Origin of the sequence: Massilia endophytica (assembly GCF_021165955.1) — a bacterium.
GTDB classification, from domain to species: domain Bacteria; phylum Pseudomonadota; class Gammaproteobacteria; order Burkholderiales; family Burkholderiaceae_D; genus Rugamonas; species Rugamonas endophytica.
Window position 1 is genome coordinate 450,897 of the sequence record NZ_CP088952.1, and the last position, 115,343, is coordinate 566,239.

Here is a 115,343-nt window from a genome sequence, read left to right on the forward strand (position 1 = left end):
ACCGCGATATCAAGGGCGATCCCCTGCACGATCCCAACCGCCACACGCGCGCCCAGGTCATTCACTGGCGCGCGGACGGCACCCCGGACTTCGGCGAGCCCGTGGCGGACCGCTGATCAGCTGCGAACAGCGCTCCTGAACGCGGCCGCAAGCGCGGCAAGGGCCTCGCGCGCGCGGCCCTCGCGCACCCGCGTATGCAGCAGCACGGGAAGGCGCGGCAGCTCCGGGAGCCCCAGCCGCTGGCCGACATCGACAGCGCCGAAGGGCACCATGCGCGGGGCCAGCGCTGCGACTCCAAGACCTGCCATGACGGCCGCCGATACCGCCGCCACGCCGCCGCCCACGAATATCTCCGTCCAGGGCACGCCTGCCGCATCCAGAAGCTGCCCTGACATCACCCGTACACCGCAGGGCTCCGCCAGCGTGGCAATGGGCAGCGGCTCGTCCGCGCGGTGCTGCCAGCCGGGGGAGGCGAACCAGCCGAACTTCTCTTCCGTCAGCACTTCGCCGTCGCTGCGGCCTGCATGCAGGCGCACGATCACGGTATCGAGTTCACGGCGGTCGAAGCTTTGCAGCAGGTCGCCCGACGATCCGATGCGGATCTCGATCAGCAGCTGCGGGTCCTGCGCGTTCATGCGTGCGATCAGCGCGGGCAGCTCAGGCCCCGCAACGTGATCGCTGATGCCGATGGTGAGGCGCTGGCGTCCGCCCGCGAAGATGGCGAGGGCGCGCTTGTGGGCCTCCAGCAGTTCGCGCGCGGGATCGAGGAAGGCCGCCCCCTGCGCGGAAAGCTCCACATAGCGCGGCGTGCGTTCGATAAGCCGGAAACCGAGCCGGTCCTCCAGCCGTTTCAGCTTGAGGCTGACGGCAGCCTGCGTCGTATCCATCGCTTCCGCCGCGCGTGTGAAGCTGCCAAGTTCGGCGATGCGCACGAAGGCGTCGACGGCATCCAGGTCCAGTGGGCGATCCATCATTTCAGATAGTTATGATTAATATAAATATGCATATCATACCGAAATGTATAGCATGAGCTCAGGATAAACGAAGAAAGGACCCAAGCCATGCCGCTCGCTCACATCTCCCTCCGCGCGGGAAAGCCGGAAACCTACCGCCAGGCGCTGTTCAACAGCCTTAACCGGGCCATGCACGAGACCTTCAATGTGCCGGTCGATAACCAGTTCATGACGATCACCGAACACGAAGCCGCCAACTTCCGCTACGGCCCCACCTTCCTGGGCATCGACCGCAGCGAAGACTTGGTTTATATCCAGATCACGGCCAACAACACGCGCAGCGTGGAGCAGAAGAAGCACCTGTACCGGCGTATCACGGAGCTGCTGGGCGACAGCCCCGGCATCCGGCCGGAGGATGTTTTTGTCAGCCTGATCGAAGTGGAGAAGGAGAACTGGTCGCTGGGGAATGGGCTGGCGCAGTACGCTTAGCCTCGCGCGGGCTTGCCCAGCTCACCCGCCACGGCATCGATTACCGGTTCCCAGTGGCCCTGCTGCGATTGGCGGTAAAGCACGGCGCTGGGATACCACGGGCTGCCTGCACCTTGTTCGAGCCAGCGCCATTCGAAGGGCGTTGGCAGCAGTATCCAGGTGGGCCTGCCCAAAGCGCCAGCCAGATGGGCGACGCTGGTATCGACCGTGATCACCACGTCCATCAGGCTGCACAGGGCGGCGGTGTCGGTGAAGTCCTTCAGCAGGTGGGACACCTGGCGCACGGGCAGCGTATCGAGCAGCGGCTGCTCGGCCGCGCGCACTTCCTTCTGCAGGCTGACGAATTCGCAGCCGTCCGAGAAGATGCGGACAAACACGGAGAGCGGCAGGCTGCGGTTGTGGTCATTCTGGTGGCCTGGGTGCCCTGCCCAGACAATGCCCACGCGCGGCTTCGTTTTCGGGCCCAGCACGTCGCTCCATTGAGCCAGCTTGCTTTCACTGCTGGCCAGGTAAGGCGCGCCGGGAACCGTATCGAGCGTGGTGCCAAATGCCAGGGGCAGGCTCATGATCGGAATCTGATAGTCGAAAGGCGGCAGCGGTTCGCCTTTAATGACAATGCTGGCGGCGCCTTCAAGCGTTGCAAGCAGCGCGGCCAAAGGTTCCTTCACTTCCAGAACGACTTTGGCGCCGCGCTGTGCGAGCAGCGGCACGTAGCGGCAGAATTGAAGTGCGTCGCCCAGGCCCTGTTCGGCATGCACGAGAATGGTCTTCCCGGCCAGCGCTTCGCGGCCCGTCCACATGGGTTTGCCGAAGTCGCGCTTCTTCTTGGCGAGGCTCAGGGTTTCTGCCTTCCAGCGCCACTCGTACCCGCGCCAGCCCCGCTCATAGTCGCCCTGGCGCAGATACACGAGCGCGCGGTTCCAGTGCGCCAGCGCGCACTGCGGATCGAGGGCAATGGCGCGGTCGTAGTTCGCCAGCGCTGCGTCCTGCTGGCCGATCTGGTCCAGCAGGCTGCCGAGATTCGTGTAGCCGCCCGGATGGCGGGGCGCCAGTTCCACGGCCTTTTCGTAGCAGCGCTGCGCTTCCCCGTACCGCAGGCTGGCGCGCAGGATCGCGCCGCGGGTAAGGTGGTAATCGGCGCTGTCCGGCTTCAGGGCGAGGGCGCGGCCGATGCTGGCGAGCGCTTCCTCGCGCCGTCCGGCCGCATTGAGCGTGCGGGCATGCTGCTGCCAGATATCGGCGTCGCTGTCGTCCAGTGCGAGGAGGGCGGCGAACATGCGCGCGGCGGATTCAGGGCGGTCCAGTTCCTGCAGTTCCTTGCCCAGCTTGCGGTAGGCGGCGATCGCTTCGCGTTTGAGTTTCTCGGCCGTCTTGCGGTCGCGCTGGGCGTCGCCGGGGCGGTTCAGTTTATCCAGGACCGTGGCTCGCTCCTCGTAAGCATCGGCCTGGTCCGGCGCGAGGCTGACCGCCTTGTCGCAGCTGTGCAGCGCATCCGCGAAGCGTTCGCGCGACAGCAGGAGGCGGCCCAGTCCCAGATGTGCGTCCGCGTAGTCCGGAAACAGCTCCAGCGCCTGCCGGTAGTTTTTCTCCGCCTCGTCCAGCCTGCCCATGGCGTGCAGGATTTTCCCGCTGTTGTTATAGGCCTCGCCATTCTGCGGATTACACGACAGGGCCTGCTCCGCGCTCTCCAGCGCGGCGGCGTAGTCCTTCATCTGCAGCAGCACGGTGGCGCGGTTGTTCCAGGCCTGGTCGTCGCCTGCGTTGATCGCCAGCGCCTGCTCGTAGCTGCGCAGGGCTTCTTCCGTACGCTGCAGGGCTTGCAGGGCGGCGCCGCGGTTGAAGAAGGTATCGGCATCGCCGCCATTGAGCTGGATAGCGCGCTCGTAGCAGCGCAGGGCCTCATCGAAATTCTGCTGCTCCCTCAGCGCGTTGCCCAGGTTGCTGTGGGCGCTGGCATCGTCCGGGTTCACTGCTACCGCCGAACGGATGAAGTTCGCGGCCATGTCGAAATTCCCGATCTGGAAGCCGATGACGCCCACGTGGTGCAGGGCGCCGAAATGCTTCGGCTCCAGTTTCAGAACCTGTTCATAGGTTTGCATCGCCTTGGGCAGCTCGCCCTGGCTGTGGAACTGAAGCCCCTGCGCGAACAGGGCCTCGGCCTGGGCGTGGGTTTGGCTTGGAATCGACATGGAGAAACACCGTTGAGTGAGCCCGTGAGGGCCAGCAGCGATTGTAAGCATAAGCTTACTGAACGGCAAAATGAATCATTGCTGAATTGCGCCAAAGATAGCCAAAATGCTGCGAGAATTGCACAGTCTATATCTCGGGACAATCAGGAAGGGGCTGTTTTGATGAAGGCATTCGCTCTAGTGCTTGCTGCCATGTTGAGCGCCGGCGTTTCGGCCGCGCCCGGCGATGCGCCGCCGCCGTCCTATGAATGCTTCCGCACTTCAGGGCCGATCCAGGTCGACGGAAGGCTCGATGACGCCACCTGGGAGCGTGCTCCCTGGACCGCTGATTTTATCGACATCGAGGGTGGCCATAAACCGCGCCCCAGGCTCCGCACGCGCGCGAAGATGCTTTGGGACGATCACTACCTCTACATTGCCGCGGAACTCGAAGAACCGGACGTGAAGGCGACGCTGACGCAGCGGGATTCCGCGATCTTCAAGGACAACAACTTCGAGGTGTTCCTGAAGCCTCTGCCCGAAACGGACAGCTACTATGAGCTCGAAATCAACGCGCTCAACACGGGGTGGGATCTTTTCATGCCCAAGCCGTACAGCCAAGGCGGAAAGGCTGACAACAGCTGGGACATTGAAGGCCTGAAGACAGCAGTCGCCGTGCAGGGAAGCCTGAACAAGCCCGGAGACAGGGACCATGGCTGGACCGTGGAAATCGCCATTCCGCTGACGGCGTTCGCGTCGAGGCAAGCGGTGCCGCATCCCGGAGCGGGCGCCGTGTGGCGCATCAATTTCGGCCGCATGGAATGGGCGGCGGAGAAGGTGAGGGAAGGCATTTGGGTGTGGTCGGCACAGGGCGTGGTCAATATGCATGTGCCGGAACGGTGGGGCGTTCTGCGTTTTTCGGATAGGACCTGGAGGGACTGAACGAAAAAACAGGCCCCGGTATCGGAACGCGATACCGGGGCCCGGGCATTACATCCAGAGCCCCTGCTGCTGCAGCGCGGCTGCGCTCCAGCCCAGCAGGGTAATGGAACCGTCGCCGAGGGCTTGGCCGGTAACGGCCACTGCGTCCAGGGTGCCATTACCATCGCTGTCGGTGTCGGCGAAGTTGAACGGGGAGCCCGCCACGCCAGCGAATGCGGTGAGGCTGGCCAGCGAGCCGTCGCCGGTGTAGCCGGTCAGCACGCGGTCGCCGTTGCCGAAGTCCGTGATGACCGTGTGGCTGCCCGCCGCCACCACGAACTTGTCGCCGCCAAGGCCGCCGCTCAGCACATCGTTCCCCAGGCCGCCGAAGAGGATGTCCGCCCCGTTGCCGCCTTCGAGCATGTCCGCGCCCGCGCCGCCGGACAGCACGTCGTCGCCGTTCCCGCCTTTCAGCTGGTCGGCTCCATCGCCGCCACTGAGGGAGTCCGCGCCGTTTCCGCCATCGAGGACGTCCGCGCCATCGTTGCCGAACACGCGGTCGTCGCCATTGCCTGCGCTGTAGCTGGTGTCGAAGCCTGCCGCGTCGGAGAAGTTGTCGGCTTTGTTGGTGCCAGCCGAAGCGACGTTATCGCCCGCCTCGCTCACCGTCACCGTCACCGTTACCGGCGCGCTCAGGCCGCCGTTGGCGTCGACCACGCGGTAGGTGAAGGTGTCCGCAACGGACTGGCCGGCCGTCAGCTGGTCGAAGCTGTCGGCGCTCGCCACGTAGCGCACCTTCCCGTTTTCGATGCTGATTGCAGCGCCCGCAGCCGACGCCGCGCCGCCAAGGACGATGCTCATGGCGTCGCCATCAACGTCGCTGTCGTTACCCAGCACGTCGATGATGACTGCACTGTCTTCCTGGACCGCGGCGCTGTCCGCGCCCGCCACCGGCAGGTCGTTCACCGATGCGATGTTCAGTTCCACCGTCATTACGGCCGAAACGCCGCCGTAGGCATCGCGTGCCACGTAGCTGAAGTGCTCCACGCCGTGGAAGTTGGCCGGGGCGATGAAGCTGAACGAGCCATCGGCATTCAGCACGAACTGGCCCTTGCCGGGACCAGCCACCAGCTCGGCGGTCAGTGCGTCGCCATTGCGGTCGGTGTCGTTCGCCAGCACGCCGTGGGCCGCATCGACCACCAGCGCAACGTCTTCCGTACCGGCCACCAGTTCGGCCGCGGCCACCGGTGCGGTATTGATCAGCGTGCGCGCCAGCACGGCGTCGTGATCGGTGGGAGCGGTGCCGTAAGGCTGGTTGCTGTTCATGTGGACGTTGTCGAACTGCGTGTTGCCAGCCAGGTTGCTCGACACCAGCAGATGATCGATCTGCTCGTTGCTGCCCTGGTAGCCGCTCGAATAGCGGTCCAGCGGGTCCAGGCTCCAGACCATATTGGTCATCTGGCCGTCCGCTTCCAGCATGCGCAGGGAGGTCTCGTAATGGAAGGCGTTGAAGTCGCCGCCGATGACGATGTTCGCATCCGGGTCTTGCGCCATCGTGTCGCGAACGAAATCGCGGATGGCGGTGCTCTGGTCGATACGGCGTGCATCGCCGCTGTTGACCGGCGGCTGGTTCTGGCCGAACAGTTCGTCGCTGCCCAGGCGCGAGTAGTTATGCACGCTCACAAAGGTGACTTCCTCGCCATGGAACAGGAAGTCGCCCACGAGCGGCTTGCGGCTGTTGCGGAAGCCGTCTCCGTCTGCCGGGGTTGTGTCCGTGATCTGGCGCAGGCTGCCATCCACGAAACTCACGCGGTCCGCGTTGTACAGGATCGCATTGCGGATGTTCCCGTTGGACTCGCCGCCGTTCGCGTTCTCCGCAACCGGATCGATCGACACCCATTGGTAGCGCGGTCCGCCAGCGGCCACAATCGCATCCACGAGCATGTTGAGCGTGACGTCGGCAGCCAGCACGCCCTTGCCCGTGCCGTTGTTGTCCTGGATCTCTTCCACGCCCAGGATGTCCGGTGCGCTCAGGTTGACCGCGATATCGCGCGCGATGGCATCGAACTTCGCCTGGCCGTCGGTCGGCGAAATGTTTTCCAGGTTGTAGGCGCCCACCATCAGCTGTGCGTCGCCGCCTTCAAGGGTGGTAACGTCGCGCGAAATCGCCGTGCGCACAGGTGCGTTCGGCGTGACAGTCGGCACCAGTTCCCAAAGGCCGGCGTAGTAGTGCATCATGCCAGTCACGTCGCCCAGTTTGTCGCCCGGGACGTAGACAGGCAGCGCATCCGGATTCACGCCGGTGTCCGAATAGATCTCGAAGCGTTCGGGGTTGCGGTCGCCTTCGCTGCTGGTGATTCCACCACGGTCATTGGTGCCGCTTGCGTAGGCGCCGCTGTCGGTCATGGCGAAGGTTGCGTTCTCGTAGGTGGTGGTCAGGGTTTGCACGTCCTTCGCCGTTACCAGCATGCCTTCCAGCGATTCGTAGAAGTCGATCGCATCGGTGTCGGGGTTGAAGACCTGGAAGTGGTCGCTGTCGACGACTTCGGTCGGCACCATGCGCCCGCCGTGCCCCAGTATCGTCGGCGCAATGGTGTGGCCGCTGGAGAGCACGGTCAGCTCCTGCACGTCGGTCAGCTCGGTCACCGTCAGGTTGTTGATGTCGCTGCCCTGGTATTCGTCGACCACACCCTGCAGTTCGACCAGGTCGCCCACCTGCACCGTGCGGGTCGAATACACGAACAGGGCGTCGGACGTGGCGGCGTTGCCGTCGCCCTCAGGGTCCTGGATCCAGAAGCCCTTGGTGCCGGTGGTATCGACTGCCGTGACGACGCCGCGCGTGTTAACCAGCTTGCCGTCATAGGCGGAGGTGTGGCCCGCACCCTGGATGTCGAAGATGCGGGTCATCGCATCGATGGTGCGGAAGTCGATGGGGTCGGCGCCGGTGCCCGCATAGGCATTGCCCGCCAGGTCGGCAATTGCGCCTGCGTCCACGCTGACTTGGTAGGCCGTGCCCAGTTTGAGATTGGCGGTAGGGTTGATGACGACGTTCTGCCCGCTCACGGTTACCTGGCTGGCATCGTTGATGTCGATGACGCGCAGGTCGCCGTTGCCATCGTCGATGGTGATATGGCCGGTGCCGGCTTTCACGAGTTCATCGAAGCTCAAGGTCAGGTTGCCGCCCGGAGCGACTGCGAAGGAGTCGTCTTCCGGAGTGCTGGATACCAGCGTTGGCGCGACGTTGTCCGCGCCCGCGGCCTCGCTGGTCACGGAGATGTTGTCGATGCCGATCCATTCGTCGCTGCCGGTCGCATCGACAGTGAGGATGCGGATCTCGACCTGGGACTGGTTATTGAGCGCGGCCGGGAGGCTGACGTCGAGATGTGTCACCAGGTTCGCCTGGCCGCCCGTGGAAGCATCGGCCACGTAGCCGTCGGGCAGGGCGGTCCAGTCGCCGCTGTCGCCGATGCGGTACTGCACGCAGATCTGCTGCACCGCGTTGTCGGCCGAAGCGTCGATGTCGCGCAGGTCGACAGAGAAATGCAGGTTCTTGCGGCCGCTCGCATCCAGGTACACGACCAGATGCGGCGCATCGGCCGTGCCGGAGCCCTGCAGGGCGACAACCGGGTCGGCGAGATGGAATTCGGTCACGCCGCCGGTGGTGTTCGTGTTCGGATTGGTGGCATTCGTATTGACGTCGATGACCGGCGTGCCGTCCGTCAGCACGGTGCGCGCATCGCGGCCGGTGGTGGCCAGGTTGTCGCCGCGATAGCCCATGACACTGGCGACCTGGTCCCAGTTGTCAGCGGTGCTCAGCAGCCCCGTGGCAGACCAGTCCTGGAAAAAATTACCGCTCGATAGCTTGAAAAATTCCTTCGACATGCCTGCTTCCCCTCTGTGGTGATATGCGATTGTTATGGATTGGATCGGCAAGCCCTTCGACATTGCTCCGGCGCATGCCAAACAATTGTCGAGTATACAAAACAACTATTGCAGATCAATTACATTTTTGTAACGGGCGGGGGAGGGGCCAGGGTTCTTGCAACGTGCTGTCATTCTTCGAGGAGGAAGGCACGGGCGTGATCCGCATCCTGACCACGGCACCGGATTGCAGGCCGGAATGGGCGTCTATCATTAAGTCCGATGCTCATTTCCTGCCCAAATCAAGTTCTCCTGTTCGATTGTTCATGAGGTAATGCACTTCACAATGCACACGGTATTTTGAGAAAAATACGCTCTAGTCTGGCGTGCAACTCTTTCGCCCAGTCGATCCGATATGCATCGTGTTCGAAGAATTTCCGTATCTCCTCGATATCGTCGCGGAGATGAAAAACATTGTTTCGAAACTTCCGAAGGGGATCGGAATGAGCTTTGATGATCTTCCCAAGCTCATCCGAGAGCGATAGCAAGTCTTTGAATCGGTCTGGCCGGTCATCAGTTAATAGATGGCGTAACTTCAGCTTTCTGTTGAAGGCCTCGCATATGACGCCCAGGTAGCCGAGCCATGTAAAGAAGTAGATGCGGATCTGAATATGATTATTCCGACTTAGCTTGCCGGACTTCTTCCATTGCTGATCAAGCTTTTGATAGTTCTTCAGCATGAGATCGGCGGCCAGGAAGTAGTGGATATACAGAGTAAGGATCGGATCTCGGCTTTTGCTCGGCAGTTTGTCGCCAGGCAGCCTTGTGTCGACTTCAATTGCATATTGTCGTACGCCGCTAGCGAGGTAGTGCAATGAACGGTGGGAGCCAAGCATTTCCCCGGACTGAAGGGCCGCATTGTAGGCGTGTTCGATCTCTGTCTCACTTTCGAACCCGTAGTCGATGTCACTGTGTGCTACAAATTGAGTGAGCTTCCAGAGGTCAAAGCCGTCAATTTCTCCGTTTGCGCCAAAATCGAAGTCGACTGTCCCGGACTGAAGTTCAACCATGCATCCAGCGCCATGCTTGTGATACTGAACGCCTACATCCAAGGTCCCAGATGGCGCTATGTCCATATGGGCCCATGCGTAGTCACTCTGAGGCATGTTGATGCCTGAACGGTACATTAGGCTCGTTGCGAACTTGACGGCAGATTGATATTCGTCGATGAGGTATCGAAGTCTTTCGTCCATAGGTCCATAGGCCGGAATGATAGGTTGATATCTACTTGGTAAAGCTTCGACATCCATTCTACTCAACGTTACAGTTAGTACTGTGGCGCCATAAGACGCCGCTACCAATCTTTTGCTGGGGCACGACAAACTGTCACTTATTGAAGTACGGCGAAGGCCTCTTGCAGAACTGGCGAAAGAGCGCCGAAGTCTATTCGCTGATTTCTTAGGTCGGCGCACAGCTTCTCAGCGCCACCAAAAGCGCGAATGAGCCGCGCGGCAAGATCGCGGGCGAGCACTTGAAGGGTCCGTAGAGGCACTTCGTCGGTTGGGCCTAAGAAGTACTCGTCTGCCGGATCGGAAACGCATTGCCCGGCCGCGACGATGTATCGCCACGCTCGATGGAATCGTACAGCGCTGCGTCCTTCGGGGTTTGCTGCACTTCTGAGTAGCTGGACAGCAAGTAGTAGTTTGCGTGGGCGTCGGTAGCACCGGCGAAGATCCAAAGATGCGCAGTAGATGTAGCGTCTTCGGGGAGTCGCTTACACATGACTGCCAGCGCTCCTGGCAGGGGATCAAGTTTTGCGTTGACCGGAACCCGCAGGCCGATCAACGGATCGGTGATGTATCGTGGCGGTTTCTTCCCGACAAATGACGCGGCTGAGACTTCCGCTGTACAGAAGGCGATTTGTGCTGCCCAGAGGACTACGGATCTAATAACGATAGACGGCATAGTGCGGCTTCTCATCGCGGTATTTTTTGCCAGCCCTGAAATCGCGCTGAACGGTATCGGAAGTGTCCATGGAGTCGGAGGAAGGCCATAGCTCATTTATCGAAGTATGGGCCAAACGCCTCTTGCAGTTCCTGCGGGAGTGAGTTGAAGTCGATGCGCTGGCTCCTTATTTCAGCGCGTAGCCGGTCAGGCCCGCCAAACACCCGAACTGTTCGGGCGGCAAGGTCGTGGGCTAACTCACGCAGGATTGGATCGGGTACGTTACCGTTGTTGTCTGCATTCGGGTCGTGCGTCTCGAATGTCTCCGCCGCGTCATCCCCGCCGCATTGAGCACCCCGTATTGTGAAGACAGATCCGTTATTCCAAAGCTCGTAGAGCCGCTGGTCGGGTTGGGGATTGCGCCGCTTGAAATAGCCGCTGAGAACATAATACGTTGACGCTGCATCCTTTGCTCGTCCAAATACCCAAACCCGCGCTGTGTGCACTTCGTTGTCTTCAATTTGGCCGCACATTGCACGTAAGTCTTCGGGAAACGGTTCAAGGTTGATTCGGTCAAGGGGCAAACGCAGCCCGAGGATAGGTACTGTCAGGAAGCGCGGGGGGCTGTTGCTGCCCGTTGCAGCGGCCGTAGCGCCGACTGCAAAGAGAGCTGCAAAAAGCAGGCCGCTAGTAGCGATAGACCGCATAGTGTGGCCTTTCTTCCCGATATTTTTTTCCTGCCCAGAAATCACGCTGAACGAAATCTGAAATCCAATTCCTCCCGTCATAACCCGCAACGTGGCCAGCTGCGCTACCCGTGTGTGGCTCCATGACCATCAAATCGCCGCGAACGAAAGGAAAGTGGTCAGGATCGTCAACAGTTATTTCGTGGAATCCGAGCCGCTCCAAAGTCAAACCGTACTGCTTACCATAATGGGGTGGGCTGTACTCGTTGAAATGCGCGCCACCAGCTTGCAGTGCTCTTCTGACGTACTCACCGCACTTGCCATGTCCTGGCGGTGTGGAATCAGCATGAGCACGCAAATGTTTCGCGAATCTATCGAGATCGATGGGCATGGCGCACCTCTACACGATCTTGTTGGCTGCAAGGTCCCAACCACCCACCGTGGAGCCGCCCATGCCCCCACCGATCCTCTGCTGTGTGTAGGTCCACCTCACCCGGGAGTATTTCAGATTTACCGTTTCGCACAGATATGACTGATCCCCTCCGAGGTGAGGCTTGACCATTCCGATCAGGACGTTGTCCAGTTCTACGACAAAATACTTCACCCGCACGCCATTGCCATCTGCACGGAAGAACTCAAGCCGGGCCCTTGGGATCGTTCTCCCGGCCGCGCATGTCTGGGCCAGGATAGGGCTAGACAGGTCGGCTAGTTTGGAGAACGATAGGTCTGACATCTCGACACGTTCTGCAGTGTGCCCGCCTGCGGTTGATGCGGTGGCACTGCGGGGCTGGTGAATGCCCCAGTGAACACCCGTCACCTCGATCCAGTCCTTATGCTTCTCGTCCTGTGACTCGCCCTTGATGCCTTCAATTTGCAGATAGACGTCGATTGCCATGATGGTTGGCTCCAGGTCATGCTTGTTTAGCGTATACGCGGCGTTCTGTCGGTGGGTGGTCCGGCTCTCAATGCCGCTAGCACTTGTGAGTGGGCCGCAGGCCCGATTGTCGTGCGGCTGTTCGGTCGACGGCTTGCGAGGGATCAACTGAGGAGGGAGGTAAGCAACAGCGGGGTTGATTGATTTGGCGTTCGGCTTAGTCGCGAGTGGAGGGCCTTTCTTCGTTCTCGCCGTGAGATATCCGGAAAATCAATACTGGAAATCGCCCGGACGTCAATCGAAGGCGATTGCGTACCTTTGTGAACATGGCACTCGCCACAGGCAGCCCGAGATAGGTGGCGCTAAACACCAATGCTGGAACATACGGCCCAATGGAGGGAACGTATATTGCCGTCAAAGCAGCGGCTGACACAGCGTAGGTGGTACGCAAGGGGGCGTCTGCACGAGCATATCGCCGCCCCGGCTGATTCGGGAAGAGTTTGCGTGGCAAGGCGTAGCTGTCCGCGACCGAGATAATAGTGTTTACCAGGTCATCCCAGCCGGGCGGAGCCGCCATTTCCTTACCCTTCACGAAACCGCGCCCGACACCGATGGGAGCTCCATAGGAGGAATTGGTTAGCGCGCCGCCTCTGGCGCAGGCGCCGAAGACATCGCCGAGGGTATGCTCGAACGATGCTCCGGCGTGGGCCGGAGCCGCCATCCAGGGGCTGCTCGTGGCGATCGTTCCTCCAGGCGGCTTCACTGCGGCGTACCAGGCTTGGGTGAGAACGCCTCCGAATGGTGGTGGATCGGATTGCGTAATGATGTTCGTTAGAAGGTAGCCGGCGCTCGTTCCGGTTGCCTTAAGTCCATAAAGAGTCGGCCAGGCCGAGAGGATGTCAACTGGTTTTTCGTGCTCGCCCCTGAAGTGACAGGAACGGGAGGGATGATCTGGGAGCGGGATTGCTTTACCTCTAGCAGGCAAGCTCTGGAAGCGGAGGGGGCGGAATTGCCGGGGTAGTATTCTTCAACGACGATCATCATGTCGCCGAGTTCCGCGCCCGGCGCTGTCGGACTGAGCTTGGCGATCGGGCGCTTGTCTACCCATGCGATGTCGACGGTTGCGGCGCTGCGGCCGTCGAGCCCCGCCTGCAGGGCTCGTTGGAAGTTGCCGATCGTGGTTGGACTGAACAGGTTTGCCAGGTTTTCCAGCTCACCGCCGCGACCTTTTCCATAAGCCGCTTCGATCGCACGATCGAAAGCCGCTTTAAGCTGAGTCTGCGCTCCGGCAATCCACATAGTGGCTCCGCATAGGAGAGCGAGGTGACATTGAAATTGTGGTCGGGGTGAGAGGATTCGAACCTCCGGCCTCTACGTCCCGAACGTAGCGCTCTACCGGGCTAAGCTACACCCCGACGGTGCAGAGGCGTTATTACACCAGAAGTTTGAGGGTTTATCAACTGTGGCGCCCTTGCTATGATGGCGGCCTTGATTTTCTTGGGATGTGAAGCCATGGGCGTGACGATTTATCACAACAATGCGTGCAGTAATTCGCGCGGCGCGCTGGCGCTGCTGCGCGAGGCGGGGATTGAGCCGGAGATTGTGGATTATCTGGTGACGCCGCCGTCGAAGGCGAAGCTGAAGGAGCTGGTGGCCAAGGCGGGACTGACGGCGCGGGATGCGATGCGGACCAAGGATGCGCTCTACGCGGAGCTGGGGCTGGAGGATGCGTCCCTGAGCGAGGAGCAGCTGCTGGAGGCGATGGTGGCGAATCCGAAGCTGATTAATCGGCCGTTTGTGGTGACACCGAAGGGGGTGCGGCTTTGCCGGCCGCCGGAGACTGTTAAGGAGATCTTGTAAGCCGCGGACTTTGGTCGGTGGCGGACTGGGATTTCGGGGACAGACCCTATTAAGAATGGGGCCCGTCCCCATTCTTAATAGGGTCTGTCCCCTCTGCCAGGGGCTTAGTGGGTGCGGTCGACGGCGAAGCGGGCGAGGTGGAGGAGGGAGTCCTTGTAGGGGCTTTCGGGCATGTCGGCAATCGCGTCGATGGCGCGCTGGCCGGCTACTTCTGCCGCGCGGCGCGTGTATTCCAGCGCGCCGCTCGTCGTGATCGCCGCGAGGATGGTGTCGAAGTGCTGTTCGTCGCCGTTCTCGATGCAGGAGCGTACCAGCTGGCGCTGTTCGTCCGTGCCGTTTTCCATCAGGTAGATCAGGGGCAGGGTCGGTTTGCCTTCGCGCAGGTCGTCGCCCACATTCTTGCCGATTTCCGTGGCGTCGCCCGCGTAATCGAGCACGTCGTCGATCAGCTGGAAGGCTGTACCCAGGGAGCGGCCGTATTCGCCGGCTGCCGCAATCTGATTGTCATTGCAGCCGGAGATCAGGGCGCCCAGTTCGGCGGCGGCCTCGAACAGCTTGGCCGTCTTGGAGCGGATCACACGCAGGTAGCTCTCTTCGTTCACGTCCGGGTCGTGCATGTTCAGCAGCTGCAGCACTTCGCCTTCCGCAATCACGTTGGTGGCGTCGGACAGGATCTGCATCACGCGCATGTTGTTCAGCGAGACCATCATCTGGAAGGCGCGCGAGTACAGGAAGTCGCCCACTAGCACCGAGGCGGCGTTGCCGAAGAGGGCATTGGCCGTCTGGCGCCCGCGGCGCATGGAGGATTCGTCCACCACGTCGTCGTGCAGCAGGGTGGCGGTGTGGATGAATTCCACCACCGCCGCCAGCTCGTGGTGCGCCGCGCCCTTGTAGGCGTAGGCGTTCGCCACCAGCAGCACCAGCACGGGACGGATACGCTTGCCGCCCGCGCTGATGATATATTCCGCAATCTGGTTGACCAGCGCGACTTCCGAATGCAGGCGCTCCCGGATCACCGTGTTGACGGCGTCCATGTCGGCGGCAATGGTGCTGGTGATGGTGTTCTGGCTGGAGGTTTGGGTAGCGGCTGACAAGGCGAACCTGCACGGGCGATAATTAGGTGCCGCGATTATACGTCATGAGTTGCCGACATACCACGAGAGCGCCCCGCTGGGAAGAGTTTTTGACCTGTTTTTGAAACCCGTGTATAATCCTCGGTTCTCCGTTTGTGAGCTGCCTTGCGCAGTGTTGCGGACGTGAGCAATTTCTTAACATTTGATGAGGTTTCAATCATGTACGCGGTCATAAAAACCGGTGGCAAACAGTACAAAGTTGCTGCTGGCGAAAAACTCAAAGTAGAACAGATACCGGCTGACATTGGTTCCGAACTCACCATCGATCAAGTGCTCGCAGTGGGCGCAGGCGACAGCATCAAGTTTGGTGCTCCGCTGGTTGAAGGTGCCAAGGTTCTGGTGAAAGTGGTTTCCCAGGGTCGTCACGACAAGGTGCGTATCTTCAAGATGCGTCGTCGTAAGCACTACCAGAAGCACCAGGGCCATCGCCAGAATTACACCGAAATCCAAATCGTTTCGATCAACGGCTAATTGCCGCTGGCCCGAATTAGTTAGCTAAGGAGTATATAAATGGCACACAAAAAAGGCGGCGGTACTACCCGCAACGGTCGCGATTCCGAATCAAAACGCCTGGGCGTTAAGGTTTACGGCGGCCAGACCATCAATGCAGGCGGCATCATCGTTCGTCAGCGCGGCACCCCAGTGCGCGCCGGCGAAGGTGTTGGCACCGGCAAGGACCACACCCTGTTCGCCCTGGTGGACGGCGTGGTCAAGTTCGTGACCAAAGGCGTTGGCAACCACAAGTTTGTCACCGTCGTTCCGGCTGCCCAGTAAGCACGCGCGGATCACGTAAGTAAGGCGCAAGCCTTCACATCGAAAGGCTCTGCCAACGGTAGAGCCTTTTTTAGTTTATGGCGGCAGATTATGAAGTTTATCGACGAAGCACGGATTGAGGTCATCGCTGGCAACGGCGGCAATGGCTGCGCCTCATTCCGCCGTGAGAAATTCCGCCCCTTCGGCGGTCCCGATGGCGGCGACGGCGGCAAGGGCGGCTCGATCTGGGCGGTGGCAGACCGCAATGTGAACACCCTGGTGGACTATCGCTTTGCGAAGGTGCACCGCGCCAGCAATGGCGAAGCGGGCCGCGGCTCCGATTGCTACGGCAAGGGCGCGGACGATGTCACCCTGCGCATGCCGGTCGGTACGCTCATCATCGACGAAGTCACCGGCGAAATCATCGCCGACATGACGGAGCACGGCCAGGTGGAGCTGCTGGCCAAGGGCGGCGAGGGCGGCTGGGGCAATATCCACTTCAAGACCTCGACCAACCGCGCGCCGCGCCAGAAAACGGACGGCAAGGAAGGCGAACGCCGCGAGCTGCGCCTGGAGCTGAAGGTGCTGGCCGACGTGGGCTTGCTGGGCATGCCGAATGCGGGCAAGTCCACCTTCATCACGGCCGTGTCGAACGCGCGCCCGAAGATTGCGGACTACCCCTTCACCACCCTGCACCCGAACCTGGGTGTGGTGCGCGTGTCGCACGAGAAGAGCTTCGTCATCGCCGATATTCCAGGCCTGATCGAAGGCGCGGCGGAAGGCGCCGGCCTGGGGCACCAGTTCCTGCGCCACCTCTCGCGCACCGGCCTGCTGCTGCATATCGTGGACCTGGCCACCTTCGACGACAAGGTCGACCCGGTCAAGGAAGCCAAGGCGCTGGTCAAGGAGCTGGAGAAGTACGATCCCGCCCTGGCCGAGAAGCCGCGCTGGCTGGTGCTGAACAAGCTGGATGTGATTCCCGAAGACGAACGCGCCAAGCGCGTGAAGGACTTCGTGAAGAAGTTCGGCTGGAAGGGTCCCGTGTTCGAGATCTCCGCGCTGAGCCACAACGGCACGCAGGAACTCGTGAACGAAATCTACAAGCACCTCGAAGCGAAGCGCCACAGCGAGCAGCGCGCGGAAGAAGTGCAGATGACCGAAGAAGCGCGCGGCATCTCGTCCATCGACCCGGACGACCCACGCTTCAAGGTTCTCGATTAAAATCATCTCTCCCATCCGGCACGTTGTGCGCCAACCAGTGCGCAGCGTGCCGCTTGCGGCAAGCAGGGCAACCCGCCCGGCGATTCAGTACACTGTCCCTTTTCAGAAGAGAATTGCCGCATCATGAGTTCCGTCATCCAGAAAGCCACCCGCATCATCATCAAGGTGGGCTCCTCGCTCGTCACCAACGATGGGCGCGGGCTCGATCACGCCGCCATCGCGCGCTGGGCATCGCAGATTGCCGCCTTGCGGGCCTTGGGCAAGGAGGTGGTGCTCGTGAGCTCGGGGGCAATTGCGGAAGGCATGCTGCGCCTGGGCTTCGAGCAGCGTCCCACGGATATCCATGAACTGCAGGCCTGTGCGGCGGTGGGCCAGATGGGCCTCGCGCAGATCTACGAAACCAGCTTCCGCGCGCATTCGCTCGGCACGGCGCAGGTGCTGCTTACGCACGCCGACCTGGCGGACCGCGAACGCTACCTGAATGCGCGCTCCACGCTCACCACCTTGCTGCGCCTGGGCGTGGTCCCCATCATCAACGAGAACGACACCGTCGTGACGGATGAAATCAAGTTCGGCGACAACGACACCCTGGGCGCGCTGGTGGCCAACCTGATCGAAGCCGATGCGCTCATCATCCTTACCGACCAGCGCGGCCTGTTCAGCGCCGATCCGCGCAAGGACCCTTCGGCTTACCTCATCACGCACGGCCAGGCGGGCGATCCCGCGCTGGAGGCGATGGCGGGCGGCGCAGGTTCCTCGCTGGGTCGGGGCGGCATGCTCACCAAGATCCTGGCGGCGAAGCGCGCGGCCAAATCAGGCGCCCACACCGTGATCGCCTTCGGCCGCGAGGCGGACGTGCTGACGCGGCTTGCGGGCGGCGAATCCATCGGCACGGAACTGGCCGCGCAGACGGGCCATCTCACGGCGCGCAAGCAGTGGATGGCGGACCACCTGCACACGGCGGGACAGGTCGTGCTGGATGCGGGCGCGGTGGAGAAGCTCTCGCGCGAAGGCAAGTCGCTGCTGCCTATCGGGGTAGTGGAAGTACGCGGCGAGTTCGGGCGCGGCGCAGTCATCACCTGCATCAGCGAAGGCGGTGTGACTGTGGCGCGCGGGCTCACCAACTACACCAGCGCCGAGGCGCGGCGCATTGCACGCAAGCCTTCGTCGGAGATCGAGGCGATTCTCGGCTATGTCGAAGGTCCGGAGCTCATTCATCGCGACAATATGGTCCTGCTGTGATGGTATAGTTTTCGTTTTGGAAACTATGCGAGGCTTCGATGCGCTTTATCCGGCCGGCACTTGGTGCCTCACTTCTGCTGTCCGCCTGCGCGGCGCTCGCCGCGCCTCTCACCTCGCTGAGGATTGATGTTTCGCCCCTGCTGGACGGTCCGCGGCCAGCCCTGAAGGTGGACGTGCGCTACCGCGCCCAGAGCGGCGGGCAGTGCGCCATCGAACTTCCCAACGAATGGGCCGACCAGCAGGCCATGTACAAGGCCGTGCAGAAGCTGCGGCTGGTGGGAACGTCCGCCATGCTGCGCGAAACGGACAAGCCCCATGTGCGCAGTTTCGACTGCAAGCGCAACCAGCCCATCCATCTCCAGTACGAACTGCGCCAGGAGGACGAGGCGCCGCTGAACAATGCGCGCCGCTACCGGTTCTCCATGGACCCGGCCCACTTCCACCTGATCGGCTATGCGGGCTGGGTGCTGCCCAAAGCCGAGGAGAACGATCCGCTGAAAGTGGACCTGCGCTGGGTCTCCATGCCCTCCGCCTGGGTACTGGCCAACAGCTTCGGTACGGAGGCCAGGCGGCAGACGGTGTCCGCCACCTTCGACCGCTTCCGCGCCGCAGTCTTTGTCGGCGGCGACTTCCGGCTTGGTGCCACGAAGGATGAAGCGGGGCGCGGCGTCACCGTCGCCATGCGCGGCAACTGGTCCTTCAGCGACCGGGCCTTCGCGGACAAGGCCAGCGCGATCATCCGCGCGGAACGGGACTTCTGGCGCAGCAAGGAGTCCTCCTATCTGGTCACGGTCATTCCCATTACCGAGCCGCCTGGCGCCAGGTCGCTTGGCGGCACCAGCCTGACGGCCGCATTCGCCATGTTCCTCACTCCGAATGCGCAGCTGGACGACCTGTCGACCTTGCTGGCGCACGAATACTTCCACAACTGGAACAGCCAGCAGCTTGGCGCCATGGCCGAGCCGCAGCAGTCCGTGTACTGGATCAGCGAAGGGTTCACGGATTACTACGCCCCGCTGCTCCTGCTGCGCAGCGGCCAGATGACGCTCGACGCCTACATCGGCCACACCAATGCGCTGCTGAAGAACGTGTATGTGTCGCCCGTGCGCGAGGCGGACAACCAGCACGTGATCCAGGCCTTCTGGAGCGACCCCAATGTGCAGAAGCTGCCCTACAACCGCGGTACGCTGCTGGCCATGGAATGGCAGGCGCAGATTCATGCTGCCAGCGGCGGGCGCAAGTCATTCGACGATGTCATGTACGGCTTGCGGCAACAGGTGGAAGCTGCCGAGAGGGCCAAGGCCGAGGCGCCTGCGCTGACGGCGGCGCGCGTGGCGGGCCTGCTGGACCAGCTGGGAGCTGCCGATGCGGCGGGCCTGGTGCAGCGCCACATCGAAGCGGGCAGGCTGATTGCTCCACGCGCCGAATGGTTTGGTCCTGCGGTGGAACTGCAGCAGATCGAACTGCCCCTGTTCGAGCTGGGGCTGGACCTGCCGAAGCTGAAGGAGAAGGTGATTGGCGGCGTGACGGAAGGCAGCGCGCCATATGTGGCTGGCCTGCGCAACGACCAGAAGGTCATCAAGCGCACGCCCATCTACCTGGGCAACACCGACCAGACCATTGAAGTGACGGTGGAAGCGGACGGCGGCGAACAGACCTACCGCTACCAGCCCCGCGCCGCCAAAGGCCTCGTCGTGCCCCAGTTCCGCCTGCGCACCGACGCCACCCCTGAGCAGCTGGCCCAAACCAGACAGCTCCTAGGCATCCCCCACCGCTGACCTCGTGTCCACTTCTGGTGCCAGGGAAGAAATCTGGACACGAGCTCAGCTCTGCGCGCCTAGTGCCGGGTTCGTGTCCAAGTTTCTTCCCTGGCACCAGACTTGGACACGGGCTCAGGCGTTGGCGGGGGCGGGGGTTTTGGCTTTGTATTCGCAGAGGTCGACGATCAGGCAGTTCCAGCACAGGGGCTTGCGCGCGAGGCAGGTGTAGCGGCCGTGCAGGATCAGCCAGTGGTGGGCGTCCTGCAGGAACTCTTTCGGCACGAACTTCATCAGCTTCTGCTCGACGATGTCGACATTCTTCCCGGGCGCGAGATTCGTCCGGTTCGAGACCCGGAAGATGTGCGTGTCCACCGCAATCGTCGGGTCGCCAAACGCCGTGTTCAGCACCACGTTCGCCGTCTTGCGGCCGACGCCCGGCAGGCTTTCCAGCGCTTCCCGGTCGTGCGGCACTTCGCCGCCGTACTTGTCGATCAGGATCTGGCAGCTGGCCAGCACGTTCTTGGCCTTCGTCCGGTATAAGCCGATGGTCTGGATGTAGCTCATCAGCTCGTCCAGGCCGAGGTCGAGCATGGCCTGCGGGGTGTTGGCGACCGGGTAGAGGCGGCGCGTGGCCTTGTTGACGCCCACGTCGGTCGCCTGCGCCGAGAGCAGCACAGCAATCAGCAGTTCGAACGGGGTCGTGTATTCGAGTTCGGTGGTGGGCTTGGGATTGGCTTCGCGCAGGCGGCGGAAGATTTCGTGGCGTTTGGCTGGGTTCATTCGGCGTTTTTGTCGGCTTTCGCGGCTTCGGCGCGCTGGCGGGCGCGCTCCATGGCGGCCGCGATGATGGCACGCTTGCGTTCTTTCTCGGCTTCTTCGGCGGCGTTCTCGGGATTGAGGCGGTCCACCGCCGCCATCTTGGCCTGGGCCTTGGCGGCCAGCCGCGCGTCGTTCTCTTCCCGCTCGCGCTGCAGCCGGACCTTGCGGAAGTCGTGGCGTTCGCGCGCGGCGTCGGCGTCGGCCTGGCTCCAGGCCTGCCAGCCCGTCGTTTCCGTGACGGGGTACATCACAATGCAGTCCACCGGGCAGGGCGCCACGCACAGGTCGCAGCCCGTGCACAGCTCGGGAATGATGGTGTGCATCTGCTTGGCCGCGCCCATGATGGCGTCCACGGGACAGGCCTGGATGCACAGGGTGCAGCCGATGCACAGCGATTCGTCGATGAAGGCAACAGCACGCGGCCGTTCGAAGCCGTTGACGGGATTGAGCGGAATGACCTTGCGTCCGGTGACCGAGGAGAGGCGCATGATGCCTTCGGCTCCGCCCGGCGGGCACTGGTTGATTTCCGCTTCGCCCGCCGCAATCGCCTCGGCATAGGGACGGCAGCCCGCATAGCCGCACTTGGTGCATTGCGTCTGCGGCAGTACGTCTTCGATGCGGTCGGCCAGCGGCTTGATGTCGGTCACGGTGCGGTGCTTTCGATAAAACGACATTATCCTTCATCCCGCGCCAGGGGGCAGCAATTCCCCTCATCCGCGGATGCCCACTTTACGGCCCGCGCGGCTTGTGGGAGCATAGCTTCGGAACAATTTTCGGGACTACGATGGCTCTCTTGAAACCGGCCGCGCTGGGCTTCTGCCTGGCCTGCTGCCTGTCCGCCCAGGCCACGGCGCCACTGCGCCTGGCGGCCGAGGAATGGCCGCCCTTCGCCTCGCCTTCGCTGCCGGAGCACGGCCTGTCGCCCGCCATGATGCAGCCCGTCTTTGCGAAGCTGGGCCGCGAGGCCGTGGTCGACTACTTTCCCTGGAAGCGGGCCATGGAGCTGGGCCTGCACGATGCGCGCTATGCGGGCTTCCTGCCGGTGTGGCGCACGCCCGAGCGTGAGAAGCTTTGCCATTTTTCCGTCCCGCTGGGGAATACGCTCACGGTGCTGGCCTATCTCAAGGACACGCCCATCGAGGTGCGCGACATGGCGGAACTGGAGAACTACCGTATTGGCACCGTCGCTGGCTATGCCAACGGCGAGCGCTTCGACGCCCTCGTGCGGCAGCACAGGATCGCGGTGGAGGAGGGCGTGAATGACGAGACCAATCTGCGCAAGCTGCTGATACGCCGCTTTCCCGCCATCGTGATCGAGCGCCGCGTCCTGCAGCGCCTCCTGGCCAGCAAGCACTTCACGGACGCCGACCGTGCGCGGATCGCCGTCAACGACGATCTGTTCCGGGAACGCCCCGTGCACATCTGCTTCAAGCGTACGCCGGAAGGGCTGGCGCTGCAGCGCGCCTTCAACGAGGCAGCGCGCGGCGTGGACATGCAGAAGCTGGAGCGGGATTACCTTCGCCGTATTGGGAATGAGGCGGAGAGTGCACTGCCAGGCATAGTTGACTGACTGTGTTCGGGGCCAACTAAAAAGCCGCTCGGTGAGCGGCTTCTGGTATCAGGCGTTCTTGCGGATGAACTCTGTGATCTTCGGGCATACCAGCTCGCGCCAGCGGCGGCCCGAGAAGATGCCGTAGTGCCCGGCCTGCGGCACCACATAGTCTTCCTGCTTGCTGGCCGGGATGCCGGTGCACAGCTCGTGCGCCGCCTGCGTCTGGCCCGCGCCGGAGATGTCGTCCAGCTCTCCTTCCACGGTCAGCAGGGCCACGGTGGTGATGTCCTGCGGCCGCACCAGCTGGCCGCCCACTTCCCAGGTGCCCTGGGGCAGGCGGAATTCCTTGAACACGGTCTGGATGGTGTCGAGATAGTACTCGGCAGGCATGTCCAGCACGGCATTGTATTCGTCGTAGAACTTGCGGTGGCTTTCGGCCGGCTCGTCGTCGCCGCGCACCAGGTGCATGTAGAACTCGCGGTGGCTCTGGGCGTGGCGGCCCGGGTTCATGGCAATGAAGCCTGCATGCTGCAGGAAGCCCGGGTAGACCTTGCGGCCGAAGCCCGGATAGTTCGGCGGCACCGGATAGATCACGGTGTTCTCGAACCAGGAATAGGGCTTTTCCGTGGCCAGGTTGTTGACGGCCGTGGGCGACTTGCGCGGGTCGATGGGGCCGCCCATCATGGTCATGGTCTTGGGCAGCTTGGGGTCCTTGTTGGTGGCCATCAGGGAGATGGCCGCCAGCACCGGCACGGTGGGCTGGCAGACGGAGATCACGTGCAGGTCCGGGCCCAGGTGGCGGATGAAGTCCTGCACATAATAGACGTAGTCGTTCAGGTGGAAAGGACCTTCCGACAGGGGCACCATGCGCGCGTCGGTCCAGTCGGTGATGTAGACGTCATGCTCCGGCAGCAGGCCGCGCACGGTGTCGCGCAGCAGGGTGGCATGGTGGCCGGACAGGGGGGCCACCAGCAGCACGGTGGGCTGCTTGAGGGCCTTGAACTCCTTGTCGCTGATGTCCTTCTTGAAGTGGATCAGGCGGCAGAAAGGCTTGGTGACGGCCACGTGCTCAAGGATGCCAATCGTTTGCTTGCCCTTGATGGTGGTGGTGTCGATGCCGAATGCAGGCTTCTCGTAGTCCTTGCCCAGGCGGTAGAGCAGTTCGTAGCCTGCGGCGATACGCTGGGAAAAAGGCGTGTGGGCGAAGGGCGATACGGGATTGCTGAAGAGCTTGGACGAGGCCTCGGCCCACTGCATCAGCGGGTTGAGGAAGGTGCGCTGCATCTCGTGAAGTTGGTAAAGCATAGTCGTTCCTGGTGGTGGTGCCGCCTAGTAATGTATCGTGCGACACGGAAATCGTGAAACCATTATAGGCGATTTGTCCGGAGGAAAGACACCACTTACGAACTAATTGCCGTAAGTAGAACGATAATAGTGATAGTAAAACAAAAAAAGCAGCGTTGCCGCTGCTTTTTTGTAGGAGGCGTCCGAAGACTGAGTCGGATCAATCAAACACCGGGGTTTCCACGCCCAGCACCTTGTGCAGCTTGGGCGAGGTGGTGGTGTACTGCATATGGATCTTCTTGTCCGGGAAGATGTAGGGCGCGGCGCCGAAAGCGGCGAGCGCGGCTTCGTGGAAGCCGGAGAGAATCAGCTTCTTCTTGCCAGGGTAAGTGTTGATGTCGCCCACGGCGAAGATGCCCGGCACATTGGTCTCGAACTTCTCGGTGTTCATCACCTTGAGCTGCTTGCGTTCGATCTCCAGGCCCCATTCGGCGATCGGGCCCAGCTTCGGCGACAGGCCGTAGAACACCAGCAGCATGTCCAGCGGCACCCGGCGGGTCACGCCGTCGGCGCCGGTCACGCGCAGTTCGCTCAGCTTGCCGTCCTTGGTTTCGAAGCCGCTGGCCTGGCCGATAATGAGCTGCATCTCATACTCGTCGCACAGCTGCTTCATCTTGGCGACCGATGCGGGCGCGGCGCGGAATTCCTCACGGCGGTGCAGCAGCACCACGGATTCGGCCTTGCCCACGAAGTTCAGGGCCCAGTCCAGGGCGGAGTCGCCGCCGCCGCAGATCACCAGGTTCTTGCCTTCGAAGAGGGCAGGGTCCTTCACGCGGTAGAACAGCTGCGAGTTCTCGAAGGCCTCGATGCCGTCCACCTTCATGGTGCGCGCCTGGAAGGAGCCCACGCCCGCGGCGATGAAGATGGTCTTGGTGATGAACTTGGTGCCGGTGCTCGTTTCGACGTCGAAGCGGCCGTCGGCGCGCTTCTGCACCACGGTCACTTCCTGGCCCAGGTGGAAGGTGGGCTCGAAGGGCGCGATCTGCTTCAGCAGGTTGTCCGTCAGCTCCTGGCCGGTGCAGGACGGCACGGCGGGAATGTCGTAAATGGGCTTGTCGGGATAGAGTTCCACGCACTGGCCGCCGACGGCGTTCAGCGAGTCGATCACGTGGGCCTTGATCTCCAGCAGGCCCAGTTCGAAGACCTGGAACAGGCCGACGGGACCCGCGCCGATAATGACGGCATCGGCTTCGATGACGCCGTCAGGGGTGGTGCTTACGTTACTCATGCGATTTCTATCCTGTATCCGTTAGCGCGCCAGCAGGTGCGCCTTTTCCTTCACATCCTTGAACTGCTCCGCCTCGGGCAGCGCCATCTTGGTCTTCGTGATCGAAGGCCAGTTGCGCGAGAGGTCGGCATTGATCTTGATGAATTGCTGCTGGTCGGACGGCACGTCTTCCTCGGCGAAGATGGCGTTGACCGGGCATTCGGCGACGCACACGGCGCAGTCGATGCACTCGTCGGGGTCAATCGCCAGGAAATTCGGGCCTTCGCGGAAGCAATCGACCGGGCAAACATCGACGCAGTCCGTGTAGCGGCAGGCGATGCAGGATTCGGTGACAACGTGGGTCATAACAGTCCTATCTATATGGGGGCGCTGGAGTGGGCTTGCTGCAAATTCGGCAACGATAACTTCAGCAAAGCACTGTATTTTAAGGCAATTCGACTTTTCTAACAATTCGCGCTTAGACACAATACAAATAAGCAAATTCGCCCCGCGCGAGCGCTGGCGCGGGCCGCAGGGGGATCAGGCGGAGAGGATACGGTCGAGCAGGGGCTGCCAGCGCTGCTGGGCGGGCCCGCCGTCTTCGGGGAAGGAGATGCTGTGCTGCCGCCCTTGGTCGGCAATGTCGATGGTCCAGCGCATGAAATCGGCCCCCACGCTCTCCTCGGCCGCAGGGGCGGCGAAAAAGCCGCTGTCGCGGACAGCGGCCTCCAGTGCCGGGCCGGCGGCGCAGGCCTGCGTATCGACCTCGTGCCGTCGCACGAGGCCGGCGAAGCCGCCGCTGCCCTTCACCGTGATCTTCATCTTATTTGACGGCTTCTTCCTCGCTGCTGGCCGGTTCGTTCTGGGGCCGGCGCGCCGCGTAGCCCTGGCACCACTTGGCCAGGGCCTGGCGTTCGCTCTCCAGCACGCCTTCCAGGTCGAAGTACTGGGCGTTGTTCATGGTGCCGCAGCAGGCGCGCCGGTCCTGGAGCGCGCCGGGCGCGTCTTCCACCATGGGGGCCAGGGACACGCCGGACTGCTGGTCGTCCGTGAGCGGCACGGGCGACACCACCACCTCGCGCAGGGCGAAGCGGTTGCGGATGAAGTTGCGGTATTCCACCGGCTTGCCGTCCGCCTCGCAGATCTTGAGCATCTGGTTCACCACGTGCGAATAGTTGGCGTTGCGGTCGGGGGCCGCCACCAGTGAGCGCAGGGTCAGGCTGCACACGTAGTTGCCCACGCGGTGCAGCAGGGCCGCGTCGTCGACCAGCCCGGGCTGGCGCTCGAAGGCGAAGATGTCGGCCAGGATGTCGTAGACGGCGCCCGTGAACACCTGGGAGATGGCGTGCACTTCGTTGCCCGTTTCCGAGAGCTTCAGGTCGTTGTCCGCATTGCGCAGGCCGTTGGTGCGGCCCAGCGCCAGGCCGAACTGTTCGGCCATGTCGGCGAGGAAGGTCTTGTCGTGCAGGTCGGCCTTGGTCTGGGCGATCACGGCCTCCACCTGGTCCAGCTGGGAAAGGCAGAGGAAGATGGCCGTCAGGTCGCCGAACGCCTCGTGCAGGCCGCCCGTCTGCGGCGGGGCGCTGCTCAGTATCCACATGGGCTTCAGGCCGTCCAGCACGGCATGGCCCGTTTCATGGGACACGATGTCGAAGGAGCGGCAGGTGAAGATGCGGTCGGTGGAGCCGCTGGGCACGAAGTCGCCGAACTTGAGGGCGCGGTCGCTGCGGCTGTAGTAGGCGTTCATCACGTTCGGCAGGCCGTGCGGGAAGACCTGCAGGGGATTCGTGTTCTGGCCGCTGTTCCAGGCCCAGGGCAGGGGCGCGCCGCTGTCGCCCTCGGCCAGCACGCGCTGGTACATGGTCAGGGTCTGGCGCACCACGGCGAAGGTGTGCACGGCGTCGAACTGGTCGGTGTTGGGCGACATGATGAAGTCGCCGAAGGCGTTCGGCGAGACCGGGGCGATGCCCGGCTGGCCATAGGTGATGCGGGCGTCGCGCGGGCCTTCCAGGATCACGCCCGGAATGAAGGCCTTGCGGGTGCCCAGTTCGCTCACCGAGGGGTCCTGCTTCCACATCAGCACGCGCGAACCGGCGGGCGGGGTGGCGGGCAGGCTGGGCGAGAGGCCCGCGTTCTTCAGGCGCGGCTGGCCGGGCTGCTGCGTCAGCGCGGCGGCCCGGCGGTGAATGCGGTAGGGCGCGGAGGGCGTGGGCACATAGCCCACCGGCAGCGCGACGGATTTGGTGAGCACGGCCTCGACCGGCACAATCACTTTCTCGTCCATGGTACATCTCCTTGTTTGGCTCGTGCGGTCGCGGGGCCGCATGCGATTAGCCATGGTCGCGCCGTGCACCGAAGGACCGTTTGATCCAGCGCAAACCTCGCGCTGTCGTACAATCCCCGCACCGCTCACTAATCCGGAGAAACCTGCGTGACCCCCAGCCCCATCGAGCTAGCCGGCGCCATCCTGTTTGCCATCGCCATCCTGCACACCTTCACGGCCTTCTACTTTTCGCGCCTGGGCGAGCGCTTCCCTGCCCACGCCGGTATCTGGCATCTGCTGGGCGAGGTGGAAGTGGTGTTCGGCTTCTGGGCGCTGGTGCTGGTGCTGTTCATCTTCGTGCAGGGCGGCTCGGGGCGCGCCGTGGAATACCTGGACGGGCGCAATTTCACCGAGCCCCTCTTCGTCTTCGTCATCATGGTGATGGCGGCCACCCGGCCCATCCTGCAGACGGTGAAGTCCGGCATCGGCCTGCTGGCGCGCGCCGTGCCGCTGCCGGGCAGCATGGGTTTCTACTTCATCGTGCTCACCCTGGTGCCCCTGCTCGGCTCCTTCATCACCGAGCCCGCCGCCATGACGCTGGGCGCCCTGATCCTGGCCAGGGGGCTGTTCGCCAGCGGCCTGTCCGAACGCCTGAAGTACGCCACCCTGGGCGTGCTGTTCGTGAACGTGTCCATTGGCGGCACGCTCACCTCCTTCGCCGCGCCGCCCGTGCTGATGGTGGCGGCCAAATGGAACTGGGACATGGCCTTCATGCTCACCCACATCGGCTGGAAGGCCGCGCTGGCGGTATGCGTGAATGCGGCGGCGGTGACGCTGCTGTTCCGGCGCGAGCTTGCTGCCCACCGGCCGGCGCTGGAGGAGCGCCAGGAAACCGTGCCATGGCAGCTGGTGGTGGTGCACCTGCTGTTCCTCGCCGGTGTCGTCGCCTTCTCCCACCACACGGCCGTCTTCATGGGCCTCTTCCTGTTCTTCCTCGGCGTGACGGATGCCTACGAGCGCTTCCAGGACCGCCTGATCCTGCGCGAAGGCCTGATGGTGGCCTTCTTCCTGGCCGGGCTGGTGGTGCTGGGCGGGCAGCAGCAGTGGTGGCTGCAGGACCTGCTGATGAGCATGAGCAGCACGGCCGTGTTCTACGGCGCGACCGCGCTGACGGCCGTCACGGACAATGCCGCGCTGACCTACCTCGGTTCGCTGGTGGAAGGCCTGAGCGGGGAGTTCAAGTACGCGCTGGTGACCGGCGCGGTGACGGGCGGCGGCCTGACGGTGATCGCCAATGCGCCCAATCCGGCCGGGATGTCGATCCTGAAGGCCTACTTCGACAATGAATCGGTCAGCCCGCTCTATCTGTTCCTGGCGGCGGTGCCGCCCACCCTGGCCGCCATCCTGGCTTTCCGCCTGCTCTGAGGCTGTGGCATCATTGCGCCTTTTGCGTAAGCGGTAGAGTACATGGCAGACATCAACATCGTGCAGGCGCACAGCCTGGCGCCGGAGCAGGCGCGGGCGGCGGCGGAACAGGTGGCGGGACGCATCGCCGAGGAATTCGGCCTGTCCTGCAACTGGCAGGGCGACGTGCTGCGCTTCGAGCGCAGCGGCGTGGAGGGCGCGCTGACCCTGGCGCCGCAGCAGGCGCAACTCCAGATCAAGCTGGGCTTCCTGTTCGGCGCCTTTGCCCCGGCCATCGAAGGCAAGGTGGCGGAGAAGATGCGGAAGGTGTTTGCGGGCCAGGCCTGAACGGCCCGGCCGGAAGAGGGCGGATCAGCCCTTCAGTTCTTCGATCAGGTCGATGTACTGCTGCTTCGCCTCGTCCTGCGCGGTGCCCTGCAGGGCGGCCCAGGCGTCGAACTTGGCGCGGTTGACGAAGTCCGTCATGCCCGGGCGCTCGCCCGTGGCGTCGCCGCTCGAGCCCTGCTTGTACAGGGCGTAGATCTTCAGCAGGGTCATGTTGTCCGGGCGTTCCGGCAGGTTCTTGGAATCGGCCACGGCCTGGTCGAACTGTTCTTGCAGACTCATTCTTGTTCCTCTTTGTGTGGGTTGCGATGCGCCATCATACCGAGGATGGCGCGCTTTGCCGTAGAGGATGCGCTCCAATGAAAAACGGCGGTTCAAGGCATCCCTGAGGGAGTCCTTGAACCGCCGTTCTGGCGGAATGCCGGGGAATTACTTCTTCTTGGTCGGGTTCACTGCCGCTTTCAGGGTAGCGCCAGCCGAGAATTTCGGGGTTTTCGACGCTGCGATCTTGATCGCTTCGCCGGTGGCAGGATTGCGGCCTTTGCGTGCTGCGCGCTTGGCGACGGAGAAGGTGCCGAAGCCGGTGATGCCGACCGTGTCGCCCTTTTTCAGACGCTCGGTAACGATGGCAATCAGAGTGTTCACTGCATCGTTGGCGGCTGCGCCGGACATCTCGGTACGCTTCGCAAATTCTGCAATCAGTTCGCCTTTTTTCATTACTACCTCCTTGGTTAATGGAGCGCGCAGATTAGCACAATAATTGCCAAATGTAATCCTTTCTCGATGAAGAAACCCATACAGTAGCTGGCTTGCCACGGCAAAGGTCCGCAAACGCCCCGCCAATCGGGGCATGCTGCACCGCACACCATGCGAGCCGGGCGCAGTGACCTGGCGGGCCGGTGCTAATATGGAAGCGGATGCCGACAGGTGCGAAGCGAGGATCGATATGAGCTTTTCGGACGAGATTCTGATGGCCTACGCGGCGGGCGAGCTGGGCGCGGATACGCGCCGCGCCGTCGAGCTGGCCATGCACAGGGATGCCGCGCTGGCGCGCCGCGTAGCGCAGTACAAGGCCATGCGCAATAACGCCTTCGCCGGTTTCGCGCCGGCCGGGGAAGCGGCGCCGCAGCTGGTGCGCGGGCTGCGCCAGGCCACTGTCATCAACCTGGGCGAAGTGCGCGCGAAGCGCGAAGCGAGCCAGCTGGCCGCGCGCAAGGCGGCCCAGCCCAGCCGCTGGAGCTGGCAGGTGTGGGGCGCCCTCGCGGGCGTGCTCGTGATCGGCGTGCTGGCCGGGAAGTTCGGGCTCGACTATTTCAGCCAGCCCGACCTGGGCAAGATCGACACCATCTCCAGCCACGACGGCGGCCTGACGGCGCAGGGCCGGCTGGCCGTCGCGCTCGACCAGCAGCTTTCCGCCGAAGGCGCCCAGCTGGCGGGCGCGGCGCCGGTCACGGCCGCCGCCGCGGCCAGCCCCGTGCGCATCGGCGCGAGCTTCGTGTCGACGGAGGGCGGCTACTGCCGCAGCTTCGTCAGCGGCGGCCACGCCCAGGATCTGGCGGGCATCGCCTGCAAGGTGGGGCAGGAGTGGCGCATTCCGATGGTGGTGCAGAACCCGCGCATGGGCGGCTTCCGCTCGCCGGAGTTGCCCGCCCCCGTGCTGCAGGCGGTGGAGCAGCGCATCAGCGGCGAGCTGCTCGATCCGCGCGCCGAACACGAGGCCATGCAGCGCGGCTGGCAGCGCTAGATTTTCTGTGCAGGCAGGGTTGACGCCGGGCTTCATGCCCGGCTTTTTTTTTGGTATTCACGGACATGCGAAATTTGGTCATTCTGGCGAAGTACTGCTTGATAAGTTGGAAAACTGTTGCTTTTTGTTCTTACCAAGACATTAAAACGCCCGGAAAGGCTTGCTTTCATTGACACACGACAAAGGCAGATGATTTCATAGCGCATCAGTCCGCCAGATGCCACGAGCCGGAGCGGGCCGAACCATAAAGTTGGCCTTTCTAGTCCACGAAAATTACTTCCGGGAGTATTCATGAAATTTAGCACTGCGGGCATTCCGCGTACTGCTGTCGCTCTGGCGGTCGGTATGCTGATCTCGTCGGTTGCTTACGCGCAGAGCGCCGAAGGTTCCATCTTCGGCCGCGGTAAGCCAGGCGAGAAAGTTACCATCACCAGCACCGAGACCGGCCTGTCGCGTACCGTGACGGTCGACGCAAACGGTTCCTTCACCGCTGCCAAGCTGCAGCCGGGCGCCTACCAGGTTATTTCCGGTGGCCAGACCCGCGACGTGACCGTGTCCATCGGTTCGGGTACCAGCGTGGCTTTCGACACGCCGACCACCGTGACCATCTCGCGTGCCCGCAGCGCCATCGACGTGTCGAGCGTCGAGTCCAACACCGTGTTCACCGCCGAGCAGCTGCGCGCCCTGCCAGTGGCACGTGACGTGAACGCCGTCGCCATCCTGGCGCCGGGCGTGGTCAAGGGCGACCCGGACCTGGGCGCTGGCGGCCTGCCAGCCTTCGCCGGCGCTTCCGTGGCGGAAAACGGCTACTACATCAACGGCTTCGACGTTACCAACATCCGTAACTTCCTGTCCTATGCCAACCTGCCCTTCGACGCCATCGGCTCGCAGCAGGTCAAGAGCGGCGGCTACGGCGCGGAATACGGCCGTTCCCTGGGCGGCGTGATCTCGATCGCGACCAAGCGCGGTACGAACAAGTGGCAGGCCGGCGGCGCTGTCATCTTCGAACCGGAGAGCCTGCGCGCCAAGGGCACCGACACCCTGAGCAAGAACGACGAAGGCGACAAGTACCTGAACTACGAATCGCCGAACAAGTTCCAGACCCTGACCTATGACGTGTACGCTGGCGGCCCGCTGATCAAGGACCAGCTGTTCTTCTTCGGTATCATCGAAGGCAAGAGCAACAAGCGCGACATTTTCCAGAATGGTAACAGCTACCACCGCACGGACAAGCAGCCGAACGGCATGATCAAGCTGGACTGGACCCCGAACGACATGCACCGCGTGGAGTTCACCGGCATCACCACCAAGCGCAAGTACGAGTACACCGACTACGCCTACACCGGCTACCGCACCTCGCACACCGGCAACGGCGAAGCCTCCGAGATCACCGGCGGCGGCCACACCCTGATCGGTAAGTACACCGGCTACCTGACCGACTCGCTGACCGTCTCCGTGCTGGGCGGCAAGGTCAAGGAAAAGGTCGACAAGACCACCGGCGCCCGCATGTCCGCCCTGCAGTGCCCGACCGTGTACGACAAGGACGTGAACCTGCTGGGCTGCTGGAAAGAGCCGTTCAGCTCTTCCGCCTGGAAAGATCCAAAGGCTGGCGACGACGAAGACAACCGCAAATCGTGGCGCTTCGACGTGGACTACACCTGGAAGAACCACACCTTCCGCGGCGGTGTCGACAACCAGAAGTTCACCTCCAAGGCTGCCGGCGGCACCTTCTCGGGCGACGTGTACTGGCGTTATAACGTCACCGGCGCATCGGGCGTGATCAACGGCGTGAACATCGGCCCGGGCCAGCAGTACGTCCGCAAGCGCGAGATCCGCTCCACCTCCGGCTCCTTCGAAGTGCAGAACGATGCCTACTACATCGAGGACAACTGGAAGATCACCCAGGACATCCTGCTGTACGGCGGCATGCGCTGGGAATCCTTCGACAACCGCAATGGCGACGGCGTGAGCTTCGTCAAGGCCGACAAGCTGACCGCACCGCGCCTGGGCGTGGCATGGGACGTGAACGGCGACGCATCGCTGAAGGTGTTCGCGAACGCCGGCCGCTACTACATCCCGGTCGCTTCCAACACCAACATCCGCGCCACCCGCGGCGAACTGTCGCGCGACACCTTCTACCGCTACACCGCGGTTGATCCGGTGACCGCAGCGCCGACCGTGAGCACGCAGATCGGCAACGTGGTGCAGAACGACGACGGCCAGCTGCCGCATCCAGCCACCATCGCCGACATGGGCCTGAAGCCGATGTCGCAGGACGAGCTGATCCTGGGCTTCCAGAAGTCGATCGCCAAGGGCTGGAGCGCCGGCGTGCGCGGCATCCACCGCAAGGTGCAGAACGGCATGGACGACTACTGCCAGCACAGCGGCTTCGACAAGTACATGCAGGAGAAGGGCTACAGCCACTTCGACTCCGGCTCGATGGCGCAGTGCATGATCATCAATCCGGGTAACGACGTGACCCTGATGGTCGACGCAGCGGACGACGGCAAGCTGATTCCGATCACCTTCCCGGCCAGCTACCTGGGCCTGGACAAGTACAAGCGTACTTACAGCGCCCTGGAATTCACCCTGGACCACCCGTTCGACGGCAAGTGGGGCCTGAACGTGTCCTACGTTCTGTCCAAGTCCAAGGGCACGGCTGAAGGCTACGTGAACTCGATCATCAACCAGGAAGACGCCGGCGTGTCGCAAGACTTCGACTTCGCTTCCCTGGACGACGGCGCCAACGGCTACCTGGCCAACGACCGCCGCCACGTGTTCAAGAGCTACGGCTACTACATGCTGACCGACACCCTGCGCCTGGGCTTCAACGCGCAGATCGCGTCGGGCCGTCCGGTAAGCTGCATCGGCTTCGTACCGCCGACCGCAGCCGACTTCGACGACGCAGCCGGCTACAGCACCGCCTCCTCGTTCTACTGCCTGAACGAGAAGACCAAGCTGGCCGAACTGCACAGCCGCGGCACCTTCGGCCGTACGCCATGGACCACCACCCTGGACATGTCCCTGGCCTACCTGCCGAAAGTTGCTAACGGCAAGCTGACCCTGCAGCTGGACGTGTTCAACGTGCTGAACAGCCGCCGTGCGACCGAGTACTCGGAAGTGCGCGACTTCAGCCGTGCTACGTCGAACTCGACCAACCCGAACGAAAACCAGCTGGACCTGAACTGGAAGTCGCCAACCGGCTACCAGGAAGGCCGTTCGGTGCGCATGACCGCACGCTACGAGTTCTAAGACTCCCTGCGTGACATGGCCCCTCGCGGGGCCATAAGAAAACCCCGGCAGCTGTCGCCAGCTGCCGGGGTTTTTGTTTGGGGGCCTTACTTCTTCTCTTCGTCGTCCGAACCCACCACGGCCTTGCCGACCGAGTAGGCGCCCTTGCCGACGGCCACGCCCGCGCTGACGGCGGTGGAGGCCACCGTGACGCCCGCGCCCACGACGGCGCTGGTCGCGGCCACGACGGCGCAGCCGCTCAGCGCGGCAGTGGCCGCCAGCGCGCAGGGCGCCAGCAGCGCGCGGTACAGCCGGGGCATCAGACGTCCAGCAGTTCGACGTCGAAGATCAGGGTGGCGTTGGGCGGAATCACGCCGCCCGCGCCGCGGGCGCCATAGCCCAGGTCCGCCGGGATGATCAGCTGGCGGGTGCCGCCCACCTTCATGCCCTGCACGCCTTCGTCCCAGCCGCGGATCACCATGCCCGCGCCCAGCGCGAACTCGAAGGGATCGTCGCGGTCCTTGCTCGAATCGAACTTGGCGCCCTTGCTGCCGTCGGCGTTCTGCAGCCAGCCGGTGTAGTGGACGGTGACGTTCTGGCCGGCCCTGGCCTCGGCGCCTTCGCCGGTGGTGATATCGTCGTACTGCAGTCCCGATGGGGTGGTGGTAATGGCCATGGTGCTCCTTGATGGTGGGTGGAAGCTGTTGCCAGCTTAGCCTTTGATTGTAATCCACGCACCGCCGCCGCGCCATGGTGTTGGCATTCCTTCCACGAGTGTGGACAAGGAGGCATGACCTTCTGCAAAGAGCTGTTGTGCGCGGCGCGCAATCTCCTCCAAATCTTGTCGGCTATAACTATTCTTCGCGCGTTTCCCCGTAAAATAAGGCCTTGTATCCTCTCTCGCGAGCTTTCCCATGTTCCGCAGTATCCGCCGCGCCTCCGTCTTCTTCCTTCTGCTGGCAGGCTTCCAGGCCGCGCAGGCCAATGTCGTTGTCGTGCTCAATTCGCGCGACGCGACCGTGCAGCTGCTCGACCAGGGCACGCACAAGAGCCTGGAGACCTTCGCCGTGGGCAAGGAGCCGCACCACCTCATGGCCACGCCGGACAACAAGTCCCTGATCGTTGCCTCGGCCGTGGGCAACGAGCTGGTCTTCCTCGATCCGAAGACCGGGCAGGTGCAGCGCCGCGTCAAGGACATCCTCGATCCCTACCAGATCGGCTTCTCGCCGGACCAGAAATGGTTCCTGGCCACCTCCCTGCGCCTGGACCGCGTGGACCTGTACAAGTACAACGGCAAGGACTTCACGCTGAGCAAGCGCGTGCCCCTGCCCAAGCTGCCCAGCCATATCGCCTTCGACGCGAAGAGCACCATGGCCTTCGTCACCCAGCAGGGCAGCGACCAGATCAGCGCCATCGACCTGGCCACCCAGAACGTGAAGTGGACCATGCCGGTCGGGAAGCTGCCGGCCGGTATCGCGATGACGCCGGACGACAAGTACCTGCTGGTGGGCATCATGGGCAGCGACTATGTGGAAGTGATCGACTGGCGCGCGCAGAAGTCCGTCAAGCGCATCAAGGCCGGCGCGGGCACGCACAACTTCCGCGCCCAGGGCGACAACCGCCTGACCTATGTCTCGAACCGCGTGTCGAACACCATCAACATCATCGACCAGAAGACGCTGGAGAACGTGGGCACCATCAATGTGCCGGGCGGCCCGGACTGCATGGAAATCACGGACGACGGCAAGACCATGTGGGTCACGCTGCGCTGGATCAAGAAGGTGGCCGTGATCGACCTGCCTTCGCGCAAGGTGGTGAAGATGATTCCCGTCGGCCGCTCGCCGCACGGCGTGTTCTTCGCCAATTCCTCGGCCCGCATGTAAGGAGCCCGCTGCGAGGCGCCAATGAAGCGACACGCTTTCCGCAACGCCATCGGCGGAGCGGCCCTCCTGGCCGCCGGGACCGCCCATGCGGCCTGCAGCGGCACCATCTACCTCACCTTCGACACCGGCAGCCAGTCGCAGGCCGAACTGATCGCCGCCACCCTGAAGCGCCACCACATCAAGGCCACCTTCTTCCTCGCCAACGAGAAGACGGTGCGGGGCGACTATTCGCTCGACCCGTCCTGGGCCGATTACTGGAAGGCGCGCGTGGCCGAAGGCCATGCCTTCGGCACCCACACCTTCGACCACGTCTATTATGAAAAGGATGCGCCGGACGGCCGCATCCAGGTCAAGCCGCAGTTCGGCGCCCACGCGGGCCAGCGCGAAGTGTGGACGCCGGAGCAGTACTGCACTGAACTGAAGCGGGTGGACGAGCGCTTCGAACAGCTCACCGGCCGCCGCCTCGACCCCCTGTGGCGGGCGCCGGGCGGGCGCACGTCGGCGCGCACCCTGGCGGCCGGGAACAGCTGCGGCTACCGGCACGCCGGCTGGGCGCCCGCGGGCTTTTCGGGCGACGAGCTGTCAAGCGCCAGTCATCCCAATGCGCTATTGTTGAAGCGGGCCCTGGACGGCCTGCGCGACGGCGACATCTTCATGGCCCATATGGGCATCTGGTCGCGCAGGGACCCCTGGGCCCCGGCCAACCTGGAGCCGCTGATCGCGGGACTGGAGAAGAAGGGCTTCTGCTTCGCGACCCTGCGCGAGCATCCCGCCTATTCACCTTATATGAAACAACGATGATCGACACCCTGACCGACTGGTTTGCCATGGCCCAGGCCTGGCTGTTCCAGACCGTGATCGAACCCCTGCTGTACTACGCGGGCCTGGGCGACGTGGTCGAAGACGCCTTCGAGGGCACCGAGTGGTTCCTGATCGGCATCTGCGAACTGGTGCTGATCTTCCTCGTGCTGCGCCCGATGGAGTCCATGATTCCCGTGCACCGCTTCGACGATCCGCGCGCGCGCTGGAACGATTTCGTCTACACCCTCCTGCACCGCATCGGCCTGTTCCCGGTGCTGATCTTCTTCACCGTCGATCCCCTCATGGACCATGTGACGGCCTGGCTGCACCTGGAGAACATCAGCGCCTTCAACCTGGAGAACCTGGCGCCGGACATGAGCCCCCTCACCAGCTTCTTCATCTACTTCGCCGTGCTGGACTTCTTCGATTACTGGTTCCACCGCGCCCAGCACCAGTTCCGCTGGTGGTGGGGCCTGCACAGCCTGCACCACAGCCAGCAGAACATGAACCTGTGGAGCGACGACCGCAACCACGTGCTGGACGACCTGCTGCGCGACCTCTACATGGCCCTCATCGCGCTCGGCATCGGCGTGCCGCCCAGCCAGTACGTGCTGCTTGTTTCGCTCTCGCGCATCCTGCAAAGCCTGCAGCATGCGAATGTGCGCATCCACTTCGGCTGGCTGGGCGAGCGCCTGCTGGTGTCGCCGCGCTACCACCGCATGCACCACGCCATCGGCGTGGGCCACGAATCGAAAGGCAAGGGCTCCCTGGGCGGCTGCAACTTCGCCGTGCTGCTGCCGGTGTGGGACATCCTTTTCCGCACCGCGAACTTCACGCCCAGCTTCGAGGCCACGGGCGTGCGCGACCAGCTGCCGCGCACCGATGCCGACGGCCATGTGCTCAAGCCGGGCCGCAACTACGGGCGCGGTTTCTGGCAGCAGCAGTGGCTGGGCCTGAAACGCATGGTGGAATTCGCCAGCGCCAGGAGGCCGGGCTGATGCGCGCCGTTGCCAACGCCTACGGCCGCGCGCTGCTGTCCCAGCTGCACGGCAAGATGCTCGTCCTCAGCGTCGTTCCCTTCGCGCTTTCCGTGGCGCTGTGGGCCGCGCTGCTCTGGCTGGGCCTCCAGCCCCTGCTGGACTGGCTGCACATGCACTTCGTGGACTACGAGATCTTCCGCAGCACCAGCAGCTGGCTCGAATGGCTGGGCATGGGCATGCTGAAGACGGTGGTCGTTCCCTTCTTCGCCATGCTGCTCCTGCTGCCGCTCATGATCCTGACGGCCCTGGTCTTCATCGGCGCCGCGGCCATGCCTGTGATCGTGCGCCATGTGGGCGGGCGCCATTTCCCGGAGCTGGAACGCAAGCGGGGAGGGAGCCTGCTGGGCGGCCTGGGCAAGGCGCTCGGCTCCTTCGCCATCTTCGTGGGCGTGTGGTTCTGCACCTTGCCCCTGTACGCGCTGCCGCCGCTGGCCGTGCTGTCCTCGGCCCTGCTGTGGGGCTGGCTTACCAGCCGCGTCATGAGCTACGACGCGCTGGCCGACCATGCCAGCGAGGAGGAGCGCCACACCCTGGTGCGCGAACACCGCTGGCAGCTGCTGGCCATCGGCGTGGTATCGGGCGCTGCCGGTTCCCTGCCTGCTGTACTGTGGGTAGGGGGCGCGGCCATTGCCGTCGTCTTCTTCCCTTTCCTGCTGGCGGCGTCGATCTGGCTCTATGTATTGATATTTATCTTCACGGGCCTGTGGTTCGAATACTATTGTCTTGAAGCGCTGGCCCAACTGCGGCGCCGGCCGCGGGAGCTTACTGTCGAACAGGACTGAGCATGGCAATCGGACTGATCATCATTGGCGACGAAATCCTGTCGGGCAAACGCACCGACCAGCACTTCCCCAAAGTGGTGCAGCTGCTGGCGGCGCGCGGCCTGCAGCTGGGCTGGGCCGAATTCCTGGGCGACGAGCGCGAACGCATCGCCGATACCCTGCGCCGCACCTTCGCCAGCGGCGACATCGTGTTCTGCTGCGGCGGCATCGGCGCCACGCCGGACGACCATACGCGCCAGGCGGCGGCGATCGCGGCGGGCCAGCCCCTGGTGCTGCACGAAGAGGGCAAGGCCATGATCCAGCAGCGCATCCGCCAGATGGCGCAGGAGGCGGGCCACGAGGCCGACCTGGACGCGCCGGACAACCTGCAGCGCCTGCAGATGGCCGAATTTGCGGAAGGCGCGAGCCTGATCCCCAACCCCTACAACAATGTGCCTGGCTTCTCCATCGGCAGCCACCACTTCGTGCCCGGCTTTCCCGTGATGGCCTGGCCCATGATCGAGTGGGTGCTCGACACGCAGTACGCGCAGCTGTTCAACCGCGAGCCGCGCGCCGAACACGCGGTGCTGGTGTACGAGGCGGCGGAAGCGGCGCTGACACCCCTGATGCTGGCGCTGGAAGAAGCCTTCCCGCGCATCAAGGTGTTCAGCCTGCCCAGCGTGGGCGATGCGCAGACGCGCCGCCATATCGAACTGGGCGTGAAGGGCGAGCCCGAACAGGCCGCCGCGGCGTTTGCGCGCCTGTGCGGAGAACTGGAAAAACTGGGCGCGGAATTCCGTCCGGCCGAGTTGTCCGGATGACAGCAGGCGTCGTTGTTTTTTTGCGAAAAAGCTGGGGCCCGATGAGATTTTCAATTGTATCGCCCATGCACGTTTGCCTGATGTGGTGCAATGGCATTGCACGCAGTAACTTTGTCTGAACTTATGTCTTCCCAATACGATCAAGAAAGTCCGCGCCTGGACGAAGAGCAGTCCGCCACTCCGCCGCCTTCGGAGCCCGGCAAGAGCAAGCGCTCCCGCAACGCCTTCATTGTGCTGATGCTGGTGCTGCTGTCCCTGGCGGTATGGTGGATGCTGCGCGAATTCCGCACCTCGGCCATGCAGGCCAGGTATTTCACTCATCTGGTCAAGCAACTGAACTACAAGGTCGAGCCGGGGCCGAGCGACGCCATCCGCTTCCCGCACGACAGCCCCTACGACGAGCGCCTGGGCTATGCCAACCTGCCGGACTACCTGAGCAAGCTGAAAACGCGCGACTACGAAATCACCTCGCAGGCGCGCTTCTCGCCCAAGATGGTGGAGCTGTCGGACATGGGCGTGTTCACCACCTACCGCGAAAAGACGCGCACGGGCCTGACCATTTACGACTGCCGCGCCCAGCCCCTGTTCTCCACCAGCTATCCGGAACGTATCTACCCGGGCTTCGAGCAGGCGCCCGCCGCACTCGTGCAAAGCCTGCTGTTCATCGAGAACCGCGAGCTGCTGGACAAGACCTACCCGAAACGCAATCCCGCCGTGGAGTGGGACCGCCTGTCCAAGGCCGTGCTGGAAAAGACCGCCAGCGCCGTGGGCGCGGGCAGCCACCGCGCCGCGGGCGGCAGCACCCTGGCCACGCAGATCGAGAAGTACCGCCATTCGCCCGAGGGCCGCACCGGCTCCATGAAGGACAAGCTGCAGCAGATGATTTCGGCCTCGCTGCGCGCCTACCAGCAGGGCGAGGACACCACCGCCGTGCGCCGCCAGATCGTGGTGGACTACCTGAACACCGTGCCCCTGTCGGCCAAGCCGGGCTATGGCGAAGTGAACGGCATCGGCGACGGCATGTGGGTGTGGTACGGGCGCGATTTCGACGAAGTGAACCGCCTCCTGGGCGGCAAGATGGACCAGCCGGGCAGCGCGCTCGCCTTCAAGGAGGCGCTGAGCCTGCTGATCGCGCAGCGCCGCCCCAGCCACTACCTGGGCGACGGCGACGAAGACCTGGAAGTGCTGGCCAACAGCCACCTGCGCCTGCTGGCCCAGGCGGGCATCATCACGCCCGCCCTGCGCGACAAGGCGCTGAAGGAAAAGCTGCATCCGGCCCACGGCTCGGGCCTGCAGTCGGCGCCGCCCATGAGCTATGTGGCGAAGAAGGCATCCAACGCCGTGCGCGTGCACCTGGCCAATCTGCTGGGCGACAACCGCATGTACAACCTGGACCGGCTGGACCTCTCGGTGGTGTCCACCCTGGACGCGGACGCGCAGAAATCCGTCACGCAGGTGCTGCGCGACCTGAAGGACGCCGAGACCGCGCAGAAGGCGGGCCTGACGGGCAAGGGCATGCTGGGCAACGGCGACCCGGCCAATGTGGTGTACAGCTTCACGCTGCTGGAGAGGGGCGACAACGTCAACTACCTGCGCGTACAGACCGATAACTACGACCAGCCGCTGGACATCAACGAAGGCGCGAAGCTGGACCTGGGTTCCACCGCCAAGCTGCGCACCCTGGTGACCTACCTGGACATCGTGGACCAGCTGTGGAAGAAGTACAAGGACAAGGGCCCGGATGAACTGAAGAAGGTGGCGGTCGATCCCAAGGACCGCCTGAGCGCCTGGGGCATCGAATACATGCTGGCGACGCCGGCCGCCAAGCGCAGCCTGCCGGACATGCTGAACGCGGCCATGGAGCGCAAGTACTCGGGCAACCCGGGCGAAGGCTTCTTCACGGGCGGCGGCCTGCACTACTTCGGCAACTTCTCGAAGGAAGACGACTCGCGCATCCTCACCGTGCGCGAAGGCCTGCGCCGCTCCACCAACCTGGTCTTCGTGCGCCTGATGCGCGACGTGGCCAAGTACTATTCCTTCCAGATGCCCGGCTCTTCGGCCACGCTGCTGGCGGACGCCGACGACCCGCGCCGCGCCGATTACCTGGCGCGCTTCGCGGACATGGAAGGCAAGGAGTTCCTGTCGCGCTTCTACGCCAAGTACAAGGGCAAGAAGGTCACGGAGCTGGACCGCATCCTGGTCGACAGCGTGCGCCCGACGCCGGTGCGCCTGGCGAACATCCACCGCACCCTGTTCCCGAAAGCGTCGCTGGACGAATTCACCATGTTCGTGAACGGCAACCTGCAATCGCAGAACGAGGTGCCGGACGACCGCCTGCAGCGCATGTACGACCAGTACGCGATGGACAAGTGGAGCCTGGCCGACCGCGGCTACCTGGCCAATGTGCACCCGCTGGAACTGTGGCTGGTGGCCTACCTGCGCTCGCACGACGGCGCCAACTTCAGCGACGTGGTCGCGGCCAGCGAGAAGGAGCGCCAGGAGGTCTACCAGTGGCTGTTCAAGACCCACCGCAAGCATGCGCAGGACAAGCGCATCGCGGGCCTGCTGGAGATGGAGAGCTTCATGGAGATCCACCGCCAGTGGAAGAAGATGGGCTATCCATTCGATTCGCTGGTGCCGTCGTACGCGACCACGCTGGGCGCATCGGCCGACCGTCCCGCCTCGCTGGCCGAGATGATGGGCATCATCATCAATGGCGGCGTGCGCAAGACCACGCAGCGCATCGAGTCGCTGCACTTCGCGGCGGGCACGCCATACGACACCAAGGTGGGCAAGGCGAAGAGCACGAGCAACGAGCAGGTGCTGGCGCCTGAAGTGGCGCGCCAGGTGGCGGACGAGATCAAGGGCGTGGTATCGGACGGCACGGCCAAGCGCGTGAAGGCGGCCTTCGTGGGCGCGGACGGCGCGATCATTCCCGTGGGCGGCAAGACCGGCACGGGCGACCAGCGCTTCGACGTGTACGCGGCGGGCGGACGCCTGATCGAATCGCGCTACGTGAACCGCTCGGCGACTTTCGTCTTCAATATCGGCGAGCGCTTCTTCGGCAGCATGACGGCCTATGTGCATGGCCCCGAGTCGAAGAACTACGACTTCACCTCGGCGCTGCCGGTGCAGCTGCTGACGGTGCTGGCGCCAAGCCTCATGCCCCTGATCGAACCGCAGACGGCGGCCAAGCCGGGCGGCTCGGTAGCCGCTGCCGCCGCCGCCCTCGGCGCCCCCATCAAAGCCTGCGGGCGCTAAGAGCTCGCGGCAGAGGGGACGGACCCCGGACGGGGAGCTCGGCGCCCCCGTCTGTCCCCGAAAACATAGTCCGCCACCGAACGCAGTTTGCGCCGACCGTGTTCGGCGGTCGACTGGGCTACCGGGGACAGACCCCCCGAGGTCTGTCCCCTCCGTCCCGTGTCCCTTATACTTTGCGGATGAAACCTATCCGCCAGCGCGTCGGCCGCATCCTGAAATTTACCCGCTTCTCGTTCCGTGATCTCGTTGCGAGCGCGGCGCCCACGGTGGCGCTGATCGCCGCGGCCTGCGTGGCCGCCTACCTGATCGTCGATCCCGCCCCGCCGCGCCAGGTCACCCTGGGCACGGGCCAGGAGAACAGCGCCTACGACCGCATCGGCCAGAAGTACGCCCAGGAGCTGGGCAGGCACGGCATCGCCGTCACCCTCCAGGGCTCGCACGGCTCGCGCGAGAACCTGCGCCGCCTGAACGACCACAAGGTCGATATCGCTTTCGTGCAGAGCGGCTCCACCGACCAGGCTGAGGCCGAGCGGCGCGGCCTCGTGTCCCTGGGCAGCCTGTTCACCGAGCCGCTCTGGCTCTTCCTGCGCGAGGAGAAGGGCCATGCGCCCATCGCCCGGCTCACGCAGCTGAAGGGCATGAAGATCAATATCGGCGCCAAGGGCAGCGGGGCGCCGCGCCTGTTCCGCCAGGTGCTGGAGGTGAACGGCGTCGATGTGAAGGAGGTGCAGGCCAGCCAGCTCGATAACACGCCCGCCACCATCGAGCTGCTGGAGGGCCGTATCGACGGCATGGTGTTCGCGGCCGCGCCGGACGATCCCCTGATCCAGATGCTGCTGCAGACGCCCGGCATCGCGCTCTTCGACTTCACCCAGGCCGAGGCCTATACGCGCCGCCTGCCTTTCCTCACCCATGTGACCCTGCCGCGCGGAATCGTGGACCTGGGCCGCGACCTGCCCGCGCACGACTACCAGCTGATCGCGCCCACCGCCACGCTCGTCGCGCGCGAGGACCTGCACCCGGCCCTGGTCGATCTCTTCGTGCAGGCGGCCGCCCGCATTCACGGCGGGGCAGGGTGGTTCCAGCAGCAGGGCCAGTTCCCTTCGCCGCGCTTTTCCGAGATTCCGGTGGCGCAGGAGGCGGCCAAGTTCTACAAGGACGGCCCGCCCTTCCTGCAGCGCTACATGAACTTCTGGCTGGCCAATTTCTTCGACCGCATGTGGGTGGTGGTGGTGGCGCTGGGCGCGCTGATCCTGCCCCTGTCGCGCGTCGTGCCGCCGCTGTACGTGTGGCGCATCCGTTCCCGCATCTACCGCTGGTATGGCCAGCTGCGCGCCGTGGAGCAGGCGCTGGAGGCCGCCGCGCCCGGGGAGCTGGAGGCCGTGTGCCGCGCCCAGCTCGAACGGCTCAACGATATCGAACACCGCGTCAACCGCCTCTCCATCCCGCTCTCCTTCGCCGACGATCTGTACGGCTTGCGCAGCCATATCAACTTCGTGCGCGACCGCATCCAGAATCAACTACGTAGTTCTACGGAGTGATCGTACTTGTTAAAACGAAACAATGTTGTTTCTTCCCCAAACGGTGAATATTTGGTTCCGAATTAATTGACAGGTAAGCAGGCTCGTCACTACATTAAATTAGGTCTTCACGCGCAAGACCGAATAAGCCTCATCGTTCGATCAAGCCTCAAAAAAAAACCGAAGGGATCAACAATGCAGAGAAATACCGTTCCAAACAAGAGCCTGCTCGCAGCAACCATCGCTTCCCTGTTCGCCGGTGCGGCCTTCGCCCAGTCGGCGCCGCCAGCGGGCGACAATACGGCCACCGTGGTGGTGACCGGCACCCGCGTTTCCAACCGCACTGTGCTCGACACCTCGGCCCCGGTCGACGTCATTTCGGCCGACAGCATCAAGAACACCGGCGTGCCCGAGATCAGCCAGGCGCTGTCCGTGGCGCTGCCGTCCCTGAATTTCCCCCGTCCCGGCCTGGCCGACGGCACCGACACCATCCGCCCGGCCACCCTGCGCGGCCTGGCGCCTGACCAGACCCTGGTGCTGGTGAACTCCAAGCGCCGCCACACCTCCTCGCTGGTGAACCTGAACGGCACCATCGGCCGCGGTTCGGCCGCCGTGGACATGAACACCATCCCTACCGCGATGGTGAAGAGCATTGAAGTGCTGCGCGACGGCGCGTCCGCCCAATACGGCTCGGACGCCATCGCGGGCGTGGTGAACATCCGCCTGCGCACCGACCGCACCGGCGGCGAAGCGACCGTGAGCTACGGCGCCCGCCTGACCGAATACGAGTTCGCCGTGGCGCCGCCGCCAGCGGGCGCCAACTGGTCCGCCGGCCCCACCTCGCGCAAGCGCACCGACGGCCAGACCGGCACCGTGAGCCTGTGGAAGGGCCTGGGCTTCGGCGATACCGGCTATGTGACCATCGCCGCCGAATACAAGGACCAGGCGCACACGGAGCGCAGCGGCTACGACATGCGCCAGCAATACCCGCTGGTGAACGGCGCCTTCGATCCGCGCGAAGCCACCATCAACCGCTTCAACGCCTGGTACGGCGAGCCCGAGATGAAGCAGTCCACCGTCTTCGTCAACGCGGGCAACAACCTGGGCGACGGCGTGAAGCTGTACGGCTGGACCAGCTACCAGAAGCGCGAAGCGCGTTCGGGCGGCTTCTTCCGCCGCGCCCTGCAGGACAACAACACCATCCAGATCTATCCGAACGGCTTCCTGCCGATCATCGCTCCGGATGTGGACGACTTCAGCGCGGCAGGCGGCGTGACCTGGACCCTGGGTTCCTGGGACATGGACACCTCCCTGAGCTACGGCAAGAACAAGATGGACTACACCATCGAGAACACGCTGAACCGCTCGATCGGCCCCTCGTCCAAGACCAGCTTCGACGCAGGCGGCTACTCCTACGACCAGCTCACCTTCAACCTGTCCGGCGTGCGCCAGTTCGACGTGGGCTTGGCGTCGGACCTGAACGTGGCCGTGGGCGCCGAAGCGCGCCGCGAGGGCTACAAGCTGGAGGCGGGCGAGCCGGACTCCTACCGCAACGGCGGCGTGCTGCTGCCGAGCGGCGCGCCCACCGCTTCCGGTTCCCAGGTCTTCCCTGGCTTCCGTCCGAGCGACGCGTCGAACAACCACCGCACCGCGCTGAGCGTGTTCGCCGACTTCGAAGCGAACCTGACCCAGAACTTCCTGGGCTCCTTCGCTGTGCGCGGCGAGCACTATTCCGACTTCGGCAACAACTGGTCGGGCAAGCTGGCAGGCCGCTACAACTTCACCAAGGACTTCGCCCTGCGCGGTTCGGTGCAGAACGGCTTCCGTGCGCCGTCGATGCAGCAGCAGTTCTTCACCTCGACCTCGACCAACTTCATCAACGGCGTGCCGTTCGACATCACCACCTTCAAGCCGAGCGATCCGGCGGCGGTGGCGATGGGCGCCAAGCCGCTGGAAGCCGAGAAGTCTACCAACTACTCCTTCGGCGCGGTGATGAAGCTGGGCCGCGGCAGCCTGACCGTGGACGGCTACAAGATCAAGATCCGCAACCGCATCGTGCTGTCGGAGAACCTGACCGCCGCCAACGTGCGTAACTTCCTGACTTCGCGCGGCTTCGTGGGCATCGGCGGCGGCCGCTTCTTCATCAACGGCGTGGACACCACGACCGATGGCGTGGACGTGGTCTTCAACCATCCCTTCTCCCTGGGCCAGGCCGGCAAGCTGGACCTGACGGTGGCGGGCAACTACACGAAGACGGATGTGACCCGCGTGCCTGCGACGGCACAGCTGGCAGCCCTGAGCCCGGCGCCCATCCTGTTCGACCGCGTCAACGTGCTGACCTTCGAGGAAGGCACGCCGAAGACCAAGTTCTCGGCCAGCGGCACCTGGTCCATGGGCCCTTGGGGCGCCACCCTGCGCGCCACGCGCTACGGCAAGATCCTGACTCCGGCATCGCCTGCGACGCTGGACCAGTGGGCATCGGCCAAGACGCTGGTGGACCTGGAGGGCCGCTATGCCTTCAGCAAGCAGCTGTCGCTGGCCGTGGGCGCGGACAACCTGTTCGACCAGTATCCTGACGCCTACACCACGGCGCAGAATACGACCGGCAATGCGCCGTTCTCGAACTACTCGCCGTTCGGCCGTTCGGGCCGTTACGTCTACGCCCGCATGAGCTACGCGTTCTAAGAAAGCGCAGCCAGAAAGCCCGTCCCGGTCCGCCGGGGCGGGCTTTTGTACTTTGGGCAACGCTTCGATACAAAACCTTCACAGCAGGAAACTTGCCTGATACACAAGCTTGGGAAGATGGGCAGCCATGCACATCTCCTTCTCACAGCTTGCGCGCGGCGGCTTCTATCTGCTGGCGCTGTTCCTCTTCTGCCTGAGCTACTGGATCCACCGCTACTTCGGCGATCCGGACATCGGCCAGATCGCCTACCACCTGCAGTTCGGCGTGGAGCTCGTGCGCAGCTCGGATCCTGTCTTCACGCGGCGCTTCATCCGCTGGTGCGTGCTGGCGCCCCTGCTGTTCCTGGCGCTGCTGTGGCTGGCCGAGTCGCGCCTGCCCGCGGCAGGCGCGCCCTGGCTGCGCAGGCTGCACCGCTTCTTTCCCCAGCTGCTGCTGGCGGCCGCGGCGCTGTTCTGGCTGTGCGACCTCTCGGCCCTGAAGTACGCGGGCGCCCGCTTCGGGCCCGATTACTTCGGCGCACACTATGTGCGCCCCGATCCCGCCGCGCTGAAGGCGAAGGCGCCGAAGAACCTGATCCTCATCTACGTGGAAAGCCTGGAGGCGGGCTATGCCGACCGTGCCGCCTTCGGCCGCGACCTGCTGGCGCCCCTGGGCGGGCTGCGCGCCGCCAGCTTTCCTGTCTATGCGCAGGCGCCAGGAACAGGCTGGACCATTGCAGCCATGGTGGCCACGCAGTGCGGCGTGCCGCTGGAGCGCGTCACCCTCTTCGACGGCAACACCCAGGGCCAGGTCATGGATTCCTTCCTGAAGAGGGCCGTCTGCCTGCCGGACCTGCTGGCGGCCCAGGGCTACCGCAACGTCTTCCTGGGCGGCGCCTCCACCGGCTTTGCGGGCAAGGACAAGTTCCTGCGCCAGCACCACTACCACGAGATCCTGGGCCGGGAGGAGTGGCTGCGGCAGGGCGCCGCGGCGGGCGCCATGAACGGCTGGGGGCTCAACGATGCCGACCTGTTCCGCCAGGCGCGGCGCAAGCTGGGCGAGCTGGCCGCGTCGCGCCAGCGCTTCAACCTGACCCTGCTCACCTCCGACATGCACGAGCCGGGAAACTACCTGTCGCCGGACTGCGCCAGGCAGGGTTTCGCCGCTTTCGCGGGCGTGGTCGCCTGCACGGCGCGGGAGGCCGCGGCCTTCGTGGAGCATGTGCGGCAAAGCGGCCTGATGGAGAGTACCAGTATCGTGATCGTGGGCGACCACCTGGCGCGCAAGAATCCCCTGTCCGCCCGGCTGGAGCGGCAGGCGCGGCGCAGCATCTTCAATGCCTTCATCGCGCGCGAGGCGCCGCGGCCGAACCGGGAGCAGCTGCTCCATTTCGACCTGCTGCCCACCATCCTCGAGTTTTCTGGCTTCGAGGTGCCGCAGGGGCGCCTGGGCCTGGGCTACAGCGGTTTCGGCGTCCATGAGGACCGGCCGCCGCCGGGCCGCCTGCGGGACATGGAGCGCGACCTGCTGAACCGCTCGGGCGAGTACCTCGCCCTGTGGTCCGATGCGGGCCTTTAGGCGCCCATCCAGGGCAGGCCCGCCTTGCACCAGCCGCCCACCGTCTTGCGGTGGCCTGCCGCGTCCTTGTCGCCCTCGAAGCCTTCCAGGATGTCGTAGCACTGCGTGTAGCCGTTCTCGGTGGCCAGCCTGGCCGCATGGCGCGAGCGCACGCCGGAGCGGCACAGGAAGAGCAGCACCTCGTCCTGCTTCGCCACGGCCGCCAGCTGGGACAGGAAATCCGGGTTGGGCACGCCGCCCGGCCAGGTGCTCCATTGCACGGCGGCATGCTGGGCCTCCGGCAGGATGACGCGGCCCACCCAGTCCCGCTCCGCATTGGTGCGCACGTCCACCAGCCGCACTGCGGGATCGGATTTCAGCAGCTGGAACGCCTCTTCCGGCGTCACGGCACCGGCATAGGGGAGGGAGGTGTCGCGCGCGCGGGCGCGTTCGAGAATCTGCTCGGGGCTTGCCATGGGCTGTCTTTCCGTTTTGATCTTCGTTTATGATATTCATGCACCACAGCGATGCATTTTCACCATAACAGTGCAAAATGCCATGAATGCACCTTAACGGTGCAGTGACTCGCCATGGTGCAGAGCCTTGCTAAAAGGATTCTAGCGCTGATGCCGGCTGGCATGAAACATGCTTTAACAAACTACGAGCTTAGTGCCGCAGTCCGCTGCGGCAGCCCTTTTCACTTAGGAGATACGCATGGCAATGACCGCCGAAGAAGTACTGAAGATGGTAAAAGAAAACGAAGTCAAATTCGTTGACTTCCGTTTCGCCGACACCCGTGGTAAAGAGCAGCACGTGACCGTGCCTGTGTCCGCCTTTGACATCGACAAGTTCGAATCGGGCCACGCCTTCGACGGTTCTTCGATTGCAGGCTGGAAGGGCATCGAGGCCTCCGACATGCTGCTGATCCCCGATCCCAACACCGCCAATATCGACCCCTTCATGGAAGAGACCACGCTGTTCATGCAGTGCGACGTGATCGAGCCTTCCGACGGCAAGGGCTACGACCGCGACCCGCGCTCCATCGCCAAGCGCGCGGAAGCCTACCTGAAGTCCTCCGGCCTGGGCGACACCGCCTACTTCGGCCCGGAACCTGAATTCTTCATCTTCGACTCGGTGAAGTGGAAGATCGACATGTCCGGCGCGATGGTCAAGATCGACTCCGACGAAGCTTCCTGGTCCACCGACAAGGACATCGAAGGCGGCAACAGCGGCCACCGTCCGACCGTGAAGGGCGGCTACTTCCCGGTGCCTCCGGTCGACTCCTTCCAGGACATGCGCTCTGAAATGTGCCTGATCCTGGAATCCATGGGCATCCCGGTCGAAGTGCACCACCACGAAGTGGCGGGCGCAGGCCAGAACGAAATCGGCACCAAGTTCTCGACCTTGGTCGAGCGCGCCGACTGGACCCAGAACCTGAAGTACATCGTCTGGAACGTGGCCCACAGCTACGGCAAGACCGCCACCTTCATGCCGAAGCCTGTGGTGGGCGACAACGGCTCGGGCATGCACGTGCACCAGTCGATCTGGAAGGACGGCAAGAACCTGTTCGCAGGCGACGGCTACGCCGGCCTGTCCGACTTCGCCCTGTACTACATCGGCGGCATCATCAAGCACGCCAAGGCCCTGAACGCCATCACCAACCCCGGCACGAACTCGTACAAGCGCCTGGTGCCCGGCTACGAAGCGCCGGTGAAGCTGGCCTACTCGGCCCGCAACCGTTCGGCCTCGATCCGTATTCCGCACGTGGCGAACCCGAAAGGCCGCCGCATCGAAACCCGCTTCCCTGATCCGCTGGCCAACCCGTACCTGTGCTTCGCGGCGCTGATGATGGCGGGCCTGGACGGCGTGCAGAACAAGATCCATCCGGGCGAAGCAGCGTCGAAGGACCTGTACCACCTGCCGCCGGAAGAAGACGCGCTGATCCCGACCGTCTGCGCATCGCTGGAAGAGGCACTGGATCACCTGAACAAGGACCGCGAATTCCTGACCCGCGGCGGCGTGTTCACCGACTCCATGATCGACGCCTACATCGAGCTGAAGATGACCGAAGTGACCCGCATGCGCCAGACCACGCATCCGGTCGAATTCGACATGTACTACTCGCTGTAATGGCGCTGCCGCCGGCCCGCGGGCCGGCTGCCGGAGAACGCGAGGCAAGCCTGTGCTTTCCTCGCGTTTTTTTTCGGATGTTGTATAGTCGGGGCATGAAAACGAGGATTCTTGTAGTGGCGCTGGCGCTGGCGGCCGGTTCGGCCCAGGCCCAGATCTATCGCTGCGTGGATGCCAACGGGCACAAGGAATACACGGATACGCGCAAGGGCAGCCACTGCACGCTGCTCGATCTGCCGGGCGCCATTCCCGCTCCGGCCGCGCGCTCCGCGCCGCCGCCGCGCGCGCGGCCCCAGGTGCCAGCCGCCGCTTCCCAGTTCCCGCGCGTGGACACGGCGGAGCAGAAGGCGCGCGACGCCGACCGGCGCGCCATCCTCACCGAGGAGCTGAACGCGGAGATGAAGAGGCTGGGCGAGCTGAAGGCGGAATTCAACAACGGCGAGCCCGAACGGCGGGGCGACGAACGCAACTACGCCAAGTACCAGGAACGCGTGGCCGGGCTGCGCGACAATATTGCGCGTTCGGAAAAGAACGTGGAAGCGCTGAAGCGGGAAATCTCGAACATCCGATGAATAGTGCAAGCAAGCCGGCCCCGCGGCCCGCCGAGCTGGCCGGCCTGGACCTGCTGGCTTCAGCCGTCCTGCTGCTCGATGCCAGCAACCATATCGTCTACGCCAATGCGGCGGCGGAAAACCTGCTGGAATCGTCGCTGAAGGCCATGTCGCGCCTGGCGCTGCGCGATCTCTTCATCAACACGGCGGAGCTGGACCATGTGCTGGCCCAGGCCCGCGCCCACAAGTTCTCCGACCTGCGCCAGGAGCTCGCGCTGGAGCGGGCGGGGCGCGAACCCCTGCATGTGCACGGCATCGTCAGCGCCCTGGAGGCGCCGGAGGACGGGCTGCTGCTGGAACTGCGCGAGACCGTGCAGCAGATGAAGCTGGACCGCGAGGAAAGGCTGCTGGACCAGAGCCAGGTGAACAAGGAGCTCATCCGCAACCTGGCGCACGAGATCAAGAATCCCCTGGGCGGCATCCGCGGCGCGGCCCAGCTGCTGGAGATGGAGCTGCCGCCCCTGCACCTGGGGCAGCTGCGCGAGTACACCCAGGTCATCATCAAGGAGGCGGACCGCCTGCAGACCCTGGTGGACCGCCTGCTGGCGCCGCACCGCCGCCCGCACATCGTGGGCGACGTGAATATCCACGAGGTGCTGGAGCGGGTGCGCAGCCTCATGCTGGCCGAGTTCCCCAGCGGCCTGGCCATCCTGCGCGACTACGACGCCTCCATCCCCGAGTTCCGGGGCGACAAGGAACAGCTGATCCAGACCGTGCTCAACATCGCGCACAACGCGGCCCAGGCGCTGGCCGGGCGCATCGAGAACGGCGACGCCGAGATCCGTTTCCGGACGCGGGTGGCGCGCCAGGTCACCCTGGCGAAGGTCCGTTACAACCTGGCATTAGATTTGCATATCATCGACAATGGACCGGGCATTCCGCCGCAGATCCGCGACCGCATCTTCTATCCGCTCGTCTCGGGCCGGGACGGGGGCAGCGGCCTCGGCCTGACCTTGGCGCAGACCTTCGTGCACCAGCACCTGGGCGTCATCGAATGCGAAAGCCGACCCGGATACACCGACTTCAGGATATTGCTGCCATTGCCATAAGACATGAAACCAATCTGGATAGTTGACGACGACGAATCGATCCGCTGGGTACTGGAGAAGGCGCTGGCGCGTGAGAACCTGGCCACGCGCAGCTTTGCCAATGCGCGCGACGCCATCGCGGCCCTGGACCAGGAAACCCCGCAGGTGCTGGTGTCGGACATCCGCATGCCGGGCGATTCCGGCCTCGACCTGCTGCAGCTCGTCAAGCAGCGCCATCCCGGCCTGCCCGTCATCATCATCACCGCCTTCTCCGACCTGGACTCGGCCGTCGCCGCCTTCCAGGGCGGGGCCTTCGAATACCTGGCCAAGCCCTTCGACATCGACAAGGCGGTGGAGCTGATCCGCCGCGCCCTGGACGAGAGCCTGCGCGAGGCCAGCGTGGAATCGGGACCGGCCGAAACGCCCGAGATCCTGGGCCAGGCGCCCGCCATGCAGGAGGTGTTCCGCGCCATCGGCCGCCTGTCGCAGTCGAATGTGACGGTGCTGATCACGGGCGAATCGGGCACGGGCAAGGAGCTGGTGGCGCGCGCCCTGCACAAGCACAGCCCGCGCGCGTCCCAGCCCTTCATCGCCCTGAACACGGCGGCGATTCCGAAGGACCTGCTGGAGTCGGAGCTCTTCGGCCACGAACGGGGGGCCTTCACGGGCGCCCAGGCCACGCGGCGCGGCCGCTTCGAGCAGGCCGAGGGCGGCACGCTCTTCCTCGACGAGATCGGCGACATGCCCTTCGACCTGCAGACCCGCCTGCTGCGTGTGCTGTCGGACGGCCACTTCTACCGCGTGGGCGGGCACCAGCCCCTGAAGGCGAATGTGCGCGTGATCACGGCCACCCACCAGAACCTGGAGCAGCGCGTGCGCGACGGCCTGTTCCGCGAGGACCTGTACCACCGCCTGAACGTGATCCGCCTGCGCCTGCCCAGTTTGCGGGAGCGGCGCGAGGACATCCCCATCCTGGTGCGCCACTTCCTGGTGCAGAGCGCCAAGCAGCTGGGCGTGGAAGCCAAGCGCATGAGCGACGCCACCCTGGCCTTCCTGCAGAGCCTGGACCTGCCGGGCAATGTGCGCCAGCTGGAGAACCTGTGCAACTGGATCACGGTGATGGCGCCGGGCCAGACGGTGGAGGTGAAGGACCTGCCGCTCGAACTGAGCCAGGGTCAGGGCGGGGCGGGCGCCGCGGCCGAACACCAGCTGCCGCAGCATCACGGCACCGTCGTCAGCGCGCCGGCCGCGGCCGCGCCCGATGGCTGGCTCAGCCTGCTCGAGCTGCAGGCCGCCAGCATGCTGGCGGCGGGGCAGCCGGAAGTGATGGACGTGCTGGGCCGCCAGTTCGAGTCCTCCCTGATCCGCACGGCCCTGAAGTTCACGCACGGGCGCAAGAACGATGCCGCCGTGCGCCTGGGCATCGGGCGCAACACCATCACGCGCAAGATCGCCGAACTCGGCATAGACGGCGCGAAGGACGACTGAATGGTAAGCTTCGGGCATCGATTGCCCGGAGTGCTTGTCAATGCTGATTAACTGCGTCGCCTACCAGGATGGCCGCAAGCTGGCGGATGTGCCGGTGGCGGACATCAGCGAATACGTGTCCCGCCCCGACGCCTTCGTCTGGGTGGCGCTGCGCGACGCGCAGCCGGACGAGCTGGCCCTGATGCAGGAGGAATTCGGCCTGCACGAGCTGGCGGTGGAGGATGCCCAGCGCGGCCACCAGCGGCCCAAGATCGAGGAATACGGCGACTCCCTCTTCGTGGTGGTGAAGACGGTGGAACTGGAGGACGAGGAGCTGCAGGTGGGCGAGGTCGATATTTTCGTCGGCCGCAACTATGTGCTCTCCTCGCGCCAGAACAGCAGCCACGGCTTCCTGGGCGTGCGCGCGCGCGCCGAGCAGGAACCCGAGCTGCTCAGGCAGGGGGCGGCCTTCGTGCTGTACGCGCTCATGGATGCCGTGGTGGACCGCTACTTCCCCATCGTCGACCTGTTCGAGACCGAGCTGGAAGCGATCGAGGAGCGCATCTTTATCCAGGGCTCGCAGCGCGCCAATATCGAGAGGCTGTACGAGCTGAAGCGAAAGGTGATGACCCTGCGCCACGCCGTTGCGCCCCTGCTCGACGCCATCGGCAAGCTGCACGGCGGCCGCGTGCCCGCGATCTGCGCCAACACCCAGGAATACTTCCGCGACGTGCACGATCACCTGTACCGCATCAACGGCACCCTCGACACCATGCGCGACACCATCGGCACGGCGATCCAGGTGAACCTGTCGATGGTGGCGCTGGAAGAGGGCGAGGTGAACAAGCGCCTGGCGGCCTGGGCCGCGATCTTCGCTGCGCTCACGGCCTTCGCCGGCATCTGGGGCATGAATTTCAAATATATGCCCGAGCTGAATTCTCCCTATGGCTATCCTATTGCTCTTTTATTAATGTTCGGCACCAGTTTCTATCTGTACCGGCGTTTTAAAAAGGCGAACTGGCTGTAGTACAAAATCACGACAAAGAAATACAGGCGGGGACAAGTTTTTACATCTGCCGCAGAAAGCCCTCAATGGCGGGCCTCAATTGTCTCCGGCGGCCGCCCGGCCGGTATCTTTGTCCCGCTTCTTCCTTCATCTTGTAGCCACGCAGCAACAACCCCGCGTTGCGCCGCTCCTTCAGCCGTGCTTTGATCGCGGCTGAATATATTGAATAGATCTCAATATATTCAACGTGCCTTTCCTACCGCCTGAAAGCCGCTCCCATAAGGAGCGGCCGCTGGCGCTTACTTATATCTTTTTCGGGAAATGAATATGTTGAATAAAAAAACTCTGGTGCGGGCGCTGTCGCTCGCATTTGCCGGCGCCGCCCTCAGCGCCGCCATGGTGCAGCCGGTCATGGCCCAGTCGAATGCCACGGGCAATATCGTCGGCAAGTCCACGGCCGGCGCGTCGATCAGCGTGGTCGGCGTGGACAACGGCCTGAAACGCACCATCACCCCGGACGCGAACGGCGACTTCCGCATCACTTCCCTGCCGGTCGGTAACTACAAGGTCAGCCTGATGCAAGGCGGCACGGCCACCAACACCCAGGACGTGGAAGTGCGCATCGGCCAGGAATCGGAGGTGGTGCTGCAGGTGGCGAGCGTGACGGTGAGCCAGCGCCGCAAGACCATCGACATGGGCAGCTCCAACTCGGGCTCCTCCTTCAACGCGCGCGAACTGGCGGCCCTGCCGCTTGCGCCGGAAGTCACCAACATCGTGCAGCTGGCGGGCGGCACCACGCGCGCCGACTCGCGCTACGGGAACAACGCGGCCAGCTTCGGCGGCTCGAGCGCCTCGGAGAACGCCGCCTACATCAACGGCTTCCCCGTTACCAACAGCCTGTACCAGGTGGGCTACTCCTCGCTGCCCTTCGGCTCCATCGCCGAGGCCCAGATCATTACCGGCGGCTACGGCGCGGAATTCGGCCGCTCCACGGGCGGCGTGGTCAACATCACCACCAAGAGCGGCAACAACAACTGGGAAATGGGCGTGGGCGTGAACTGGGCGCCGAACTCCCTGCGCGCCAAGTCCCGCAATATCATGCATCCGCGCACCGGCGCGCCGGAGAATGCCGCCACCGACGGCACGATCTATAACTACAAGGCGGGCGATGTGCTCACCGAGAAGATGTACAACGCCTTCATCAGCGGCCCCATCTTCAAGGACCGGCTCTTCGTCTATCTCGGTGCGGAATACAACGACGTGCACCGCGAGACGGCCCGCCTGGCCTCCACCAATACGGTCAACGGCCAGACCGGCTGGGGCGTGCAGAACCAGCGCGTGCCGCGCTACCTGGCCAAGGTGGACTGGAACATCACCGACAACCACCGCCTCGAATACACCCGCATTGCGGACGAGTCCAAGGTCGAGGAGAAATACTATGGCTTCGACTACGCCACCCTGAAGCACAATAACGTGGTGGGCGGCGGCGCCAGCTACCTCAACTATGCGGCCGGCGTGCTGGGCCTGGGCGGCACGGGCGCCGCCCTGCAGGCGCCACAGGGCGCCAACCTCAATATCCTGAAGTACACCGGCTATGTGACCGACGACCTGACCGTGCAGGCCCTGGTCGGCAAGGCGCGCACCGACCGGGTCCAGGATCCCCTGGGCTATGTGCCCGGCCTGCGCCCCATCTCGGCGCCGCCCGCCAACCAGGTCAAGGGCCTGAACTACACGCCAAGCCAGGTGCAGGGCTTCTCCTCGCCGCTGCTGCGCGAGGGCGCCCATGACGAGAACAAGGGCTACCGCTTCGACGTCGAATACAAGCTGACCAAGCAGCACACCCTGCGCGGCGGCCTGGACCACAACAAGATCACGGCCCTGAACGGCAGCGTGTCGGCAGGCGGCGGCACCTGGTTCTACCTGCGCGCCAACGACCCGAACGCGGTGCTGTCCGGCCACAATATCTCGCCGGCGGCGGGCGGCGGCTACGGTACGGGCGGCTACTATGTGCGCGAGAATATCCAGCGCGGCGGCTCCACCCCTGCCGTGAAGCAGGCCGCCCAGTACCTGGAAGACCGCTACCAGGTGAACGACAACCTGGTGGTCACCCTGGGCCTGCGCAACGAATCGTTCGAGAACATGAACGGCGCAGGCGATGTCTTCGTCGAGCAGAAGGACATGCTGGCGCCGCGCCTGAACGTGGCGTGGAACGTGCATGGCGACGGCTCGCTGAAGGTCTTCGGCACGGCGGGCCGCTACTTCATGCAGCTGCCGGCCAATATGGCGGTGCGCTTCGCGGGCGCAGCCCTGAACACCGACCGCTTCTACACCTATACCGGCGTGGATGCGGCCACCGGCGCGCCGACCGGCCTGAACCCGATCAGCAATGTGCTGTCGGCGAACAACGAGTTCGGCCAGGAGAAGCGCGCCAAGGAACTGGCGGCCCAGGGCCTCAAGGCGCACTACCAGGACGAGATCAATCTCGGCTTCGAGAAGGCGCTGACGCCGGACTACAACGGCGGCATCAAGTTCACCTACCGCACCCTGCGCAACAGCATCGACGACTACTCCGACCCGCGCGCCATCGCGGCCAAGCTGAACGGCGCCGAGCGCGACTACTTCCTCAGCACCTGGACGGGCGCGCTGTTCAATCCGGGCAAGGACAACACCTTCCTCGTGCCGACCGGCCCCAACGGCCAGGCCCGCTCCGTGCATGTGACGGCGGCCGAAATCGGCTTCCCGGACGATGTGAAGCGCGAGTACACGGCGCTGGAGTTCATGCTGGAGCACCCGCTGCGCAATGGCTGGTACGGCAAGGCCAACTACACCTGGTCGCGCAGCTACGGCAACCAGGAAGGCCAGACCAAGTCCGACAATGCCCAGCCGGACGTGGGCTTCACCTCGGGCTGGGACTTCCCCGAGACCATGATCAACGCCACCGGGCTGCTGCCCAACAACCGCACCCACCAGCTCAAGGCCTACGGCTACTATGAGCTGAACAAGGAGCTGGCGCTGGGCGGCAACCTGCTGGTGGCGACGGGCCGCCCCATGTCGCGCACCTGCAATATCCCGTCCGCCATGGACCAGGAAGGCCTGGGCCTGTCGCAGTACGGCTCGGTCTTCTTCCTCTGCCCGACCGGACCGAACGGCCGCGGCGCCCTGGGCCGCCTGCCCACGGACACGCGGGTGGACCTGAACCTGACGTACAAGCCGCAGCTGCTGAGCGGTCTGATGCTGAAGATGGATGTACTGAACGTCTTCAACAAGCAGGTGGCGCAGCGCATCGACGAAGGCCAGAACGTGGCCGCCGCAGGGGATACCATCAGCCCGACGGCCAGCATGGTGTCGGCCTACTCACCGGCGCGCAGCGTGCGCCTGTCGGCCCAGTACAGCTATAAGTTCTGAGAACCTCCTGTTCCGCGAAAACCGGCGCCCTGCGCCGGTTTTTTTTCGCCCGCAGCAGACCAGCGGGACAAAAACTTTCATCTGTACTTCATTTGTAACGTAATGTTGTTGTATTTTGGGTAGTCGGCCGGTAGAGGCCGGTAACCGAAAGTTGATGAGAATTGGCGCCAGTATGGCAGCAGCTTCCCTGCAATTGGCGGGTTTTGACAGCTTCTTGCGCCAAGAAGTAGCCAAAGGTCAACGTTGACACTCGGTATTGCCCTGATTACATTCGAGAATTAGTACGGCAGGGCGGACCCCGCTCCTTCCGTCTTACATGAAGTGACGGAACCTGCCCGTCAGTACCCCTGCCGAGCCGGAACAAGTCTACAAGGCTATTAGCCAGAAAGAGATCAATCAATGACGTTTCGCCTAAAATCGATGCCTCTCGCAATTCTGCAAGTGGTGGCCAGCGGCGCCCTGACGGCCGCAGTCGCTACCCCGGTATTTGCGCAGGAGACTGCCAGCGCTGAACCCCAGCGCGTGATCGTGACCGGCTCCCTGATCAGCCGCGCTGACCGGGAAACCGCCAGCCCAGTGCAGGTGCTGACCTCGGACGACATCATCAAGACCGGCAAGACCTCCGTCGCCGAGATCCTGACCGACCTGGCCGCCAATGGCCAGGGCACCCTGGGCTCCGGCTTCGCCGGCGCCTTCGCCAATGGCGCATCGGGCGTTTCGCTGCGCGGCCTGACCGTCGGCCTGACCCTCGTGCTGATCGACGGCCACCGCATGGCTTCCTATCCGCTGTCGGACGACTCCCAGCGCTCCTTCGTCGACGTGTCCTCGATCCCCTTCGACGCCGTGGACCGCATCGAAGTGCTGAAGGATGGCGCCTCGGCGCTGTACGGCTCCGACGCCGTGGCCGGCGTGGTCAACATCATCCTGAAGAAGCAGTACAAGGGCACCCGCGTGCACGCTGAAGCGGGCGACAGCCAGCACGGCGGCGGCAAGATGTACAAGGCCGGCATCTCGACCGGTTTCGGCGACCTGAACACCGACGGCTATAACGCTTTCGTGACCGCCGAATACCGCGAGAACGAGGCGATCTACCTGTACCAGCGCGACAGCAAGTCCTGGGCCAACGGCGACTGGCGTTCGCGCGGCGGCAACGACCTGCGTTTCGGCGCCCCGACCGCACTGAACAGCTTCCTGACCGCGGCCAGCACGCCTTTCCTGTATCGTCCCGTTGCCAGCGATCCGAACAGCGTGAACAATCCGGCCAACTACCAGTTCCTGGATCCGAAGTGTAACTTCGAACTGTACCGCGCCGCCGGCTGCCTGGTGCGCAACACCTACTCCGTGCTGCAGCCGAAGTCGGACAACATCAACGTGATGGCCGGCTTCACCAAGAAGCTGAACGAGGACTGGGACCTGACCCTGAAGGCCTCCATGTTCCAGCGCCACAGCGCCAGCAACCGCGGCATGCCGGGTGCGTTCTCGCCGACCACCTTCGCCGGCTACACCTCGCTGGTCAACGGCGTGCCGACCCCGCTGGTGGGCCGCGTCGCCAGCACCCTGATCCCGTCGTCCGTGTCGTGGAACAAGTTCGGCGCGCCTGCCCGCCTGTACGGCTTCATCCCGGACGCACCGGCTGACCGCTCCAGCGACAACACCTCCAAGGCGACCCGCTTCTCGGCCGACCTGAACGGCTCGGCCTTCGGCTGGGACATCCGCTCCGCACTGGGCCTGACCAAGGTGGTCACCGACATCACCTACACCGGCTACGTGAACCGCAAGCTGCTGTCCGATTCGCTGAACAACGGCTCCTTCAACCCGCTGGGCGGCAATTCGCCGGCCCTGCAGGAAGCCGTCATTCCGCACTTCGACAACACCTTGGAATCGAAGCTGAACTACTTCGATATCGCCGCGTCGCGCGAACTGATGCCCAAGCTGGGCGCAGGCCCGCTGAACCTGGCAGTGGGCGCCCACTGGCACAAGCGTGAGCAGAACTCGCCGCCGCCGGCCCTGACCTCCAGCGCCACGGTGGCGACCACCTTCGCCTACACCATCGGCGAGGAAACCAACACCGCGGTGTTCGCCGAACTGCAGGCCACGCCGGTCGACAAGCTGGAACTGAGCGCCTCGGCCCGTTACGACCACTACGACACCTACGGCAACTCCTTCACGCCGCAGGCCAAGTTCAAGTGGGCGCCATCGAAGCAGGTGGCAGTGCGCGGCAGCTTCGCGCGCGGCTTCCGTGCGCCGAACCCGGCTGAAGTGGGCAATGCAGGCTCCTTCTTCTCCTTCCACGCGATCAACGACCCGATCCTGTGCGCGAACGGCAACCGCAATACCGCCGGCAACGTGCCATCGGCTTGCGGCTTCTCGCCGGTCTATGTGCAGACCACCAATGCGCCGCTGGATCCGGAAAAGTCCAAGTCCTACGGCCTGGGCGTGATCCTGGAGCCGGTCAAGAACCTGAGCGCCAGCTTCGACTACTACAGCATCGAACTGACCGGCCAGGTGACGAGCGCCTCCGCGCTGCCGAACTTCGTGCCGACCTATGTGCGTAGCCCGGCTGTTCCGACCGACATCGCCACCGGCAACGGCACCACCACCGTCGGCACCCCGTCGGTCGGCCCGATCCTGTACGCCCTGTCGCCGTACGTCAACGCCGGCAGCGTCAAGACCAATGGCGTCGAGATGGACCTGCGCTACCGCATCGCCATGCCTGAAGTGGGCAACGTGAACCTTGGCCTGAACATGAACCACATGATCAGCTACGAGCTCACCGACACCTCGGGCACCACCGTGCAGCTGGCAGGCACCCACGGTCCTTCGGCCGTGTCCGGCAACACCGGCAATCCGAAGAACCGCGCCGTGTTCACCCTCGGCTACGACCGCGGCCCGCTGAACGTGACCACCACCGTGAACTGGACCGGTTCGTTCTCGGCCCTGGATCCATCCGTGGGCGGCAACGACTGCAAGACCGTGGCCATCGACGTGGGCGGCCGTACCTACTTCAACAACTTCGCTGCTCCGCTCAGCTACTGCAAGATCCCATCGTTCGTGGCAACCAACCTGAACGTGAGCTACAAAGTGAGCAAGAACTGGCAGCTGAAGGCCTCCATCCTGAACCTGTTCGATCGCGAGCCGCCAGCCGACATCGCGACCTACGGCAACTCGGGTGCTGGCGCGTCCTACAACGCCTCCCTGCACCAGGCAGGCGCCATTGGCCGCTTCTTCAGCCTGGGCGCAAGCTACACGTTCTAAGTGGAAGATTCAGGCAGCGTGCGCGCTGCCTGGCTGTGAAAGCGGAGGCGCAAGCCTCCGCTTTTTTTATGGGCGCGCGGCCGCCATCGACAGGGCGACGGCCTCGGCCACCTTGATGCCGTCGACGCCGGCGGAGAGGATGCCGCCCGCATAGCCCGCGCCTTCGCCTGCGGGGAAGAGGCCGCGCGTGTTCAGGCTCTGCAGGTCGTCGTCGCGGCGCTTGATGCGGATGGGCGAGGAGGTGCGCGTTTCCAGGCCCGTCAGCACCGCGTCTTCCTTGAAGTAGCCCTTGATCTGCTTGTCGAAGGCGGGGAAGGCCTCGCGCAGGGCGAGCGTGGCGTAGTCCGGCAGGATCGCCGCCAGGTCGGTCAGGTGCACGGCCGGCTTGAAGGAGGGGATCACGGCGCCGAACCGGGTGGACGGGCGCCCGGCCACGAAGTCGCCCATGAGCTGGCCGGGCGCGTCGTAATTGCTGCCGCCCAGGACGAAGGCCTTCTCCTCCAGCGCGCGCTGGAAGGCGATGCCGGCCAGCGGGTGGCCGGGATAGTCCTGTTCGGGACTGATGCTGACCACGATGGCGCTGTTGGCATTGCGTTCGGCGCGCGAGTACTGGCTCATGCCGTTGGTGACCACGCGGCCCGGCTCGGAAGCGGCCGCCACCACCGTGCCGCCGGGGCACATGCAGAAGCTGTAGACGGCGCGCCCGTTGGAGGCATGGTGCACCAGCTTGTAGTCCGCCGCGCCCAGGATGGGGTGGCCCGCGTTGGGGCCGAAGCGGCAGGTGTCGATCAGGGACTGCGGGTGCTCGACGCGGAAGCCGATCGAGAAGGGCTTGGCCTCGACGTACACGCCGCGTTCATACAGCTTCTCGAAAGTGTCGCGCGCGCTGTGGCCGATGGCCAGCACCACGTGTTCGGTCGCGATGCGCTCGCCGGAGGCGAGCAGCAGGCCGCGCAGCTGGCGCTGGCCGTCCCTTTCCTCGATCTCGAAATCGGCCACGCGCTGCTCGAAGCGGATCTCGCCGCCCAGGGCCTGGATTTCCTCGCGCATGGCTTCCACCATCTTCACCAGGCGGAAGGTGCCGATATGGGGCTTGCTCACGTAGAGGATTTCCTCGGGCGCGCCGGCCTTGACGAACTCGGTCAGCACCTTGCGGCCGTAGTGCTTCGGGTCCTTGATTTGGCTATACAACTTGCCGTCCGAGAAGGTGCCCGCGCCCCCTTCGCCGAACTGCACATTGGACTCGGGATTGAGGATGCGCTTGCGCCAGAAGCCGAAGGTGTCCTTGGTGCGCTCGCGCACGGTCTTGCCGCGCTCCAGGATGATGGGCTTCAGGCCCATCTGGGCCAGGATCAGGGCGGCGAACAGGCCGCAGGGGCCCATGCCGATGACCACGGGGCGGGGCTGGCTGCCGTCGCGGTTGACGCCGCTGGCCACGAACTTGTAGTCCATGTCGGGGCTGCGCATCAGGTGCACGTCGTGCTTGCGGCGGCGCAGGATGTCTTCCTCATCGGCGGCTTCCAGATCCACCGAATAAATGAGGGAAATATGGGCCTTTTTCCGTGCATCGTAGCTCCGCTTAAACACCGTAAAGCCCTTGAGCTCTTCGGCGGGGATATCCAGGCGGGCAAGAATCGCTTCTTTTAGCGCGTTTTCGGCGTGGTTAAGGGGGAGTTTGACTTCGTTCAGGCGCAGCATGGTGTCGTATTCATAGCGGGGAAGGGGGCCGGCGCGGGCGTCCAGGCTGCATTGTACCTGAAGGGCGAGGCCTGGCCCCCGGCGGGCGGAGTGCACCTTCCTTCCAGCTAAAAAGCAATTATTTTGTATAAAAATGTATCTGTTGTATTAAGCGCAGATCAAAAGGTTGCGTAATTGACAGGGTTGAGTTTGCTGTGGTCTGATCTGATTCTGAACTGCCATTAACTATTGTTAACGACGTTCGATGGATCGTCCACAAGGTGATTCGTAGTTGGGAAATTGTTGGGACATATAAACATAAGCATGCCTGCAGGCACTGGTAACCCCAGGGTTCTGCAGGCATTGCTTAATACATTTAGGAAATCACAATGCTAAAAAAGACTGTTTTGGTTCGCGCATTGCAGATTGCGTTCACGGCCTCCGCTCTGACGGTTGCCGCAACGCAGCCCGTGATGGCTCAGTCGAACGCGACCGGTAACATCTACGGTACGATCGAATCGTCGGCTGGCGCCACCGTCAACATGACGAATCTGGAAACCGGCCTGAAGCGTTCGACGACCGCCGAGGCCAGCGGCCGCTACCAGGTGACGGCTCTCCCAACCGGCCGCTACCGCGTCGAGCTGGTGCGCAACGGCGCCACCGTGCAGACCCAGGAAGTGGAAGTGCTGGCCGGCCAGGGTACCAATGCCTCCTTCGGCGGCGCTATCGCCTCCGTGCAGGTGACCGGCCGCCGTTCCCGCATCGACGTGTCGAACACCAACAACGGCGCCGTCTTCAGCGCCAAGGAACTGGCCAAGCTGCCGGTTCAGACCAACCTGACCTCCATCGTCCTGCTGGCGCCGAACACGACCCGTGCCGACGCAGCCTACGGCGGCGCCTCCTTCGGTGGTGGCGGCGCTTCGGAAAACGCGTTCTACATGAACGGTTTCCCCATCACCAACCCCCTGTCCCAGCTGGGCTCGATGGAACTGCCCTTCGGCGCCATCCAGCAGGCGTCCGTGCTGACCGGCGGCTTCGGCGCTGAATTCGGCCGTTCGATCGGCGGCGTGATGAGCGTGACCACCAAGAGCGGTACCAACAACTGGGAAGCCGGCGCGATGTACAGCATCGAGCCGAACAGCATGCGCGCCAGCCGCCGCAACATTTACTATGCCAACACTGGCGATCCTGCCAATGCCGGCACCGACGGCAAGCTGCACTTCCGCCGCGACCTGGACGAGATCAACGTGCACCAGTACGGCGCCTACGTGGGCGGCCCGATCATCAAGGACAAGCTGTTCATGTTCTTCGCTGCCGAGCAGCTGATCACCAAGAACGCGAACCTGCAGATGGGCAGCGACGCGACCACCATCGAGCGCGATGGCTGGCGCAACCGCCGCTCGCTGGAAAGCCGCTGGGTTGGCAAGATCGACTTCAACCTGACCGACGACCACCGCTTCGAGTTCACCTCCGCCGGCAACGACTGGCGCGAGCGCATCCAGCGTTCCGGCTTCACCCTGGACGGCACCGACAAGGCCGCCGCCCTGGCCAGCCTGAGCGGCAAGCCGAACGGCGTGCTGTACTCCTCCCTGACCACCCGCAACCCAGGCCCGCTGGACACCAACCCCGGCATCCCTGGCGCCAAGGTCAACGCGCTGAAGTACACCGGCCAGCTGACCGACGACCTGGTGCTGACCGCCATGTACGGCACCCTGAAGTCCGAGCGTGGCGTGAGCTACGAAAAAGGCTTCAGCGGCAGCACCGTGCCGCCGGACGTGACCGTTCCTTCCGTGTCGAACCGCGTGCCTGAGCTGAACGCCCAGGGCCTGTACAAGCAGATGAACCCGTTCCCGGGCAACGTGAGCACCCCAGGCCAGGACGAAGTGAAGTCCTTCCGCCTGGACGTGGAATGGAAGCTGAACAACCACACCGTCCGTGCCGGTCTGGACTCGAACGACATCGAGATCGACGGCGCAGGCCGTGTGACCTCCGGCGGCTCGCGCTGGACCTACCGCAAAGTGGCGGCGGGCAGCGAATTCAAGCCGGTCAACCTGTCCTCCGGCCGTCCGGCCATCGTGGGTAACTTCGGCGGCTTCGGCACCCGCGGCTACTACGCCCGCCAGCGCGTGTTCAGCTCGATCACCGATGCATCGGCAGAACAGACCGCGCAGTACATCGAAGACCGCTGGCAAGCCACCAAGAACCTGCTGGTGACCGTGGGCCTGCGTAATGAAGAGTACAGCAACACCACCGGCGACGGCGACAAGTTCATCGACATGAAGCACCAGATCGCTCCGCGCTTCTCGGCTTCGTGGGACGTGAACGGCGACTCCTCGCTGAAGGTGTACGGTAGCGCCGGCCGCTACCACCTGCAGCTGCCGGCACAGGTGGCTGCCCGCGCGGCCTCCCGCTCCACGCTGACGGACCAGGACTTCACCTACACGGGTATCGATCCGCTGACCGGCGCTCCGACCGGCCTGACCCCGATCAACACCCCGGCATCGCCTGACGGTGAAACCGGCACCAAGAAGAACCCGCGCTCCGTCGTGGCCCAGGACCTGAAGCCGAACTACCAGGACGAACTGACCCTGGGCTTCGAGAAGGCCTTCAGCCCCGACCTGAACGTTGGCGCCAAGGTGACCTACCGCAAGCTGGGCGCCGGTATCGACGACAGCTGCGACACCCGTCCGCTGTACGACTATGCCGTCAAGCATGGCATCGAAGTGCACAGCAAGGACTTCATCAACTGCTACATCTTCAACCCGGGTGAAGATGTGGATCTGTGGATCGACGGCCATGATGCACTGGGCAACCCGATCGTGACCGGCAAGGGCGTCGTGGCGCACTTCACGGCCGCTGAACTGGGCTTCCCGAAAGCGAAGCGTACCTACAGCGCCCTGGACCTGTTCGCCGAACACCCGCTGCGCAACGGCTGGTACGGCCGCGTGAACTACACCTGGTCGCGCAGCAAAGGCAATATGGAAGGCCAGACCCGTTCCGACACCGGCCAGGCCGACGTCGGCACCTCGGCAGGCTGGGACTTCCCCGAGTTCGCCGCCTACACCGACGGCCTGCTGCCGAACGACCGCAAGCATCAGCTGAAGCTGTTCGGCTTCTACCAGCTGACGCCTGAACTGTCGCTGGGCGGTAACGCCGTGCTGCAGTCCGGCCGTCCGAAGGTCTGCCTGGGCACCAACGTCGACGCCGAAAACGGCGAGCTGTTCGGCGATCTGGGCCACGAGTACGGCGGTCCCGGCTACGGTGCAGAGTACTTCTGGTGCGGCGGCAAGCCGGCGCCACGCGGTACCCTGGGCCGCCTGCCGATGGAGAAGCGTCTGGACCTGAACCTGACCTACGCCCCGAACTACGTGAAGGGCCTGGCACTGAAGGTGGACGTGTTCAACGTGTTCAACTCGCAGCGCGTGGTGGCACGTCAGGAGACCTACGACGACGGCTCCGGCGAAACCATCCAGGCGAACTACGGCGAACCGCGCACCTTCCAGGCTGCCCGTTCCGTCAAGCTGTCCGTGGAATACAACCACAAGTTCTGATCGGACTTCTCACCCTGAAAACCGCGGCTTCGGCCGCGGTTTTTTTTTGACAATTCATGACAAAAGAATCGTTGTGGTCCGGCCCGTCCGGAGCTATCTTATCAACTCAACATTTTTCCATGGGGATGAAAGATGAAAGCACTTATCGCATGCCTGGCCCTGGCCTTCAGCTGCCAGGCCATAGCCAACGAACTGGCGGAAGCGAACCGCCTGCTGGAGAACAAGGCTTATCCGCAGGCCCTGGCGCTGTATAGCAAGCTGGCCAATGCGGGCAATGCCGAAGCCCAGTTCCACCTGGGGGAGATGTACTGGTACGGCGAGGCGGGCAAGATCGACCTGGAGCAGGCGCGCAGCTGGTTCGGCAAGGCGGCCGCGGCGGGCAGCAAGGAAGCGGCGGATGCCCTGGACATCATGCAGAAGCGCGAGGTGCGCCGCAAGGATATCGACTACTGGGTCAGCGGCTACCAGGGCGAGGACCTGAAGAACGGGCGTTTCGACTGCGCGCGCCCGGAACTGCCGCCGGTCTCGAAGGACAACGAGCAGATCGCCCAGGTGGAGAAGTCCTATGCCGCCTGGCAGGCCTGCTACAACGGCTTCGTGGAGAACCTGAACGACGCCCTGCCGCCCGGCAAGCGCATTCCGGCCGATATCTCGCGCCTGATGAACCAGATCGAGTACGACCAGGCCATAGCGCACCTGGACAAGATTTACTCCACGCTGTCGCAGCAATCGGCCCAGGCCGCCCAGGCCGTCATGGCCGGCTACCAGGACTGGCGCAAGGCGACCCAGGCCTACGTGGCCGCGCGCAATGAGGAAACAAAGGCCAATACGGAACTGACCATGCTGCAGCTGCGCCAGGCCAACGCCGCGATGGACGCCGGCCGCGGCATGGGCAAGGCCAAGCCCGGCAAGTAAGCGCGGGCTAGCCTTCGCCCCACAGGGCGGCCAGCATGGCCGCCGCCGCCAGGCCCGCCGTTTCGGTGCGCAGGATGCGCGGCCCCATGGCCAGGGGGAGGGCGCCATGGCGCAAGGCCTCGGCCTCCTCCTCGGCGCTGAAGCCGCCTTCCGGACCGACCATGATGGCCAGGGCCTGGGGCGGCTGGTGGCGCGCCCAGCTGCCCAGCGATTCGCTGGCGCGCGGGCTCAGGATGATGCGCCGGTGCAGGTCCTGCTGGGCGATCCACTCGCCAAAGCGGGCCGGTTCGGCCAGCTGCAGCAGGCGGTTGCGCCCGCTTTGCTCGGCGGCGGACACGGCGATGCCGCGCCAGTGCTCCAGTTTCTTCTCCGCGCGCTCGGCCGAGAGGCGCACCACGCAGCGCTGGGCCGCCAGGGGCTGCAGTCCGGCCACGCCCAGCTCCACCGCCTTCTCGATGATCCAGTCCATCTTCGTGCCTTCCGGCAGCGCCTGGGCCAGGGTGAGGGCGAAGGGCAGCTCGCTGTCGCGCGGGCTGAAGGTCTTCACTTCGGCGCTGGCCTGCCGCTTCTGCACGCCCGCCAGCACGGCCGTGTATTCCCCGCCTTCGCCGTTGAAAAGGGTGAGGGCGTCGCCCGGCGCCAGGCGCAGCACGTGCACATGGTGGGCCACTTCCGGCGGCAGTTCGACGGTCTGGCCGACGGCAAGCGGCTGGGCGAGGTAGAAACGGGGCATGGGGGCTCCTGCTGGGCTGGCAAACCCGCTTATTTTAAGCGCCGCAGGCCTGCTCTGGTAAAATAGCGGGTTCAGTAGTCTGGCAATCCGCAGGGCGCACCACATTCCAAACCTTCCTTTAAACACCATGAAATCGACCCACACTCAGATGGCCAACGCGATCCGCGCGCTGGCAATGGATGCAGTTCAGAAAGCAAACTCCGGCCACCCCGGCATGCCCATGGGCATGGCCGAGATCGCCGTCGCCCTGTGGGGCGGCCACCACCGCCACAACCCGGCCAATCCGAAATGGATCAACCGCGACCGCTTCCTGCTCTCCAACGGCCACGGCTCGATGCTGCACTACGCGCTGCTGCACCTGTCCGGCTACGACGTGTCGATGGACGACCTGCGCAACTTCCGCCAGCTGCACTCCAAGACCCCGGGCCACCCGGAAGTGGACATCACGCCGGGCGTGGAAACGACCACCGGCCCCCTGGGCCAGGGCATCGCCAATGCCGTGGGCATGGCGCTGGCCGAATGGCTGCTGGCCACCGAATTCAACAAGCCGGGCCACGACGTGGTGGACCACTACACCTACGCCTTCCTGGGCGACGGCTGCCTGATGGAAGGCATCTCGCACGAGGTGTGCTCGCTGGCCGGCACCCTGGGCCTGAAGAAGCTGATCGCCCTGTACGACGACAACGGCATCTCCATCGACGGCAAGGTGGAAGGCTGGTTCACCGACGATACGCCCAAGCGCTTCGAATCCTACGGCTGGAACGTGATTCCCGCTGTCGATGGCCATGACGTGGCCGCCGTATCGGCCGCCATCGAGGCCGCGAAAAAATCCGACAAGCCGACCCTGATCTGCTGCAAGACCATCATCGGCAAGGGCTCGCCCAACCTGCAGGGCGGCGACAAGGTGCACGGCGCCGCGCTGGGCGAGAAGGAAATCGCGGCGGTGCGCGAGTACATCAGCTGGGGCCACGCGCCCTTCATGATTCCCGACGACGTGGCCAGCGCCTGGAGCTTCAAGGCCCAGGGCCTGAAGCACGAGACCGAGTGGAACGAGAAGTTCGCCGCCTACGAGAAGGCCTTCCCGCAGGAAGCCGCGGAACTGAAGCGCCGCATGAACGGCGAGCTGCCGGGCAACTTCGAGGCGACCCTGCAGGCCGCCATCGCCGCCTGCGTGGAGAAGAAGGAAACCATCGCCACCCGCAAGGCCTCGCAGAACGCGATCCAGGCCCTGGCGCCCGTGCTGCCGGAATTCCTGGGCGGCTCGGCCGACCTGACCGGCTCGAACCTGACCAACTGGAAGGAATCGGTGAATGTGCGCTCGGGCAAGCCGGGCAATCACATCAACTACGGCGTGCGCGAATTCGGCATGAGCGCCATCATGAACGGCGTGGCCCTGCACGGCGGCTACATCCCCTTCGGCGCCACCTTCCTCACCTTCTCGGACTACAGCCGCAATGCCCTGCGCATGGCCGCCCTGATGAAGCAGCGCTCGATCTTCGTGTTCACCCACGACTCCATCGGCCTGGGCGAAGACGGCCCGACCCACCAGTCGGTGGAGCACGTATCGTCCCTGCGCCTGATCCCGAACCTGGACAACTGGCGTCCCTGCGACACGGTGGAATCCATGGTGGCCTGGGGCGAGGCGGTCAAGCGCCGGAACGGCCCCTCGACCCTGATCTTCTCGCGCCAGAACCTGCCCTTCCAGGAGCGCAGCGCGGCGGCCATCGCCGATATCGCCAAGGGCGGCTATGTGCTGGCCGACGAGGCGGGCGCAAAGGCCGTGCTGATCGCCACCGGCTCGGAGATCGAGCTGGCCATGGGCGCGGCGGCGGCGCTGAAGAGCGAAGGAATCCCGGTCCGCGTGGTGTCGATGCCTTCGACCGACGTGTTCGACCGCCAGGACGCAGCCTACAAGGCCAGCGTGCTGGGCAAAGGCCTGCCACGCGTGGCCATCGAAGCCGGCGTGACGGATTTCTGGTACAAATACGTTGGTCTGGAAGGCGCTGTGGTCGGCATCGATACCTTCGGTGAGTCGGCCCCGGCAGGCGTGCTGTTCAAGCATTTCGGCTTCACGGTGGAGAACGTGGTGGCCCAAGTCAAGTCTGTGCTTGCATAAGAAAAATCCGGTTTTCAATCAATCAGGAGCAAACGTAATGACGATCAAGGTAGCAATCAACGGTTATGGCCGCATCGGCCGCAATGTGCTGCGCGCCTTCTACGAAGGCGGCAAGAAGCAGGACATCCAGATCGTGGCGATCAACGACCTGGGCAATGCGCAGTCGAACGCGCACCTGACCCGCTACGACACGGCCCACGGCAAGTTCCCCGGCACCGTGGAGGTGGACGGCGAGAACATGATCGTGAACGGCGACAAGATCCGCGTGTTCGCGCAGCGCAATCCGGCCGAAATCCCATGGGGCGAGCTGGGCGTGGACGTGGTGCTGGAATGCACCGGCTTCTTCACCACCAAGGAAAAGGCTTCGGCCCACCTGAAGGGCGGCGCCAAGAAGGTGATCATCTCCGCGCCGGGCGGCAAGGACGTGGACGCCACCATCGTCTTCGGCGTGAACCAGAACGTGCTGAAGGCCTCGGACACCGTGATCTCGAACGCCTCCTGCACCACCAACTGCCTGGCTCCGCTGGTCAAGCCCCTGCACGACGCCATCGGCCTGGAAACCGGCCTCATGACCACCGTGCACGCCTACACCAACGACCAGGTGCTGACCGACGTGATGCACGAAGACCTGCGCCGCGCCCGTTCCGCCACCCAGTCCATGATCCCGACCAAGACCGGCGCCGCCGCGGCCGTGGGCCTGGTGCTGCCGGAGCTGAACGGCAAGCTGGACGGCTACGCCATCCGCGTGCCGACCATCAACGTGTCCATCGTGGACTTGTCCTTCATCGCCAAGCGCGACACCACGGTCGACGAAGTGAACGCCCTGATGAAGCAGGCTTCCGAAGGCGCCCTGAAAGGCATCCTGACCTACAACACGGAGCCGCTGGTGTCCGTGGACTTCAACCACAACCCGGCCTCGTCGAACTTCGACGCCACCCTGACCAAGGTGTCGGGCCGCCTGGTGAAGGTCTCGTCCTGGTACGACAACGAGTGGGGCTTCAGCAACCGCATGCTGGACACCACCGTGGCCCTGATGAACGCCAAGTAATCCGCGCCGAAACCAGGAAGGCCCTGCCGCTTGCGGCAGGGCCTTTTTTATTGCAAGGCTCGCACTACAATTTTCCGACATTCCGCCGCCCCGGCTTCTGTAAGCTCGTCCTCGCTTTTTACCTTTCAACAAGTAAAGACACCGGGACGACTTCATGAAGAATATGTACAAACTTGGAATGTTGGCGGCCGCCGTGGTACTGGCGGCCTGTGGCGGCAGCAGCGGCGGCGGCGATGTGCAGCTGGGGGGCGGGACGGTGGTCAATCCGCCCGCGCCGGGTCCGGCCTGGCTGAATCATGGCCGGGATGCCCAGCACACGGCCCAGGGCGGCAACGTGCCCGCCCAGAGCCTGAGCCGCCTGGTCTGGCGTGCGGACGTGGACCTGCAGCCGGAGCGCCGCGACAATTTCCTGGCCAGCGGCCACTACGGCTCGCCCCTCATCACGGGCCGCAACACGGTGCTCATGCCCGTCAAGGTGGCGGCCGAGGGCAAGTTCCGCATCGAGGCGCGCGACGGCGCGACGGGCGCCCTGAAGTGGCAGTCGGACACCGATTACGTCCCGCTGGCCAAGACCTACAGCTACAACATCGGCGCCACCCCGGCCGGACGCGTCTATTTCCCCGGCTCGGGCGGCAAGCTGTACTACCGCGACGGGGTGGACGACACGCCGGGCGCCGTGCAGACCATCGTGTTCTATGGCGCCGACGTCTACGCCGCCAACAAGGCGGCGCTCGATGCGAGCCTCGTCATCAACACGCCGATCACCACCGACAAGGACGGCAACGTCTATTTCGGCTACGCGTCGAGCAGCGAATCGGGCGGGCTGGTGCGCATCGATTCCGCCGGCCGCGCCATCTGGATCACCGCCGCGGCCGCCACAGGCGACGCCCAGGTCACCAAGGTCGCCAACAGCGCGGCCCCCGCCCTGTCGCCGGATGGCAAGACCGTGTATGCGGTAATGAGCTCCTTCGTTTCCAACGGCAGCCGCGGTGCGGCGTATATGGTGGCCCTGGACAGCACGACGCTGACGGTGCGCAACAAGATCCAGCTGCGCGACCCGGCCACCGGCGCCAACGCCGTGATTGGCGCGAGCAGCACCGCCACCCCCATGGTGGCGCCGGACGGCGACGTCTATTTCGGCGTACTGGGCGGGGTGTCGATCGGCTGGCTGCTGCATTACAACGCGGACCTGACGCAATCGAAGATCCCCGGCGGCTTCGGCTGGGACATGACACCGAGCCTGGTGCCCGCTTCCGCCGTGGGCGGCTATACGGGCAGCTCCAGCTATCTGCTGGCGGTCAAGTACAACAGCTACGAGGACGGCCAGCACCGGATGGCCGTGCTGGACCCGAACGCCACGCAGCCGCACCGCTTCGATCCCGCCGTGACGGTCATGAAGGAAGTGATTACCGTGCTGAGCCCGACGAAGGAAGACCCGTCCGGCCCCACCCTGCATGAGTGGTGCATCAACACGGGCGCCTTCGATCCCAACACCAAGTCCCTGTTCATCAACAACTCGGACGGCTATCTCTACCGCTGGGACCTGTCCAGCAACAAGCTGTCCGAACGCTTCAACCTCAACACCGGCTACTACCAGTCCTATACGCCGACGGCGCTGGGTCCGGACGGCAAGGTATACGCCATCAACAATGCCGTGCTCATGGTGGTAGGCAAGTAGGATGGCCGTCCTGCACAAGGCGGCCTGCCGGGCCGCCCTGCTGGTGCTGGCCGCACTGCTGCAGGCCTGCGGCGGCGGCTCCGGCTCCGCCGTTCCAGTTCCGCCGCCGGAGCCGGTGGCGGCAGCCAGCCCGCTCAGCGATTCGGCCCAGCTGGGCGAGCTGCTCTTCCGCGATCCCGCGCTGTCGGCGTCGGGCAGGCAGTCCTGCGAGTCCTGCCATGTGCCTTCCAGCGCGCATGCGCCGGCCAACAGCCTGGCGGTGCAGCTGGGCGGCGAGAGCGGCCTGCTGGCGGGCCTGCGGACCGCGCCTTCGCTGCGCTACCAGGCGTTCACGCCCCAGTTCGGGTTCGGCAAGGACGGCGCGCCCCTGGGCGGCTACAACGCGGACGGCCGGGCCAGCACGCTGGCCGCGCAGGCGGAGGGGCCGCTCCTGGCCGCGCACGAGATGGCCAACGCCAGCAAGGCCGCCCTGGCCGACCGGGTGCGGCGCGCCAGCTATGCGGAGCGCTTCCGCACCGTCTTCGGCGCCGGCGTGTTCGACGACCCGGCCCAGGCCTTCGAGCGCATCACCTTCGCCCTGCAGCAGTTCCAGCGCCAGGACGCGCGCTTCCAGCCTTTCGACTCCCGCTTCGACCAGTCGCTGGCGGGCAAGGTCCAGCTGTCGGCAGCGGAGCAGCGGGGCCTCGCCCTGTTCAACAGCCCCGCCAAGGGCAACTGCATGGCCTGCCATACCAGCACGCCGGCGCCGGACGGCACGCCGCCCCTGTTCACCAACTTCGGCTATTACGCCCTGGGCGTGCCGCGCAATGCGGGCGCCGCTTCGACCTTTGGCGACCTGGGCCTGTGCGGACCGGAACGCGGCGACCTGCGCGAGCGAAGCGGCCTGTGCGGCGCATTCAAGGTGCCCTCGCTGCGCAATGTGGCCACGCGCCAGGTCTTCTTCCATAACGGCGCCATCGCCAGCCTGCGCGATGCGGTCCGCTTCCATGTGCTGAGGGATATCCAGCCCGCCCTGTGGTATCCGCGCGAGCCTTACGATGACCTGCCGCCGCAGTACCGGGGAAATGTGGTGAAGACGGCGCCTTTCGACCGGCGGCCGGGCGATACGCCCGCGTTGTCCGAAAGCGACATCGAGGATGTCCTGGCATTTCTGCGGACATTATCCGATGGTTATCGGCCTTAATTTGCTGATATATTCCGAAGCGGCCCGGGATTAATATGAAAATATTATCTTGATAGCCAATCGCAGCTTCTTTGGATAATATCAAATCGAAAGCGAGTTAATACGATGACCAAAATGAAAAAAGCACTCCTGGTACTGAGTTTCGGCCTCGGCCTGGGCGTTTCCCTCACAGGCTACACGGCGCCGACCCGCGCGACCTGCGAAGCCATTTGGCAGAAGTGCATTGCCGGGGACCAGGATGCCTGCGACAACCTCGTCGCCATCCACTGCGATACCCTGTACGGCTACAATCCGTAAGTAATAAAAAAACCGGGCCGCGCCCGGTTTTTTATTACTTGTAGATGCCTGAGCCGATCAGGTAATCGTCCACCTTCTCGATATAGCCCGATTTCTGTTCGACCGTCTTGGTCACGGGATTGGGCCATTTGAAATCGACCCAGCCGCTGCCCTTGGAGTTCGCGAGGTCGACCATCTCCTTGATCATGGCCTTGCCTTCGCCGTCCTTCATGCCGATCAGGGGTTTGCCCACCAGCTTAGGATTGTTGCCGTGGGCCAGTGCCACGCCGTTCAGGTCGTACACATAGATGTACAGGTCGCGGTCGTGGAACTCCTTGTTCGCCGGATCGGAAATGGCCGCCATCATCTTCTCCTTGCCCTGGGACTTGGCCAGCGCGACCGCCTTCTTGACCATGGCCTGCGCTTCGGCTGCGGTGCCGCGGTCCGCCGCCAGCACGGGCGCGGCGATCAGGCTGAGGGAAATGGCAATGCCGCCCAGATAAGCTTTCATAGGGTGTCTCCTCGGTTATGGATGTAGGTCCAATATACGCGCAGGCGGCGCCGGAGGGCGCAAAATCTACGCGGATTGTTGGCTTTCCGCATCGCCGAAGATGGCCTGCCACAGGGCGCGCACGAAGGCGGCATGGCGCTCCACCCGGGCCGGGTCCACCCTGGACTGGTCGTTGCCCTGCAGGCGCAGCTGGTGCTGCAGCTTGCGCATGGCGCGGTAGGCGTTGGCCGTGCCTTCGGCCAGCTCCCCGTCGACCAGGCCCAGGCTGGCGCACAGCTTGAGCAGGGCGATGTTGCCGATATTGCCAGTGAGCTCGCGGTACTGGGCCGAGTGGCGCAGCACCAGATACTGCACGATGAATTCGATGTCGATCATGCCGCCTTCGTCCTGCTTCAGGTCGAAGAGAGTGGAGCGGTTGGGGTGGGCGTCGTGCATGCGCTTGCGCATGGAGAGCACTTCGCGCCGCAGTTCGGCCTCGTCGCGCTCCTTGCGCAGCAGGGCGCAGCGGATCTGCTCGAAGCGCTCGCCGATGCCCGCATCGCCCGCGCAGAAGCGGGCCCGCGTCAGCGCCTGGTGCTCCCACACCCAGGCCGAGTTCTGCTGGTAGCGCTCGAAGGCCTGCACGCTGGACACCAGCATGCCGCTCGCCCCGTCCGGGCGCAGGGCGACGTCGATGTCGAACAGGATGCCGGCCGAGGTGTGCGAAGTCATCCAGGTGATGAAGCGCTGGGCCAGCTTGGCGTAGTTGCCGGGCGCGTCGTGGTCCTCGTCGTCGAACAGGAAGATCAGGTCCAGGTCGGACACATAGCCCAGCTCCTTGCCGCCCAGTTTGCCGTACGCGATGACGGCAAATTGCGGCACCTCGCGGTGGCGGGTGGCGACCGTGGCCCAGGCCGCCTTGATGACGGCCGCCACGATCACGTCGGCCAGGGCGGAGAGGTGGTCGGCCAGCTTCTCGACAGTAAGGTCGCCCGCCAGGTCCTGGGCCAGCAGGTGGAAGAGCTGGGCATGGTGCACCTCGCGCAGGATGTCGAGCTGGCGTTCCGTGTCGCCCGCCGCCACGGCCAGCTGGGCATCCAGGTCGGCCGCCAGGGCTGCCGGGTCGGGCACGGTGTTGCGGATGCGGTCGTCCAGCAGTTCGTCCAGCAGGATGGGGTGCTGGTTGAGGAAGGTGGCGGCCCAGCGGCTGGCGTGCATCATGGTGATGACGCGGTCCAGCGTGTGCGGGTACTCCGTGAGCAGCGACAGGTAGGAGGAGCGGCGGGCGATGGCTTCCAGGAAGTCCAGCAGGCGGTTCAGGGTGGCGAGCTGGTCGCCCGCCGCGTTCTGCTCGTCGGCGCGGGCGATGCGGGGCAGGGCGGCATTGACCAGGGCCACCAGCTTGTTGCGGCTCGCTTCCGGCAGGGACTGCAGGCGCGGGGCCTGCCAGGTGGCGACCAGGCGGTTCGCGGCCGCCGCCGGGTCGGCATAGCCCAGGGACGCGAAGCGGGCCTCAATGGCTTCCCGGTTGTCCGGGTCGGCGCACTCGTTGCTCGTTTCGGGTTCGATGCCGTCCTCGCTGCCTGCCTTGTCGGCAAACATGGCATCGAACTGGGCGGCCACGAAGCGGCGGTGCTCGTCCAGCTGGGCGAGGAGGGCCGCCGTGTCGGGCAGGCCCATCATGCGCGCAATGGTGAGCTGGTCCTCCGGATTGGGCGGCAGCGTGTGGGTCTGGGCGTCGTCCAGGTATTGCAGGCGGTGCTCCAGGTTGCGCAGGAAAGTGTAGGAGTCGAGCAGGCGCTGCACGATGGCCGCATCCAGCAGGCCCTTTTCCGGCAGCTGGCGCAGGGTGGCGCGGGTGGAGCGGTCGCGCAGGCTGGGGTCGCGCCCGCCGCGGATCAGCTGGAACACCTGGGCCAGGAACTCGATCTCGCGGATGCCGCCCCGGCCCAGCTTCACGTTGTGGCTGCGGTCCGGATGCAGGCGCTCCTGGCGGTTCACTTCCGCGCGGATCTGGGCGTGCATGGTACGGATGGCCTCGATCACGCCGAAGTCCAGGTAGCGGCGGAAGCAGAAGGGCCGCACGATGCCGTCCAGGGCGGCGATATCCTCGGCGCGGCCGGTGACGGCGCGCGCCTTCACCCAGGCGTAGCGCTCCCACTCGCGGCCCTGCACGATCAGGTACTGCTCCACCATGCCCAGGCTGGCCGCGAGGGGGCCGGAGCCGCCGTTCGGGCGCAGGGCCATGTCCACCCGGAAGGTGAAGCCGTCTTCCGTGATCTCGGCGATGGCGGCGATCAGCTTCTTGCCCAGGCGGATGAAGTACTCGTGGTTGGACAGGCTGCGCTGGCCGGGCGCCGTGGGCACCGTCTCGCCCTCCTCGGGGTAGACGAAGATGAGGTCGATGTCCGAGGACACGTTCAGCTCGCCGCCCCCCTGCTTGCCCATGGCCAGCACGATCAGCTCCTGCGGCGCGCCCGATTCGGCGCCCGTGGGCACGCCGTGGGCGGCCCGCATTTCCGCGTCCAGTTCGGCCAGGTGCTCGCGGATGGCGAAATCGGCCAGCCGGGTCACCGCCTCCACCACCTCGGCCAGGTCGGCCCGGCCTTCCAGGTCGCGCCGGATCAGCCCGGCGATCAGCAGGTTGCGCAGGCGCCGCATGCCGCGCGCCAGGGGCAGGGGAGGCTGGTCCGGTCCCGCGGCGCGTTCGGCCGCCAGGAGTGCGGCCAGATCCGCCTGGGCAAGGGATAATTGCACCAAAGAATCAACTTTGCCCTGGCGGCCGGGCGCGGCGGCCAGCCAGCGCTGATAGAAGCGGGAAGCGGAAACAAGGCTGGCGGACGTCATCGGGCTTTCGTAACCTTATGTAATTTCAAGTAAAACGGCCCCTGTTTCGGCCGGGCGATGCGGTAGAATTGCCGCGCAGGCTGGGTCGCTGGCCAAAGAAGGCAAGCACGCAGTGTACAGAACGATATTGGCGACTTATTTTACGCCGGGCAACCGGCCTGGGCCTGAGCTATTAGCAGATTGATGGAAAACACGGCAGAAGACAATGTACCAGGCGAAGGGCCCGTGGCCGCGCGCTGGCACCGGCTCCAGGCCGCCTATCGGGTCTGCAACCTTGCCACCCACCACGTGCTGGGCTTCGTGCTGAAGGCGGCGCTGCTGCTGTATTTCGTCTTCGCCATTCTCTTCCTCGTGCTGCGCTACGGCGTGCTGCCCCATATCGACCGCTACAAGGGCGATATCGAGCGCATGGCCAGCCATGCCCTGGGCAACCCCGTCACCATCGACCGCATCTACGCCTCCTGGTCCGGCCTGCGTCCCAATCTCTTCCTGGGCGACGTGGTGCTGCGCGACGCGGCGGGCAAGCAGGCCCTGCGCCTGCCCAGCGTGTCGGCCACCCTCTCCTGGTGGACGGTGGCGACCGGCGCCGTGCAGTTCGAATCGCTGGAACTGATCCGCCCCAACCTGGAAGTGCGGCGCACGGCCGATGGCCGCCTCTTTGCAGCGGGCCTGCCCATCGACCTCGACAAGCGCGACGAAGGGGAGGGCTCCGAATGGCTGCTGACCCAGCGCGAAATCGTCATCCGCGAAGGCCGCCTGGACTGGACCGACGAGCAGCGCGGCACGGCGCCGCTGGCGCTGGAGAACATGAACCTGGTGCTGCGCAACCACTGGCGGCGCCACCAGTTCGCCCTGAAGGCGGCGCCGCCGAAGGCGCTGGGCGGGATGCTCGACCTGCGCGCCGACCTCAGCCATCCCGCCTTCACCTCGCGCATCGCCGACGTGCGCCAGTGGAAGGGCGAGATCTATGCCGATGTGCGCAATGCCGACCTGGCGGCGTGGAAGGCTTATCTGCCCGTGGCGGCGGAGCTGCGCTCCGGCTACGGCTCCCTGCGCGCCTGGGTGGGCGTGGACCACGCCAGGCTCTCCGGCGTGACGGCGGACGTGGCCCTGAAGGATGTGGTGGCCGTGCTGGGCAAGCAGCTGCCGGAGCTGGACGTGGATGCGCTGAACGGCCGCGTCGCCGTCAGCGAGGACAAGCTGCCGCGCAACAGCCCGCGCGGCGCGGCCTTCGGCGCCTACGGCCACACGGCCAGCGTCACCGGCCTGACCCTGCTCACGCGCGACGGCGTGGCGCTGGCGCCCACCACGCTCTCCGAACGCCATGTGCCCGCGCGCGACAGCAAGCCCGCCCGCACGGAAGTGAAGGCCGAGCTGCTGGACCTGAAGATGCTGTCCGAGCTGGCGACCCGCCTGCCCATGCCGTCCAATGTGCGGGCCCTGCTGGACGAAGCCGCGCCGCGCGGCCGCATCGCGGACCTGTCGGCACAGTGGCAGGGCAGCCTGGACAAGCCGCAGTCCTACCGCGTGAAAGCGCGGCTGCAGGAACTGGGCCTGTCCCCGCTGGCGGCCCGCGCCGCCACGCCAAAGGGGGCGGGCGTGCCGGCCCTGCCGGCGCTGCCGGCCATCCCCGGCTTTGACAAGCTGAGCGGCACTATTGAAGCGAGCGAGAGCGGGGGCGCCCTGGCGCTGGATGCGCCGGGCCTCGTGCTGAGCATGCCCGCCTGGTTCAGCGAGCCCGACATGCCTTTCGAAGCCTTCAAGCTGCGGGCAGGCTGGCAGCTCAACGATCCGGACACACTGCAGCTCAAGGTGGACAGCCTGGAACTGGCCCAGCAGGGCATGAAGGCCTCCCTGTCCGGCACCCACGTCCTGCCGCGCAGCGGCGGCGCGGGCGTGGCCGATTTCACGGGCAAGCTGGACGGCTTCCAGATCAACCGCATCGGCCGCTACCTGCCGGTGAAGACGCCGGAACACTTGAAACACTGGCTGAGCGGTGCGCTGGAAGAAGGGCAGGCGCGCGATGTGAGCCTGCGCCTGCGCGGAGAACTGGCCCACTTCCCCTTCGCGGACGGCACGCCGGACCGTGCCAAGGGGGAGTTCCGCATCGGCGGGCGCATCGTGGACGGCCGCCTGAACTACGATCCCGGTGTGTTCGCCAAGGACGGCAAGTCTCCGCTCTGGCCGCAGGCCGACAAGATCCGCGGCAGCTTCCTCTTCGAGCGCGCGCGCATGGAGATCAAGGCCGACACGGGCCGCACGGGCGGCGTGGCGCTCGCCAATGTGAAGGCCGTGATCCCCGACCTGGCCCACCACGACGGCGTGCTCGACATCGACGGCACGGCCATGGGCCCCATGCAGGAATTCCTGAAGTACGTGACGGCCAGCCCCGTGCTGGAATGGATCGGCCACTTCACCGAAGAGAGCAGCGCCACCGGCAATGCGAAGCTGGCGCTCAAGCTGCACATGCCGCTGGAGCGCCTGCGCGAGACCAAGGTGCTGGGCACGCTGGCCCTGCAGGGCAACGATGTGACCCTGTGGAACGACATGCCGCCCGTCCTGCTGGCCACGGGCAAGATCGAATTCAACGAGCACGGCGTCAATCTCAACGGCCTGAACGGCACCTTGCTGGGCGGGCCGCTCAGCGTCGTTGGCGGCACCCAGCGCGACGGCTCCATTCAGGTGCGCATCGGCGGCACGGCGACGGCCGACGGCCTGCGCAAGACCTATCCCTCGCCCGCCATGCAGCGCGTGGCCCAGCATGTGGGCGGCAGCGCGCGCTACGCGGGACTGATCGTGGCGCAGAACCGCCAGTACACGGTGACGGTGGACTCCACGCTGGCGGGCGCCGCCCTGGACTTCCCCGCGCCGCTGAAGAAGGCTGCGGGCGAGAACCTTCCCGTGCACTTCGTGCTCAATGGCGGCGCCGCCAACGAAGCGGGCCTGGCGCAGGACGATATCCGCATCACTGTCGGCAATGCCGTCGCGGCGCGCTACCAGCGCCAGAAACAGCAGAAAGGCCCATGGAAACTGGTGCGCGGCGGCATCGGCGTGAACGTGCCCGCGCCGGAACCGGACAGCGGCATGATGATCAATGCCAGCGTGGCCGCCCTGAACGTGGACGAATGGACCGGCCTGGGCTCCTCCATCGCGGGCGATGGCGAGGCGAAGACGGCAAGCTCCGGCCCCGACATGGCGCAGTATGTGGTGCCCGACGTGGTGGCCGCGCGCGCGGGCGAGCTGGTGATCGACGGCCGCAAGCTGGAGAACGTGGTGGTGGGCGCCACCCACCAGAAGGGCGCCTGGCAGGCCAGCATCGATTCGAAGCAGGCCATCGGCTACCTCACCTGGAACGAATCGCCCACGGGCCGCGGCCTGGGCAAGGTGACGGCGCGCCTCTCCACCCTCATCATTCCCGAGTCGGCGGCGGGCGAGGTGAAGGAGCTGCTGGAAAGCACGGCCGTGTCGCCGTCCATACCCGCCCTCGACATCGTGGCCGAGCGTTTCGAGCTCTTCAACCGATCCCTGGGCAGGCTGGAGCTGCAGGCCTATAACGCCCTGCTTACCACCTCGCGCGAATGGCGCGTGAGCAAGCTGGCCATGATCAATCCGGACGGCGAGCTGCACGGCACCGGCCGCTGGCTGAGCGATAAGGGACGGCACGACAGCTCGCTCAGCTTCAAGATGGATATCCATGACGCGGGCAAGCTGCTGGACCGCTTCGGCTTCGCCGATACCCTGCGCGGCGGCAAGGGCAGCCTGAGCGGCGACATCGCCTGGCATGGCCTGCCGTATTCCCTCGACATTCCTTCGCTGTCCGGCAAGCTGGCGCTGGATGTGGAGAAAGGCCAGTTCCTGAAGCAGGACCCCGGCGCGGCCAAGCTGCTGGGTGTGCTCAGCCTGCAGGCCCTGCCGCGCCTGCTCAAGCTCGACTTCCACGACGTGTTCTCCGAAGGCCTGGCCTTCGACGGCATCTCGGCCAATGCCGTGATCGACCGCGGCATCGTGCGCACCGAGAACCTGAAGATGCACGGCGTGCAGGCCACGGTGCTGATGGACGGCACGGCCGACATCGCCAACGAATCGACCAACCTGCGGGTGGTGGTGATACCGCAGGTGAACCTGGGCACGGCGCCGCTGGTGTATGCGCTGGCCGTCAATCCGGTGATCGGCCTGGGCAGCTATCTCGCCCAGCTCTTCCTGAGCGCGCCCGTGATGAAGGCGCTCACCTACCAGATGCAGGTGACGGGCCCGTGGAAGGCGCCCGTGATCACCAAACTCGACAATAACCGGCTGGAGGCGGCCCCCACCCGCAGCCAGTGATTCCCGCGAAAGGAAGCGCCATGACTCTTGTTGCCGCCGTCCAGATGGTGTCCACGCCCAGGGTGGACGAGAACATCGCCACCGCCCGCCGCCTCGTGGCCCAGGCCGCCGCAGCGGGCGCGAAGCTGGTGCTGCTGCCCGAATACTGGCCCATCATGGGCATGAGCGACGGCGACAAGGTGAGCCATGCCGAGGCCCTGGGCAAAGGGCCGATCCAGGACTTCATGGCCCAGGCGGCGCGCGAGCACGGCATCTGGCTGCTGGGCGGCACCCTGCCGCTGGCCTCGGACGATCCTTCCAAGGTCATCAACACCACCCTGGTCTACGACCCCGAAGGGCGCCACGTGGGCCGCTACGACAAGATCCATCTCTTCGGTTTCACCAGGGGCAGCGAGTCCTACAACGAATCGAAGACGATTGTGCCGGGCAAGCAGGTAGGCACGGTGGACACGCCGCTGGGCAAGGTGGGCATGTCCGTCTGCTACGACCTGCGCTTCCCCGAACTCTACCGTGCGATGGGCCCGCTGACCTTGATTGTAGTGCCCGCCGCCTTCACCTACACCACGGGCCAGGCCCACTGGGAAGTGCTGCTGCGCGCCCGCGCCATCGAGAACCAGTGCTATGTGCTGGCGGCGGCCCAAGGCGGCGAGCACGCCAACGGGCGGCGCACCTGGGGGCACAGCATGCTCATCGACCCTTGGGGCGAGGTGAAGGCCAGGCTGGCCGAAGGGGAGGGCGTGGTGCTGGGCGATGTGGACCGCGTCTACCTGGACAGCGTACGCGAGAGCCTGCCCGCCTTGAAGCACCGGACCATGTAATCCACTACAATGGCCGCAACGATCAACGCAACGAGTTCCCGCTATGAAACCATTTGAACCGAACCTGTCCTCCATCGCTATTGCGCGCGACGTGCTGCTGACCCCGTTCGGCCTGGACGAGGACAAGCTGCTCAAGACCCTGGGCAGCATGTTCACGCACAAGGTCGACTACGCCGACCTCTACTTCCAGTTCACCAAGAACGAAGGCTGGAGCCTGGAGGAAGGCATCGTCAAGACAGGCAGCTTCTCCATCGACCAGGGCGTGGGCGTGCGCGCCGTCTCCGGCGAGAAGACCGCCTTCTCGTATTCCGACGAAATCTCCGAAAGCGCGCTGCTGGACGCGGCCGAAGCCACGCGCACCATTGCGCGCCAGGGCGCCGGGAAGATCAAGGTGGCCTCGGCCATGCTGCCCCAGGGCGGGCGCTCCCTCTACCTGCCGCACGATCCCCTGGCCTCGCTGGACGCGGCGGCCAAGGTCAAGCTGCTGGAAAAGGTCGAGAAGATGGCGCGTGCGCGCGACCCGCGCGTGGTGCAGGTCATGGCCGGCCTTGCGGGCGAATACGACGTGGTGCTGGTGGTGCGCAGCGACGGCGTGCTGGCGGCCGACATCCGCCCGCTGGTGCGCGTGTCCGTGACCGTGATCGTCGAGCAGAACGGGCGGCGCGAGATGGGCAGCTCCGGCGGCGGCGGGCGCTACGACTACGGCTACTTCAGCGACGCGCTGCTGCAGCAGTACGCGGACGACGCCGTGAAGTCGGCGGTCGTGAACCTCGATTCGCGTCCCGCACCGGCAGGCCCGATGACCGTGGTGCTGGGCCCGGGCTGGCCGGGCATCCTGTTGCATGAGGCGATCGGCCACGGCCTGGAAGGCGACTTCAACCGCAAGGGCTCCTCCACCTTCTCCGGCCGCATCGGCGAACGTGTGGCGGCCAAGGGCGTGACGGTGGTGGACGACGGCACGCTGGCGGACCGCCGCGGCTCGCTCAACATCGACGACGAGGGCAACCCCACGCAGTGCACGACGCTGATCGAAGACGGCATCCTGAAAGGCTACATCCAGGACACCATGAATGCGCGCCTGATGAAGATGCCGGTGACGGGCAACGCGCGGCGCGAATCCTTCGCCCACCTGCCGATGCCGCGCATGACCAACACCTACATGCTGGCGGGCGACAAGGACCCGGGCGAGATCCTGGCCTCGGTCAAGAACGGCATCTATGCGGTGAACTTCGGCGGCGGCCAGGTCGACATCACGAACGGCAAGTTCGTCTTCTCGGCGAGCGAAGCCTACATGATCGAGAACGGCAAGATCAGCTACCCGGTGAAGGGTGCGACCCTGATCGGCAACGGCCCGGACGTGCTGAACCGCGTGAGCATGATCGGCAACGACATGAAGCTTGACCCGGGCGTGGGCGTATGCGGCAAGGAAGGCCAGAGCGTCCCGGTCGGCGTCGGCCAGCCCACGCTGCGCATCGACGGCGTCACCGTCGGCGGCACCGCCTGACACTGCCGAGCCCGTGTCCACACCTTGGGGTCAGACCCCCAAATGTGGACACGAGCCCAGCCGTCTTTGCGTGGCCTCAAGTGTTGATTGGCTCATGCTGCTAGCTTTAGCGCATGAGCCGACCCAACCGCATTCAATATCCCGGCGCGCTGTACCACGTGACCGCGCGTGGTAACCGGCGCAACCATATCTTCGTCGACGACCGCGACCATCTCATCTGGCTGGATTTGCTCGCTGGGACAATTGACCGCTTCGGTATTGTGACTCACGCGTATGTACACATGCCGAACCACTATCACTTGCTGGTGGAAACGCCTCAGGCAAATCTGTCTGCCAGCATGCAGCATCTGAATAGCCTTTACGCGCAGACGTTCAACAAGCGCCATGGCATGACCGGACACGTGATGCAAGGGCGATTTCATGCAGTGCTCATTGAGCGGGAAGCGCATCTGCTTGAACTGGCGCGCTATATCGCGCTGAATCCTGTGCGCGCAGAGTTGGTGAAGGAAGCGGAGCAATGGCGCTGGAGCAGCTATGCAGGACTGTACCATGCTGCGCCTGGGAACTCGTGCGTGACCGAGGATTGGCTACTGGGACAGTTTGCCGGTCGTGACCGAGCAGAACGCATTCAGGCATTTGGCCGCTTTGTCGCACAGGGGAAGGGATTGGCTGACCCTATTCAGGATTTGCCGGCATACATAACTCCTCCTGTGCCAGGTGTAGGCCTGGCTGCCATAACGGCGCAGTACAGCAATCGCAACGCGGCCATGCTGAAGGCATACCGTTCCGGTGGCTACTCAGTATCCCAGATTGCCGAGCATTTCGGCGTTTCGGAAAAAACGGTACGCAGGGCAATGCAGAACGAAGCGGACAGCTGAGCCCGTGTCCACTTTTTGGGGTCTGACCCCAAGGTGGACACGGGCTGGGCGGTTAGAACTGGTGGCGGAGGCCGATGTTGAAGTAGCGGCCCAGGGCGCCGCTGTAGTCCAGCGGGTTGAAGCCGGCGGCGCCGTAGGTCAGCGGGTCGAGCGGCGGTTCCTTGTCGAACAGGTTCTGGATCGTCGCAAACAGTTCCGTCTTGTTGTTCCACTTGTAGCGCGCCGTCAGGTCGAGCGTGGTGAAGCTGCTCAGCTTGCAGCCGCGCGGGGCGTCGTCGCCGTTGGCGAAGTGGAAGGCGCAGCCGTCCGGATCATCCTTGAACAGGGTGTTGTCCATCTTGCCGCGGTAGTTCACCGTGCCCGCCAGGCGCAGCGGGCCGCGGTCCCAGGTCAGGCCCAGGTTGATGCGGTCGTCCGGCGTGCCGATGCAGTTGGTGACGTCGCAGTTGCCGTGCGTGCCCGCGTAGTCGCGCACCGTGCCGTCGCGTTCGGTGCGCTCCCATTTGAACAGGTGCGTCCACTTGATGTCCGCCGCCAGGCTGCCGCGGTCGCCGCCCAGCTGGAAGGTCTTGCGCGCGTCGAGGTCGACGCCGTTCACTTTCGTGGAGGCGGAGTTCACGTAGTTGGCCAGCACGGCCGTGATGGCGCCCGGGTCGCCGGGGATGCCCGCTTCCGCCGTGGAGGGGTCGCGCGCCACCTTGCCTGCCGCGATGGCCGCGTCGATCGACTCCTGGTTGATCTCGTTCTTGCGCTTGATCTGCCAGAAGTCCAGCGAGATGCTGGTGCGCGGCAGCGGATCCCACACCATGCCCAGCGAATAGCTCTTCGAGCGCTCGGGCGACAGGGCCGGGTTCGGCGAGGTGATGATGGCCACGGCCGCCGGGTCGCAGGCCGCTTCCACGCCCAGGCTGCAGCGCAGGGGATCGTCCGCGTTGGTGAAGGCGGCCAGGCCGCCGCGTCCGTTCTCGGCCGCGCTCGGGGCGCGGAAGCCGCGCGCAAAGGTGCCGCGCAGGGCGAAGGCCCGGTTCGGGGTCCATTTGGCGCCCACTTTCGGCGTGTAGGAGTTGCCGATGTGCTTGAAGTGGTCGGCCCGCAAGGCGGCCGACAGTTCCACCGTGCTGAGCACGGGCGCCAGCAGCTCGGCATAGGCCGAGGCCGAGCGGCGCTGGCCCTCATAGGCCGAGTAGCCGAGGCCGATGATATTGCCGATCTCCGTGCCCGTGGTGGGCGTGAGTTCGGCCGATTCGTAGCGGTACTCCGCGCCCAGCGCCAGGCCCATGGGCCCGCCGGGCAGGTGGCCGAATTCGCGCGTGGCCTTGAAGTCGAGCTGGGCCAGGCGCGTGCGCGCGCTGCTGCTGATGGTGGGCGAGAGCGCGTTGTACAGGGCCGCCGAATTGGCCCCGGCGTTCTCGCCGATGCGCCAGTAGCTGCCCGCCGGCAGTGCGGCGTAGGCGGGACTGCGCATGGCCGCCGCCATGTTGGCGGCGGTGGGATTGAGCAGGGCGAAGGCCACGTCGCGCTGCAGGTATCCCGTCAGCTCCTGGCCCACGCGGTTCTGCGAGAGCAGCAGGGCGGAGTCGATGTCCCAGGCGCCCACCGTGCCCTTCACGCCCGCGATGGCGCGCGTGAAGGTGGAGCTGATGGCGTTGGTGCGCGGGCCCACGTCCCAGGCCAGGTAGCGCAGGCGCGCGGCGCGGCCGAAATAGGGATTGTCCGGATGCGCGGCGCCCAGCGATACGCCGGCATTGCTCACCGGGCCGCCGGGATAGCCCACGCTGCCGCTGATGCCCGAGGGCGTGGTGATGGTGTCGGTATCGGTGCGGTAGCCGTTCAGTTCGACATAGGCCTGCCAGGCGGGATTGAGCTGCCAGGTCAGCCTGCCGTACAGGTTGAGCAGCTCCTGCTCGGGCTGCATCTGCGCGTACTGCTGCGTGGCGTCCGTGAGGCAGCCGCCGCCCGGATCGCCCTGGGGATGGCTGGTGAAATGGGAGCAGGCGGCGCCGGGGAAGAAGCGGGTGAAGCCCGCGCCCGCGGGATTGCCGCGGCTGTAGTAGTCCAGCGTGTCGGGGTTGCGCACATTGCCCGCCACCGAGCTGCCCGCCGCGTTGTTGCCGGTGATGGCGCCGTTGCCGCTCAGCCCCTCCTGGGCGCTGAAGCCGAAGTCGCGCAGGTCGGTGCGCCCGACGGGGCCGCGCCCGGCGCGGTCGCGGTAGTTGACCTCGCGCTTGTGCCCGTACTCGGCGGCAAACAGGAAGTTGTAGCGGTCCTTCTCCAGGTCGCCCACGCCGTGCGTGACGGAAAGCCGCGTGTCGCCGCCATCCCTTTCCTGCGACAGGCCCTGGCTGGCGCGCACCGTCGTTCCCTGGAAGTCCTTGCGCAGGATGACGTTGACCACGCCCGCAATCGCATCCGAGCCGTAGATGGCGGAGGCGCCGTCCTTCAGGATCTCGACCCGCTCCACCGCATCCATGGGGATGATGTTCAGGTCGGCGAACACTTTCTGCCCGTCGTCCGCCAGGCCGTAGGGCGCCACGCGCCGCCCGTTCAGCAGCACCAGGGTGGAGGCCGCCCCGAGTCCGCGCAGCGAGATGCCCGAGGCGCCTGCCGCGAAGCCGTTGCCGAAAGTGGTGGGCACGGAGCCCTGGTTGTCCACGGCCAGGGTCTGCAGCAGTTCGGCCACCGTGGTGCGGCCCGACTTTTCCAGGTCCGCCCGGTTCAGGGTCTGCACGGGGGAGGCCGTTTCGGCCTGGGCGCGGCGGATATTGGTGCCGGTGATCTCCACCCTTTGCATGGGCGGGGTGTCGGCGGCGGGAGGAGGCGGCGTCTGGGCCTGGGCGCTGAGGAGGGTGAGGAGGAGGGGGGCGCCGGCAACGGCAGGACAAGCCCGTCCCAGCACGCCCGGCAAGGGGCGCAGTGTCAGGTTTGGCATTGCAAATCTCCAGAAAAGGTTGTTAGGTTTTTTTCTTGAGGAGAGCGAGTTATATGTCACTTTTTCTATACAAGCTTGAAATGTGTCGTTTGTGCGCGACACAATTCCGCCGGACAATCTGCTTGCCAAAGCCCGCGGCTTGTTGTTATAGTGACTTCGACACATAGGGAAAGTTCCATGCACCGCTTCGTTTTCTTTACCGGCTACTTTTATTTTTGGCTATCCAGCCCCAAGGCGGTGGAGTAGCGGCCGGTTCACGTAGCAGCAGAACGAGATCCCAGCAAATACCAAAAGACCGCCAGCGATGGCGGTTTTTTTTTACCCCGACATTTTCAGGAGAATGACCATGCACCGCACCGACGACTTGCGCATCCGCGAGATGAAGGAACTGACCCCGCCCTCGCACCTGATCCGCGAGTTCCCCTGCACCGATGCCGCCTCGCAGACGGCCGCCGCCGCGCGCGTGGCCCTGCACCGCATCCTGCATGGCCAGGACGACCGCCTGATGGTGGTGATCGGCCCCTGCTCGATCCACGATCCGAAGGCAGCCATGGAGTACGCGCGCCGCCTGGCGCCGCTGCGCGAGCGCCTGAAGGGCGAGCTGGAAGTGGTGATGCGGGTCTACTTCGAGAAGCCGCGCACCACCGTGGGCTGGAAGGGCCTGATCAACGATCCCTACATGGACAACAGCTTCCGCATCAACGACGGCCTGCGCATGGCGCGCGAGCTGCTGCGCGACATCAACGAGCTGGGCCTGCCAGCGGGCACCGAGTTCCTGGACGTGATCAGCCCGCAGTACATCGCCGACCTGATCTCCTGGGGCGCCATCGGCGCGCGCACCACCGAGTCGCAGGTGCACCGCGAGCTCGCGTCCGGCCTGTCCTGCCCCGTGGGCTTCAAGAACGGCACGGACGGCAATATCAAGATCGCCGTGGAAGCGATCAAGGCGGCCTCCCAGCCGCACCACTTCCTGTCCGTGACCAAGGGCGGCCACTCGGCCATCGTGTCCACCAACGGCAATGAGGACTGCCACATCATCCTGCGCGGCGGCAAGACGCCGAACTACGATGCGGCCAGCGTGGAAGAGGCCTGCAAGGCCATCGCGGGCTACGGCCTGGCGGCGCGCCTGATGATCGACGCCTCCCACGCCAACAGCTCCAAGAAGCCGGAGAACCAGATTCCCGTGTGCGCCGATATCGCAGGCCAGATTGCGAACGGCGACACCCGCATCGTGGGCGTGATGGTGGAGTCCCACCTGGTGGCGGGCCGCCAGGACCTGGTGCCGGGCAAGGAGCTGGTCTACGGCCAGTCCGTGACCGACGGCTGCATCGACTGGGACAGCAGCGTGCAGGTGCTGGAGGGCCTGGCCGAGGCCGTGCGCCAGCGCCGCCTGAAGGGCGAATAGGCTCCGCCGCCCCAGGCGTGGGCGTATGATGGGCGGAACAAGGGGAGGCGTGATGAGCGGCGACATCCTGTCCGAAGTACTGCGCAGCGTCCGCCTGCGGGGCGCCGTGTACTACCACGTCAGCACCAGCAGCTCGTGGGCGGCGCGCGCGCCGGCCGGGCGCGACATCGCCGCCGCCGTCCTGCCCCAGTCCGACCACGTGATGGAATACCACGCGCTGCTGCGCGGCAGCTGCTGGAGCACGCTGGACGGCCTGCCGCCCGTGCGCCTGCAGGCAGGCGATATCGTTCTCTTCCCCCACGGCGATTCGCATGTGATGGCGAGCGCGCCCGGCCTGGACGCCGACCCTTACGTGGAGCACTACTTCGCCTTGCAGGGCATGCCGCGCCCCTTCAGCCTGCGCATCGACGGCGCCGAGCCGTCGATGGCGGAGAGCATCGACAGCAATGCCGACACCCTGCTGATCTGCGGCTTCTTCGGCTGCGACCTGCGTCCCTTCAATCCCCTGATCGCCACCTTGCCGCGCATGCTGCACCTGCAGGCGGCGCAGGCCGCGGGCTGGACCAGCCAGTTCCTGCTGCAGGCGGCCGAGGAATCGCAGCGCCGCCGTCCGGGCGCCGAGGCCCTGCTCGAACGCATGAGCGAAATGATGTTCGTCGAGGCCATGCAGCGCCACGCGGAAACCCTGCCGCAGGACAGCCACGGCTGGCTGGCCGGGCTGCGCGACCGCCTCGTGGGCCGCGCCCTCGCCCTGATCCACGAAGACCCTGCAGCGGACTGGACGGTTGACGAGCTGGGCCGCCGCATCGGCCTCTCGCGCTCCGCCCTGCACGAGCGCTTCGTCGAGCTGATCGGCCAGCCGCCCATGCAGTACCTGGCCAACTGGCGCATGCAGCTGGCGGCAGCCCAGCTGTGCAGCTCGAAGGCCACCGTGGCCACCATCGCCCAGAACGTGGGCTACGAATCCGAAGCGGCCTTCAACCGCGCCTTCCGCCGCTTGATGGGCTCGCCTCCCGCCACCTGGCGCCGCCAGAAAGCGGCATAGCCGGACGCCCGGTCAAGTTCCGCCGACAGGCGGGAAAGCGCGCCCGGCCCGTTCGGGCGATCCTGCCTCATGCCCGCCACCCGGCGCGCATTCAGAACAGGAGAAACTTGACATGGATACCCGCAGCAACCCCATCCCGGCACCCGACCTCGCGGCCATCAAGGCCAAACAGCAGGCCACCTGGGCCAGCGGCGACTTTGCCGTCGTCGGCACCACCCTGCAGATCGTGGGTGAGACCCTGGCCGAGGCGGCCAATATCTGCGCCGGGGAAGCCGTGCTCGACGTGGCGGCGGGCAATGGCAATGCCACCCTGGCCGCCGCGCGCCGCTTCGCCCGCGTGGTCTCCACCGACTATGTGCCGGCCCTGCTGGAGAAGGGCGCGGCCCGCGCCCGGGCCGAAGGCCTGGCCGTGCAGTTCCAGGCGGCCGATGCGGAAGACCTGCCCTTCGCAGACAATACCTTCGACGCCGTCCTGTCGAGCTATGGCGTGATGTTCGCGCCCGACCACCGCAAGGCGGCCAGCGAGCTGCTGCGCGTGCTGCGGCCGGGCGGGCGCATCGGCCTGGCGAACTGGACGCCGCAGGGCTTCATCGGCCAGCTGTTCAAGGTGATCGGCGCCCATGTGCCGCCGCCGGCCGGGCTGCAGTCGCCCGCCCTGTGGGGCACGGAGGCCCATCTGCAGGAGCTCTTCGGCGCAGGCGCGGCCCGCATCGATTGCACGCGCCGCACGTTCAACTTCCGCTACCAGTCGCCCGCACACTGGCTGCAGATATTCCGCGACTACTACGGCCCCACGCACAAGGCCTTCGCCGCGCTGGCGCCGGAGGCGCAGCAGGCACTGGAGGCGGATATCCTGGCGCTGCTGGAACGCATGAACATCGGCGGCGCGGCCTCGCTGGTGGTGCCGGGCGAGTACCTGGAGGTGGTGATCGCGAAGGCGGGCTGACATAAAAAAAGCGGCCCCGAAGGGCCGCTTGAGTCAGGGTGCTACTTTTTTCACAGCTTGTTAGAAGAACTTGTAGCTTGCGCCCAGCTTGAAGTAGCGGCCGATGGCGCCGGAAGCGTCCATCGGGTTGTAGCTGAGGCCGCCGTACGTCAGCGGATCCAGCGGAGCCACCTTGTCGGTCACGTTGGTGATCGACGCGGTCAGGGTCAGCTGCTTGCTGAAGTTCCAGCGTGCGGACATGTCCAGGGTGGTGAACGAAGCGATTTCGCAATCGGTCGTGCCTGGGTTGCCGTTGGCCAGCTTGGATGCGCAGACGTTGCCTTCGAACAGGATGTTCTTCATCTTGTCGCGATAGTTCACGTTGGCGCCCAGGTTCCACGCGCCGATATCCCAGGATGCCGTGGCGTTGACCTTGTTCTTCGGCGTGCCGGCGCAGTTCGAGGTGTCGCAGTTACCGTGGGTGCCAGCGAACTGGTAGGCGGTGGTGGCGGTCTCGTGGCGCTTCCAGGTCGCGACGTGGGTCACGATCAGGCCCAGGGTGGCGCGGCCGTAGTTACCCAGACGCAGGCGCTGCTTGATGTCCAGGTCGACACCGGCGATCTCCGTGAAGCTGGAGTTGCGGTACGGCGCCTGGGTCATGATCAGGGTGCCCGAGTTCGGGATCACCTGGCCATTCACCACCAGGTTGTTGTCGCTGCGGATGGCGGTCGGCAGGGCGGCGGCTTCGTTGTACGGCAGCGGGTTGATCTCGTTGCTGCGCTTGATCTTCCAGCCGTCCAGCGCCAGGCTGGTGCCTTCGAACGGATCCCACACGATGCCCAGGGTCTGGCCCTTGGAGGTTTCCGGCTTCAGCGCGGCACTGCCCACCTTCACGGCGGAAACGCTCAGGCCGCAGTCGGTGCTGGTGGCGCCGCCTGGAGCAGGGGTGCCGTTCGGGCAGCGGATCGGATCGCGCACGGTGGAGTTACCGGTCGATTGCGAGGTCGAGGAGCCTTCAGCTGCGCCTGGTGCGCGGAAGCCTTCAGTGTAGGTGCCGCGCAGTGCGAAGCTGCGCACCGGGGTCCACTTGAAGCCTGCTTTCGGCGTGGTCGAGTTGAAGCGGTCGTACTTGTCGTAACGGACAGCAGCGGACAGTTCCACGGTCTTCACCACCGGGGCCAGGATCTCGGCGTACACGGCGGACACCGAGTTGTCGCCGAAGGCGGCCACGTAGTTCGAGTTGATCGAACCGTTTTCCGAACCGGACAGGGATGGGTTGGACACCTTCTCCTTGCGGTGTTCGGCGCCCACGGCCAGGCCCATATTGCCGCCTGGCAGAGCGAACAGCTCACGCGAGGCCTTGAAGTCGATCACGGTCAGCTTGGTGGTCGAATCCGAGGTGGCGTGGGTGAACATGGCCTGGTACAGCGAGGCCGGGTTCTTCGACGCTTCCGCGCCCATGTAGTACGGGAAGTACTTCGAGGTCGGGTCGCCCAGGGCAGCACGCATGACGTTCATGTTGATCATGTTGCTGTAATCCAGGTGCAGCTTGGACTCGGAGTAGGTCAGGCCGGTGTCGTAGTCCCAGCCCATGAAGCTGCCCTTCAGGCCGCCGACGAAGCGCTTGAACTCGTTGTTCGCGGTACGCACGGAGGCGCCGGCGTCGAAGGCGACGTAGCGGATGCGGGCCGGAGCGCCGAAGGGATTCTGCGGGTGCGACGCGGCCAGCAGGTTCAGGTTGCTGTAGTTGATGAAGCCCTGTGGGGTCTGCGCGTTCGGCGGGAAGGCCACGGTCGGGGTGAAGGACGGCGGGGTCATCATGAACGAGGTGTCGCGCTTGGAGTAGCCAGCCTCCACATATGCCTGCATGTCGTTGTTCACCTGCCAGGTGCCGCGGGTGTACAGGTTGATCGATTCGATCTCCGGCTGCATGTCGCGGAACTGGTTCTGGTGCCAGATGCAGCCGCCATTGGCGCCGGTCTGGTTGGTGGTCGCGGTCAGCGAAGCGCAGCCTGGCAGCGACACGTAGTCGTTGGTCACCGGGTTACGGATCAGGCCGGTAGGTGCAGCGCTGGCGTTGTTGTTGCCGGCGATGTAGCCGCCGGCGAACTGGGTGCCCAGCGGGAAGCCGTAGGGACGCAGGTCGCCCGCGCCGATGTGGCCGCGGCGGCTGGAACGGTCGCTGTTCTTCAGCGCGTCGGACTGGAAGTACTCGGCGTTGACCACCCAGTTGTACTTGTCCGCATCCAGGTCGCCCTGGCCGTAGGTCAGGGAAGCCTTGTTCTGCTTGCCGTCGTCGTAGCGCGACCAGCCGGTGTCGCCGCGAACGGTCAGGCCGGTGAAGTCCTTGCGCAGGATGATGTTGACCACGCCGGCGATAGCGTCGGCGCCGTAGGTCGAGGAGGCGCCGTCCTTCAGGATCTCGATACGCTCGACGATCTGCATCGGCACGGTGGACAGGTCGGTGAAGCTCTTCTGGCCGTCATCGGCGCGGGCGAACGGCGCCATGCGGCGGCCGTTCAGCAGCACCAGGGTGGAGGTGGCGCCCAGGCCGCGCAGCGAGATCGCGGTGGAGCCGGCGGCGAAGCCGTTGCCGAAGCCGGTTGGCAGGGAGCCTGCGCCGTCCACGGTCAGGGTCTGCAGGTATTCGGCGACGGTGCCCTTGCCGGAACGCAGCAGCTCGTCACGGCCGATCACGGTCACCGGCGAAGCGGTTTCCGCGGTGGCGCGCTTGATGCTGGAGCCGGTAATTTCGACGCGCTGGATGTTGGCGTCCTGGGCCATGGCGGAAGCGGCCGCCATGCTGAGGCCGGCCGCCATGCCGCTGGCGCAAACCAGGCGGATGCTGCGGGCCATCATTTTTTCAATCATTACAATCTCCCAAAGTGGTGTGTGACGAGCTACGAACGAGATACATCTCTTCCTGCCCACTTGAGAAAAACACATGTGGTTTCCCTCAATTAAGAGATGAGAGCATCCCGCTTGCGGACCCGTCAATGGGAAATCGTTTGCGCCCTCCCGCCAGCAGCAGGTGATGTTACAGTTTGTTACATGGAATTTCGCCCTCATGCTCGCTAATTACCGGTTAAAGCTGGCATTTGATGCGAAAAACGCATAAGTAGCATTGCTAAAGAGAAATTTTTCGCTTGTGATAATTTGTGACTATTTCGCTACAGATGACGGCCTGGCGCGGCTTTGGGGTCGGCGGGCGAAATGTTGTTGGCACCAAGGAATTTGCGCTATTGTTACGCCTTTGCAGCCTTCCGCGACAAAGGGCAGGGATGAGGACAAAGTGGTATTGCATGCTGGCGGCGCTCGCCTTTGCCATGCTCGCGCAGGCGGCCGAACCGCAAAAGACCCTGCGCTACATCCTGCCCGCCGCCGAGACCAGCCTGGACCCGGCTGTATCGCGTGACCTGTACACCGGCCATATCACCCAGGCCATCTTCGACACCCTCTACACCTACGATTACCTGGCCCGCCCCGTGAAGCTGGCGCCGGCCGCTGCCGCCGCCTTGCCGGAGGTGTCTGCCGATGGCAAGACCTACACCATCCGCCTGAAGAAGGGCCAGCTCTTCACGCCCGACCCGGCCTTCGGCGGCAAGCCGCGCGAGCTGACCATGGCCGACTTCGTGTATTCATGGAAGCGCCTGCTCGATCCAAGGCTGGCATCGCCCCATGCCTGGCTTTTCGAAGGCAAGGTCGTGGGCCTCGATGCCCTGGCGGCCGAGGCGGCAAAGAGCGGCAGGCTCGATTACGACAAGCCTGTGGCAGGTTTCGAACTGCTCGATCCCTACACCTTGCGCATCCACCTGACCCAGACCGATTTCAACCTGGGCATGATCCTCGCGCACGAGCCCACGGCCGCCGTGGCGCGGGAGATCGTGAAGGCCTATGGCGACTCCAAGGGCGAGGTGCATTCCAACCCCGTTGGCACGGGCTACTACCGGCTTGCGCAGTGGACGCGCGGCAGCAAGATCGTGCTGGAAAAGAACCCTCATCACCTGCCCGAAACCTGGGACTTCCAGCCCGGCAGCGACCCGGACGACCAGCGCATCGTGCAGCAGATGAAGGGCAAGGCTATCCCGCAGATCGACCGCATCGAAATCACCGTGCTGCTGGAGGACCAGACGCGCTGGCTCTCCTTCACCAGCGGCGGCGCGGACCTGTTCTGGCTCGACGGTCCGCTGGCGCCCAAGGCCATGCTGGACGGCGGCCTGCGCCCGGAGCTCAAGGCCCGCGGCATCCAGCTCTCGCGCCAGATCGATCCCGAGCTCACCTACTACTACATCAACGGGCGCGATCCGGTGCTGGGCGGCTACAGCAAGGAGAAGATCGCGTTGCGGCGCGCGGTAATGATGGCGCACAACGTGGACGAGGAGATCCGGCTGGTGTGGAACAACCAGGCGCTGCGCCTGGACTTCCCTGCGCCGCCCGGGGTGGTGGGCCACGATCCCGCCTACCGCAGCTCCCTGCAGTACGATCCCGCGCTGGCCAACAAGCTGCTCGACAAGTTCGGCTACCGCAAGGGGGCCGACGGCTGGCGCACCCTCCCGGATGGCAAGCCCCTCGTGGTGCGCTACACCTCGCGCAATGAGGCGAGCGGCGTGCTGCTGGCGGAACTGTGGCGCAAGACCTATAACTCCCTCTCCATCCGCATGGAGAACGACCGCCTGATCTTCACCGACATCCTGCAGGCGGAAAAGGAATGCAAGCTCCAGTCGCGCAACTACCAATGGGTGGCCGACTTCCCGGACGGCGACAACTTCATGCAGCTGTTCTACGGTCCGAACATCAACCAGAACAACAACGGCTGCTTCGAGAACGCGGAATACGACAGGCTGTATGAACAGACGCGCGGCATGCCCGCCGGCCCCGAACGCGATGCGCTGTACCGCAAGATGGCGCGCATCATCGAAGTCCAGGGCGGGGGCATGATGGGCTACGCGCGCTACCGCAATATGCTGGCGCAGCCCTCCGTGCTGGGCTACCGCAAGCATCCCATCCTGCACCAGGAATGGGCTTATATCGACATCGACCGCAGCAAGGAAAAATAAACAATGCTCGCTTACATACTGCGCCGCCTGTGGCAGATGCTGCCCACCATGCTGGGCGTCGTGCTGCTCGTCTTCCTGCTCTTTAACTGGGTGGGCGGCGACCCGGCCTATATCCTGGCGGGGAAGATGTCGAATGCCGAGAGCATCGCCAACATCCGCCGCCAGCTCGGCATCGACCAGCCTTACTACGTGCAGCTGGGGATATTCCTCAAGCAGATCGTCACCTTCGATTTCGGCCAGAGCTGGGCTACGGGCGAAACGGTCGCCAACATCATCACCACGCGCCTCGGGCCATCGCTCACCGTGCTCGTGCCGCTCACGGTGCTGGAGACCTTCTTCGGCATCGCGCTGGCGCTGGCCATCGCCTTCGTGCGCGGCTCGCTGACGGACCGCGCCGTGATGATCGCCTGCACCGTGGGCATGTCGATCTCCATCCTCGTCTACATCATCGTCTTCCAGTACGGCCTGGCCTACAAGCTGGGCCTCTTCCCCGTGCAGGGCTGGGGCAGCAGCTTCTGGGAAAACCTGCTGCGCTATGCCACCTTGCCTATCCTGATCGGGCTCGCGGTCTCCATCGCGCCCACGCTGCGCCTCTACCGCACCTTCGTGCTCGACGAAGCGAACCAGGACTATGTGCGCACTGCCCGCGCCAAGGGCCTGAGCGAGCGCCGCGTGATGTGGGTGCATGTGCTGCGCAATGCCTCCATTCCCATCATCACGCACGTGATGGCGAACCTGCCCGCGCTGCTGATCGGCGCCTTCCTGCTGGAGCGCTTCTTCGGCATACCCGGCATCGGGCGAGAGGTGATTCTGGCGGTGGAGCGCAGCGACTTCCCCGTCATCAAGGCCATTACGGTCTATGTGGCCGCCGCCACCATGTTCTTCAACCTGCTCACCGACCTGATGTACCAGGCGGTCGATCCGCGCGTTCAACTGAAGTAAGGAATGTCCATGCACGAAACTCACGCATCTCCCGGCCTGTGGGCGCTGGCATGGCGCCGCCTGCGTGCCGACCGGCTGGCGATGGCCGCACTGGCCGTTGTGGCGGCCTTCCTGCTCATGCTCGCGCTGTCGGCCTCCGGCCTCATTGTGTCGGACTGGGAGGACGAGGTGGGCGCCAACTATGCGCCGCCGGCTTTCCTCGGCCCACAGGCTGCAACGGAAGTGGGTGTGCCATCCACCGCGCCGCAAGCGCTGCCCGAGAATCCCTTCGATCCCCTGGCCGAAGACATCCGCCAGCTGAAGGCGGAAATGGGCGGCAGCCGCTCGCATGAAGTGGAGATGTACGGCGTGACCGATCCTCTGGCGGCCGAGATGAAGGAGCTGCGCGCAGGCATGGCGAAGGCCGAACGCCAGGCCGCCATCGAGCGCCGCCCGACCCTGCCTTTCGGCGGCGACAAGTGGGGCCACGACATCATCAAGAAAACCATCAAAGGCGCCGAAACCTCCATTATCGTCGGCCTGGTGGCTGCCCTGCTGGCCGTTGCACTCGGCACGCTGTTCGGCGCCTTCTCCGGCTTCTACGGCGGCGTGGTGGACGATTTCTTCAACTGGTTCTACAGCATCTTCACCTCCATCCCATCGATCCTCATGATCCTCACGGTGGCTGCGGTGCTGCAGCAGAAAGGCGTGCTGACGATTGTGCTGATCCTGGGCCTCACCGGGTGGACGGGGCCATACCGCCTGATCCGCGCCGAATACATCAAGCACAAGGCGCGCGAGTACGTGATGGCGGCGGACGCCATCGGCGCCTCCAACTGGCGCAAGATGTTCTCGCATATCTTCCCCAATGTGAGCCACGTGGCGCTGGTGCAGATGTCCATTCTCGTGGTGGGCTTCATCAAGGCGGAAGTGATCCTGAGCTTCCTCGGCTTCGGCGTGCCCGTGGGCGTGGTGAGCTGGGGCTCCATGCTCAACGAGGCGCAGAACGAACTCATACTGGGCAAATGGTGGCAGCTCACGGCGGCGGCAGTCGCCATGGCGGTGCTGGTCACGGCCTTCTCCCTGTTCACCGATGCCCTGCGCGATGCGCTCGATCCGAAAGTGAAGTGATATGGACAATCTGCTCGACGTACGCAATCTGCGCATCGCTTTCCGCATCGACAAGAAGAATACCTTCGAGGCCGTGAAGGGCATCTCCTTCAGTGTGCCGCGCAACAGCACGGTGGCCCTGGTGGGCGAATCGGGCAGCGGCAAGTCCGTGAGCTCCCTGGCCGTGATGGGCCTTCTGCCGGAGCACACCACCATCATCGACCCCGCCAGCAGCGTGCTGTTCGACGGGCGCGAAGTGCTGCACCTCTCCATGCGCGAGCGGCGCGCCATGTGCGGCAAGGACATCTCCATGATTTTCCAGGAGCCCATGTCCTCGCTCAATCCCGTGTTCACGGTGGGCTACCAGATCGGCGAGGTGCTGCGCCAGCATATGGGCATGACCGGCAAGCAGGCGAGGGCGCGCACGCTGGCGCTGCTGGAAGAAGTGGGCATTCCCGACCCTGCGGCCAAGATCGACGCCTACCCGAGCCAGATGTCCGGCGGGCAGCAGCAGCGCGTCATGATCGCCATGGCCATCGCCTGCGAACCGAAGCTGCTGATCGCGGACGAACCGACCACCGCGCTCGACGTCACCATCCAGAAGCAGATCATGGAGTTGATCGCGAGCCTGCAGAAGAAGCACCAGATGTCCGTGCTCTTCATCACGCACGACCTCGGGCTGGTGGGCGAGATAGCGGACAGCGTGATCGTGATGCGGCATGGCGAAGTGCGCGAAACCGGCGCCACACAGCAGATTTTCGGCGACCCGCAGGACAGCTACACGCGCGCGCTGCTGCATTGCCGCCCCTCGCTGGACGCGCGTCCCATCCGGCTGCCCGTGATCGCCGACTACATGGACGGCAAGGCTGGTCCCGGCGTGGACATGCCGCAGCGCGAGCGCGGCTTCAGGCCGGACGACGACATCGTCCTCGACGTGCAGGACCTGCAGAAAAGCTTCTGGCTGCGCGAAGGCCTGTTCGGCAAGCGCGAATTCAAGGCAGTGAAGGGCGTATCCTTCAAGCTCCCGCGCGGGAAGACGCTCGGCGTGGTGGGCGAATCCGGCTCCGGCAAGACCACGGTGGGCCTGACCCTGCTGCGCCTTCACAAGGCCACGGGCGGGCGCGCCATCTTCGAAGGCAAGGACCTCATCTCCATGCCCGAGAGCGAATACATGGCCTACAAGCGGCGCATCCAGATCATCTTCCAGAACCCGTACGCCTCGCTCAACCCGCGCTTCACGGTCGGCCAGATCCTGCTTGAACCCATGCGCCTGCACCGCATCGGCGGCAACGACAGCGAGCGCACGGAGATGGCGCTGCAGCTGCTGCAAAGGGTGGGGCTGCCCGCACACGCCTACCACCGCTACCCGCATGAATTCTCGGGCGGGCAGCGGCAGCGCATTGCCATTGCGCGCTGCCTGACCATGAAGCCGGAGATTCTGGTGTGCGACGAATCGGTATCGGCGCTGGACGTATCGGTGCAGGCCCAGGTGCTGAACCTGCTGCAGGATCTGCAGGACGAATACGGCCTGTCCTACATCTTCATTTCGCACGACCTCTCGGTGGTGAAATACATCTCCGACCAGGTCATGGTGATGAACAAGGGCGAGGTGGTGGAGCTCGCCAACTCCGACGAGCTGTACCGTAACCCCGTCCACCCTTATACGCGGACTCTGCTGGGCGCCATCCCGCGCGGACTTGCATAGTTTCGGATAAGATACGGGGATTATGGCGAACCTGATCTCCCTGCTGCAAGAATACGGTGTACTGATCGTGTTTGCTGTCGTGCTCGTTGAACAGATGGGGCTGCCTATTCCGGCCTATCCCGTGCTCATCGTGGCAGGCGCCCTCGCCATGGACGGCGGCACCCCGCTGCCCGGCGTGCTGGCTGTGGCCCTGCTGGCCTGCATGATCAGCGACTTCTTCTGGTTCCGCGCGGGCCGCCACTACGGCAAGCGCATCCTCAAGCTCCTCTGCCGCATTTCCCTGTCGCCCGACTACTGCGTGAGCCAGACGGAAGACACCTTCCGCAAATGGGGCCCGAAATCCATGGTCGTGGCCAAGTTCATTCCCGGCTTCAACACCATTGCCCCGCCGCTGGCAGGCGCCATGGGCACCGGCATACCCACCTTCCTCAGCTTCAGCGTGCTGGGCGGCCTGCTGTGGAGCCTGACGGGCATCAGCATCGGCGCCTACTTCCACAGCGACGTGGACCAGGTACTCGAGATCCTGTCTGCCATGGGCAGCACGGCGCTGACGGTGCTGGGCATCCTGCTTGGCCTGTTCATCCTCTTCAAATACATCGAGCGCAAGCGCTTCCAGAAGGCCATGCAGACCGAGCGCATCAGCATCGACGAACTGCGCGCCCTGCTGGACGAAGGGCATGACCCGGTCATGGTGGACGCCCGCAGCGCCACGGCCCAGAGCCTGGAGCCGCCCGTCCCGGGCGCCTTGCTGGTGAATGGCGACCCCTTGAACATCGTGTCGGCCCTGCCGAAGGACCGCCACATCATCGTCTACTGCAGCTGCCCGAACGACGTCACGGCCGCCAGCGTGGCCAAACAGCTGCACGCCCACGGCTACAAGCTGGCCCGCCCCCTGCATGGCGGCCTCGACGCCTGGAACCTCGCCTTCCGCGCCGAGCTCGACCCCGACCTCACCCCCGCCGACGCCCCCCCGCTAACAATTTCTTAAAGGGGACAGACGGGGACGCCGAGTCCCCTTTAAGAAATGTTTCCTAAAAGGGTCTGTCCCCTTTAAGAAACGGTAGTCAGACTACTGTAGGGTTCTTTCATTTTTTGCGTTTGTGTGGCAATTTTGTGGTGGCTGTACTAAAACTACACAGAACTCTTGCGTGGAAGCCAAGAAATCTTTAGGATTAGGCCTCACACATTTTCACGCCGTCCATGAACGCCTATACCGATTCCGCAGTGCAAAGCCCTTCCTCCGCCTACGCCGGCGGGGCGCGTCTTCTTGCGGATGTGGGTGGCACCAATGCTCGGTTTGCGCTGGAAACGGCGCCGGGCCAGATCGGTCACATCCAGGTGCTGGGCTGTGCCAGCTATCCCACCATCGCCGATGCGCTGCGCGCTTATCTGGCCTTGCCGGATGTAGCTGCTGTAGTGGGCGCCCAGGTGCGCCACGGGGCCATCGCCATCGCCAATCCCATCACGGGCGACTTCGTGAAAATGACGAACCATCATTGGGAGTTTTCCATCGAGGCCCTGCGCAAGGAGTGCGGCTTCGATGTGCTGGTGGTGGCGAACGATTTCACCGCGCTGGCGCGCTCGCTGCCTCTCCTGTCCGAGAATCAGAAGCGCAAGGTGGGCGGCGGCGAGCCCGTGTCGGGTACGCCGCTGGGCTTGGTCGGCGCGGGCACGGGGCTGGGCGTTTCCGGCCTTATCCCTTCGGGCGACAGCTGGACGGCCTTGCTCAGCGAGGGCGGCCATGTCAGCTTTGCGCCCAATAACGAGGTGGAAGTCGCCATCCTGCAGTTCGCCTGGCGCGAGTTCGAGCATGTGTCCGCTGAGCGCCTGATTTCCGGCCAGGGCATCGAGCTGGTGTACCGCGCGCTGGCGGACTACCGCAAGCAGCCAGCCGAGGCTCTCAACGCCGCCGAGATCGCCCGCCGCGCGCTGGCCGGCGAGTGCCCGCTGTGCGACGAGGTGGTGGAGACTTTCTGCGCCATGCTGGCCACCGTCGCGGGCAACCTGGGCGTGACCCTGGGCGCGCAGGGCGGCATCTATATCGGCGGCGGCATCGTGCCGCGCCTGGGCGAGCGTTTCGATAAGTCCGGCTTCCGCGCCCGCTTCGAGGCGAAGGGCCGCTTCCGCAATTATCTGGCCGCGATCCCGACCTATGTGATCACGGCCGAGTATCCGGCTTTCGTGGGCGTGTCCGCCATCCTCGCCGAGCGCCTCGCGGGCCACTAAGCGAAAGACGCTTTCACCGCGAATTGCACTTTTCGCGGTTTTATCAGGTACAATGATTCCAGTTGGATGAAACGGCGCCGCTCGTTCCTTGGTGCGCCGATTGGTTTTCGCCCCGAAAACACTTCTCTCCACCTGTGATCCTCGCCCCGGCGCGCAGCGGCCCGGCGCCTTCTTGCAATAGATTTGCAACCACAAGATTGCTATGAGTACTGTTGAGGCGAAAAAAGTCCTCGAAACCGCGCTGCTATGCGCTCGCGAGCCATTGTCGGTCCACAGCCTGAAGAAGCTGTTCGTCGAAGTCGACGACCAGGGCAATCCGCTGGAGGAGGGCCTGTCCTCCGATGCGATCAAGGCCATGCTGGAGGAGTTGCGCCAGGAGTGGCAGGACGAGGGAGTGGAGCTGGTGGGACTGTCCACCGGCTGGCGCTTCCAGAGCAAGCCGGAAATGAAGCTGTACCTGGACCGGCTGAATCCCGAGAAGCCCCAGAAGTATTCGCGGGCCACGCTGGAGACGCTGGCGATCATCGCCTACCGCCAGCCCGTGACCCGGGGCGATATCGAGGAGATCCGCGGCGTTGCCGTGAATTCCCAGACGATCAAGATGCTGGAAGACCGCGGATGGGTCGATGTGGTCGGCCACCGCGATGTGCTGGGACGCCCCGCGCTGCTGGGCACCACGAAGCAGTTCCTGGATGACCTGGGCCTGAACTCCCTGGCCCAGCTGCCGCCGCTGCAGGAAATCAGCGACGGCAAGAGCACGAATTCGATGGAGGCGCTCGAAGCGGCGCTGCAGGAGAATTTTGAAAAGGCAGCCGTGGCTGTCGAGGTTTCCGATGATGTCGCGCCCGACGAGGCGCCGGTGGCAGAGGCCCCGGTGCAGGAAGCGGACGCCGAAGCTGAGTCAACGCAAGATACTAATAATGAACAACACTGATAACACCAACGAGACCGGCGTTCCGGCCGCCGAACCCGCAGCCGCGAAGCCGAAGCGCCGCACCAAGGCCCAGATCGAGGCCGACAAGGCCGCAGCGCTGGCCGCAGGCGAGGAGCCGAAGCCGAAACGCCGCAGCAGCAAGGCCGCCGCCGAAGCCGCGCCTGCCGCTGCCGAAGCTGCCGCTCCCGCAGCCGAGGCGCCCGTGAAGAAGCCGCGCGCCAAATCCGTCAAGGCCGCCGTGCCGGAGGAGACGCCAGCCGCAGCGCCTGCTGCCGCCGAAGCCGCCGCCGCGCCTGCGGAGACTGGCGAAGCCCCGAAAGCCCGTCCGCCGCGCGGCCCGCGCCAGATGCGCGAACAGCGCGCCCTGCGCGAAGCCGAAAAAGCCGCCGCCCAGCCTGCTGTGGAAGCTGCCGCCGAGGCCGTAGCGCCGGCCGCCGCCGAAGGCGCCGAGTCCGCCGCATCCCAGGAGCGCAAGCACGAGCAGCGCCAGGGCAAGCACGGCAAGAAAGGCCGCAACAAGGGCAAGCAGAACGCCCAGCAGAAGCAGGGCCAGAAACAGGGCGGCGCCAAGGTCAGCGACGCCGACGCGGTATTCTCCTACGTGACCTCGGAAGCCTTCGACCGCGACGAGCCCGTGAAGGGCAAGCAGCCGCAGAAGGCCGTGCGCCGCGACCTCACCGCCGAAGACGATGCGCCCAAGCTGCACAAGGTGCTGGCTGAGGCGGGCCTGGGTTCGCGCCGCGATATGGAAGAGCTGATCGTGGCGGGCCGCGTGTCCGTGAACGGCGAGCCGGCCCATATCGGCCAGCGCATCCTGCCCACCGACGCCGTGCGCATCAACGGCAAGCTGATCCAGCGCAAGGTGAGCAAGAAGCCGCCGCGCGTGCTGGTCTACCACAAGCCTGCGGGCGAGATCGTGTCGCACGACGACCCGGATGGCCGTCCTTCCGTCTTCGACCGCCTGCCGACCATGAAAACCGGCAAGTGGCTGGCCGTGGGCCGCCTGGACTTCAACACCGAAGGCCTGCTGCTGTTTACCACCAGCGGCGACCTGGCGAACCGCCTGATGCACCCGCGCTACAACATCGACCGCGAATACGCCGTGCGTACCCTGGGCGAGCTGGAAGAGGGCATGCGCCAGAAGCTGCTGGCGGGCGTGGAGCTGGAAGACGGCATGGCGCAGTTCTCCAAGATCGCCGACGGCGGCGGCGAAGGCGTCAACAAGTGGTATCGCGTGGTGATCGGCGAAGGCCGCAACCGCGAGGTGCGCCGCATGTTCGAGTCCGTGGGCCTGACCGTGTCGCGCCTGATCCGTACCCGTTACGGCGCCATGACCCTGCCAAGCAACCTGAAGCGTGGTCGCTGGGAAGAGATGGAAGAAAATTCGGTGCGCGACCTGATGGCGGCGGTGGGCGTCGAGAAGAAGCAGCCCGGCGGCGACAGCGCCAGGAATGGCAATGGCAAGAAGCCGGGCCAGGGCCAGGGCCAGGGCCAGAACCGCGAGCGCGGCGAGCAGAATTTCAACCGCATGGACGTGAGCAACAAGAACGCCGATCCTTTCCCGCAGGCGCCGCGCCGCGGCGGCCAGGGCCAGGGCAGCTACTTTGGCGGCGGCTCCGGCCGCCCGGGGGGCCGTCCCCAGGGCGGCGGCTTCGGCGGTGGCCGTGCCGCTTTCGGCGAACAGGGCGGCCGTCCCGGCGGCCAGCCGGGCAAGGCCAAGGGCCCGCGCCAGCCGGATCCGCTGCAGACCACCTTCGGCTTCGGCGGCGCCGGCCAGCCCCGCCGCAACCGGGGCGGGGCCATGGACCACGGCATGCCGCGCCGCCGCAAGGGCTGATGTTGATAGTGTTGCAATGCCGCCGCGCGGCCTGTTCCGCGATCTGTGCGGCATTGCAGCGAAGTCAATAAGACGCTATAATAAGCAGCCTAGTAAAAAGTAGTTCTTTGCAGTAGTTGTTGCTGAGAGTGCTTTCATCTGGCTGCAGTGACAAAAAGATGGGCAGATGCCCATTTTTTTTTTGGTGAACCGTTTTTGGAGATTTTCTTTGCAACTGCCGGAACTCATTGAGACCACCGTCGCGGGTCTGGGCTACGAACTGGTCGATTTCGAAAGGGCCGAGCGTGGACTGCTGCGCGTGTATATCGATTTCACGGCAGAGGATGCGGAAGAAAAGGGCCCCATCACGGTGGAAGACTGCGCCAAGGTCAGCCATCAGCTCTCGCACGTGCTCACGGTGGAGAACGTGCCCTATGAGCGGCTCGAAATTTCCTCGCCCGGCCTGGACCGGCCGCTGCGCAAGCTCTCCGACTTCGAGCGCTTCGCGGGCAGCGAGGCGATCGTGAAGCTGCGCATGGCGGTGCCGGGCACCGGCAACCGCAAGTCCTACCAGGGCATCCTGCAGGAGCCCGAGGGCGAGCAGCTGGGTATTGAATTTGAAGGTAACGAAGGTCCTGCGGTGCTGAATTTCACGCTCGCGGATTTGGATAAGGCACGCTTGGTGCCACAGGTGGATTTTAGGAGCCGCAAAGCATGAGTCGCGAAGTTTTGTTATTGGTGGATGCGCTGGCGCGCGAGAAGAACGTCGACAAGGACGTGGTATTCGGCGCACTGGAATTCGCATTGGCGCAAGCCACGAAGAAGCGCTATGAAGGCGAAGTGGATATCCGCGTCTCGATCGACCGCGAAAGCGGCGAGTTCGAGTCCTTCCGCCGCTGGCACGTGGTTCCTGACGAAGCGGGCCTGCAGCTGCCTGACCAGGAAGTGCTGCTGTTCGAGGCCAAGGAACAGATCCCCGATATCGAAGTCGACGAATACATCGAAGAGCCGATCGAGTCCGTGGAATTCGGCCGCCGCTTCGCGCAGGACACCAAGCAGGTGGTGCTGCAGCGCGTGCGCGACGCCGAGCGAGAGCAGATCCTGGCCGACTTCCTGGAGCGCGGCGACGCCCTCGTGACCGGCACCATCAAGCGCATGGAGCGCGGCGATGCCATCGTGGAATCGGGCAAGATCGAAGCGCGCCTGCCGCGCGACCAGATGATCCCGAAGGAGAACCTGCGTATCGGCGACCGCGTGCGCGCCTACATCCTGCGCGTGGACCGCAATATGCGCGGCCCGCAGGTCATCCTGTCGCGCACCGCGCCCGAATTCATCATGAAGCTCTTCGAGCTGGAAGTGCCGGAGATCGAACAGGGCATGCTGGAGATCAAATCCGCCGCCCGCGACGCCGGTGTGCGCGCCAAGATCGCCGTGTACACTGCGGACAAGCGCATCGACCCGATCGGCACCTGCGTCGGCATGCGCGGTTCGCGCGTGCAGGCCGTGACCGGTGAACTGGGCGGCGAGCGCGTGGACATCGTGCTGTGGTCCGACGATCCGGCCCAGTTCGTGATCGGCGCCCTGGCCCCGGCCAACGTGTCCTCGATCATGGTGGACGAAGAGAAGCACGCCATGGACGTGGTGGTGGACGAAGAGAACCTGGCGATCGCCATCGGCCGCTCCGGCCAGAACGTGCGCCTGGCCTCCGAGCTGACCGGCTGGAAGATCAATATCATGACCGCCGAGGAGTCCGCCGACAAGGTGGCTCAGGAAACGGCCGCTACCCGCGCCCTGTTCATGGAAAAGCTGGATGTGGACCAGGAAGTGGCCGACATCCTGGTGGAAGAAGGCTTCTCCAGCCTGGAAGAAATCGCCTACGTGCCGATTTCCGAGATGCTGGAAATCGAAGCATTCGACGAAGACACCGTCAACGAACTGCGTACCCGCGCCCGCGACGCCCTGGTGACCGAAGCCATTGCTTCGGAAGAGGGCCTGGAAGGCATGGAAGAAGCGCTGGTTGGCCTGGAAGGCATGGACCGCGTCACCGCGGGCAAGCTTGGCCTGGCCGGCATCAAGACGCTGGAGCAGTTTGCGGGTCTGGCCTACGACGAATTCGGCGCCATCCTGGCCCTGTCGACCGACCGCGCACGAGAACTGATTAAATCTGAGTTTGAAGATGTGACCGATGATGAAATGAAGCTGGTCGATGCGAAGTACGACGACCGCGCCAAGGCCCTGCAAGGCAAGGCCTGGGCGGCAGCCGAATCCGCAAAGGCCTGAGTAGCACCCATATCATCTACGCGACACATAGAAAAGAGGACTGAATGGCGAGTAACAACGTAGCCCAATTTGCCACCGAACTGAAGATGCCTGCAGATCTGCTGCTGACGCAGCTGCGTTCTGCTGGCGTCGAAAAAAGTTCGGCGTCAGATCCATTGTCGAAAGATGATAAGGACAAGCTGCTGGAACACCTGCGCCGCACCCACGGCGCGGGCGAACAAACCGAAAAGAAGAAAATCACGCTGACCCGCAAGGAAACCACCGAGATCAAGCAGGCCGACGCCACCGGCAAGTCGCGCACGATCCAGGTGGAGGTCCGCAAGAAGCGCACCTTCGTGCAGCGCGATGACCTGACCACGACCGCCGCCGCCGCGGCCTCCGCACCGGCCGCGCCGGTGATCGACGCCGCCGAACGCGCGCGCCGCGAGGAAGAGGCGCGCCGCCAGGCCGAGCTGATCGCCCGCCAGGAAGCGGAACTGAAGGAAAAGCAGGAGCGCCTGGCCAAGCTGGACGCCGAGAAGGAAGCCCAGGCCAAGGCCACCGCCGCGGCCGAAGCGGAAGCGAAGAAGCTGGCCGAAGCCGAAGCGAAGAAAGCCGCTGCCGAGAAGGCCGCTGCGGAGAAGGCCGGCGCCGATGCCGCCGCCACCGCCGCCGCCGACAAGAAGCGCCAGGCCGATGCCGAGGAAGCGAAGAAGAAGGCCGAAGCCGCTGCCAAGGAAGCGGCCGAACGCGCCGAGGCGACCGAGCGCGCACGCAAGGCCGTGGCCGACGAAGTGGCCCAGATCAAGGCCATGATGAACGCGCCGCGCCGCGTGGTGAAGGCGCCGGAACCGGCGCCCGCCGCGGCCAAGCCGAAGACTGCCGAAGGCACGCTGCACAAGCCTGCGGACAAGAAGCCCGCAGCCGGTGCAACGGCCGAGAAGAAGGACGACGCCAAGAAGGGCGACAAGAAGTCGATCAAGTCGGCCAATGTCTCCTCGACCTGGTCGGACGACGCCAAGAAGCGCGGCGCGCCCGGCGGCGGCCTGAAGGGCCGCGGCAATGCCGCAGCGCCGACCGGCCGCGACGGCTGGCGCAGCGGCGGCAAGGGCCGCCGCAACTCGCACCACGAGGAGCGCGAATCGAACTTCCAGGCGCCGACCGAAGCCATCGTCAAGGAAGTGCACGTGCCGGAGACCATCACGGTCGCCGAGCTGGCGCACAAGATGTCCGTCAAGGCCTCCGAGGTGATCAAGCAGCTGATGAAGCTGGGCCAGATGTGCACCATCAACCAGGTGCTGGACCAGGAAACGGCGATGATCGTGGTGGAAGAGATGGGCCACAAGGCCTTCGCCGCCGCCGTGGACGATCCCGAAGCGCTGCTGGCCGACCAGGGCGAGCACGCCCACTTCGAGTCCTCGCCGCGCGCGCCGGTGGTGACCGTCATGGGCCACGTCGACCACGGCAAGACCTCGCTGCTGGACTACATCCGCCGCGCCAAGGTGGCCTCGGGTGAAGCGGGCGGCATTACGCAGCACATCGGCGCCTACCACGTCGATACGCCGCGCGGCATGATCACCTTCCTCGATACGCCGGGTCACGAGGCCTTCACGGCCATGCGTGCACGCGGCGCCAAGGCGACCGACATCGTGATCCTGGTGGTGGCTGCCGACGACGGCGTGATGCCGCAGACGAAGGAAGCGATCGCCCACGCGAAAGCCGCGGGCGTGCCGCTGGTGGTGGCGATCAACAAGATCGACAAGCCGGGCGGCAACCTCGAACGCGTGACGCAGGAACTGATCGCCGAAGGCGTGGTGCCGGAAGAATACGGCGGCGATTCGCCGTTCGTGCCGGTGTCCGCGAAGACCGGCCAGGGCATCGACTCCCTGCTGGAGAACGTGCTGCTGCAGGCCGAAGTGCTGGAACTGAAAGCCCCCGTGGAAGCGCCCGCGCGCGGCCTGGTGGTGGAAGCGCGCCTGGACAAGGGCCGCGGTCCCGTGGCCACGATCCTGGTGCAATCGGGCACCCTGAAGCGCGGCGACGTCGTGCTGGCCGGCTCCTCCTATGGCCGCGTGCGCGCCATGCTGGACGAGAACGGCAAGGCGATCAACGAGGCCGGTCCTTCCATTCCGGTGGAGATCCAGGGCCTGACCGAAGTGCCGGCCGCCGGCGAAGAAGCCATGGTGATGGCGGACGAGCGCAAGGCGCGCGAGATCGGCCTGTTCCGTCAAGGTAAGTTCCGCGACGTGAAGCTGGCCAAGCAGCAGGCCGCAAAGCTGGAGAACATGTTCGACCAGATGGCCGAAGGCGAAGTGAAGAACCTGCCGCTGATCGTCAAGACCGACGTGCAGGGTTCGCAGGAAGCGCTGGTGGGCTCCCTGCAGAAGCTCTCGACCTCCGAAGTGCGCGTGCAGATCGTGCACGCCGCGGTGGGCGGCATCTCGGAATCGGACGTCAACCTGGCAGTTGCGTCGAAGGCCGTCATCATCGGCTTCAACGCCCGTGCCGATGCGCAGGCGCGCAAGCTGGCCGAGGCCAACGGTGTGGATATCCGCTACTACAACATCATCTACGACGCGATCGAAGAGGTGAAGGCGGCGATGTCGGGCATGCTGGCGCCGGAGAAGCGCGAGCACGTCACCGGCCAGGTGGAAATCCGCCAGGTCATCCTGGTGTCCAAGGTCGGCGCGATTGCGGGCTGCCTGGTCACGGACGGCGTGGTCAAGCGCTCCTCGTCCGTACGCCTGCTGCGCAACAACATCGTGGTGTGGACCGGCGAGATCGACTCGCTCAAGCGCTTCAAGGACGACGCGAAAGAAGTGCGCGCCGGCCTGGAATGCGGCCTGTCGCTCAAGGGCTACAACGACATCGAAGTCGGCGATACGCTGGAAGTCTTCGAAGTGCAGGAAATCGCCCGTACGCTGTAAGGCGTCTGGCAGCACACACGTGGCGGGCGCCGCCCGTCCTGCGCAAGAGCGTGGGGCAGGGCGGCGCCCGCCAGTATTTTTACCGGTAATACATCATGGCCAAACATAGCAAATCCATCCCGGCGCGCGGCCTGCGCGTGGCCGACCAGATCCAGAAAGACCTGTCCGAGCTGATCGCCTTCGAACTGAAGGACCCGCGCGTGGGCATGATCACGCTGGCCGAAGTCCAGCTCACGCCGGACTACGCGCACGCCAAGATCTACTTCACGATGCTGAAGGACGATCCCGAGTCCGTGAAGAACACGCTGGCGGGGCTCAACGCCGCGGCGGGCTACCTGCGCAACCAGCTGGGCAAGCGCCTGCACATCCATACCCTGCCGCAGCTGCACTTCGTGCACGATACCTCGGCGGCGCGCGGCATGGCCATATCGGCCCTGATCGACCAGGCCAACGCCTCCCGCGCGGCCGACGCCGACGAGCAGGAATGACGCAGGCGAAGGTCAAGCGCGTCCGCGACCTCGTGGACGGCGTGCTGCTGCTCGACAAGCCGGTAGGCCTGTCGTCGAACGATGCCCTGATCAAGGCCAAGCGGGTCTTCAACGCGAAGAAGGCGGGCCATACCGGCACCCTCGATCCCTTTGCGACGGGCCTGCTGCCCCTGTGCTTCGGCGAAGCCACCAAGTTCTCGCAGGACCTGCTGGAGGCGGACAAGACCTACCTCACGACCGTGCATCTCGGCGTGCGCACGGACACGGGCGACACCGAAGGCCAGGTGCTGGAAACGCGCGAGGTGAACGTCACCGAGGCGCAGATCGCGGAGGTGCTGGCGCGCTTCCGCGGCCCCATTGCCCAGGTGCCGCCGATGTACTCGGCCCTGAAGCGCGACGGCAAGCCCCTGTACGAATACGCGCGCGAAGGCATCGTGCTCGAACGCGAGGCGCGGCAGGTGGTGATCCACAAGCTGGAGCTGGTCTCCTACGAGGCGCCCTACCTGAAGCTGGAAGTCAGCTGCAGCAAGGGCACCTATATCCGCGTGCTGGGCGAAGACATCGGCGCGGCGCTGGGCTGCGGCGCCCACCTGAACGCCCTGCGGCGCATCCAGGTCGGCGCGCTGAAGGCCGAGCACATGGTCACGCTGGAAGAGCTGACTGCGCATGCGGCGCCATTGACCCTGCTGTCGCCGGTGGACGCATTGCTGTCCAGTTTCCCCGCTGTCGAGCTGACGCCCGAGCTGGCGAAGCGCTTCCTGCAAGGCCAGCGCCTGCCGCTGGGCAAGGAGCCCGCCGTCACGGTGCCCGGGCACAAGGGCCGCGTGCGCGTCTACAGCGACGGCCGCCTGCTCGGCACAGCCCAGCTGCAGGACTTCTCCATTCTCGCACCCGAACGCCTTATCGCCGCCCAGTAGCTGGTTGCGTGCGGTGCAGCATGCTATACTAGTGGGTTCAGTGCACCCGCACTCGCAGTTTTTCTGTCAATACATCCATCATGTCTAATACTAAACGCGCAATTCGTAATATCGCCATCATCGCTCACGTTGACCATGGCAAGACCACCCTCGTGGACCAGCTGCTGCGCCAGTCGGGCACCTTCCGCGAAAACCAGCAGGTCGATACCCGCGTCATGGACTCGAACGATCTCGAAAAAGAGCGCGGCATTACGATTCTGTCGAAGAATTGCGCAGTCGAGTACGAGGGCACGCACATCAACATCGTCGACACCCCCGGCCACGCCGACTTCGGCGGCGAGGTGGAGCGCGTGCTGTCCATGGTGGACTCGGTGCTGCTGCTGGTCGACGCCCAGGAAGGCCCGATGCCGCAGACCCGCTTCGTGACCCGCAAGGCGCTGGCCCTGGGCCTGAAGCCTATCGTCGTGGTGAACAAGATCGACCGTCCGGGCGCGCGCGCCGACTGGGCCATCAACCAGACCTTCGAACTGTTCGACAAGCTGGGCGCCACCGATGAACAGCTGGACTTCCCCATCGTCTACGCCTCGGGCCTGAACGGCTACGCCGGCATGACCGAAGACGTGCGCGGCGGCGACATGAAGCCGCTGTTCGAAGCCATCCTGAAGTACGTGCCGGTGCGCGACGACAATCCGGACGGCCCGCTGCAGATGCAGATCACTTCCCTCGACTACTCCTCCTACGTGGGCAAGATCGGCATCGGCCGCGTGTCCCGCGGCCGCATCAAGGCCGGCCAGGACGTGGTGGTGGTGGACGGCCCCGGCGCAACCCCGATCAAAGGCCGCGTCAACCAGGTGCTGAACTTCAAGGGCCTGGAGCGCGTGCTGGTGGACGAAGCCGTCGCCGGCGACATCATCCTGATCAACGGTATCGAGGAAATCGGCATCGGCTCCACCGTCTGCGCCGTGGACACTCCTGACCCGCTGCCGATGCTGACCGTCGACGAGCCCACCCTGACCATGAACTTCATGGTCAACACCTCGCCGCTGGCTGGCCGCGAAGGCAAGTTCGTGACCTCGCGCCAGCTGCGCGACCGCCTGGACAAGGAACTGAAATCGAACGTGGCGCTGCGCGTTGCGCCGACCGACGACGACACGATCTTCGAAGTGTCCGGCCGCGGCGAACTGCACCTGACCATCCTGCTGGAGAACATGCGCCGCGAAGGCTTTGAGCTGGCCGTGTCGCGTCCGCGCGTGGTGTTCAAGATGGTGGACGGCGTGCGCCACGAGCCCTACGAGATGCTGAGCGTCGACGTGGAAGAGGCGAACCAGGGCGGCGTGATGGAAGAACTGGGCCGCCGCCGTGGCGACCTGCAGAACATGGAATCGGACGGCAAGGGCCGCGTGCGCCTCGAGTACCGCATTCCTGCCCGTGGCCTGATCGGCTTCCAGGGCGACTTCATGACCCTGACCCGCGGCACCGGCCTGATGAGCCACGTGTTCGACGCCTACGCTCCGGTCGATACCAGCAAGGGCGAACTGGCGGGCCGCCGCAATGGCGTGCTGATCTCGCAGGACGACGGCGCCGCCGTCGCCTACGCCCTGTGGAAACTGCAGGACCGCGGCCGCATGTTCGTGTCGCACAACGACCCTGTGTACGAAGGCATGATCATCGGTATCCACTCGCGCGACAACGACCTGGTGGTGAACCCGATCAAGGGCAAGCAGCTGACCAACGTGCGCGCCTCGGGCACCGACGAAGCCGTGCGCCTGGTGCCGCCGATCCAGCTGTCGCTGGAATACGCCGTGGAGTTCATCGAGGACGACGAGCTGGTGGAAATCACGCCGAAGTCGATCCGCCTGCGCAAGCGCTTCCTGAAGGAGCATGAGCGCAAGAAGGCCTCGCGCGAAGGCGCGTAAGCGCCGGGATAATCCGTCGCTCCCGCGCAGGCGGGAGCCCAGGAGCGCCACGACAAACCCCTGGGTTCCTGCCTTCGCGGGAACGACGGGGTTTTTTCGTTAACGGCCCATCGGCATCGCGCCGGGTGGCGGCCCCATGCCCGGCCCACCCTGGCGCACCATCATGCCATCCGGTCCGCCGAAGCGGTAGGACAGGCCGAGGTAAGCCACACGCCCGTCGAAGCGGCGCAGGCTGTGCTCGCGCAGCATGGCGGTATTGGTGATGACTTCGATCTCGCGCGTGGAGAACACGTCGCTCACATTCAGCACCGTTGCCAGGCGCGGCGTGAAGCTGTGGCGCCAGGTGGCGCTGACCATGTTGCTCGGCTGGCGGTAGCCTTGGCCCAGCAGGGTTTTGCCCTGCGCCTGGATGGCAGTCTGCAGCATGTCGGCAGGCGTGGCCTGCCAGTTCAGGCGGAACTGGCCGGTGAGGGCGGTGGCCGTGTGCTTCGCGTCCGGCTGGCCGGCCACGGCCACGTTCTGTTCGATGAAGGCGAGGTTGCCGCTCGTGTTCAAGGTGAGGGTAGGCGTCACCTTGCCGCTCAAGGTGAATTCGAGGCCGCCGGAACGGTTGCTGCCCACATTGTCGCGCGTGGTCAGCAGCACGGTCTCGCTGATGAAGACCTTGCGTTCCAGGATGGAGTCGCTCTCCTTGCGGTAGTAGCCGCGCAGGTTGGTGTTCACGGCGCCGAACTTCGTTTCGTAGCCCAGTTCGAAGGAATCGGTCTCGGCGGGCTTCAGCTGCGGGTTGCCGGAGGAGACATTGAACTCGTCGCCATAGCGCACGAAGGGATTCAGGTCGCCCGCGCCGGGACGGCGGATGCGGTGAGCATAGGCGAAGCGGATATTGGCGTCCTCGGTGGCCTTGTAGGTGGCGAAGAAGCTCGGAATCACGTTGAAGTAGCTGTTCTTCGCGAAGATCTGCGTGGTGAACTGGCGGATGTCCGCATCCGTGTATTCGGCGCGCAGGCCGCCCTGCATGCCCCAGCGCTCGTTCAGGCGCATCTGGTAGGAGCCGTAGAGCGCATACACCGACTCCTTCAGCTGGAACAGGTTGGTGCGCATGGCGTTCACCACCTCGGCCTGCGTGGCAGGGTTGATGTCGAAGTAGCGGTAGTCGAGCGTGTTGCGGTTGCTCGCCACCTTGTAGCCGAGCTTCAGGATGCCTTGCTCGTCCGGCCGCTCGTAGTCGCCCGTGAAATCGGCGATGCGGTTCCCGTTGCGCGTATCCTGGCCGCTGCGCGCGTCGGGCAGGCCGCGGGGATTGACGGTGTAGCTGTTGCGGTAGCCGTAATCGCCCGTGGTCTCCGAGCCGGAGATGCGCAGGTCCACTTTCAGGTTCTCGCCTTGCAGCTCGCCCTTGTGGTCCCAGCGCCCGCCCACCGCGTAATTGCGGCTGCTGCCTTCGCGCTGCGAGCTGCGGAGGTAGTCCTCCACCGTGCTCCCGTCTTCGCCGAGCGTGCGGTAGCGGTTCCAGTCGCTGCCGTCGTTGGTGCGGAAGGCGAGATTGAGGTTCGCGTTCAGCGTGTCCTTGTCGCCCAGGTTGTAGCGGTAGGCGCCGAACATGCCCGCCGATTCGTTCATGCCCTTGCCGCTCGAATCCACGGTGCTGCGCGTGATGGCGCCCGTGACGGGATGGATGCGCTCGCGGCGCGTCTCGCCCACCGAATCCAGTCCATCGCGCCGCAGGAACATGCCGCCC

At 64.7% G+C, this 115,343-nt stretch carries 86 protein-coding genes and 1 tRNA gene (2 of these 87 cut by a window edge); 58 read left to right on the plus strand and 29 right to left on the minus strand.

The window, feature by feature from the left end; translation table 11 throughout:
* A protein-coding gene (locus LSQ66_RS02145; protein ID WP_231768175.1) for a glycoside hydrolase family 43 protein crosses the window boundary here: on the plus strand, window positions 1-116 show its end. It extends 880 nt beyond the left edge of the window; the window shows 116 of its 996 coding nt (coding positions 881-996); its start codon lies beyond the left edge, outside the window; the stop codon is at window positions 114-116.
* Here the strand turns inward: LSQ66_RS02145 and LSQ66_RS02150 are convergent, their stop codons facing one another.
* On the minus strand, window positions 117-974 hold the full coding sequence (locus tag LSQ66_RS02150; protein ID WP_231768176.1) for a LysR family transcriptional regulator: 858 nt from the start codon (window positions 972-974) through the stop codon (window positions 117-119).
* Window positions 975-1,061: 87 nt separating this feature from the next.
* On the opposite strand from LSQ66_RS02150, the gene LSQ66_RS02155 reads away from it, so the two are divergent.
* Window positions 1,062-1,442: a tautomerase family protein gene (locus LSQ66_RS02155; protein ID WP_231768177.1), complete on the plus strand. Its 381-nt coding sequence runs from the start codon at window positions 1,062-1,064 to the stop codon at window positions 1,440-1,442.
* On the opposite strand, the gene LSQ66_RS02160 is transcribed toward LSQ66_RS02155, so the two are convergent.
* Window positions 1,439-3,631, minus strand: a complete 2,193-nt coding sequence (locus LSQ66_RS02160) for a tetratricopeptide repeat protein (RefSeq protein WP_231768178.1) — start codon at window positions 3,629-3,631, stop codon at window positions 1,439-1,441. The genes LSQ66_RS02155 and LSQ66_RS02160 overlap by 4 nt on opposite strands.
* A gap of 162 nt (window positions 3,632-3,793) precedes the next feature.
* Between LSQ66_RS02160 and LSQ66_RS02165 the strand changes: the two genes are divergently transcribed.
* Window positions 3,794-4,552, plus strand: a complete 759-nt coding sequence (locus LSQ66_RS02165; protein ID WP_231768179.1) for a carbohydrate-binding family 9-like protein — start codon at window positions 3,794-3,796, stop codon at window positions 4,550-4,552.
* Window positions 4,553-4,600: 48 nt separating this feature from the next.
* Here LSQ66_RS02165 and LSQ66_RS02170 read toward each other — a convergent pair whose 3' ends face one another.
* The 7 genes from LSQ66_RS02170 to LSQ66_RS02200 form a co-directional block, all read right to left on the minus strand.
* Window positions 4,601-8,413 carry an Ig-like domain-containing protein gene (locus tag LSQ66_RS02170; RefSeq protein ID WP_231768180.1) on the minus strand — a complete coding sequence of 1,271 codons (3,813 nt, stop codon included), beginning with the start codon at window positions 8,411-8,413 and terminating at the stop codon, window positions 4,601-4,603.
* A 320-nt stretch (window positions 8,414-8,733) separates the two neighbouring features.
* The gene (locus tag LSQ66_RS02175) at window positions 8,734-9,702 is read right to left on the minus strand and encodes a DUF6896 domain-containing protein (protein ID WP_231768181.1); all 969 of its coding nucleotides are present in this window, start codon (window positions 9,700-9,702) and stop codon (window positions 8,734-8,736) included.
* Between the two features lie 747 nt (window positions 9,703-10,449).
* Window positions 10,450-11,043, minus strand: a complete 594-nt coding sequence (locus tag LSQ66_RS02180; RefSeq protein ID WP_231768182.1) for a hypothetical protein — start codon at window positions 11,041-11,043, stop codon at window positions 10,450-10,452.
* Window positions 11,024-11,413, minus strand: a complete 390-nt coding sequence (locus LSQ66_RS02185; RefSeq protein ID WP_231768183.1) for a CHAP domain-containing protein — start codon at window positions 11,411-11,413, stop codon at window positions 11,024-11,026. Before LSQ66_RS02185 ends, LSQ66_RS02180 begins: the two co-directional genes overlap by 20 nt.
* A 9-nt stretch (window positions 11,414-11,422) precedes the next feature.
* Complete coding sequence (locus LSQ66_RS02190) at window positions 11,423-11,917, minus strand: Hcp family type VI secretion system effector (protein WP_231768184.1); 495 nt, start codon at window positions 11,915-11,917, stop codon at window positions 11,423-11,425.
* A gap of 810 nt (window positions 11,918-12,727) precedes the next feature.
* Entirely contained in the window at window positions 12,728-13,195 is a 468-nt protein-coding gene (locus tag LSQ66_RS02195) for a hypothetical protein (protein ID WP_231768185.1), read from the minus strand.
* A 39-nt stretch (window positions 13,196-13,234) separates the two neighbouring features.
* Window positions 13,235-13,311, minus strand: a tRNA-Pro gene (locus LSQ66_RS02200).
* Window positions 13,312-13,408: 97 nt separating this feature from the next.
* Here LSQ66_RS02200 and arsC point away from each other — a divergent pair.
* Entirely contained in the window at window positions 13,409-13,756 is a 348-nt protein-coding gene (arsC, locus tag LSQ66_RS02205; protein ID WP_231768186.1) for an arsenate reductase (glutaredoxin), read from the plus strand.
* A 104-nt stretch (window positions 13,757-13,860) separates the two neighbouring features.
* Here arsC and ispB read toward each other — a convergent pair whose 3' ends face one another.
* On the minus strand, window positions 13,861-14,850 hold the full coding sequence (gene ispB / locus LSQ66_RS02210) for an octaprenyl diphosphate synthase (RefSeq protein ID WP_231768187.1): 990 nt from the start codon (window positions 14,848-14,850) through the stop codon (window positions 13,861-13,863).
* Window positions 14,851-15,048: 198 nt separating this feature from the next.
* Here ispB and rplU point away from each other — a divergent pair, with 198 nt between their 5' ends.
* From rplU to LSQ66_RS02235, 5 genes are all read left to right on the plus strand, one after another.
* Window positions 15,049-15,360 carry a 50S ribosomal protein L21 gene (gene rplU, locus LSQ66_RS02215; RefSeq protein WP_231770032.1) on the plus strand — a complete coding sequence of 104 codons (312 nt, stop codon included), beginning with the start codon at window positions 15,049-15,051 and terminating at the stop codon, window positions 15,358-15,360.
* A 39-nt stretch (window positions 15,361-15,399) separates the two neighbouring features.
* Entirely contained in the window at window positions 15,400-15,663 is a 264-nt protein-coding gene (gene rpmA, locus LSQ66_RS02220) for a 50S ribosomal protein L27 (RefSeq protein WP_231768188.1), read from the plus strand.
* 90 nt (window positions 15,664-15,753) lie between these two features.
* Window positions 15,754-16,863, plus strand: a complete 1,110-nt coding sequence (gene cgtA, locus LSQ66_RS02225; RefSeq protein WP_231768189.1) for an Obg family GTPase CgtA — start codon at window positions 15,754-15,756, stop codon at window positions 16,861-16,863.
* Between the two features lie 123 nt (window positions 16,864-16,986).
* Window positions 16,987-18,105: a glutamate 5-kinase gene (gene proB, locus LSQ66_RS02230; RefSeq protein ID WP_231768190.1), complete on the plus strand. Its 1,119-nt coding sequence runs from the start codon at window positions 16,987-16,989 to the stop codon at window positions 18,103-18,105.
* A 38-nt stretch (window positions 18,106-18,143) separates the two neighbouring features.
* The gene (locus LSQ66_RS02235; protein WP_231768191.1) at window positions 18,144-19,883 is read left to right on the plus strand and encodes a M61 family metallopeptidase; all 1,740 of its coding nucleotides are present in this window, start codon (window positions 18,144-18,146) and stop codon (window positions 19,881-19,883) included.
* A 114-nt stretch (window positions 19,884-19,997) separates the two neighbouring features.
* Here LSQ66_RS02235 and nth read toward each other — a convergent pair whose 3' ends face one another.
* The gene (gene nth / locus LSQ66_RS02240) at window positions 19,998-20,645 is read right to left on the minus strand and encodes an endonuclease III (RefSeq protein ID WP_231768192.1); all 648 of its coding nucleotides are present in this window, start codon (window positions 20,643-20,645) and stop codon (window positions 19,998-20,000) included.
* Window positions 20,642-21,358, minus strand: a complete 717-nt coding sequence (rsxB, locus tag LSQ66_RS02245) for an electron transport complex subunit RsxB (protein ID WP_231768193.1) — start codon at window positions 21,356-21,358, stop codon at window positions 20,642-20,644. Before rsxB ends, nth begins: the two co-directional genes overlap by 4 nt.
* Before the next feature lie 110 nt (window positions 21,359-21,468).
* Between rsxB and LSQ66_RS02250 the strand changes: the two genes are divergently transcribed.
* Window positions 21,469-22,254: a substrate-binding periplasmic protein gene (locus LSQ66_RS02250; RefSeq protein WP_231768194.1), complete on the plus strand. Its 786-nt coding sequence runs from the start codon at window positions 21,469-21,471 to the stop codon at window positions 22,252-22,254.
* Between the two features lie 48 nt (window positions 22,255-22,302).
* Here LSQ66_RS02250 and LSQ66_RS02255 read toward each other — a convergent pair whose 3' ends face one another.
* From LSQ66_RS02255 to LSQ66_RS02275, 5 genes are all read right to left on the minus strand, one after another.
* The gene (locus tag LSQ66_RS02255; protein WP_231768195.1) at window positions 22,303-23,541 is read right to left on the minus strand and encodes a polyhydroxyalkanoate depolymerase; all 1,239 of its coding nucleotides are present in this window, start codon (window positions 23,539-23,541) and stop codon (window positions 22,303-22,305) included.
* 199 nt (window positions 23,542-23,740) lie between these two features.
* The gene (locus tag LSQ66_RS02260; RefSeq protein WP_231768196.1) at window positions 23,741-24,808 is read right to left on the minus strand and encodes an NAD(P)/FAD-dependent oxidoreductase; all 1,068 of its coding nucleotides are present in this window, start codon (window positions 24,806-24,808) and stop codon (window positions 23,741-23,743) included.
* 21 nt (window positions 24,809-24,829) lie between these two features.
* Window positions 24,830-25,153: a ferredoxin FdxA gene (fdxA, locus tag LSQ66_RS02265; protein ID WP_231768197.1), complete on the minus strand. Its 324-nt coding sequence runs from the start codon at window positions 25,151-25,153 to the stop codon at window positions 24,830-24,832.
* A 174-nt stretch (window positions 25,154-25,327) separates the two neighbouring features.
* Complete coding sequence (locus LSQ66_RS02270; RefSeq protein ID WP_231768198.1) at window positions 25,328-25,609, minus strand: protealysin inhibitor emfourin; 282 nt, start codon at window positions 25,607-25,609, stop codon at window positions 25,328-25,330.
* Window position 25,610: 1 nt separating this feature from the next.
* Window positions 25,611-27,071: a gluzincin family metallopeptidase gene (locus tag LSQ66_RS02275; protein ID WP_231768199.1), complete on the minus strand. Its 1,461-nt coding sequence runs from the start codon at window positions 27,069-27,071 to the stop codon at window positions 25,611-25,613.
* Between the two features lie 147 nt (window positions 27,072-27,218).
* Here LSQ66_RS02275 and LSQ66_RS02280 point away from each other — a divergent pair, with 147 nt between their 5' ends.
* Window positions 27,219-28,475, plus strand: coding sequence for a putative Na+/H+ antiporter (locus LSQ66_RS02280; protein ID WP_231768200.1), 1,257 nt, complete (start codon window positions 27,219-27,221; stop codon window positions 28,473-28,475).
* 42 nt (window positions 28,476-28,517) lie between these two features.
* Window positions 28,518-28,802 carry a polyhydroxyalkanoic acid system family protein gene (locus LSQ66_RS02285; protein ID WP_231768201.1) on the plus strand — a complete coding sequence of 95 codons (285 nt, stop codon included), beginning with the start codon at window positions 28,518-28,520 and terminating at the stop codon, window positions 28,800-28,802.
* A 24-nt stretch (window positions 28,803-28,826) separates the two neighbouring features.
* On the opposite strand, the gene LSQ66_RS02290 is transcribed toward LSQ66_RS02285, so the two are convergent.
* Window positions 28,827-29,081 carry an acyl-CoA-binding protein gene (locus LSQ66_RS02290; protein WP_231768202.1) on the minus strand — a complete coding sequence of 85 codons (255 nt, stop codon included), beginning with the start codon at window positions 29,079-29,081 and terminating at the stop codon, window positions 28,827-28,829.
* Between the two features lie 147 nt (window positions 29,082-29,228).
* Window positions 29,229-29,516: an HU family DNA-binding protein gene (locus LSQ66_RS02295; protein ID WP_050409188.1), complete on the minus strand. Its 288-nt coding sequence runs from the start codon at window positions 29,514-29,516 to the stop codon at window positions 29,229-29,231.
* Between the two features lie 229 nt (window positions 29,517-29,745).
* Here LSQ66_RS02295 and LSQ66_RS02300 point away from each other — a divergent pair, with 229 nt between their 5' ends.
* Together LSQ66_RS02300 and LSQ66_RS02305 are read left to right on the plus strand one after the other, a co-directional pair.
* Complete coding sequence (locus LSQ66_RS02300; protein WP_231768203.1) at window positions 29,746-30,543, plus strand: anti-sigma factor family protein; 798 nt, start codon at window positions 29,746-29,748, stop codon at window positions 30,541-30,543.
* Between the two features lie 291 nt (window positions 30,544-30,834).
* Window positions 30,835-33,795, plus strand: coding sequence for a TonB-dependent receptor (locus LSQ66_RS02305; RefSeq protein WP_231768204.1), 2,961 nt, complete (start codon window positions 30,835-30,837; stop codon window positions 33,793-33,795).
* An 86-nt stretch (window positions 33,796-33,881) separates the two neighbouring features.
* Here the strand turns inward: LSQ66_RS02305 and LSQ66_RS02310 are convergent, their stop codons facing one another.
* Both LSQ66_RS02310 and LSQ66_RS02315 read right to left on the minus strand, forming a co-directional pair.
* Complete coding sequence (locus LSQ66_RS02310) at window positions 33,882-34,094, minus strand: hypothetical protein (RefSeq protein WP_231768205.1); 213 nt, start codon at window positions 34,092-34,094, stop codon at window positions 33,882-33,884.
* Window positions 34,094-34,450 carry an FKBP-type peptidyl-prolyl cis-trans isomerase gene (locus LSQ66_RS02315; RefSeq protein ID WP_231768206.1) on the minus strand — a complete coding sequence of 119 codons (357 nt, stop codon included), beginning with the start codon at window positions 34,448-34,450 and terminating at the stop codon, window positions 34,094-34,096. The genes LSQ66_RS02310 and LSQ66_RS02315 overlap by 1 nt, the downstream gene beginning before the upstream one ends.
* A gap of 238 nt (window positions 34,451-34,688) precedes the next feature.
* Here LSQ66_RS02315 and LSQ66_RS02320 point away from each other — a divergent pair, with 238 nt between their 5' ends.
* From LSQ66_RS02320 to LSQ66_RS02360, 9 genes are all read left to right on the plus strand, one after another.
* Complete coding sequence (locus LSQ66_RS02320) at window positions 34,689-35,657, plus strand: YVTN family beta-propeller repeat protein (protein ID WP_231768207.1); 969 nt, start codon at window positions 34,689-34,691, stop codon at window positions 35,655-35,657.
* Between the two features lie 21 nt (window positions 35,658-35,678).
* On the plus strand, window positions 35,679-36,458 hold the full coding sequence (locus tag LSQ66_RS02325; RefSeq protein WP_231768208.1) for a polysaccharide deacetylase family protein: 780 nt from the start codon (window positions 35,679-35,681) through the stop codon (window positions 36,456-36,458).
* Window positions 36,455-37,456 (plus strand): sterol desaturase family protein, encoded by a 1,002-nt coding sequence (locus LSQ66_RS02330; RefSeq protein ID WP_231768209.1) that lies wholly within the window; start codon window positions 36,455-36,457, stop codon window positions 37,454-37,456. The genes LSQ66_RS02325 and LSQ66_RS02330 overlap by 4 nt, the downstream gene beginning before the upstream one ends.
* Window positions 37,456-38,280 (plus strand): EI24 domain-containing protein, encoded by an 825-nt coding sequence (locus LSQ66_RS02335; protein ID WP_231768210.1) that lies wholly within the window; start codon window positions 37,456-37,458, stop codon window positions 38,278-38,280. The genes LSQ66_RS02330 and LSQ66_RS02335 overlap by 1 nt, the downstream gene beginning before the upstream one ends.
* Window positions 38,281-38,282: 2 nt before the next feature.
* On the plus strand, window positions 38,283-39,080 hold the full coding sequence (locus LSQ66_RS02340) for a competence/damage-inducible protein A (protein ID WP_231768211.1): 798 nt from the start codon (window positions 38,283-38,285) through the stop codon (window positions 39,078-39,080).
* A gap of 123 nt (window positions 39,081-39,203) precedes the next feature.
* Entirely contained in the window at window positions 39,204-42,341 is a 3,138-nt protein-coding gene (locus tag LSQ66_RS02345) for a transglycosylase domain-containing protein (protein WP_231768212.1), read from the plus strand.
* A gap of 179 nt (window positions 42,342-42,520) precedes the next feature.
* The gene (locus tag LSQ66_RS02350) at window positions 42,521-43,882 is read left to right on the plus strand and encodes a TAXI family TRAP transporter solute-binding subunit (protein WP_231768213.1); all 1,362 of its coding nucleotides are present in this window, start codon (window positions 42,521-42,523) and stop codon (window positions 43,880-43,882) included.
* A gap of 174 nt (window positions 43,883-44,056) precedes the next feature.
* On the plus strand, window positions 44,057-46,546 hold the full coding sequence (locus LSQ66_RS02355) for a TonB-dependent receptor plug domain-containing protein (RefSeq protein WP_231768214.1): 2,490 nt from the start codon (window positions 44,057-44,059) through the stop codon (window positions 46,544-46,546).
* A gap of 127 nt (window positions 46,547-46,673) precedes the next feature.
* Entirely contained in the window at window positions 46,674-48,104 is a 1,431-nt protein-coding gene (locus LSQ66_RS02360) for a sulfatase-like hydrolase/transferase (RefSeq protein ID WP_231768215.1), read from the plus strand.
* Here the strand turns inward: LSQ66_RS02360 and LSQ66_RS02365 are convergent.
* Complete coding sequence (locus LSQ66_RS02365; protein WP_231768216.1) at window positions 48,101-48,559, minus strand: rhodanese-like domain-containing protein; 459 nt, start codon at window positions 48,557-48,559, stop codon at window positions 48,101-48,103. The genes LSQ66_RS02360 and LSQ66_RS02365 overlap by 4 nt on opposite strands.
* A gap of 238 nt (window positions 48,560-48,797) precedes the next feature.
* On the opposite strand from LSQ66_RS02365, the gene glnA reads away from it, so the two are divergent.
* The 7 genes from glnA (at window position 48,798) to LSQ66_RS02400 (ending at window position 60,985) form a co-directional block, all read left to right on the plus strand.
* The gene (glnA, locus tag LSQ66_RS02370; protein WP_231768217.1) at window positions 48,798-50,213 is read left to right on the plus strand and encodes a type I glutamate--ammonia ligase; all 1,416 of its coding nucleotides are present in this window, start codon (window positions 48,798-48,800) and stop codon (window positions 50,211-50,213) included.
* A gap of 95 nt (window positions 50,214-50,308) precedes the next feature.
* Window positions 50,309-50,785, plus strand: coding sequence for a DUF4124 domain-containing protein (locus LSQ66_RS02375; protein ID WP_231768218.1), 477 nt, complete (start codon window positions 50,309-50,311; stop codon window positions 50,783-50,785).
* The gene (glnL, locus tag LSQ66_RS02380; protein ID WP_231768219.1) at window positions 50,782-51,873 is read left to right on the plus strand and encodes a nitrogen regulation protein NR(II); all 1,092 of its coding nucleotides are present in this window, start codon (window positions 50,782-50,784) and stop codon (window positions 51,871-51,873) included. The genes LSQ66_RS02375 and glnL overlap by 4 nt, the downstream gene beginning before the upstream one ends.
* Window positions 51,874-51,876: 3 nt before the next feature.
* Window positions 51,877-53,340, plus strand: coding sequence for a nitrogen regulation protein NR(I) (gene ntrC / locus LSQ66_RS02385; RefSeq protein WP_231768220.1), 1,464 nt, complete (start codon window positions 51,877-51,879; stop codon window positions 53,338-53,340).
* A 40-nt stretch (window positions 53,341-53,380) separates the two neighbouring features.
* Window positions 53,381-54,346 carry a magnesium/cobalt transporter CorA gene (corA, locus tag LSQ66_RS02390; protein ID WP_231768221.1) on the plus strand — a complete coding sequence of 322 codons (966 nt, stop codon included), beginning with the start codon at window positions 53,381-53,383 and terminating at the stop codon, window positions 54,344-54,346.
* Window positions 54,347-54,652: 306 nt separating this feature from the next.
* Window positions 54,653-57,730, plus strand: a complete 3,078-nt coding sequence (locus LSQ66_RS02395; protein ID WP_231768222.1) for a TonB-dependent receptor — start codon at window positions 54,653-54,655, stop codon at window positions 57,728-57,730.
* A 420-nt stretch (window positions 57,731-58,150) separates the two neighbouring features.
* A complete protein-coding gene (locus LSQ66_RS02400) occupies window positions 58,151-60,985 on the plus strand; it encodes a TonB-dependent receptor (RefSeq protein ID WP_231768223.1) in 2,835 nt (944 codons plus the stop codon).
* Window positions 60,986-61,051: 66 nt separating this feature from the next.
* Here LSQ66_RS02400 and LSQ66_RS02405 read toward each other — a convergent pair whose 3' ends face one another.
* A complete protein-coding gene (locus tag LSQ66_RS02405; protein ID WP_231770033.1) occupies window positions 61,052-62,683 on the minus strand; it encodes an NAD(P)/FAD-dependent oxidoreductase in 1,632 nt (543 codons plus the stop codon).
* A gap of 452 nt (window positions 62,684-63,135) precedes the next feature.
* Here LSQ66_RS02405 and LSQ66_RS02410 point away from each other — a divergent pair, with 452 nt between their 5' ends.
* Both LSQ66_RS02410 and LSQ66_RS02415 read left to right on the plus strand, forming a co-directional pair.
* Window positions 63,136-66,213 (plus strand): TonB-dependent receptor, encoded by a 3,078-nt coding sequence (locus LSQ66_RS02410; RefSeq protein ID WP_231768224.1) that lies wholly within the window; start codon window positions 63,136-63,138, stop codon window positions 66,211-66,213.
* Window positions 66,214-66,345: 132 nt separating this feature from the next.
* Entirely contained in the window at window positions 66,346-67,128 is a 783-nt protein-coding gene (locus tag LSQ66_RS02415; RefSeq protein WP_231768225.1) for a sel1 repeat family protein, read from the plus strand.
* A 7-nt stretch (window positions 67,129-67,135) separates the two neighbouring features.
* On the opposite strand, the gene LSQ66_RS02420 is transcribed toward LSQ66_RS02415, so the two are convergent.
* The gene (locus LSQ66_RS02420) at window positions 67,136-67,861 is read right to left on the minus strand and encodes a 16S rRNA (uracil(1498)-N(3))-methyltransferase (protein WP_231768226.1); all 726 of its coding nucleotides are present in this window, start codon (window positions 67,859-67,861) and stop codon (window positions 67,136-67,138) included.
* A gap of 127 nt (window positions 67,862-67,988) precedes the next feature.
* Here LSQ66_RS02420 and tkt point away from each other — a divergent pair, with 127 nt between their 5' ends.
* From tkt to LSQ66_RS02445, 5 genes are all read left to right on the plus strand, one after another.
* Window positions 67,989-69,977: a transketolase gene (gene tkt, locus LSQ66_RS02425; protein WP_231768227.1), complete on the plus strand. Its 1,989-nt coding sequence runs from the start codon at window positions 67,989-67,991 to the stop codon at window positions 69,975-69,977.
* A 37-nt stretch (window positions 69,978-70,014) separates the two neighbouring features.
* Window positions 70,015-71,025: a type I glyceraldehyde-3-phosphate dehydrogenase gene (gene gap, locus LSQ66_RS02430; RefSeq protein ID WP_231768228.1), complete on the plus strand. Its 1,011-nt coding sequence runs from the start codon at window positions 70,015-70,017 to the stop codon at window positions 71,023-71,025.
* Between the two features lie 154 nt (window positions 71,026-71,179).
* Window positions 71,180-72,703, plus strand: a complete 1,524-nt coding sequence (locus tag LSQ66_RS02435) for a hypothetical protein (protein WP_231768229.1) — start codon at window positions 71,180-71,182, stop codon at window positions 72,701-72,703.
* A gap of 1 nt (window position 72,704) precedes the next feature.
* Window positions 72,705-73,886: a cytochrome-c peroxidase gene (locus tag LSQ66_RS02440; protein ID WP_231768230.1), complete on the plus strand. Its 1,182-nt coding sequence runs from the start codon at window positions 72,705-72,707 to the stop codon at window positions 73,884-73,886.
* Window positions 73,887-74,000: 114 nt separating this feature from the next.
* A complete protein-coding gene (locus LSQ66_RS02445; protein WP_231768231.1) occupies window positions 74,001-74,183 on the plus strand; it encodes a hypothetical protein in 183 nt (60 codons plus the stop codon).
* Between the two features lie 34 nt (window positions 74,184-74,217).
* On the opposite strand, the gene LSQ66_RS02450 is transcribed toward LSQ66_RS02445, so the two are convergent.
* Together LSQ66_RS02450 and glnE are read right to left on the minus strand one after the other, a co-directional pair.
* On the minus strand, window positions 74,218-74,673 hold the full coding sequence (locus LSQ66_RS02450) for a cache domain-containing protein (RefSeq protein ID WP_231768232.1): 456 nt from the start codon (window positions 74,671-74,673) through the stop codon (window positions 74,218-74,220).
* 66 nt (window positions 74,674-74,739) lie between these two features.
* Window positions 74,740-77,499, minus strand: coding sequence for a bifunctional [glutamate--ammonia ligase]-adenylyl-L-tyrosine phosphorylase/[glutamate--ammonia-ligase] adenylyltransferase (gene glnE, locus LSQ66_RS02455; RefSeq protein WP_231768233.1), 2,760 nt, complete (start codon window positions 77,497-77,499; stop codon window positions 74,740-74,742).
* 183 nt (window positions 77,500-77,682) lie between these two features.
* Between glnE and LSQ66_RS02460 the strand changes: the two genes are divergently transcribed.
* The 4 genes from LSQ66_RS02460 to LSQ66_RS02475 all read left to right on the plus strand — a co-directional run bounded on the left by LSQ66_RS02460 (window position 77,683) and on the right by LSQ66_RS02475 (window position 85,022).
* Window positions 77,683-81,822, plus strand: a complete 4,140-nt coding sequence (locus tag LSQ66_RS02460) for a YhdP family protein (RefSeq protein ID WP_231768234.1) — start codon at window positions 77,683-77,685, stop codon at window positions 81,820-81,822.
* A gap of 20 nt (window positions 81,823-81,842) precedes the next feature.
* On the plus strand, window positions 81,843-82,640 hold the full coding sequence (locus LSQ66_RS02465) for a carbon-nitrogen hydrolase family protein (protein ID WP_231768235.1): 798 nt from the start codon (window positions 81,843-81,845) through the stop codon (window positions 82,638-82,640).
* 43 nt (window positions 82,641-82,683) lie between these two features.
* Window positions 82,684-84,144, plus strand: a complete 1,461-nt coding sequence (gene tldD, locus LSQ66_RS02470; protein WP_231768236.1) for a metalloprotease TldD — start codon at window positions 82,684-82,686, stop codon at window positions 84,142-84,144.
* Between the two features lie 113 nt (window positions 84,145-84,257).
* The gene (locus LSQ66_RS02475; protein WP_231768237.1) at window positions 84,258-85,022 is read left to right on the plus strand and encodes an REP-associated tyrosine transposase; all 765 of its coding nucleotides are present in this window, start codon (window positions 84,258-84,260) and stop codon (window positions 85,020-85,022) included.
* Window positions 85,023-85,074: 52 nt separating this feature from the next.
* Here LSQ66_RS02475 and LSQ66_RS02480 read toward each other — a convergent pair whose 3' ends face one another.
* Window positions 85,075-87,951, minus strand: coding sequence for a TonB-dependent receptor (locus tag LSQ66_RS02480; protein WP_231768238.1), 2,877 nt, complete (start codon window positions 87,949-87,951; stop codon window positions 85,075-85,077).
* Window positions 87,952-88,297: 346 nt separating this feature from the next.
* On the opposite strand from LSQ66_RS02480, the gene aroG reads away from it, so the two are divergent.
* From aroG to LSQ66_RS02495, 3 genes are all read left to right on the plus strand, one after another.
* Complete coding sequence (aroG, locus tag LSQ66_RS02485) at window positions 88,298-89,356, plus strand: 3-deoxy-7-phosphoheptulonate synthase AroG (RefSeq protein WP_231768239.1); 1,059 nt, start codon at window positions 88,298-88,300, stop codon at window positions 89,354-89,356.
* Between the two features lie 52 nt (window positions 89,357-89,408).
* Window positions 89,409-90,401, plus strand: a complete 993-nt coding sequence (locus LSQ66_RS02490) for an AraC family transcriptional regulator (RefSeq protein ID WP_231768240.1) — start codon at window positions 89,409-89,411, stop codon at window positions 90,399-90,401.
* Window positions 90,402-90,513: 112 nt separating this feature from the next.
* Window positions 90,514-91,347, plus strand: a complete 834-nt coding sequence (locus LSQ66_RS02495; protein WP_231768241.1) for a class I SAM-dependent methyltransferase — start codon at window positions 90,514-90,516, stop codon at window positions 91,345-91,347.
* A 60-nt stretch (window positions 91,348-91,407) separates the two neighbouring features.
* On the opposite strand, the gene LSQ66_RS02500 is transcribed toward LSQ66_RS02495, so the two are convergent.
* Window positions 91,408-94,197 (minus strand): TonB-dependent receptor, encoded by a 2,790-nt coding sequence (locus tag LSQ66_RS02500; protein ID WP_231768242.1) that lies wholly within the window; start codon window positions 94,195-94,197, stop codon window positions 91,408-91,410.
* Between the two features lie 410 nt (window positions 94,198-94,607).
* On the opposite strand from LSQ66_RS02500, the gene LSQ66_RS02505 reads away from it, so the two are divergent.
* The 14 genes from LSQ66_RS02505 to typA all read left to right on the plus strand — a co-directional run bounded on the left by LSQ66_RS02505 (window position 94,608) and on the right by typA (window position 113,602).
* Window positions 94,608-96,383: an ABC transporter substrate-binding protein gene (locus LSQ66_RS02505; RefSeq protein WP_231768243.1), complete on the plus strand. Its 1,776-nt coding sequence runs from the start codon at window positions 94,608-94,610 to the stop codon at window positions 96,381-96,383.
* Window positions 96,384-96,386: 3 nt separating this feature from the next.
* Window positions 96,387-97,325 (plus strand): ABC transporter permease, encoded by a 939-nt coding sequence (locus LSQ66_RS02510; protein WP_231768244.1) that lies wholly within the window; start codon window positions 96,387-96,389, stop codon window positions 97,323-97,325.
* 9 nt (window positions 97,326-97,334) lie between these two features.
* A complete protein-coding gene (locus LSQ66_RS02515; RefSeq protein WP_231768245.1) occupies window positions 97,335-98,435 on the plus strand; it encodes an ABC transporter permease in 1,101 nt (366 codons plus the stop codon).
* 1 nt (window position 98,436) lies between these two features.
* Window positions 98,437-100,119: an ABC transporter ATP-binding protein gene (locus LSQ66_RS02520; protein WP_231768246.1), complete on the plus strand. Its 1,683-nt coding sequence runs from the start codon at window positions 98,437-98,439 to the stop codon at window positions 100,117-100,119.
* A 22-nt stretch (window positions 100,120-100,141) separates the two neighbouring features.
* Window positions 100,142-101,107, plus strand: coding sequence for a VTT domain-containing protein (locus LSQ66_RS02525; RefSeq protein WP_231768247.1), 966 nt, complete (start codon window positions 100,142-100,144; stop codon window positions 101,105-101,107).
* 212 nt (window positions 101,108-101,319) lie between these two features.
* A complete protein-coding gene (locus LSQ66_RS02530) occupies window positions 101,320-102,345 on the plus strand; it encodes a glucokinase (RefSeq protein WP_231768248.1) in 1,026 nt (341 codons plus the stop codon).
* Between the two features lie 202 nt (window positions 102,346-102,547).
* The gene (gene scpB, locus LSQ66_RS02535; RefSeq protein WP_231768249.1) at window positions 102,548-103,279 is read left to right on the plus strand and encodes an SMC-Scp complex subunit ScpB; all 732 of its coding nucleotides are present in this window, start codon (window positions 102,548-102,550) and stop codon (window positions 103,277-103,279) included.
* Window positions 103,266-105,116 carry a 23S rRNA pseudouridine(2605) synthase RluB gene (rluB, locus tag LSQ66_RS02540; protein WP_231768250.1) on the plus strand — a complete coding sequence of 617 codons (1,851 nt, stop codon included), beginning with the start codon at window positions 103,266-103,268 and terminating at the stop codon, window positions 105,114-105,116. Before scpB ends, rluB begins: the two co-directional genes overlap by 14 nt.
* Window positions 105,117-105,324: 208 nt before the next feature.
* Window positions 105,325-105,813, plus strand: a complete 489-nt coding sequence (gene rimP / locus LSQ66_RS02545; protein WP_231768251.1) for a ribosome maturation factor RimP — start codon at window positions 105,325-105,327, stop codon at window positions 105,811-105,813.
* Window positions 105,810-107,375, plus strand: coding sequence for a transcription termination factor NusA (gene nusA, locus LSQ66_RS02550; RefSeq protein WP_231768252.1), 1,566 nt, complete (start codon window positions 105,810-105,812; stop codon window positions 107,373-107,375). The genes rimP and nusA overlap by 4 nt, the downstream gene beginning before the upstream one ends.
* Window positions 107,376-107,419: 44 nt before the next feature.
* Window positions 107,420-110,281, plus strand: coding sequence for a translation initiation factor IF-2 (infB, locus tag LSQ66_RS02555; RefSeq protein WP_231768253.1), 2,862 nt, complete (start codon window positions 107,420-107,422; stop codon window positions 110,279-110,281).
* Between the two features lie 95 nt (window positions 110,282-110,376).
* Window positions 110,377-110,769, plus strand: a complete 393-nt coding sequence (gene rbfA / locus LSQ66_RS02560) for a 30S ribosome-binding factor RbfA (protein WP_231768254.1) — start codon at window positions 110,377-110,379, stop codon at window positions 110,767-110,769.
* Window positions 110,766-111,686 carry a tRNA pseudouridine(55) synthase TruB gene (gene truB, locus LSQ66_RS02565; protein ID WP_231768255.1) on the plus strand — a complete coding sequence of 307 codons (921 nt, stop codon included), beginning with the start codon at window positions 110,766-110,768 and terminating at the stop codon, window positions 111,684-111,686. The genes rbfA and truB overlap by 4 nt, the downstream gene beginning before the upstream one ends.
* A gap of 80 nt (window positions 111,687-111,766) precedes the next feature.
* Complete coding sequence (typA, locus tag LSQ66_RS02570) at window positions 111,767-113,602, plus strand: translational GTPase TypA (RefSeq protein WP_231768256.1); 1,836 nt, start codon at window positions 111,767-111,769, stop codon at window positions 113,600-113,602.
* Between the two features lie 99 nt (window positions 113,603-113,701).
* On the opposite strand, the gene LSQ66_RS02575 is transcribed toward typA, so the two are convergent.
* Window positions 113,702-115,343, minus strand: partial view of an outer membrane beta-barrel family protein gene (locus LSQ66_RS02575; protein ID WP_231768257.1) — the 3' portion only. 617 nt of this gene lie beyond the right edge of the window; the window shows 1,642 of its 2,259 coding nt (coding positions 618-2,259); its start codon lies off the right edge, out of view; its stop codon occupies window positions 113,702-113,704.

Bases quoted from the DNA above. Each gene is read 5' to 3' on its own strand.
- LSQ66_RS02150 (WP_231768176.1), bottom strand. From the start codon at position 974: ATGATGGATCGCCCACTGGACCTGGATGCCGTCGACGCCTTCGTGCGC.
- LSQ66_RS02155 (WP_231768177.1), top strand. From the start codon at position 1,062: ATGCCGCTCGCTCACATCTCCCTCCGCGCGGGAAAGCCGGAAACCTAC.
- LSQ66_RS02160 (WP_231768178.1), bottom strand. From the start codon at position 3,631: ATGTCGATTCCAAGCCAAACCCACGCCCAGGCCGAGGCCCTGTTCGCG.
- LSQ66_RS02165 (WP_231768179.1), top strand. From the start codon at position 3,794: ATGAAGGCATTCGCTCTAGTGCTTGCTGCCATGTTGAGCGCCGGCGTT.
- LSQ66_RS02170 (WP_231768180.1), bottom strand. From the start codon at position 8,413: ATGTCGAAGGAATTTTTCAAGCTATCGAGCGGTAATTTTTTCCAGGAC.
- LSQ66_RS02175 (WP_231768181.1), bottom strand. From the start codon at position 9,702: ATGGATGTCGAAGCTTTACCAAGTAGATATCAACCTATCATTCCGGCC.
- LSQ66_RS02180 (WP_231768182.1), bottom strand. From the start codon at position 11,043: ATGCGGTCTATCGCTACTAGCGGCCTGCTTTTTGCAGCTCTCTTTGCA.
- LSQ66_RS02185 (WP_231768183.1), bottom strand. From the start codon at position 11,413: ATGCCCATCGATCTCGATAGATTCGCGAAACATTTGCGTGCTCATGCT.
- LSQ66_RS02190 (WP_231768184.1), bottom strand. From the start codon at position 11,917: ATGGCAATCGACGTCTATCTGCAAATTGAAGGCATCAAGGGCGAGTCA.
- LSQ66_RS02195 (WP_231768185.1), bottom strand. From the start codon at position 13,195: ATGTGGATTGCCGGAGCGCAGACTCAGCTTAAAGCGGCTTTCGATCGT.
- arsC (WP_231768186.1), top strand. From the start codon at position 13,409: ATGGGCGTGACGATTTATCACAACAATGCGTGCAGTAATTCGCGCGGC.
- rplU (WP_231770032.1), top strand. From the start codon at position 15,049: ATGTACGCGGTCATAAAAACCGGTGGCAAACAGTACAAAGTTGCTGCT.
- rpmA (WP_231768188.1), top strand. From the start codon at position 15,400: ATGGCACACAAAAAAGGCGGCGGTACTACCCGCAACGGTCGCGATTCC.
- cgtA (WP_231768189.1), top strand. From the start codon at position 15,754: ATGAAGTTTATCGACGAAGCACGGATTGAGGTCATCGCTGGCAACGGC.
- proB (WP_231768190.1), top strand. From the start codon at position 16,987: ATGAGTTCCGTCATCCAGAAAGCCACCCGCATCATCATCAAGGTGGGC.
- LSQ66_RS02235 (WP_231768191.1), top strand. From the start codon at position 18,144: ATGCGCTTTATCCGGCCGGCACTTGGTGCCTCACTTCTGCTGTCCGCC.
- nth (WP_231768192.1), bottom strand. From the start codon at position 20,645: ATGAACCCAGCCAAACGCCACGAAATCTTCCGCCGCCTGCGCGAAGCC.
- rsxB (WP_231768193.1), bottom strand. From the start codon at position 21,358: ATGTCGTTTTATCGAAAGCACCGCACCGTGACCGACATCAAGCCGCTG.
- LSQ66_RS02250 (WP_231768194.1), top strand. From the start codon at position 21,469: ATGGCTCTCTTGAAACCGGCCGCGCTGGGCTTCTGCCTGGCCTGCTGC.
- LSQ66_RS02255 (WP_231768195.1), bottom strand. From the start codon at position 23,541: ATGCTTTACCAACTTCACGAGATGCAGCGCACCTTCCTCAACCCGCTG.
- LSQ66_RS02260 (WP_231768196.1), bottom strand. From the start codon at position 24,808: ATGAGTAACGTAAGCACCACCCCTGACGGCGTCATCGAAGCCGATGCC.
- fdxA (WP_231768197.1), bottom strand. From the start codon at position 25,153: ATGACCCACGTTGTCACCGAATCCTGCATCGCCTGCCGCTACACGGAC.
- LSQ66_RS02270 (WP_231768198.1), bottom strand. From the start codon at position 25,609: ATGAAGATCACGGTGAAGGGCAGCGGCGGCTTCGCCGGCCTCGTGCGA.
- LSQ66_RS02275 (WP_231768199.1), bottom strand. From the start codon at position 27,071: ATGGACGAGAAAGTGATTGTGCCGGTCGAGGCCGTGCTCACCAAATCC.
- LSQ66_RS02285 (WP_231768201.1), top strand. From the start codon at position 28,518: ATGGCAGACATCAACATCGTGCAGGCGCACAGCCTGGCGCCGGAGCAG.
- LSQ66_RS02290 (WP_231768202.1), bottom strand. From the start codon at position 29,081: ATGAGTCTGCAAGAACAGTTCGACCAGGCCGTGGCCGATTCCAAGAAC.
- LSQ66_RS02295 (WP_050409188.1), bottom strand. From the start codon at position 29,516: ATGAAAAAAGGCGAACTGATTGCAGAATTTGCGAAGCGTACCGAGATG.
- LSQ66_RS02300 (WP_231768203.1), top strand. From the start codon at position 29,746: ATGAGCTTTTCGGACGAGATTCTGATGGCCTACGCGGCGGGCGAGCTG.
- LSQ66_RS02305 (WP_231768204.1), top strand. From the start codon at position 30,835: ATGAAATTTAGCACTGCGGGCATTCCGCGTACTGCTGTCGCTCTGGCG.
- LSQ66_RS02310 (WP_231768205.1), bottom strand. From the start codon at position 34,094: ATGCCCCGGCTGTACCGCGCGCTGCTGGCGCCCTGCGCGCTGGCGGCC.
- LSQ66_RS02315 (WP_231768206.1), bottom strand. From the start codon at position 34,450: ATGGCCATTACCACCACCCCATCGGGACTGCAGTACGACGATATCACC.
- LSQ66_RS02320 (WP_231768207.1), top strand. From the start codon at position 34,689: ATGTTCCGCAGTATCCGCCGCGCCTCCGTCTTCTTCCTTCTGCTGGCA.
- LSQ66_RS02325 (WP_231768208.1), top strand. From the start codon at position 35,679: ATGAAGCGACACGCTTTCCGCAACGCCATCGGCGGAGCGGCCCTCCTG.
- LSQ66_RS02330 (WP_231768209.1), top strand. From the start codon at position 36,455: ATGATCGACACCCTGACCGACTGGTTTGCCATGGCCCAGGCCTGGCTG.
- LSQ66_RS02335 (WP_231768210.1), top strand. From the start codon at position 37,456: ATGCGCGCCGTTGCCAACGCCTACGGCCGCGCGCTGCTGTCCCAGCTG.
- LSQ66_RS02340 (WP_231768211.1), top strand. From the start codon at position 38,283: ATGGCAATCGGACTGATCATCATTGGCGACGAAATCCTGTCGGGCAAA.
- LSQ66_RS02345 (WP_231768212.1), top strand. From the start codon at position 39,204: ATGTCTTCCCAATACGATCAAGAAAGTCCGCGCCTGGACGAAGAGCAG.
- LSQ66_RS02350 (WP_231768213.1), top strand. From the start codon at position 42,521: ATGAAACCTATCCGCCAGCGCGTCGGCCGCATCCTGAAATTTACCCGC.
- LSQ66_RS02355 (WP_231768214.1), top strand. From the start codon at position 44,057: ATGCAGAGAAATACCGTTCCAAACAAGAGCCTGCTCGCAGCAACCATC.
- LSQ66_RS02360 (WP_231768215.1), top strand. From the start codon at position 46,674: ATGCACATCTCCTTCTCACAGCTTGCGCGCGGCGGCTTCTATCTGCTG.
- LSQ66_RS02365 (WP_231768216.1), bottom strand. From the start codon at position 48,559: ATGGCAAGCCCCGAGCAGATTCTCGAACGCGCCCGCGCGCGCGACACC.
- glnA (WP_231768217.1), top strand. From the start codon at position 48,798: ATGGCAATGACCGCCGAAGAAGTACTGAAGATGGTAAAAGAAAACGAA.
- LSQ66_RS02375 (WP_231768218.1), top strand. From the start codon at position 50,309: ATGAAAACGAGGATTCTTGTAGTGGCGCTGGCGCTGGCGGCCGGTTCG.
- glnL (WP_231768219.1), top strand. From the start codon at position 50,782: ATGAATAGTGCAAGCAAGCCGGCCCCGCGGCCCGCCGAGCTGGCCGGC.
- ntrC (WP_231768220.1), top strand. From the start codon at position 51,877: ATGAAACCAATCTGGATAGTTGACGACGACGAATCGATCCGCTGGGTA.
- corA (WP_231768221.1), top strand. From the start codon at position 53,381: ATGCTGATTAACTGCGTCGCCTACCAGGATGGCCGCAAGCTGGCGGAT.
- LSQ66_RS02395 (WP_231768222.1), top strand. From the start codon at position 54,653: ATGTTGAATAAAAAAACTCTGGTGCGGGCGCTGTCGCTCGCATTTGCC.
- LSQ66_RS02400 (WP_231768223.1), top strand. From the start codon at position 58,151: ATGCCTCTCGCAATTCTGCAAGTGGTGGCCAGCGGCGCCCTGACGGCC.
- LSQ66_RS02405 (WP_231770033.1), bottom strand. From the start codon at position 62,683: ATGCTGCGCCTGAACGAAGTCAAACTCCCCCTTAACCACGCCGAAAAC.
- LSQ66_RS02410 (WP_231768224.1), top strand. From the start codon at position 63,136: ATGGCTCAGTCGAACGCGACCGGTAACATCTACGGTACGATCGAATCG.
- LSQ66_RS02415 (WP_231768225.1), top strand. From the start codon at position 66,346: ATGAAAGCACTTATCGCATGCCTGGCCCTGGCCTTCAGCTGCCAGGCC.
- LSQ66_RS02420 (WP_231768226.1), bottom strand. From the start codon at position 67,861: ATGCCCCGTTTCTACCTCGCCCAGCCGCTTGCCGTCGGCCAGACCGTC.
- tkt (WP_231768227.1), top strand. From the start codon at position 67,989: ATGAAATCGACCCACACTCAGATGGCCAACGCGATCCGCGCGCTGGCA.
- gap (WP_231768228.1), top strand. From the start codon at position 70,015: ATGACGATCAAGGTAGCAATCAACGGTTATGGCCGCATCGGCCGCAAT.
- LSQ66_RS02435 (WP_231768229.1), top strand. From the start codon at position 71,180: ATGAAGAATATGTACAAACTTGGAATGTTGGCGGCCGCCGTGGTACTG.
- LSQ66_RS02440 (WP_231768230.1), top strand. From the start codon at position 72,705: ATGGCCGTCCTGCACAAGGCGGCCTGCCGGGCCGCCCTGCTGGTGCTG.
- LSQ66_RS02445 (WP_231768231.1), top strand. From the start codon at position 74,001: ATGAAAAAAGCACTCCTGGTACTGAGTTTCGGCCTCGGCCTGGGCGTT.
- LSQ66_RS02450 (WP_231768232.1), bottom strand. From the start codon at position 74,673: ATGAAAGCTTATCTGGGCGGCATTGCCATTTCCCTCAGCCTGATCGCC.
- glnE (WP_231768233.1), bottom strand. From the start codon at position 77,499: ATGACGTCCGCCAGCCTTGTTTCCGCTTCCCGCTTCTATCAGCGCTGG.
- LSQ66_RS02460 (WP_231768234.1), top strand. From the start codon at position 77,683: ATGGAAAACACGGCAGAAGACAATGTACCAGGCGAAGGGCCCGTGGCC.
- LSQ66_RS02465 (WP_231768235.1), top strand. From the start codon at position 81,843: ATGACTCTTGTTGCCGCCGTCCAGATGGTGTCCACGCCCAGGGTGGAC.
- tldD (WP_231768236.1), top strand. From the start codon at position 82,684: ATGAAACCATTTGAACCGAACCTGTCCTCCATCGCTATTGCGCGCGAC.
- LSQ66_RS02475 (WP_231768237.1), top strand. From the start codon at position 84,258: ATGAGCCGACCCAACCGCATTCAATATCCCGGCGCGCTGTACCACGTG.
- LSQ66_RS02480 (WP_231768238.1), bottom strand. From the start codon at position 87,951: ATGCCAAACCTGACACTGCGCCCCTTGCCGGGCGTGCTGGGACGGGCT.
- aroG (WP_231768239.1), top strand. From the start codon at position 88,298: ATGCACCGCACCGACGACTTGCGCATCCGCGAGATGAAGGAACTGACC.
- LSQ66_RS02490 (WP_231768240.1), top strand. From the start codon at position 89,409: ATGAGCGGCGACATCCTGTCCGAAGTACTGCGCAGCGTCCGCCTGCGG.
- LSQ66_RS02495 (WP_231768241.1), top strand. From the start codon at position 90,514: ATGGATACCCGCAGCAACCCCATCCCGGCACCCGACCTCGCGGCCATC.
- LSQ66_RS02500 (WP_231768242.1), bottom strand. From the start codon at position 94,197: ATGATTGAAAAAATGATGGCCCGCAGCATCCGCCTGGTTTGCGCCAGC.
- LSQ66_RS02505 (WP_231768243.1), top strand. From the start codon at position 94,608: ATGAGGACAAAGTGGTATTGCATGCTGGCGGCGCTCGCCTTTGCCATG.
- LSQ66_RS02510 (WP_231768244.1), top strand. From the start codon at position 96,387: ATGCTCGCTTACATACTGCGCCGCCTGTGGCAGATGCTGCCCACCATG.
- LSQ66_RS02515 (WP_231768245.1), top strand. From the start codon at position 97,335: ATGCACGAAACTCACGCATCTCCCGGCCTGTGGGCGCTGGCATGGCGC.
- LSQ66_RS02520 (WP_231768246.1), top strand. From the start codon at position 98,437: ATGGACAATCTGCTCGACGTACGCAATCTGCGCATCGCTTTCCGCATC.
- LSQ66_RS02525 (WP_231768247.1), top strand. From the start codon at position 100,142: ATGGCGAACCTGATCTCCCTGCTGCAAGAATACGGTGTACTGATCGTG.
- LSQ66_RS02530 (WP_231768248.1), top strand. From the start codon at position 101,320: ATGAACGCCTATACCGATTCCGCAGTGCAAAGCCCTTCCTCCGCCTAC.
- scpB (WP_231768249.1), top strand. From the start codon at position 102,548: ATGAGTACTGTTGAGGCGAAAAAAGTCCTCGAAACCGCGCTGCTATGC.
- rluB (WP_231768250.1), top strand. From the start codon at position 103,266: ATGAACAACACTGATAACACCAACGAGACCGGCGTTCCGGCCGCCGAA.
- nusA (WP_231768252.1), top strand. From the start codon at position 105,810: ATGAGTCGCGAAGTTTTGTTATTGGTGGATGCGCTGGCGCGCGAGAAG.
- infB (WP_231768253.1), top strand. From the start codon at position 107,420: ATGGCGAGTAACAACGTAGCCCAATTTGCCACCGAACTGAAGATGCCT.
- rbfA (WP_231768254.1), top strand. From the start codon at position 110,377: ATGGCCAAACATAGCAAATCCATCCCGGCGCGCGGCCTGCGCGTGGCC.
- truB (WP_231768255.1), top strand. From the start codon at position 110,766: ATGACGCAGGCGAAGGTCAAGCGCGTCCGCGACCTCGTGGACGGCGTG.
- typA (WP_231768256.1), top strand. From the start codon at position 111,767: ATGTCTAATACTAAACGCGCAATTCGTAATATCGCCATCATCGCTCAC.